The organism is Enterococcus sp. DIV0712 (assembly GCF_050554855.1).
Taxonomy (GTDB): domain Bacteria; phylum Bacillota; class Bacilli; order Lactobacillales; family Enterococcaceae; genus Enterococcus; species Enterococcus faecalis.
On record NZ_CP187333.1, the window covers coordinates 2,153,509 to 2,268,851 of the forward strand.

General features: G+C 37.3%; 113 protein-coding genes, 1 riboswitch and 1 other annotated feature (2 of these 115 only partly in view). Of the genes, 30 read left to right on the forward strand and 83 right to left on the reverse strand.

Features of this window, described 5'->3' with window-relative positions; all coding sequences use genetic code 11:
- The 6 genes from IGL42_RS10285 to IGL42_RS10310 form a co-directional block, all read right to left on the reverse strand.
- Nucleotides 1-167, reverse strand: the 5' end (the start) of a protein-coding gene (locus tag IGL42_RS10285) for a TVP38/TMEM64 family protein (RefSeq protein ID WP_002362276.1). The gene continues 517 nt to the left of window position 1, outside the view; the window shows 167 of its 684 coding nt (coding positions 1-167); it begins with the start codon at nucleotides 165-167; its stop codon lies beyond the left edge, outside the window.
- Between the two features lie 148 nt (nucleotides 168-315).
- Nucleotides 316-1,389, reverse strand: a complete 1,074-nt coding sequence (locus IGL42_RS10290) for an ABC transporter substrate-binding protein (protein WP_002362278.1) — start codon at nucleotides 1,387-1,389, stop codon at nucleotides 316-318.
- Nucleotides 1,386-2,222 carry an ABC transporter permease gene (locus IGL42_RS10295; RefSeq protein WP_002356512.1) on the reverse strand — a complete coding sequence of 279 codons (837 nt, stop codon included), beginning with the start codon at nucleotides 2,220-2,222 and terminating at the stop codon, nucleotides 1,386-1,388. The genes IGL42_RS10290 and IGL42_RS10295 overlap by 4 nt, the downstream gene beginning before the upstream one ends.
- Nucleotides 2,222-3,028 (reverse strand): ABC transporter permease, encoded by an 807-nt coding sequence (locus tag IGL42_RS10300; RefSeq protein ID WP_002356510.1) that lies wholly within the window; start codon nucleotides 3,026-3,028, stop codon nucleotides 2,222-2,224. Before IGL42_RS10300 ends, IGL42_RS10295 begins: the two co-directional genes overlap by 1 nt.
- A gap of 18 nt (nucleotides 3,029-3,046) precedes the next feature.
- Nucleotides 3,047-4,132: an ABC transporter ATP-binding protein gene (locus IGL42_RS10305; protein ID WP_002356508.1), complete on the reverse strand. Its 1,086-nt coding sequence runs from the start codon at nucleotides 4,130-4,132 to the stop codon at nucleotides 3,047-3,049.
- A 25-nt stretch (nucleotides 4,133-4,157) separates the two neighbouring features.
- On the reverse strand, nucleotides 4,158-4,700 hold the full coding sequence (locus IGL42_RS10310; protein WP_002356507.1) for a helix-turn-helix domain-containing protein: 543 nt from the start codon (nucleotides 4,698-4,700) through the stop codon (nucleotides 4,158-4,160).
- 263 nt (nucleotides 4,701-4,963) lie between these two features.
- On the opposite strand from IGL42_RS10310, the gene IGL42_RS10315 reads away from it, so the two are divergent.
- Genes IGL42_RS10315 through IGL42_RS10330 form a run of 4 tightly spaced genes read left to right on the forward strand, consistent with a single transcriptional unit; the run spans nucleotide 4,964 to nucleotide 7,935 of the window.
- The gene (locus IGL42_RS10315; RefSeq protein ID WP_002356506.1) at nucleotides 4,964-5,956 is read left to right on the forward strand and encodes a YhdH/YhfP family quinone oxidoreductase; all 993 of its coding nucleotides are present in this window, start codon (nucleotides 4,964-4,966) and stop codon (nucleotides 5,954-5,956) included.
- Nucleotides 5,957-5,971: 15 nt separating this feature from the next.
- On the forward strand, nucleotides 5,972-6,745 hold the full coding sequence (coaB, locus tag IGL42_RS10320; RefSeq protein ID WP_002359575.1) for a phosphopantothenate--cysteine ligase: 774 nt from the start codon (nucleotides 5,972-5,974) through the stop codon (nucleotides 6,743-6,745).
- Nucleotides 6,742-7,296, forward strand: a complete 555-nt coding sequence (gene coaC / locus IGL42_RS10325; protein WP_002359573.1) for a phosphopantothenoylcysteine decarboxylase — start codon at nucleotides 6,742-6,744, stop codon at nucleotides 7,294-7,296. Before coaB ends, coaC begins: the two co-directional genes overlap by 4 nt.
- Before the next feature lie 3 nt (nucleotides 7,297-7,299).
- Complete coding sequence (locus tag IGL42_RS10330) at nucleotides 7,300-7,935, forward strand: ECF transporter S component (RefSeq protein ID WP_010710650.1); 636 nt, start codon at nucleotides 7,300-7,302, stop codon at nucleotides 7,933-7,935.
- A gap of 55 nt (nucleotides 7,936-7,990) precedes the next feature.
- Here IGL42_RS10330 and IGL42_RS10335 read toward each other — a convergent pair whose 3' ends face one another.
- Both IGL42_RS10335 and IGL42_RS10340 read right to left on the reverse strand, forming a co-directional pair.
- Nucleotides 7,991-9,196 (reverse strand): aminoacyltransferase, encoded by a 1,206-nt coding sequence (locus tag IGL42_RS10335; protein WP_002384107.1) that lies wholly within the window; start codon nucleotides 9,194-9,196, stop codon nucleotides 7,991-7,993.
- A 237-nt stretch (nucleotides 9,197-9,433) separates the two neighbouring features.
- Entirely contained in the window at nucleotides 9,434-9,940 is a 507-nt protein-coding gene (locus IGL42_RS10340; RefSeq protein WP_002356499.1) for a QueT transporter family protein, read from the reverse strand.
- A 262-nt stretch (nucleotides 9,941-10,202) separates the two neighbouring features.
- Between IGL42_RS10340 and IGL42_RS10345 the strand changes: the two genes are divergently transcribed.
- A complete protein-coding gene (locus IGL42_RS10345; protein ID WP_002356498.1) occupies nucleotides 10,203-11,162 on the forward strand; it encodes a diacylglycerol/lipid kinase family protein in 960 nt (319 codons plus the stop codon).
- A 66-nt stretch (nucleotides 11,163-11,228) separates the two neighbouring features.
- On the opposite strand, the gene recD2 is transcribed toward IGL42_RS10345, so the two are convergent.
- The 4 genes from recD2 to IGL42_RS10365 all read right to left on the reverse strand — a co-directional run bounded on the left by recD2 (nucleotide 11,229) and on the right by IGL42_RS10365 (nucleotide 16,390).
- The gene (gene recD2 / locus IGL42_RS10350; RefSeq protein WP_010710651.1) at nucleotides 11,229-13,838 is read right to left on the reverse strand and encodes an SF1B family DNA helicase RecD2; all 2,610 of its coding nucleotides are present in this window, start codon (nucleotides 13,836-13,838) and stop codon (nucleotides 11,229-11,231) included.
- Nucleotides 13,839-13,864: 26 nt separating this feature from the next.
- The gene (locus tag IGL42_RS10355; protein WP_002362550.1) at nucleotides 13,865-14,509 is read right to left on the reverse strand and encodes a histidine phosphatase family protein; all 645 of its coding nucleotides are present in this window, start codon (nucleotides 14,507-14,509) and stop codon (nucleotides 13,865-13,867) included.
- Between the two features lie 216 nt (nucleotides 14,510-14,725).
- Entirely contained in the window at nucleotides 14,726-15,232 is a 507-nt protein-coding gene (trmL, locus tag IGL42_RS10360) for a tRNA (uridine(34)/cytosine(34)/5-carboxymethylaminomethyluridine(34)-2'-O)-methyltransferase TrmL (RefSeq protein ID WP_002356493.1), read from the reverse strand.
- A 312-nt stretch (nucleotides 15,233-15,544) separates the two neighbouring features.
- Nucleotides 15,545-16,390, reverse strand: coding sequence for a methyltransferase domain-containing protein (locus IGL42_RS10365; protein WP_002407232.1), 846 nt, complete (start codon nucleotides 16,388-16,390; stop codon nucleotides 15,545-15,547).
- 129 nt (nucleotides 16,391-16,519) lie between these two features.
- Between IGL42_RS10365 and cutC the strand changes: the two genes are divergently transcribed.
- The gene (gene cutC / locus IGL42_RS10370; RefSeq protein WP_002356490.1) at nucleotides 16,520-17,149 is read left to right on the forward strand and encodes a copper homeostasis protein CutC; all 630 of its coding nucleotides are present in this window, start codon (nucleotides 16,520-16,522) and stop codon (nucleotides 17,147-17,149) included.
- A 117-nt stretch (nucleotides 17,150-17,266) separates the two neighbouring features.
- Here cutC and mgtE read toward each other — a convergent pair whose 3' ends face one another.
- Genes mgtE through IGL42_RS10390 form a run of 4 tightly spaced genes read right to left on the reverse strand, consistent with a single transcriptional unit; the run spans nucleotide 17,267 to nucleotide 21,044 of the window.
- Nucleotides 17,267-18,628 carry a magnesium transporter gene (gene mgtE, locus IGL42_RS10375; protein ID WP_002362548.1) on the reverse strand — a complete coding sequence of 454 codons (1,362 nt, stop codon included), beginning with the start codon at nucleotides 18,626-18,628 and terminating at the stop codon, nucleotides 17,267-17,269.
- Between the two features lie 30 nt (nucleotides 18,629-18,658).
- A complete protein-coding gene (locus IGL42_RS10380) occupies nucleotides 18,659-19,552 on the reverse strand; it encodes an RluA family pseudouridine synthase (protein ID WP_002356487.1) in 894 nt (297 codons plus the stop codon).
- Between the two features lie 7 nt (nucleotides 19,553-19,559).
- Nucleotides 19,560-20,357 carry an NAD kinase gene (locus IGL42_RS10385; protein WP_002356486.1) on the reverse strand — a complete coding sequence of 266 codons (798 nt, stop codon included), beginning with the start codon at nucleotides 20,355-20,357 and terminating at the stop codon, nucleotides 19,560-19,562.
- 12 nt (nucleotides 20,358-20,369) lie between these two features.
- Nucleotides 20,370-21,044, reverse strand: coding sequence for a GTP pyrophosphokinase (locus IGL42_RS10390; RefSeq protein ID WP_002356484.1), 675 nt, complete (start codon nucleotides 21,042-21,044; stop codon nucleotides 20,370-20,372).
- Between the two features lie 196 nt (nucleotides 21,045-21,240).
- Between IGL42_RS10390 and IGL42_RS10395 the strand changes: the two genes are divergently transcribed.
- Entirely contained in the window at nucleotides 21,241-21,819 is a 579-nt protein-coding gene (locus IGL42_RS10395) for a CYTH domain-containing protein (RefSeq protein WP_002395485.1), read from the forward strand.
- A 63-nt stretch (nucleotides 21,820-21,882) separates the two neighbouring features.
- Nucleotides 21,883-22,542 (forward strand): ClpXP adapter SpxH family protein, encoded by a 660-nt coding sequence (locus IGL42_RS10400; protein ID WP_002356482.1) that lies wholly within the window; start codon nucleotides 21,883-21,885, stop codon nucleotides 22,540-22,542.
- A gap of 93 nt (nucleotides 22,543-22,635) precedes the next feature.
- Here the strand turns inward: IGL42_RS10400 and pepF are convergent, their stop codons facing one another.
- From pepF to spxA, 4 genes are all read right to left on the reverse strand, one after another.
- Nucleotides 22,636-24,447 (reverse strand): oligoendopeptidase F, encoded by a 1,812-nt coding sequence (gene pepF / locus IGL42_RS10405; RefSeq protein WP_010710652.1) that lies wholly within the window; start codon nucleotides 24,445-24,447, stop codon nucleotides 22,636-22,638.
- 47 nt (nucleotides 24,448-24,494) lie between these two features.
- Nucleotides 24,495-25,673 (reverse strand): competence protein CoiA, encoded by a 1,179-nt coding sequence (locus IGL42_RS10410; protein WP_010710653.1) that lies wholly within the window; start codon nucleotides 25,671-25,673, stop codon nucleotides 24,495-24,497.
- 89 nt (nucleotides 25,674-25,762) lie between these two features.
- Entirely contained in the window at nucleotides 25,763-26,425 is a 663-nt protein-coding gene (locus IGL42_RS10415; protein ID WP_002356478.1) for an adaptor protein MecA, read from the reverse strand.
- Nucleotides 26,426-26,767: 342 nt separating this feature from the next.
- Nucleotides 26,768-27,166 carry a transcriptional regulator SpxA gene (gene spxA, locus IGL42_RS10420; RefSeq protein ID WP_002356477.1) on the reverse strand — a complete coding sequence of 133 codons (399 nt, stop codon included), beginning with the start codon at nucleotides 27,164-27,166 and terminating at the stop codon, nucleotides 26,768-26,770.
- A 359-nt stretch (nucleotides 27,167-27,525) separates the two neighbouring features.
- Here spxA and trpS point away from each other — a divergent pair, with 359 nt between their 5' ends.
- On the forward strand, nucleotides 27,526-28,536 hold the full coding sequence (gene trpS, locus IGL42_RS10425; RefSeq protein WP_002356476.1) for a tryptophan--tRNA ligase: 1,011 nt from the start codon (nucleotides 27,526-27,528) through the stop codon (nucleotides 28,534-28,536).
- Nucleotides 28,537-28,578: 42 nt separating this feature from the next.
- On the opposite strand, the gene IGL42_RS10430 is transcribed toward trpS, so the two are convergent.
- Nucleotides 28,579-30,294, reverse strand: coding sequence for an ABC transporter ATP-binding protein (locus IGL42_RS10430; protein WP_002394119.1), 1,716 nt, complete (start codon nucleotides 30,292-30,294; stop codon nucleotides 28,579-28,581).
- A gap of 327 nt (nucleotides 30,295-30,621) precedes the next feature.
- Here IGL42_RS10430 and IGL42_RS10435 point away from each other — a divergent pair, with 327 nt between their 5' ends.
- A complete protein-coding gene (locus IGL42_RS10435; RefSeq protein ID WP_002356474.1) occupies nucleotides 30,622-31,335 on the forward strand; it encodes an HAD family hydrolase in 714 nt (237 codons plus the stop codon).
- 37 nt (nucleotides 31,336-31,372) lie between these two features.
- Here the strand turns inward: IGL42_RS10435 and elrE are convergent, their stop codons facing one another.
- The 10 genes from elrE to IGL42_RS10485 all read right to left on the reverse strand — a co-directional run bounded on the left by elrE (nucleotide 31,373) and on the right by IGL42_RS10485 (nucleotide 46,084).
- Nucleotides 31,373-32,398 carry a transmembrane protein ElrE gene (gene elrE, locus IGL42_RS10440; protein ID WP_104842584.1) on the reverse strand — a complete coding sequence of 342 codons (1,026 nt, stop codon included), beginning with the start codon at nucleotides 32,396-32,398 and terminating at the stop codon, nucleotides 31,373-31,375.
- A 74-nt stretch (nucleotides 32,399-32,472) separates the two neighbouring features.
- Nucleotides 32,473-33,249 carry a WxL domain-containing protein ElrD gene (elrD, locus tag IGL42_RS10445; RefSeq protein ID WP_002362542.1) on the reverse strand — a complete coding sequence of 259 codons (777 nt, stop codon included), beginning with the start codon at nucleotides 33,247-33,249 and terminating at the stop codon, nucleotides 32,473-32,475.
- 39 nt (nucleotides 33,250-33,288) lie between these two features.
- Nucleotides 33,289-34,071, reverse strand: coding sequence for a WxL domain-containing protein ElrC (gene elrC, locus IGL42_RS10450; RefSeq protein WP_104842583.1), 783 nt, complete (start codon nucleotides 34,069-34,071; stop codon nucleotides 33,289-33,291).
- Between the two features lies 1 nt (nucleotide 34,072).
- Complete coding sequence (gene elrB, locus IGL42_RS10455) at nucleotides 34,073-34,441, reverse strand: LPXTG anchor domain-containing protein ElrB (protein WP_002356469.1); 369 nt, start codon at nucleotides 34,439-34,441, stop codon at nucleotides 34,073-34,075.
- 3 nt (nucleotides 34,442-34,444) lie between these two features.
- Nucleotides 34,445-36,616 carry an enterococcal leucine-rich protein ElrA gene (gene elrA, locus IGL42_RS10460; protein ID WP_010711244.1) on the reverse strand — a complete coding sequence of 724 codons (2,172 nt, stop codon included), beginning with the start codon at nucleotides 36,614-36,616 and terminating at the stop codon, nucleotides 34,445-34,447.
- 189 nt (nucleotides 36,617-36,805) lie between these two features.
- On the reverse strand, nucleotides 36,806-37,711 hold the full coding sequence (gene elrR / locus IGL42_RS10465) for an Rgg family transcriptional regulator ElrR (RefSeq protein WP_002384093.1): 906 nt from the start codon (nucleotides 37,709-37,711) through the stop codon (nucleotides 36,806-36,808).
- A gap of 67 nt (nucleotides 37,712-37,778) precedes the next feature.
- Nucleotides 37,779-40,976 (reverse strand): DEAD/DEAH box helicase, encoded by a 3,198-nt coding sequence (locus IGL42_RS10470; RefSeq protein WP_010710657.1) that lies wholly within the window; start codon nucleotides 40,974-40,976, stop codon nucleotides 37,779-37,781.
- A gap of 19 nt (nucleotides 40,977-40,995) precedes the next feature.
- Complete coding sequence (locus IGL42_RS10475; protein WP_010710658.1) at nucleotides 40,996-44,133, reverse strand: SbcC/MukB-like Walker B domain-containing protein; 3,138 nt, start codon at nucleotides 44,131-44,133, stop codon at nucleotides 40,996-40,998.
- A gap of 4 nt (nucleotides 44,134-44,137) precedes the next feature.
- The gene (locus IGL42_RS10480) at nucleotides 44,138-45,406 is read right to left on the reverse strand and encodes an exonuclease SbcCD subunit D (RefSeq protein ID WP_002391939.1); all 1,269 of its coding nucleotides are present in this window, start codon (nucleotides 45,404-45,406) and stop codon (nucleotides 44,138-44,140) included.
- A gap of 51 nt (nucleotides 45,407-45,457) precedes the next feature.
- Nucleotides 45,458-46,084, reverse strand: coding sequence for a lysophospholipid acyltransferase family protein (locus IGL42_RS10485; protein WP_002356461.1), 627 nt, complete (start codon nucleotides 46,082-46,084; stop codon nucleotides 45,458-45,460).
- Nucleotides 46,085-46,272: 188 nt separating this feature from the next.
- Here IGL42_RS10485 and IGL42_RS10490 point away from each other — a divergent pair, with 188 nt between their 5' ends.
- On the forward strand, nucleotides 46,273-47,007 hold the full coding sequence (locus IGL42_RS10490; protein ID WP_002356457.1) for a tRNA1(Val) (adenine(37)-N6)-methyltransferase: 735 nt from the start codon (nucleotides 46,273-46,275) through the stop codon (nucleotides 47,005-47,007).
- On the forward strand, nucleotides 46,997-47,263 hold the full coding sequence (locus IGL42_RS10495; protein ID WP_002359473.1) for a GIY-YIG nuclease family protein: 267 nt from the start codon (nucleotides 46,997-46,999) through the stop codon (nucleotides 47,261-47,263). Before IGL42_RS10490 ends, IGL42_RS10495 begins: the two co-directional genes overlap by 11 nt.
- A 66-nt stretch (nucleotides 47,264-47,329) precedes the next feature.
- Here the strand turns inward: IGL42_RS10495 and IGL42_RS10500 are convergent, their stop codons facing one another.
- From IGL42_RS10500 to IGL42_RS10510, 3 genes are read right to left on the reverse strand one after another with little or no spacing between them, the layout of a single operon-like run.
- Nucleotides 47,330-48,025 (reverse strand): 5'-methylthioadenosine/adenosylhomocysteine nucleosidase, encoded by a 696-nt coding sequence (locus tag IGL42_RS10500; protein ID WP_002356454.1) that lies wholly within the window; start codon nucleotides 48,023-48,025, stop codon nucleotides 47,330-47,332.
- 15 nt (nucleotides 48,026-48,040) lie between these two features.
- Nucleotides 48,041-48,337 (reverse strand): cell wall synthase accessory phosphoprotein MacP, encoded by a 297-nt coding sequence (macP, locus tag IGL42_RS10505; protein ID WP_002356451.1) that lies wholly within the window; start codon nucleotides 48,335-48,337, stop codon nucleotides 48,041-48,043.
- Nucleotides 48,334-48,918, reverse strand: coding sequence for an NUDIX hydrolase (locus IGL42_RS10510; protein ID WP_002356449.1), 585 nt, complete (start codon nucleotides 48,916-48,918; stop codon nucleotides 48,334-48,336). Before IGL42_RS10510 ends, macP begins: the two co-directional genes overlap by 4 nt.
- Nucleotides 48,919-49,320: 402 nt before the next feature.
- Here IGL42_RS10510 and IGL42_RS10515 point away from each other — a divergent pair, with 402 nt between their 5' ends.
- The 4 genes from IGL42_RS10515 to IGL42_RS10530 all read left to right on the forward strand — a co-directional run bounded on the left by IGL42_RS10515 (nucleotide 49,321) and on the right by IGL42_RS10530 (nucleotide 52,733).
- Nucleotides 49,321-50,001 (forward strand): 5-bromo-4-chloroindolyl phosphate hydrolysis family protein, encoded by a 681-nt coding sequence (locus IGL42_RS10515; RefSeq protein ID WP_002356448.1) that lies wholly within the window; start codon nucleotides 49,321-49,323, stop codon nucleotides 49,999-50,001.
- Between the two features lie 19 nt (nucleotides 50,002-50,020).
- Entirely contained in the window at nucleotides 50,021-51,208 is a 1,188-nt protein-coding gene (locus tag IGL42_RS10520; protein WP_002356447.1) for a toxic anion resistance protein, read from the forward strand.
- A gap of 162 nt (nucleotides 51,209-51,370) precedes the next feature.
- Nucleotides 51,371-52,192: an NUDIX domain-containing protein gene (locus tag IGL42_RS10525; protein ID WP_002372290.1), complete on the forward strand. Its 822-nt coding sequence runs from the start codon at nucleotides 51,371-51,373 to the stop codon at nucleotides 52,190-52,192.
- A gap of 16 nt (nucleotides 52,193-52,208) precedes the next feature.
- Nucleotides 52,209-52,733 carry a GNAT family N-acetyltransferase gene (locus IGL42_RS10530; RefSeq protein ID WP_002362532.1) on the forward strand — a complete coding sequence of 175 codons (525 nt, stop codon included), beginning with the start codon at nucleotides 52,209-52,211 and terminating at the stop codon, nucleotides 52,731-52,733.
- Nucleotides 52,734-52,777: 44 nt separating this feature from the next.
- Here IGL42_RS10530 and IGL42_RS10535 read toward each other — a convergent pair whose 3' ends face one another.
- From IGL42_RS10535 to recX, 4 genes are all read right to left on the reverse strand, one after another.
- On the reverse strand, nucleotides 52,778-53,263 hold the full coding sequence (locus tag IGL42_RS10535) for a hypothetical protein (RefSeq protein ID WP_002356444.1): 486 nt from the start codon (nucleotides 53,261-53,263) through the stop codon (nucleotides 52,778-52,780).
- Nucleotides 53,264-53,400: 137 nt separating this feature from the next.
- Nucleotides 53,401-54,525, reverse strand: a complete 1,125-nt coding sequence (locus IGL42_RS10540) for an LCP family protein (RefSeq protein WP_002356443.1) — start codon at nucleotides 54,523-54,525, stop codon at nucleotides 53,401-53,403.
- A 180-nt stretch (nucleotides 54,526-54,705) separates the two neighbouring features.
- Nucleotides 54,706-55,890: an A/G-specific adenine glycosylase gene (gene mutY / locus IGL42_RS10545; protein ID WP_002356442.1), complete on the reverse strand. Its 1,185-nt coding sequence runs from the start codon at nucleotides 55,888-55,890 to the stop codon at nucleotides 54,706-54,708.
- Entirely contained in the window at nucleotides 55,880-56,680 is an 801-nt protein-coding gene (recX, locus tag IGL42_RS10550; protein WP_002359467.1) for a recombination regulator RecX, read from the reverse strand. The genes mutY and recX overlap by 11 nt, the downstream gene beginning before the upstream one ends.
- A gap of 131 nt (nucleotides 56,681-56,811) precedes the next feature.
- On the opposite strand from recX, the gene rlmD reads away from it, so the two are divergent.
- Nucleotides 56,812-58,182: a 23S rRNA (uracil(1939)-C(5))-methyltransferase RlmD gene (gene rlmD, locus IGL42_RS10555; RefSeq protein ID WP_010710661.1), complete on the forward strand. Its 1,371-nt coding sequence runs from the start codon at nucleotides 56,812-56,814 to the stop codon at nucleotides 58,180-58,182.
- Nucleotides 58,183-58,603: 421 nt separating this feature from the next.
- On the opposite strand, the gene IGL42_RS10560 is transcribed toward rlmD, so the two are convergent.
- The 3 genes from IGL42_RS10560 to IGL42_RS10570 all read right to left on the reverse strand — a co-directional run bounded on the left by IGL42_RS10560 (nucleotide 58,604) and on the right by IGL42_RS10570 (nucleotide 63,587).
- Entirely contained in the window at nucleotides 58,604-58,852 is a 249-nt protein-coding gene (locus IGL42_RS10560; RefSeq protein ID WP_002356434.1) for a GlsB/YeaQ/YmgE family stress response membrane protein, read from the reverse strand.
- 180 nt (nucleotides 58,853-59,032) lie between these two features.
- Nucleotides 59,033-62,155: a beta-galactosidase subunit alpha gene (ebgA, locus tag IGL42_RS10565; protein WP_029656548.1), complete on the reverse strand. Its 3,123-nt coding sequence runs from the start codon at nucleotides 62,153-62,155 to the stop codon at nucleotides 59,033-59,035.
- Nucleotides 62,088-63,587 carry an amino acid permease gene (locus IGL42_RS10570; protein WP_002359464.1) on the reverse strand — a complete coding sequence of 500 codons (1,500 nt, stop codon included), beginning with the start codon at nucleotides 63,585-63,587 and terminating at the stop codon, nucleotides 62,088-62,090. The genes ebgA and IGL42_RS10570 overlap by 68 nt, the downstream gene beginning before the upstream one ends.
- Nucleotides 63,588-63,735: 148 nt before the next feature.
- Here IGL42_RS10570 and IGL42_RS10575 point away from each other — a divergent pair, with 148 nt between their 5' ends.
- Both IGL42_RS10575 and IGL42_RS10580 read left to right on the forward strand, forming a co-directional pair.
- Nucleotides 63,736-64,566, forward strand: coding sequence for an AraC family transcriptional regulator (locus tag IGL42_RS10575; protein ID WP_002356429.1), 831 nt, complete (start codon nucleotides 63,736-63,738; stop codon nucleotides 64,564-64,566).
- A 319-nt stretch (nucleotides 64,567-64,885) separates the two neighbouring features.
- Complete coding sequence (locus tag IGL42_RS10580; RefSeq protein ID WP_002367197.1) at nucleotides 64,886-65,758, forward strand: LPXTG cell wall anchor domain-containing protein; 873 nt, start codon at nucleotides 64,886-64,888, stop codon at nucleotides 65,756-65,758.
- 250 nt (nucleotides 65,759-66,008) lie between these two features.
- On the opposite strand, the gene rplL is transcribed toward IGL42_RS10580, so the two are convergent.
- The 5 genes from rplL to lsa(A) form a co-directional block, all read right to left on the reverse strand.
- Entirely contained in the window at nucleotides 66,009-66,377 is a 369-nt protein-coding gene (rplL, locus tag IGL42_RS10585) for a 50S ribosomal protein L7/L12 (protein WP_002356427.1), read from the reverse strand.
- Between the two features lie 62 nt (nucleotides 66,378-66,439).
- Complete coding sequence (rplJ, locus tag IGL42_RS10590) at nucleotides 66,440-66,940, reverse strand: 50S ribosomal protein L10 (protein ID WP_002356426.1); 501 nt, start codon at nucleotides 66,938-66,940, stop codon at nucleotides 66,440-66,442.
- A 130-nt stretch (nucleotides 66,941-67,070) separates the two neighbouring features.
- Nucleotides 67,071-67,200 (reverse strand) — a sequence feature (ribosomal protein L10 leader region).
- 62 nt (nucleotides 67,201-67,262) lie between these two features.
- Nucleotides 67,263-67,952, reverse strand: coding sequence for a 50S ribosomal protein L1 (gene rplA, locus IGL42_RS10595; protein WP_002356425.1), 690 nt, complete (start codon nucleotides 67,950-67,952; stop codon nucleotides 67,263-67,265).
- Between the two features lie 111 nt (nucleotides 67,953-68,063).
- Nucleotides 68,064-68,486 (reverse strand): 50S ribosomal protein L11, encoded by a 423-nt coding sequence (rplK, locus tag IGL42_RS10600; protein WP_002356424.1) that lies wholly within the window; start codon nucleotides 68,484-68,486, stop codon nucleotides 68,064-68,066.
- A gap of 122 nt (nucleotides 68,487-68,608) precedes the next feature.
- Nucleotides 68,609-70,105: an ABC-F type ribosomal protection protein Lsa(A) gene (gene lsa(A), locus IGL42_RS10605; RefSeq protein ID WP_010710665.1), complete on the reverse strand. Its 1,497-nt coding sequence runs from the start codon at nucleotides 70,103-70,105 to the stop codon at nucleotides 68,609-68,611.
- A gap of 375 nt (nucleotides 70,106-70,480) precedes the next feature.
- On the opposite strand from lsa(A), the gene sdaAB reads away from it, so the two are divergent.
- Together sdaAB and sdaAA are read left to right on the forward strand one after the other, a co-directional pair.
- Entirely contained in the window at nucleotides 70,481-71,149 is a 669-nt protein-coding gene (sdaAB, locus tag IGL42_RS10610; RefSeq protein WP_002414070.1) for an L-serine ammonia-lyase, iron-sulfur-dependent subunit beta, read from the forward strand.
- 22 nt (nucleotides 71,150-71,171) lie between these two features.
- The gene (gene sdaAA / locus IGL42_RS10615; RefSeq protein ID WP_002367199.1) at nucleotides 71,172-72,044 is read left to right on the forward strand and encodes an L-serine ammonia-lyase, iron-sulfur-dependent, subunit alpha; all 873 of its coding nucleotides are present in this window, start codon (nucleotides 71,172-71,174) and stop codon (nucleotides 72,042-72,044) included.
- A gap of 65 nt (nucleotides 72,045-72,109) precedes the next feature.
- Here sdaAA and IGL42_RS10620 read toward each other — a convergent pair whose 3' ends face one another.
- The 3 genes from IGL42_RS10620 to IGL42_RS10630 are packed head-to-tail and all read right to left on the reverse strand — an operon-like array spanning nucleotide 72,110 to nucleotide 75,697.
- Nucleotides 72,110-72,955, reverse strand: coding sequence for a M55 family metallopeptidase (locus IGL42_RS10620; RefSeq protein WP_002362310.1), 846 nt, complete (start codon nucleotides 72,953-72,955; stop codon nucleotides 72,110-72,112).
- On the reverse strand, nucleotides 72,952-74,055 hold the full coding sequence (locus tag IGL42_RS10625) for a M42 family metallopeptidase (protein ID WP_002356417.1): 1,104 nt from the start codon (nucleotides 74,053-74,055) through the stop codon (nucleotides 72,952-72,954). Before IGL42_RS10625 ends, IGL42_RS10620 begins: the two co-directional genes overlap by 4 nt.
- A 13-nt stretch (nucleotides 74,056-74,068) precedes the next feature.
- Nucleotides 74,069-75,697, reverse strand: a complete 1,629-nt coding sequence (locus IGL42_RS10630) for a peptide ABC transporter substrate-binding protein (RefSeq protein WP_185776357.1) — start codon at nucleotides 75,695-75,697, stop codon at nucleotides 74,069-74,071.
- 78 nt (nucleotides 75,698-75,775) lie between these two features.
- Here IGL42_RS10630 and IGL42_RS10635 point away from each other — a divergent pair, with 78 nt between their 5' ends.
- Nucleotides 75,776-76,498 carry a MurR/RpiR family transcriptional regulator gene (locus IGL42_RS10635; protein WP_002374063.1) on the forward strand — a complete coding sequence of 241 codons (723 nt, stop codon included), beginning with the start codon at nucleotides 75,776-75,778 and terminating at the stop codon, nucleotides 76,496-76,498.
- A 92-nt stretch (nucleotides 76,499-76,590) separates the two neighbouring features.
- On the opposite strand, the gene IGL42_RS10640 is transcribed toward IGL42_RS10635, so the two are convergent.
- The 4 genes from IGL42_RS10640 to rpmG all read right to left on the reverse strand — a co-directional run bounded on the left by IGL42_RS10640 (nucleotide 76,591) and on the right by rpmG (nucleotide 78,602).
- Entirely contained in the window at nucleotides 76,591-77,478 is an 888-nt protein-coding gene (locus tag IGL42_RS10640) for an alpha/beta hydrolase (RefSeq protein WP_002407254.1), read from the reverse strand.
- A 110-nt stretch (nucleotides 77,479-77,588) separates the two neighbouring features.
- Nucleotides 77,589-78,134, reverse strand: coding sequence for a transcription termination/antitermination protein NusG (nusG, locus tag IGL42_RS10645; RefSeq protein ID WP_010710667.1), 546 nt, complete (start codon nucleotides 78,132-78,134; stop codon nucleotides 77,589-77,591).
- A 124-nt stretch (nucleotides 78,135-78,258) separates the two neighbouring features.
- Nucleotides 78,259-78,429, reverse strand: coding sequence for a preprotein translocase subunit SecE (gene secE, locus IGL42_RS10650; RefSeq protein ID WP_002356409.1), 171 nt, complete (start codon nucleotides 78,427-78,429; stop codon nucleotides 78,259-78,261).
- 20 nt (nucleotides 78,430-78,449) lie between these two features.
- Nucleotides 78,450-78,602, reverse strand: a complete 153-nt coding sequence (rpmG, locus tag IGL42_RS10655) for a 50S ribosomal protein L33 (RefSeq protein WP_002356408.1) — start codon at nucleotides 78,600-78,602, stop codon at nucleotides 78,450-78,452.
- Between the two features lie 285 nt (nucleotides 78,603-78,887).
- Here rpmG and cbpA point away from each other — a divergent pair, with 285 nt between their 5' ends.
- Nucleotides 78,888-79,526 (forward strand): cyclic di-AMP binding protein CbpA, encoded by a 639-nt coding sequence (gene cbpA / locus IGL42_RS10660; RefSeq protein ID WP_002365057.1) that lies wholly within the window; start codon nucleotides 78,888-78,890, stop codon nucleotides 79,524-79,526.
- A gap of 73 nt (nucleotides 79,527-79,599) precedes the next feature.
- On the opposite strand, the gene murB is transcribed toward cbpA, so the two are convergent.
- Together murB and IGL42_RS10670 are read right to left on the reverse strand one after the other, a co-directional pair.
- Nucleotides 79,600-80,487: a UDP-N-acetylmuramate dehydrogenase gene (gene murB / locus IGL42_RS10665; protein ID WP_002387193.1), complete on the reverse strand. Its 888-nt coding sequence runs from the start codon at nucleotides 80,485-80,487 to the stop codon at nucleotides 79,600-79,602.
- Between the two features lie 86 nt (nucleotides 80,488-80,573).
- Nucleotides 80,574-81,488: a Gfo/Idh/MocA family protein gene (locus tag IGL42_RS10670; protein ID WP_002407256.1), complete on the reverse strand. Its 915-nt coding sequence runs from the start codon at nucleotides 81,486-81,488 to the stop codon at nucleotides 80,574-80,576.
- A 206-nt stretch (nucleotides 81,489-81,694) separates the two neighbouring features.
- Between IGL42_RS10670 and IGL42_RS10675 the strand changes: the two genes are divergently transcribed.
- The 3 genes from IGL42_RS10675 (at nucleotide 81,695) to IGL42_RS10685 (ending at nucleotide 83,728) form a co-directional block, all read left to right on the forward strand.
- Complete coding sequence (locus IGL42_RS10675; protein ID WP_002367205.1) at nucleotides 81,695-82,450, forward strand: exodeoxyribonuclease III; 756 nt, start codon at nucleotides 81,695-81,697, stop codon at nucleotides 82,448-82,450.
- A gap of 33 nt (nucleotides 82,451-82,483) precedes the next feature.
- Entirely contained in the window at nucleotides 82,484-83,017 is a 534-nt protein-coding gene (locus tag IGL42_RS10680; protein WP_002356400.1) for a 3'-5' exonuclease, read from the forward strand.
- Between the two features lie 120 nt (nucleotides 83,018-83,137).
- Nucleotides 83,138-83,728 carry a hypothetical protein gene (locus IGL42_RS10685; protein WP_010710668.1) on the forward strand — a complete coding sequence of 197 codons (591 nt, stop codon included), beginning with the start codon at nucleotides 83,138-83,140 and terminating at the stop codon, nucleotides 83,726-83,728.
- Nucleotides 83,729-83,826: 98 nt separating this feature from the next.
- Here the strand turns inward: IGL42_RS10685 and IGL42_RS10690 are convergent, their stop codons facing one another.
- From IGL42_RS10690 to IGL42_RS10755, 14 genes are all read right to left on the reverse strand, one after another.
- A complete protein-coding gene (locus tag IGL42_RS10690) occupies nucleotides 83,827-85,509 on the reverse strand; it encodes an FAD-dependent oxidoreductase (protein WP_010710669.1) in 1,683 nt (560 codons plus the stop codon).
- A 96-nt stretch (nucleotides 85,510-85,605) separates the two neighbouring features.
- Entirely contained in the window at nucleotides 85,606-86,169 is a 564-nt protein-coding gene (gene ahpC / locus IGL42_RS10695) for an alkyl hydroperoxide reductase subunit C (RefSeq protein ID WP_002356396.1), read from the reverse strand.
- Nucleotides 86,170-86,409: 240 nt separating this feature from the next.
- Nucleotides 86,410-87,099, reverse strand: a complete 690-nt coding sequence (locus IGL42_RS10700; protein WP_002381418.1) for an O-methyltransferase — start codon at nucleotides 87,097-87,099, stop codon at nucleotides 86,410-86,412.
- Between the two features lie 614 nt (nucleotides 87,100-87,713).
- On the reverse strand, nucleotides 87,714-88,718 hold the full coding sequence (locus IGL42_RS10705) for a lipoate--protein ligase (RefSeq protein ID WP_010710670.1): 1,005 nt from the start codon (nucleotides 88,716-88,718) through the stop codon (nucleotides 87,714-87,716).
- Between the two features lie 32 nt (nucleotides 88,719-88,750).
- Entirely contained in the window at nucleotides 88,751-89,491 is a 741-nt protein-coding gene (locus tag IGL42_RS10710) for an MBL fold metallo-hydrolase (protein WP_002356393.1), read from the reverse strand.
- Between the two features lie 145 nt (nucleotides 89,492-89,636).
- Complete coding sequence (locus tag IGL42_RS10715; protein ID WP_002356392.1) at nucleotides 89,637-90,428, reverse strand: DUF975 family protein; 792 nt, start codon at nucleotides 90,426-90,428, stop codon at nucleotides 89,637-89,639.
- A 20-nt stretch (nucleotides 90,429-90,448) separates the two neighbouring features.
- Nucleotides 90,449-91,531 carry a M42 family metallopeptidase gene (locus IGL42_RS10720; protein WP_010710671.1) on the reverse strand — a complete coding sequence of 361 codons (1,083 nt, stop codon included), beginning with the start codon at nucleotides 91,529-91,531 and terminating at the stop codon, nucleotides 90,449-90,451.
- Nucleotides 91,532-91,743: 212 nt separating this feature from the next.
- Nucleotides 91,744-93,018, reverse strand: a complete 1,275-nt coding sequence (gene dltD / locus IGL42_RS10725; protein WP_010710672.1) for a D-alanyl-lipoteichoic acid biosynthesis protein DltD — start codon at nucleotides 93,016-93,018, stop codon at nucleotides 91,744-91,746.
- Nucleotides 93,018-93,254, reverse strand: a complete 237-nt coding sequence (dltC, locus tag IGL42_RS10730) for a D-alanine--poly(phosphoribitol) ligase subunit DltC (protein ID WP_010710673.1) — start codon at nucleotides 93,252-93,254, stop codon at nucleotides 93,018-93,020. The genes dltD and dltC overlap by 1 nt, the downstream gene beginning before the upstream one ends.
- Nucleotides 93,255-93,280: 26 nt before the next feature.
- Nucleotides 93,281-94,486, reverse strand: coding sequence for a D-alanyl-lipoteichoic acid biosynthesis protein DltB (gene dltB, locus IGL42_RS10735; protein ID WP_002382500.1), 1,206 nt, complete (start codon nucleotides 94,484-94,486; stop codon nucleotides 93,281-93,283).
- The gene (gene dltA, locus IGL42_RS10740) at nucleotides 94,483-96,003 is read right to left on the reverse strand and encodes a D-alanine--poly(phosphoribitol) ligase subunit DltA (protein WP_010713131.1); all 1,521 of its coding nucleotides are present in this window, start codon (nucleotides 96,001-96,003) and stop codon (nucleotides 94,483-94,485) included. The genes dltB and dltA overlap by 4 nt, the downstream gene beginning before the upstream one ends.
- A 14-nt stretch (nucleotides 96,004-96,017) precedes the next feature.
- Nucleotides 96,018-96,167, reverse strand: coding sequence for a teichoic acid D-Ala incorporation-associated protein DltX (locus IGL42_RS10745; protein ID WP_002356384.1), 150 nt, complete (start codon nucleotides 96,165-96,167; stop codon nucleotides 96,018-96,020).
- Nucleotides 96,168-96,370: 203 nt separating this feature from the next.
- Nucleotides 96,371-98,467 (reverse strand): ABC transporter permease, encoded by a 2,097-nt coding sequence (locus IGL42_RS10750; RefSeq protein WP_002384061.1) that lies wholly within the window; start codon nucleotides 98,465-98,467, stop codon nucleotides 96,371-96,373.
- Entirely contained in the window at nucleotides 98,457-99,224 is a 768-nt protein-coding gene (locus IGL42_RS10755) for an ABC transporter ATP-binding protein (RefSeq protein WP_002356382.1), read from the reverse strand. The genes IGL42_RS10750 and IGL42_RS10755 overlap by 11 nt, the downstream gene beginning before the upstream one ends.
- Nucleotides 99,225-99,629: 405 nt before the next feature.
- Between IGL42_RS10755 and nrdD the strand changes: the two genes are divergently transcribed.
- Both nrdD and nrdG read left to right on the forward strand, forming a co-directional pair.
- The gene (gene nrdD / locus IGL42_RS10760) at nucleotides 99,630-101,813 is read left to right on the forward strand and encodes an anaerobic ribonucleoside-triphosphate reductase (protein ID WP_002385686.1); all 2,184 of its coding nucleotides are present in this window, start codon (nucleotides 99,630-99,632) and stop codon (nucleotides 101,811-101,813) included.
- A 32-nt stretch (nucleotides 101,814-101,845) separates the two neighbouring features.
- Nucleotides 101,846-102,442, forward strand: a complete 597-nt coding sequence (nrdG, locus tag IGL42_RS10765; protein WP_002356379.1) for an anaerobic ribonucleoside-triphosphate reductase activating protein — start codon at nucleotides 101,846-101,848, stop codon at nucleotides 102,440-102,442.
- Nucleotides 102,443-102,486: 44 nt separating this feature from the next.
- Here nrdG and dinB read toward each other — a convergent pair whose 3' ends face one another.
- From dinB to IGL42_RS10835, 14 genes are all read right to left on the reverse strand, one after another.
- Nucleotides 102,487-103,602, reverse strand: coding sequence for a DNA polymerase IV (dinB, locus tag IGL42_RS10770; RefSeq protein WP_023894966.1), 1,116 nt, complete (start codon nucleotides 103,600-103,602; stop codon nucleotides 102,487-102,489).
- 128 nt (nucleotides 103,603-103,730) lie between these two features.
- Nucleotides 103,731-104,489, reverse strand: a complete 759-nt coding sequence (locus tag IGL42_RS10775) for an ABC transporter permease (RefSeq protein ID WP_002356377.1) — start codon at nucleotides 104,487-104,489, stop codon at nucleotides 103,731-103,733.
- A complete protein-coding gene (locus IGL42_RS10780; RefSeq protein WP_010710675.1) occupies nucleotides 104,473-105,135 on the reverse strand; it encodes an ABC transporter ATP-binding protein in 663 nt (220 codons plus the stop codon). Before IGL42_RS10780 ends, IGL42_RS10775 begins: the two co-directional genes overlap by 17 nt.
- Before the next feature lie 14 nt (nucleotides 105,136-105,149).
- Nucleotides 105,150-106,022: a 16S rRNA (cytidine(1402)-2'-O)-methyltransferase gene (rsmI, locus tag IGL42_RS10785; protein ID WP_010710676.1), complete on the reverse strand. Its 873-nt coding sequence runs from the start codon at nucleotides 106,020-106,022 to the stop codon at nucleotides 105,150-105,152.
- 111 nt (nucleotides 106,023-106,133) lie between these two features.
- A complete protein-coding gene (locus tag IGL42_RS10790; RefSeq protein ID WP_002356372.1) occupies nucleotides 106,134-106,481 on the reverse strand; it encodes a DNA replication initiation control protein YabA in 348 nt (115 codons plus the stop codon).
- Nucleotides 106,474-107,313 (reverse strand): PSP1 domain-containing protein, encoded by an 840-nt coding sequence (locus IGL42_RS10795; protein WP_002356371.1) that lies wholly within the window; start codon nucleotides 107,311-107,313, stop codon nucleotides 106,474-106,476. Before IGL42_RS10795 ends, IGL42_RS10790 begins: the two co-directional genes overlap by 8 nt.
- A gap of 116 nt (nucleotides 107,314-107,429) precedes the next feature.
- A complete protein-coding gene (holB, locus tag IGL42_RS10800; RefSeq protein ID WP_002384059.1) occupies nucleotides 107,430-108,380 on the reverse strand; it encodes a DNA polymerase III subunit delta' in 951 nt (316 codons plus the stop codon).
- Nucleotide 108,381: 1 nt separating this feature from the next.
- Nucleotides 108,382-108,711, reverse strand: a complete 330-nt coding sequence (locus IGL42_RS10805) for a cyclic-di-AMP receptor (protein WP_002356367.1) — start codon at nucleotides 108,709-108,711, stop codon at nucleotides 108,382-108,384.
- 19 nt (nucleotides 108,712-108,730) lie between these two features.
- Nucleotides 108,731-109,369: a dTMP kinase gene (gene tmk / locus IGL42_RS10810; protein ID WP_002356366.1), complete on the reverse strand. Its 639-nt coding sequence runs from the start codon at nucleotides 109,367-109,369 to the stop codon at nucleotides 108,731-108,733.
- A gap of 208 nt (nucleotides 109,370-109,577) precedes the next feature.
- The gene (gene recR / locus IGL42_RS10815; RefSeq protein WP_002356363.1) at nucleotides 109,578-110,174 is read right to left on the reverse strand and encodes a recombination mediator RecR; all 597 of its coding nucleotides are present in this window, start codon (nucleotides 110,172-110,174) and stop codon (nucleotides 109,578-109,580) included.
- 175 nt (nucleotides 110,175-110,349) lie between these two features.
- On the reverse strand, nucleotides 110,350-111,012 hold the full coding sequence (tenA, locus tag IGL42_RS10820; RefSeq protein WP_002379778.1) for a thiaminase II: 663 nt from the start codon (nucleotides 111,010-111,012) through the stop codon (nucleotides 110,350-110,352).
- Nucleotides 111,013-111,023: 11 nt separating this feature from the next.
- Nucleotides 111,024-111,677, reverse strand: coding sequence for a CbiQ family ECF transporter T component (locus IGL42_RS10825; protein ID WP_002362491.1), 654 nt, complete (start codon nucleotides 111,675-111,677; stop codon nucleotides 111,024-111,026).
- Complete coding sequence (locus IGL42_RS10830; protein WP_002392851.1) at nucleotides 111,668-113,026, reverse strand: ABC transporter ATP-binding protein; 1,359 nt, start codon at nucleotides 113,024-113,026, stop codon at nucleotides 111,668-111,670. The genes IGL42_RS10825 and IGL42_RS10830 overlap by 10 nt, the downstream gene beginning before the upstream one ends.
- Nucleotides 113,023-113,586: an ECF transporter S component gene (locus IGL42_RS10835; protein WP_002359429.1), complete on the reverse strand. Its 564-nt coding sequence runs from the start codon at nucleotides 113,584-113,586 to the stop codon at nucleotides 113,023-113,025. Before IGL42_RS10835 ends, IGL42_RS10830 begins: the two co-directional genes overlap by 4 nt.
- A 104-nt stretch (nucleotides 113,587-113,690) precedes the next feature.
- Nucleotides 113,691-113,781: riboswitch (TPP riboswitch) on the reverse strand.
- Between the two features lie 178 nt (nucleotides 113,782-113,959).
- Here IGL42_RS10835 and IGL42_RS10840 point away from each other — a divergent pair.
- The gene (locus IGL42_RS10840) at nucleotides 113,960-114,745 is read left to right on the forward strand and encodes a TraX family protein (protein WP_002356353.1); all 786 of its coding nucleotides are present in this window, start codon (nucleotides 113,960-113,962) and stop codon (nucleotides 114,743-114,745) included.
- Between the two features lie 163 nt (nucleotides 114,746-114,908).
- Nucleotides 114,909-115,343, forward strand: partial view of an MFS transporter gene (locus IGL42_RS10845; protein ID WP_002362334.1) — the start only. The gene runs 927 nt beyond the window's last position; only the first 435 of its 1,362 coding nucleotides appear in the window; its start codon is at nucleotides 114,909-114,911; its stop codon lies beyond the right edge, outside the window.

A 115,343-nucleotide genomic window follows, 5' to 3' on the forward strand; every position in this document is an offset into this window, starting at 1 on the left:
GAAAAACCATGTGAACGAATTCGCTCTAATAATTGTGTCTTACTGGCTTTAGGATTCAAAAATAATTGAATATCTGTTTGATATTCTAGATACAAACGGTAACCTACCAGCAGGATTAAAATAAGCCCGCTACTGATTAGTAGTATTCGGATTGTTTTCCTTTTCATTTTCTTTGCTCCTTTTATGCTTTATACAAAGTGTAGCACAGGTTTCTTCGTGCCTCAATTAGAAGCTTGTATGAATAAAAGCCGCCCCTAAAAGTTAGACTAAAAATCTAGCTTTTAGGGGCGATTCGAAAGTTACGAAGGTATTTTTTTATTTCCGATACATCTTAAACTCCAAGAACAGATCGTTATAAATTCCTAAGTATTCTTGACCTAAGTCTTGGTAAACTTCTAAATGTTTGATGGTTTCATCATCTGGATAAAATTGTTTATCTTCGGCAACTTCTTTTGGTAATAGTTTTTTAGCTTCTTTATTTGGTGTGGAATAACCAATATATTCTGCATTTTGTGCTGCATTTTCTGGTCGTAACATAAAGTTCATAAATGCATAGGCGCCGTCTTTATTTTTGGCTGTCTTAGGCATCACAATGTTATCAAACCAGAGATTAGAGCCTTCACTGGGAATCACATAATGTAGATGTTCATTGTTTTCTAGCATTTCAGCAGCTTCACCAGAGAAAGTTACAGCAACTGCACTTTCTTCATTAGCCATGTACATTTTGATTTCATCGGCAACAATTGCTTTGACATTGTTCGTTAATCGGTTTAACTTATCGGTAGCCTGACGTAATTGTTGGTCGTTTTTACTGTTTAACGAATAGCCTAAACTGTTCAAAGATAATCCTAACACTTCGCGAGCGCCATCAATCAGCATGACATTATTTTTTAATTCCGGGCGCCATAAATCATCCCAATGTTGGATCTGACGGCCGTCAATAAATTTATCATTATAAATAATCCCCAACGTGCCCCAGAAGTATGGAACGGAAAACTTATTTTGGGGATCGAAGGATTGATCTAAAAAGCGTGCATCAATGTTTTCTAAGCCTTTTAATTTGCTGTGATCAAGTGGTAAAAGCATCTTTGCTTTCATCATTTTTTGAATCATATATTCAGAAGGAATGGCAATATCATAGGCTGTGCCACCTTGCTGAATTTTTGTATACATAGCTTCATTAGAATCAAAGGTTTCGTAATTGACTTTATAGCCTGTTTCTTTTTCAAATTTCTTAATCAAGGCTGGATCTATATAGTCCCCCCAATTGTAAATGGTCAAGGTATCTGCTCCTGCCATGCCACTTGCTTTCTCCAATTGGCGCACGCCAAAAAACAAGATGACAATAATAGCGATAATTCCAATAAAAAGTGACTGTAATTTTTTCATTTTAACTTGGCCACCTCACTTTGTTCCCGACGCATTTTCTTTAAACGTTTTGGCGTATTGTCTTTACTGATAAAGTAATAACCGACAACTAGAATCATTGAGAATAGGAACACTAACGCACTTAAGGCATTGATTTCTAAACTAATTCCCTGACGTGCTCGTGAATAAATTTCAACAGATAATGTTGAAAAACCATTGCCTGTCACAAAGAATGTTACGGCAAAATCGTCCAACGAATAAGTAAAGGCCATAAAGTAGCCAGCAATAATTCCTGGCGCTAAAAAAGGCAAAATAATATTTTTAATCACTTGAACATTATTGGCCCCTAAATCCCGTGCCGCATCTACCATAGAATCGTTCATCTCTTGTAGTTTTGGTAAAACCATTAAAACAACAATTGGAATACTAAAGGCAATATGCGACAATAATACACTTGTAAAACCTAAACTGATAAACCCTACTGCCGTGAAGAAAATTAAGAAACTGGCTCCAATAATAACATCTGGTGAAACGAGTAAAATGTTATTAAAGCTAAGCAACGTGTTCCGGTTTTTACGACGTTTTGTATAATAAATCCCCATCGCACCAAATGTTCCAATGATGGTTGCTATTAAAGCCGATAAGAAAGCTAGCAAAAACGTATTCAGAACAATGGTTAACAAACGTGTGTCTTCAAAAACGTTCCGATAATTATCTAACGTAAAACCAGTAAACTGATTCATCGTTTGCGTGTCGTTAAACGAATAAAAAATCAAATAAAAGATTGGTGCGTACAGTAGCGCAAAGACAACGAATAAATACACATAAGACCATTTAAACTTTTTCTTTTGCATTATTTGCCACGCCCTTTCTTCTTCTCACCCGTCAGCAACATCACAATAAACATGGCAACAATTAAAATCACACCAATTGTTGAACCCATGCCCCAGTTTTGCGTTACTAAGAAGTGTTCCTCAATCGCCGTTCCCAACGTAATCACCCGATTGCCGCCAATTAAACGCGTTAACATAAAGAGCGAGAGCGAAGGAATAAAGACAGCTTGAACGCCACTTTTCACACCGTTTAGGGAGAGAGGAAAAATGACACGGCGGAATGTTTCCGCACTGCTAGCTCCTAAGTCCCGACTAGCACTAATCAATGAAGGATTCATCTCTTCTAAGGCATTAAAAATCGGCATAATCATAAATGGAATTTCTATATACGTTGCGACAAATAAAAAACTAAAATCTGTAAACAGAATCTGGTGCGTGCCCAAACCCATAAAACTCATAAACTGATTGATACTCCCATGAATACTGAAAATCCCAATAAAGGCATAAGCTTTTAATAATAAATTCACCCACGTTGGTAAAATAACAAGCATTAACCACAACTGTTTGTGCTTGAGCTTTGTCAAAAAATAAGCCGTAGGATAACTTACCAATAACGTAAAAATGGTAATCAGAAAAGCATACCACACTGAATTAATGGTCATACTTAAATACGTTCCTGATGTAAAATACGTTTGGTAATTCGCCAAAGTAAACTGGCCATTCATATCGAAAAATGATTGATAAATAATCATTAGCACTGGCGCAATGACGAATAAAAGTAACCACATTACATAGGGAATCGAATAAATTCGACGCATTGTTTTCATTTTATTTTCCCCTTTCGTTTACTCGTCGTAACTTTCTAAACGGGCATCAAAGTCTTCTTCTGATTCATTGAAGCGCATCACGTGAATATCTTCTGGCTCAAAAGAGAGCCCTACTTGAGCGCCTTCTTTGGCTTTTCGAGTGGAATGCACCATCCATTCGTTTCCTTGTTCATCAAAACAAATAATTTCATAATGAACGCCGCGGAATAACTGTGTATCCACCGTTACGGTTAGCTTGCCTTTTTCAAGCGTGGTAATCGTTAAGTCTTCTGGACGTAAAACGACTTCTACAGGTTCATTTTTCCGCATGCCACCATCGACACATTCAAACTTTTTGCCCACAAATGAAACTAAATTATCTTCCAGCATCACACCGTCCACAATATTACTTTCCCCCACAAAGTCAGCAACAAAGTGATTAATCGGTTCATCATAAATATCGACTGGTGTGCCACTTTGTACGATATGACCTTTATTCATGACAAAAATTTCATCACTCATCGCTAATGCTTCTTCTTGATCATGGGTCACAAAAATAAAAGTAATTCCTAAACGTTGTTGTAAATCACGTAGTTCATATTGCATCGCTGTGCGTAATTTCAAATCTAAAGCGGATAACGGCTCATCTAAAAGCAATACTTTTGGCTCATTGACAATCGCTCGTGCAATTGCGACCCGCTGACGTTGGCCCCCAGACATTTCACTAATTTCACGTGTTTCGTAGCCGGGTAATTGAACCAAACGTAATGCCTCTTTCACTTTTTTTTCAATTTCTGCTTTGGATAGTTTTTTGATTTTTAAACCAAACGCAACATTATCAAAAACATTCATGTGAGGAAACAAAGCATAATCCTGAAACACGGTATTGACTTGGCGTTTATTGGCAGGTACATCATTTATTCTTTTACCATCAAAATAAACATCGCCAGAAGTCACGTCATTGAATCCCGCAATAATACGCAAAATCGTTGTTTTGCCACATCCTGAAGGTCCTAATAACGTATAAAATTTTCCTTCTTCAATTTCAAAGCTGACATTTTTTAATACTGGTTCATCGTCAAATTGTTTGACAACATTTTCAAATGAAATCACATGGTTTCTCACTGGATAAACTCCTCCATTTCGTCCTTTATAAATACGATTCTGTCGCCACAATTAACGCACGACTTTTTCCTCGACCATTGTTGCTAATTTGGTGAGGTTCTGTTGCTTGGTAATACATGGTTTGACCTTTTTTAGCAATATACGTGGCTTCCCCTAATGTCAAACGAATGGAGCCATCAATCACATAAATAAATGTTTCTGATAGAGAAGGTTCAAACGTTTTGTATTCGCCATTTTTATCAAAAGTAATAATGACAGGTTCCATTTCTTTTTCATTTGAGGCTGGAATTAACCATTTTAGTTCATAGCCATGTTCTTCATCATAATAGAGGGTACTTTCTTCTTCATTGTAGACAATTTTCTGTTCAAGCGGTTGCTGACTAAAAAACTGCTCTGGCGTCACGCCTAGTACTTCTAAAATTGAGAAAAATGTTTCCATTGATGGTGAGCTTAAATCCCGCTCCAATTGGGAAATATAGCCTTTGGATAAATCCGTTCTTTCGCCTAATTCTTCTTGTGTTAAATTTTTCTGAATGCGTAAATTTCTCAACTTCTCACCAATTTCCATGGCACACCTCGTTTCTATTTTCAGCTAATCTTTTCAACAAAAGTTTTGTAATACTAAACTTACAGTTTAGTTTTACCTTTTTTAGTATACGAACTTTTTGAAAAATTTCAACTATTTTTCTTTATTTTTCTAGTCTAATTGTCACACAATCTTTCTTTTCTGTATAACTTACTGTTTATAAGAAGAAAAATGATACGAAAAAATCAGAATATGATAAAATAAGACGAGTTGCTTTTTTACATAATTGGAAGGAGAGTTTTTATATGAATTCATTTCAAGCATTTACGTTAAGAGAACAAGATACATCTGTTATTGGTCAACTAGAAACCATTACTTTAGACGATTTATCAGAAGGCACTGTAGTAATCAAAGCAGCCTACTCCTCAGTTAACTTTAAAGACTCTTTAGCTTCAAAAAAAGACGGCGGTGTGATTCGCAATTATCCAATGATTCCAGGAATTGATGTCAGTGGCACTGTTGTCACATCGGAAGATCCTCGTTTCAAAGAAGGCGATAAAGTGATCGTAACAGGCTATCAATTAGGGGTTAGTCATACTGGTGGTTATTCTGAATATGTGCGTGTTCCTGGCGATTGGGTAGTTCCACTTCCTGAAAAAATGAGTCTCAAAGAAGCAATGATTTTCGGAACTGCTGGCTTTACGGCCGGATTATCTGTCACAGCTTTAGAAGACGATGGCTTACGCGACGACAAAGAAGCCCCCATTATTGTAACTGGTGCGACAGGCGGTGTTGCGACATTGTCTATTGCGATGTTGCATCAATTAGGCTACACTTCAATCACTGCATTAACTAGAAAGCCAGATTCTTTTGAGCTTTTAAAAGAGTTAGGTGTTAGTGAATGCTTATTAGTAGAAGATTTCTTAGCAACTCCTGTTAAAGCATTAATGAAACAGCGTTTTGCTTTTGCAATTGATACCACTGGTGGGGAAATTACTTCTGCTGTTTTACCACAACTTCGTTATGATGGCCGTTCAGCCATTTGTGGCCGCGCTGCTGGAATTACATTAGAGACAACCGTTTTACCCTTTATTTTACGGGGCGTTCATTTATTGGGCATTGATTCGGTTAATGTTGGTATGGACAAACGAAAAATAGTTTGGCAACGTCTTGCCACTGATTTAGACATCACTGAAAAAGCTGTGTATCAAGAGATTACTTTAGAAGAACTTCCCCCTGTTTTTGAAGCATTACAAGCAGGCCAACATATTGGACGGACCATTGTCCGAATTTCTTAAGGAGGCGTTTTGATTATGGATGTTTTAGTTACTGCTGGTGGAACGTCAGAACCGATTGATAATGTTCGTTCGATTACCAATCATTCTTCTGGCGGACTAGGAAAAGCAATTGCTGAAAGTTTTTTAGCTGCTGGACACACCGTAACCTACGTAACAACCAAACATGCATTACGTCCAACCCAACAATTGGACTTATCAATTAAAGAAATAGAAACAACGGTTGAATTAGCTACTACGTTAGAACAACTCTTTGCTGAAAAGCAATTTGATGCGATTGTTCACGCAATGGCAGTCAGTGATTTTACGACGGAAACCGCGCAAACGGAAGAACAATTTATTGATTCTTTTGCTCAACAATTAAGCGAACAAACATTGCCAAAGACCAAAGAAGCCTTGGTAACTATCGTTCAAAACACATTGAATCAGATTGCTGATATTCCTCAAACAGCAACAAAAATTTCATCTGATACGGACCGATTATTAATTTTTCTAAAGAAAAATCCTAAAGTCATCCAAATGATTCGTGACAAGCAACCCCAAACTGTTTTAGTGGGCTTTAAATTACTTGTCGACGTTTCACAAGAAGAACTTGTCCAGGTTGCACAAGCCGCTTTGGTTAAAAATCGGTGTGACTTTGTCTTAGCCAATGACTTGATGAACGTTCATGAAACAGAACACGAAGGATTATTAATTAACGAAACGGGCATTGTCCAAGAAGCTTGTTCAAAACAAGGGATTGGTTCAATGATCGTTAAAAATGTTGAAAAGAAATGGAGAGAACAACAATGAAAACTATTTTATTAGGCGTCTCTGGCAGCATTTCTGCATATAAAGCAGCAGATATTACAAGTCAACTAGCTAAGCTTGGCTACAATGTGGAAATTTTAATGACTAAAAGCAGCACAGCGTTCATCACTCCGCTGACGTTACAATCACTTTCTAAGAATCCAGTGCATACGGATGTCATGATGGAAATTGATCCCAGTAAAATTAATCACATTGAGTTAGCTAAAAAAGCGGATTTATTTTTAGTAGCACCTGCTTCGGCCAATACAATTGGGAAATTAGCCCATGGGATTGCCGACGACTTATTATCAACAGTTGCTTTGGCACTTTATCCTGAAACACCAAAAATTATTGCGCCCGCGATGAATACGTATATGTACCAAAACCCCATTGTCCAACGAAATATTGGCATTTTAAAAGAAGTCGGCTATCAAGAAATAATCCCACGTGAAGCTCTATTAGCTTGTGGCGATTATGGTCGTGGCGCACTTGCCACTGTTGAAGATATCCTTCAAACAGTGATGAAAATTTTAGCATCTGATAACAAGGAGTAATTTATGAATAACACGAAAAAATTTACGTTAACAGCAATGTTCTTAGCTATCTTACTTTTACTGGCTTTAACCCCGCTAGGATTTATCACATTAGGTCCTTTAAATTCGACCACGATGCATATTCCTGTAATTATTGGTTCCATTGTTTTAGGGCCAAAAATCGGTAGTATGTTGGGCGGCACGTTTGGGATCATTAGCTTAATTAAAAATACGACAGCACCAACACCTTTGTCGTTTGTTTTTTCTCCATTTATTCCTGTGATTGGTACCGATCACGGTAGTTGGAAGGCTCTTTTAATTGTGCTCATTCCGCGGATTTTAATTGGGGTCGTTCCTTATTTCGCTTACAAATGGCTAAATAAATTAACGAAGGAAAAAGCGCAACCTGTCTCCTTATTTGCGGCTGGTGTTTTAGGCTCAGCAACAAATACCATTTTAGTCATGAACATGATTTATTTTCTTTTTAATTCAGCTTATGCTGAAATTATTGGTAAAGCTGGAACTGCTGTTTACCTAGCTATTATTGCGACGATTTTCAGTTCTGGTGTGCCAGAAGCTCTTGTTGCTGGTGTAGCTGCTTCAGCAATTGCTAGCGTTTTGCTTCGCTTAATGAAACGGAATGCAACGCAAAAACTATAGAAAAAAACACAGGGACTAAAAATCAAGTTTGATTTTTAGTCCCTGTGTTTTTTATTTATTTTTTTTGTTTTCGTAATTTATAGGCATATTCACTGGCTTTAAATAATAATTTATTAACCGGTAAATCGAATTCCCCAATAAATTCATTAATCGTTGGGTTGAAGTTCGCTTTAAACTTAATTAAGCCATCATTTAAACTACCTTCTAAGCCGCCCATATTACAGCTTTCGCAGCCACGGTTAAAACATTCTTGAATGGCATCTCGCCAAGTCACATATGTTGGCATGTAGCGTTTATAACGATCATCTAAGCCAGCATAAAGGATTTCACTTGTTGGACCAAATGTCACAGCCAAGGCGCCAGCAACCGTTACAATTTCACCAGCTTCTGCGATATTTTCTTCTAATTCTTTTAGTTCCCGAGTCAAGGAAGCATCTAATTCTTCTAAATTATGGCGCTTTTTCACTTGATTTTCTTTCAAATTACTCAAGTCTTTTTGATTTTTGTCATAGCGTTGTCGCGTGCTATCTAAGCGTTCCTTTAAATTGACTTGCGCCAGCATAATAAAGGAGTCTTCTGGGTAAATGTTCAACAGCTTCTTAAAGTAATCACTATTCCGCAAAGAAATATGTTGGCGTTCCATGGTTGATTGAATGACTTTTTCAAATTCATCAACAAAGTCAACATGCCCTTGCTGCACAACGACCCCTTTTTTTTCAGCTGTTTTAATCATTTTCTTGGTACTTTTTGACAATTGTTCCTCACTAAAATCTTCACGATAAATATTCGCTTGGAAGCGGGGCTGGATGGTGGCCCCCATATCCATTGTCAGTCCTTGATATTTGGCTCCTGCTTCTTTCAAGGTCTCAATAATAGCTGTCGCTTCAGCATGCGGTTGATGTTCTTCTCCCAAATGAAAATCTTGATAGTGAACCGCTGGATCCATTTTTATAAATAAAGCTCGTTTTTTCTTGCCAAATTTTTTCAATTCAGCCATAAAGTAGCTGACCAAACGTTCATTTGTATAGTCCATTACTGGACCTCTTGGTGTATATAACATCGTAAAACCGGCTGGTAATGGTTTGATTAAAACTAAACTTGATGCGACTAATGTATCCTTTTCATAAACCCCAACAATTTCAGAACCCCAGTTATCCTTGACTTTTGCCCATGAAGATGACTGTAGTAAATTACATAATGGGTGGTTTTTAACAAATGTATCGTGTACTTCTGCCGGAATACCGATTTTAAATGTGTACATGTTCAAACTCCTCTGCTGTGACTTTCCAATAGTCCGTTTATCTTACACTATCATAGTGTATTCCAACAGACTAGTAAAGTTTTACATGAAAATTTTTAGAAAAAATGTAGATCTTATTCTTTATGTAAAAAAGACGAGGTAGAAACAGTTCATTCTATCACTTAGTTCACTAATAGCAACGACACTTTTCTTCACTGCCATTCAAAGGATGAATCATTTCTATCCACATCTTTTCAATTAAATACGTGTTTCAAATTTTAATGACTTGTTGATAAAATACATGATTGGTGCTGAAATCGTCATAATAATCGCTTCACTTAATGCTAACCAACCATAAGTTGTCCAAAATGCTTGACCGCCACTTGGTACTAGCATAAAGGCAATAAAAAACATACTTACAGTGAAAAATAGACTATTTAGACACATTCTAACAGGAATACTTGGTACCTTTTTTTGTAAAAAAGCTGTTAAGCTCAACGCAAATAATGTTTGCGCACCACCAAACAGAGCATCCATTACACCGAAACCAAAAAATAAGTTAAAAAAGATAACGCCGCCTAAAACACCCCACATCAATTTGCGATTGAAAACGACTAGGTGATTCAAACTTTCTGAAATTCTAAATTGAATCATACCAGAAGAAACTGGCCGAACCAATAAAGAGAGGACAATATATAAGCCCATAATGATACCATTGGCTAAGACTGTTCTTAGCTTTCGATTGGCTTGAAACGAATTTTGCATACTTTTTCCTTCTTTCTCCGAGTTTTTTTACAAGGGATGGTTGATGAACCTTGGTTACAATTGCAACAGTTCACATTCTAATATGGAAAGTCAAAATAGTCAATGAAAGCCCTGTTTTACTTTGCACTTATTTGCAGTTTTCACCTCTCATGCATTGTTTCGTGCCTTTTTCTAGTCATTTTTTACTTTTTTAAGCAATCTTTATTCGCAGAAGTTCCTCCCTCTGGTATAATGGACAATAGCGATTCAAAGGAGGAGCTCAATGAACATTCACTACTATCTTATTATCAACGAGCAGGCAAGTAGCGGCAATGGCCGAAAAGTCGCTAGAAAAGTGATTCAACAACTCAAGCAACAAGAACTTAAATATACGGCTCTTTACACTGATTACGCTGGACATGAAAAAGAATTGACGAAGGAACTTGCAGAAACAACTTTACTTCCTTGGTCTGAAGACTTAGACGTTTCAACTTTTCCAATCCTAGTCGTGCTAGGCGGCGATGGCACACTACATAATGTCATTAATTCATTACTTCCATATGATTCAGCTATTCCTTTAAGCTATATTCCATGCGGCTCTGGAAATGATTTTGCACGAGGGGTGGGATTATCAAGAAATATTGATAAAGCATTGCATCAAATCCTGCGCACCAGACGACCAAAAGAAATTCAAACGATTCATTATGTAGAAGCCAACCAAGAAGAAATCGGCTTAGCCACCAATAATGTTGGCTTAGGATTAGATGCGGCAATCGTGGAAAAAACCAACGAATCGTCATCAAAAAAAGCCTTAAATAAATTTAAGCTTGGCTCGCTTTCCTATATTTCTTCAATCATTCATGTCTTTTTTAAACAAAAAGGCTTTCCAATTTTAGTTGAAATGAATGGTAAACAATACACATTTAATCGTGCTTTCCTATGTACGGTCACAAATCATCCTTATTTTGGCGGGGGCGTATCAATTATGCCGACGGCCAATCCTCGCAAAGCAGTCGTGGACTTAGTTGTCGTGGAACGAATCAATATTTTTAAAATTTTGTGGCTTATTTTCCTATTGCTTCGCCAAAAACAAGGGAAATCTAAGCACTTTCATCATTTTCAATCAAGCAAAATTCGAATTGTTTCGACGATTCCACAAACCATTCACGCAGATGGCGAGATTTTAGGCAAACGAAGTATTGATATGGTTTATACCACACAAAAACGTTTGTTTTGGTTTTAACTGAGTCCCTTAAGGTTGAAAAAGAGTGCCATAAGTCAAAACGACTTATGGCACTCTTTCCTTTTCTCACATAAATTGATAAGGCGTCGTATCCTTCATTCCAATCATTGGATCAACAGCATTTGTTTGAATAATTTCGACTGTTAGTCGTGGTTCTTTTGGTAATGGTTCTTCGACAACTTTTGTCGCTTTCTTTGCTGTTTCTGGGGTTGACTCTTCCCCTTCATCAGCAAATAGTGAAACTTCTTGTACCGTTGTGTCAACTAATTGCTCGTCTGTTTCTTTTATCTGATCGGCTTTCGTTGATTGCTGTTCATTTTCATAAGAGACAGCTTTTGTTTCCTTTTCAGTAAATGGATGGTCTGCCGTTAAACCTTCTTCATAGGCTTCTAACTGAGTTCTAGTCGTTAAGGTCATTTGTTCTGCGTTCACGATTCGTTCTTTTAGCATCGTCATGCGACTAGCCGATTCGTTTTTGACACATGTTTCAAAAGCAGAAACCTCACCTAGTAGAATTAATAATTCTTTACTACGTGTCACTGCTGTATACAGCAAATTTCGTTGCAGCATTCGGCTATACTGATGAACCATTGGCAGTAACACCATGCGGAATTCACTACCTTGCGCTTTATGAATCGAACAACAATACGATAGCGTAATTTTATTCCATTCATTTCTTTTATACGTTACTTCATTATTATCAAACTGTAAAACCAACTCGTCCACTTTGTCCTCTGAGTCTTTGGCTAAAGTAATTCCGACGATTTCTCCCATATCTCCATTGAACACATTTAATTCTGGCGTATTGACTAGTTGCAAAACTTTGTCCCCGATCCGATAGACGGTGTCATTCCATTTGACTTCTTTTTTCTTACCATCATTTGGATTGAAGATTTCTTGCATCATCTTATTCAAGGCATCAATGCCAGCTGCGCCACGATACATTGGCGCTAAAACTTGGATATCTTGTGGCGTAAACCCTTTTGCTTTTGCCTTTGTGACGATTTGTCGAATGTATTCTTCGATATGACCAATATCACTTGCAAAGAACGAGCGATCCTTTTGATTTTTTTGAAAATCAGTAGGCAACTTTCCTTCTTTAATTTCATGGGCAAGAGGAATAATACTTGAACCGTCTCCTTGACGATAAATTTCGTTTAATTCACATTTGGGAATTTCGTTAATTTGCAATAAGTCATGTAAGACTTGACCTGGACCGACAGACGGTAGCTGATCCTTATCACCAACAAAAATCACTTGCATGTTTGTCGGAATAGCTTTTAATAACGTATTGGCTAACCAAGTATCCACCATGGACATTTCATCTACAATTAGCAAACCACCTTCTAATTCTTTGGCGGTTAAACTCGGATTTTTTTCACGACCTGTCAAGCCTAACAAACGATGGATGGTACTTGCAGGTAAACCTGTCGTTTCGTTCATACGTTTCGCTGCTCGCCCAGTTGGCGCCGCTAGCAAGATTGGAAACATCTCCTGCGTATAGTCTTTGAGATCTAATGAAAGACCATTTAGTTCCGCAAACAACGAGACAATCCCATTAATAACAGTTGTTTTCCCTGTTCCGGGCCCTCCAGTTAAAATAAATAACGGTGATTTAATCGCTTCTTCAATCGCTGCTTGTTGCGAGTCGCCATACTGAATATTTAAACGTTTCTCAATCATTCGGATATTTTTTTGGACTTCTTCTTCCTCATAATGAATTTCTTTTTTACGAGAAAGTAAACGCTGAATCGAAGTACCAATGCCCCATTCAGAAAAATAGAGACTGTTCTCAAAAAGTTTAGTCTCTTCTTGTTGGATTTTTCCATGTTCGACTAACGTAATGATTTCATTGGCTACTTGATCAGGTGAGATTTCCACTGGGCGACTTGCTTCCAAGGTCCGAATCGCTTCTTCTAACAAAACATCTGCTTGAACATACGTATTGCCTGAGCGAATGGAGTGCTCAAACACTTCATGTAAAATCGCCGCTCGAATTCGAACAGCAGAATCCGCCTGAATGCCGATTTGTTCAGCAATATTGTCCGCTCGTTTAAATCCGACTCCCTCAATATCTTCAACTAACTGATAAGGATTTTCTTGAATCACAGAAAGGGTTTCTTCTTGATAGGTTTGATAAATTGAAAAAGCTAACTGACTACCGAAGCCGTATCGATTTAGTCCCACAATCACTTGCTCCATCCCGTGATTCAAGCGAATTGTTTCGACGATTACTTGACGTTTTTTTTCATTTAAAACAGTAACTTCTTCCAAAACACTCGGGTCATCAATAATTCGGTCAATCGCACTTTCCCCTAATACTTCAACAATTTTTTCAGCTGTTCGTTTACCAATGCCAGGAAATTTGTCACTTGATAAATAGTTAACCACCCCACTAGCCGAAGTCGGTCTTTCTTGCTGATAACTATCCACCTGAAACTGTCTGCCATAACGAGGATGGTCCACAAAATGACCAAAGAAACGATAGGGTTCCTCTTCTTGAACTTGGCCAAAACTTCCAGTTACTACAATTTCTTTTTCTAAATAATCTGTATTTGTATCGGTCACATTTACAAGAACGACTTTATAAAAATTACTGGGATTTTCAAAAAAGATTGCTTGTACAGTCCCAACAATAAAGGCTTTTTCTTCGTCCTCACCAAAAAGTGTTACCACTACAAGCCCTCCTTTCTGTTGTGCGCTTATTGTGCTTTTTCTTTAGCTAAAAAAGACGTATCATTCCATAACGTTAAGTCGTACGGCATGTTCCTTGATGCCTCTTTGGTTTCAAGGATTGAAAGGCTATTGTTTAACAGCCCGCCCATTGTCCGTAATTCTGATAATGGTTTACCAGCCATCGCTTGGATTGCCGCCGTCAGCGCTGCTCCGTGTCCGACAAATAGAACTGGACCTTCGTGCTGTTTCGCCGCTTCAGCAACTGTTTCTGAAATCCGTTGAATCGCTTGCTCGATTGGTTCACCATCAAAAATTGTTGGATCATACAAATCTAAACGATGCCGTAAATGATCTAATTCTTCTCCATAAAAATTACGCATTTCTTCAATATATTGTCCTTCTAGACGACCTAAACCTAATTCTTTTAAGGTATCTGTATAAACAATTTCAACTGGATGAGTCAATTCTTGTTGAATTCCCCGCGCAGTATTTTTGGCACGTAATAGCGGACTAGAATAAATTTTTTCAAACGGAATATCTTGTAAATATTGGCCTAATTGTTTAATTTCGTCATAACTAGTTGGTAATAACGGCGAATCTCCTGTCATTCCTTGAAATCGTTTCTGTTGATTCCATTCAGTTTTTCCATGTCGTGTAAAATATAATTTCATGTAACTTCTCCAAACTTCTTTATCTCTTCATATGTCTTTCTAGTTTATCACTTCCCTGCGAAAATATCCATGGAAGTTTCTAGTAATCCAAGCAAAATAAGCCTAGAACAAAAATCTAAATTGTTTTTTGTTCTAGGCTTGAAAATTGGGCAACAGTAAAAATAAAACCACTTTCTTCTGACATTTTTGAAAAAAGCGCTACTGTCTTAACTTTTTTTAATCCAATTTATCATTTTCATAATGATGCGTCAGTTCTAAGTTCGGAAAATTTTGCTGACGTAAGGCTTCATAAACAATTAGTGCGGCAGTGTTAGAAAGATTCAGTGAGCGCACATGTTCATCATTCATAGGAATTCGGATACACTTTTCTTCGTTTTCTCGCATAAACGTTTCTGGTAAGCCCGTTGTTTCTTTTCCAAAAAGGAAATAATGGTCCTCGCCATCATTATAATTGACCTCGCTGTATGTTTGGTGAGCAAATTTGGTTACTAAATGCAAGTGTTTGCCTGCCACATGGGCTAAAAAGGCAGCCAAATCTTTATGATACGTAATATTTACATCATTCCAATAATCTAATCCGGCACGTTTTAAGTGTTTATCATCTGTTGAAAATCCTAAAGGTTCAATTAAATGCAACGGTGTATTCGTCGCTGCACATGTCCGTGCAATATTTCCAGTATTTGCTGGAATTTGTGGTTCAAATAAAACAATATGGTTCGTCAACTATCTTCAGCTCCTCAAATATCAATCGTGTTCATTTTAGCATAAATTCAAAATAAATAGCGCCCACAATACTTATTTTCAAAAAAAAACCGCATGACGCGATGATGTCAGGCGGCAGCTATTCTAACCAATAAAAAAAACGTACCGTCTCGGTGTCTAGCACGGCGAGTCGTTACGTTAGTGAAGGTCTCTTCACTAACTTTTATCAGAACAGGACCCTGATAAAAACCAATGAAAAAACAACTTGTAAGTAATATAACACCAATGTCACTTTATTGCAAGACTTTTTTAGGATTTTCTTCACAAAAAAGTCTATCTTTTACGACCTACTAACAAGCGGACGTCAATCGTGATTTTTTCCAATGGTCGCTGTTGTAGCTCGGCTTTAACTTCTTGAGAAACTTGCCACTCTAATGGCGACATTTCTAATAAATCCAACCGTCTTTCCTCGGGAATGTCAAAGCAATAAGTTATTCGTTCATCTACTTCCACAGCTAATTCCTCGGCAAAACGTTGGACTACTTTTTGATTGGAATAACTTTGTTTCTTTTCGTCATTGGGATAAAAAGCCGCTCGTAATTCCTTTAAGTAATTCTCTTCAGGAATAATTTTAATCACAGTCCCGTCAGCTTTTAGTACTCGCTGAAATTCTTGATAATGTGAAGGGGAAAAAATATTTAAAATCGTATCAAGCCCTTCATTCGCAAATGGCAAATTCGTTAAATCCGCCACACACCAAAACGCATCAATTGGCTGATTACTTGCTAAATAGATTCCTTCCTTTGATAAATCAAACCCGATTTTCAGTCCAGATAAGCCTGCTTGACTTAACTCAGCTAGAAAACTCCCTTCACCACAACCAACATCGACTACTGTTTTATTTTGAGGAAGATAGTGCATAATTTTGTTTAAAACAGGCGCGTACATGCCACTTTGAATCATTTTTCCCCGAGAAGTAAACATTTTTTTATTATATTCTGTCTGAACGCCATGATTTAGAAAGTATAGCGTGCCTTTCTTGGATAAATCAAATTGATGCCTCTGTTGACAAATCAGACCAACCCCTTCTACATGCATTGGTTCATGACAAGTTGGACAGCGAAATACGGCTGCTTCTTTTTTCAATAATTGTTGTGCTCGTTCAATTTTCTTTAACATTTAAAACTCCTTACGTTCATTAAATGAACATTTTCTATTATAAAAAGTTGCACTCTTTTTTTCAGGGCTATGGTAGTAAGCAGAATTATGGTACAATGCCTGTGAAGAAAAAGCAAGGAGCGATAATAAATGATTAAAGAATTCTGTGCCGAAAATTTCACTAAGATTCCCCAAGCCATTCAAAAAGGTGCGAATCGCATCGAATTATGCGATAACTTAGCCGTAGGTGGAACGACGCCAAGTACTGGTGTTATTGAAGAAGTCTTAGCATACGCTGGCGAACATTCTGTACCAGTGATGACAATCATTCGTCCTCGTGGCGGCAATTTTGTCTATAATGATATTGAATTAAAAATTATGCATACCGATTTAATCGAAGCAAAGAAATTAGGAACCGACGGCATTGTTATTGGCTGTTTAACTGAGGACGGTTGGTTAGATGAAGAAGCTTTGGACTTATTCATTGAAACAGCTGAAGGCTTGCAAATCACTTTCCATATGGCTTTTGATGCCTTGTCGAAAGAAAATCAATTTAAGGCGATCGACTGGTTAGCTGAGCGTGGTGTGACGCGTATTTTAACTCATGGCGGGCCAGCTGGTACCCCTATCGAAGACAACTTTGATCATTTAAAAGAATTAATTGTCTACGCAGATCAACGGATTCTTATTTTACCAGGTGGCGGTATTTCCACAGAAAACGTTCAAACTGTGATGGACACTTTAAAAGTCACAGAAGTCCATGGCACAAAAATTGTTTAATTTCTTGTATCTAAAAAAGTGAGGTAGCCGTCGTATTAACGGCTATCTCACTTTTTTGATTTCAAACAAACCAACGAATCCTTTTACCTCAGTCTTATGATAAATAAGTGCAATTTTTTAAACAAAATAACGCATAAACATGCTGGCAATATTGAAATAAATTAATACACTGGTTAAATCACTTAAGGTAGTAATAAACGGGCCACTGGCAACTGCTGGATCAAACCCTAATTTATCCATTAACATTGGGATTAAACTCCCTGCTAAATTCGCCACAGTAATTGCACAGAGCATTGCCATCCCAATCACAAATCCAAGCGGAAGATTATGTTGCCACACGCCAACCACAATCATAATGGTTAAACCTGTCACAGCACCCGTCACTAGTCCCGTGAGCACTTCACTTAAGATTAAGCGACCAAAATTACTATCCTTTTCATCTTTCATAGCCAAACGGCGTACCGCGACCGCCAATGATTGTGTCCCGGCATTGCCGGCTGTTCCGGTAATTAAAGAAATAAAAACGGCTAAAATACTCGCTTCGCTAACTAACGACTCATAATTACTGATTAACGAGGCCGTAGACATTCCTAAAAACAATAGCGTAATTAACCAAGGTAATCGTTTAGAAGCGGCTTTTAAAGGGTTCTCACTAACTTCTTCAACGTCGACCCCGGCTAAACCAGAGTAGTCGCTAGCGGCCTCATCATCGATAACATCAATAATATCATCAACTGTTACAATCCCCAACAAATGATCATCATAATCTGTAACTGGCACAGCTAAGAAGTCATAGTCACGAATTGTTTGCGCGACATCTTCTTGGTCATCGCCAACATGAACTGAAATAACCCGTTCATTCAAAATATCAGCAATCAAGGTATCATCATCATTAACAATTAAATCCCGCAACGAAATAACGCCGACTAAATGATTTTCTTGGTCGACTACGTAAACGTAATAGATTGTTTCCGCCATGTCCGCTTGATTCTTTAAGACGTACATCGCAGAACGCACTGTTTGATTCGCCACAATCGAAACAAATTCGGTGGTCATAATCGCCCCAGCAGTTTCATCTTCGTAATGAAGTAACTCTTTAATTTCGCCTGCTTCTTCACTACTTAACAAACTAAGATATTTCGCCTTTTGACTCTTATCTAACATATTTAGTAAATCCACCGCATTATCGGTATACATCTCAGCTAACATATCGGCTGCATAACTTGGACGCATTTCAGCTAAATAATCTTTCATATTCTCATTATCTTCTTCGATAACATCAAACATATCCGCTAGTTCTTTCGGAGATAGGTAATTGTATAAATGTTGTCGGTCTTTTTCATCTAACGATTGGTAAAATTGTCCTTGTTCATAAATGTGTAACGCTAAAAATAGCTCACGAAATTCGTTCATTTGTTGATTTTTTAGCGTTTCTAAAAGAAGGGCAAATTGCTCTTCCATTTCTTGGCCTTCATTCATCTTACACTTTCCCCTCCTGCCTCTTTATTATTATAACGTATCATCTACACTTTTCATATCCTCCGCTAGTGGGGAAATCAGATGAACCGTTTCTTTGGTAAAAGGATGAGTAAAAATTAGTTCCATGCAATGCAACGCTTGCCGCTCAATTCCTTGATCCATCTTTCCATGATACATCTCATCCCCTAACAATGAACAGCCAATTGCTTCAAAATGTACCCGAATTTGATGTGTTCGTCCTGTATGGAGCTGAATGCGCACAGCTGCTGCTTGGGCTCCTCTTTTTGCGAGCCAATATTCTGTACTAGCAAATTGACCTGTTTCGATAACTTGGCGTTTTAATAAAGAGGACAAGTCGCGCCCAATTGGCTTTTCAATCAATTGATGCTCGCTTAACTGCTCAATCGCTCCACCAACAAGGGCATAATAAATTTTTGTCACCTTTTTTTCTCGTAATTCTTGGTCAATTAAAGCATGAGCAAAGCCGTGTTTCGCAAATAACATCAGCCCAGAAGTATCTCGATCTAAACGAGTCACGACATGAATAACTTGATTCACGTAATTTTGACGCTTGTAATAGCCCTTAACACGATTCGCCATCGTTCCTGAAGGATGATACTGAGCAGGTATCGAGGCAATGCCAGCAGGCTTATTAACTACTAAAAAATGATCATCTTCAAACACAATTTCAATCGGTTCATCATCTGTTAATAATGTCTCATGTTCCGCTTCATCTGGAATCGTCATTTTAACGACATCGCCAGTTTGTAAAGGATAGATGGCATTTTGAACGGTCCCATTCACTTGAATTTTACCACCCTGAAATTTCACCTTTGCTAATAACCCTTTTGAAACACCTTGTTCCTTTAAAAAATATTTCACTTGTTGTGTTGTTTCTTTGTCATATGTCCATTGAAATTCCATCGTTTAATTAATCCTCACCAATAAAGGCATCTTTCACTCGATGCCAGAAATGCATGTGCCGATAAGAGGCAAAATGAATCCGTTCGTCTGCAATTCGATAGCAGACAGAAGCGATATTTTCTTGATAAATATCTAATTGGTCCACCGTGACAAAATAATCATCACTTTCCTGTAATTTAATCTCCAGCCACTCCGTATGTGCGATTACAATCGGTGACCCCAATGTTCGAAAGACACGATTGTTTAAGGAGGCGATTTCGGTTAACTGAAACGCATTAATGCTAGGATGCAAAACAGCCCCACCAATACTTTTATTATACGCAGTAGAGCCGGTTGGGGTCGAAATCGACAACCCATCACCACGAAATCGTTCAAACAGTTCGTCTTTAATAAACACATCGCCCACCATCGTCCGGTTTCCTCGTTTAATTGTCGATTCATTTAATGCTAAAAAATGTTTATCTGGTTTCCCATCTCTAAACCGAATCCGCACATCTAATAATGGATAACTCGTACTTTTTTCACGATGAATACACAAACTCTCAACTAGTTCTTTTAATTCATAATCACGCCAATCTGTATAGAAACCCAAGTGTCCGGTATGTACACCTAAGAAACTTACTTCGTTTAACAGATGATTAAATCGATGAAAAGCGGAAAGAAGCGTACCATCTCCGCCGACTGAAATCACAAGTTCAGGTTGACGATTGTCTATTTGAATTTGGTTTTGCTCTAATAGTGTTGTCAGTTGTTTTGTGACTTGTTTCGATTTTTCTTCCGAGTTATGAACAATCGCCACTTTCATAAGCAGACTCCTTTACTGATTTTCTGGTGTTTCGTTTTTAATTTGCTTATAGTATTCGTTTTCTAGCAATCCACGGCCATGAGAGAAGTAATGTTGTGCTTCTTGAATTTCTTCACGAATAGATGACATTTCTTCATCTAATAAATAGGCTGCCTCTGCCGCTCGCTGAAGGCGTTCTTTCATTTCTTCAGGAAAGACACCTTGATATTTATAATTCAAAGAATGTTCAATCGTTGCCCAAAAATTCATGGAGAGTGTCCGAATTTGGATTTCGGCCAAAATAATCTTTTCCCCGGTGACTAATTGCACAGGATATTCCACCACCACATGGTACGAACGATAGCCACTTTCTTTTTTATTTTCAATGTAGTCCCGTTCTTCCACAATTTTTAAGTCTTTACGATTTCTTAAAAGTGCGACTACCTGGTAAATGTCTTCCACAAATTGGCACATAATCCGCAAACCAGCAATGTCTTGCATTTCTTCTTCAATCCGATTTAAAGGAATATGCCGAATAGCCGTCTTTGTCAAAATACTATCTACTGGTTTCACACGTCCTGTAACGAATTCAATTGGTATGTGTTTATCTTGCTCCCGAAATTGTTTACGAATACCTCGTAGTTTTACTTTTAATTCGCTGACCGCCTGTTCATATGGCGCTAAAAACAGCTCCCACTCTCGTTCCATGGTAGATCCCTCAATTTCCTTGAATTTCATTCACTGATTATTTTACCACAGTCCTCCCTAAAATAGGGTGTTATTCGCTATTTGATTTCCAAACGCCTTTCATTAGAAAAATTTTTCACAGAGAAGACCACTTTTCTTGACGGAAACCTATATAATATGTGAAAATTGGAGTGATTTAAGAAAGAGAGAGAACCCCATGAGTGAGCACTTAGAAATTGAATTTAAAACATTAGTTAGTCCGCAAGATTTCAAACGATTAATCGACCATTTTTCTATTCAAAAAACGGACTTTTTTACGCAAACAAATCATTATTTTGATACGGACGATTTTCAATTAAAAGCACAACGAATGGGCTTAAGAATTCGCGTATTAGCAGATCGTGGTGAGTTAACCTTAAAAGTTCCTGCGCCAGAAGGATTATTAGAAATCAATGACCCTTTATCGCTTGAGACGGCGAACCACTTTATCAAGAGGAATCACCTCCCTACTGAGGGGGCTGTGGCGAAGAAATTACAAGAATTAGGTATTGAAATCGCCTCGATCCATTTAATTGGTTCATTAAAAACAGCACGTGCAGAAAAACAAATTCCTCAAGGACTACTTGCGTTAGACGAAAGTTGGTATAACCAACAGCACGATTTTGAATTAGAGTTAGAAGTTACTGAAGCTGAAAGCGGCAAGCAAGCGTTTCAAACATTAATGGCTGATTTGAACATTCCCATTACGCTTGCACCTAACAAGATTCAACGCATGATGCGGACCACTGCCCCTTAGTATTCGAAGCACTGACGTTCTGGCACCTGTATTTGAAAAAGCATGGCATTGGAGGAAGTATGAATGGTTGAAATTTATTTGTTCGTCAATCCTTTAGGCGGCGTCTGTTTAGAAATTGAAAAAGAAATTATACAATTGTCTGTTAACGACAAGAAGAAAATACAATTGCGCTTTATTCCTTTATTAAACATGAAAACGATCAATGAATTTTTGAGTCGTCAACATATTCCGATTAATGACATTAAACGACGGAATCGAATTTTTGAAGATTTATACTCAGCCGCTCTTGACTATAAAGCAGCACAGTTACAAGGCCGAAAAAAAGGCCGACAATTGTTGATTGGCTTACAAAAAGCAGTAGCTGAAGACGGTCTAGCTTACTCTCCTGAGTTATCAGAAGAACTACTTCTAGCGGCCGGCGGGGATATTGATATGTATCGTAAAGACCGACAATCCGATTTTGTCAAAGAATCTTTCCAAACCGACCAAAAAGTTGCTCGAGAAATGGGGATTAAACAACATCCTACCGCAGTCGTTTACAACTATACTTGCGAGAACGATTTCGGCATTTTAGTCGAAAATTTTGAAAACATGGATGAAATTAAACAACTTTGTCGTGTCCATCCACATAACGAACCGTTGCTGGACCAAGGTGACGCAACCTTTGAATTTAAACGTCGCTCCAATTATCATTTTCCAAATGGACATTTACATTTATTATAAAAAAGATGCTGCGAGAAAAGCGGTTAACTGATTATCTTAAGAGTTAAAAAGTGGGATATAAGTCATTTCGACTTATATCCCACTTTTTTTTGTCTATAATTTTTCAACCAAAGCTTCTAATTCCGTTAAACGTTCTTCAAAAACTTTCATTGCATCTTCGATATACGCGGCTTGTGTCATATCCACGCCCGCTTTTTTCATCACTTCAATTGGGAAGTCACTACTTCCTGCTTTCAAGTAGTTAAGGTACTTCTCTAAAGCTCCTTCTTCTCCAGCTAAAATATGTTTAGACAATGCCGAAGCGGCTGAGAAGCCAGTTGCATATTGATAAACATAGTAATTGTAATAAAAATGTGGAATTCTAGCCCATTCGTAACTGATTTCTTCGTCTCTAACTACTTCTGGTCCATAATATTTAGCATTGAGCTCGCCATAATACTCACTCAAATATTCACTTGTTAATGGCGTGCCTTTAGCATCTTCCGTGTGAATAAAATGTTCAAATTCCGCAAATTGGGTTTGACGGAAAATGGTTCCCTTAAAGCCGTCTAAATAATGATTTAAGACATACGCACGTACTTTAGGATCTGTTTCTGTTTGTAATAAATATTCTGTTAAAATATTTTCATTTGTGGTTGAAGCAATCTCAGCTAAGAAAATTGAATAGTCGCCATAAACATACGGCTGATTATTTCTTGTATAGTAACTATGAACACTATGGCCCATCTCATGGACTAATGTAAATAGTTGATCCAAACTATCATGCCAATTCATTAAAATGTATGGGGCTGTATCATAAGCTCCTGAAGAATATGCGCCGCTTCGTTTTCCTTGATTTTCAATCACATCAATCCAACGACTTGAAAAAGCTTCTTTAACAATAGATAAATAGTCTTCACCTAGTGGTTTTAAAGCCTCAATTGCTTTTTCTCTTGCTTCTTCATAGCTGTAACGAATTGGTGCTTCACCTAGCAAAGGCGCATACAAGTCGTACATGTGTAATTCTTCTACGTTTAATAATTTTTTTCTTAATTTTACATAACGATGTAGCAAAGGTAAATGTTTATTTACTACAGCTACTAATGTTTCGTGAACACTTTCAGGGATATGATTACTTGCTAAAGAGGCTGCCCGAGCAGAATCATAATTTCTAATTTTTGCTTTATAATTATGTGTTTTAACATGTGCACCTAAAGTTGAGGCTAATGTATTTCTAAATTGTTTGTACACTTTGTACAACCCTTTAAATGCTGCTTCACGAACAGATGGATCGACACTTTCCATTAATTGACCATAAACGCCATGAGAAAGTTGAATCGTTTCGCCTTCAGCATTTTGCACAGTTGGAAATTCTAAGTCTGCATTATTTAAAATTGAAAATGTATTACTTGAGGCACCAAAAATTTCACTAGCCCCCGCCAGTAAAGCTTCTTGTTCCATCGATAAAACATGGGGACGTTCATCTAAAATATTTTGAATATAGTGACGATAAACAGCTAATTTCGGCTGCTCTTCAAAATATCCCCAGATTTGTTCATCACTTAATGTTAAAACCTCTGGGTCAAACCAAGAAACAGCTTCACTAACTTGTGCATATAAAGAACTAGCTCTGGCATATAAAGCTTGGTAAGCTGTATTTGTAGTGTCTTGATCATTTTTTAAATGAGAATAGACATATAATGTTTCCACTTTTCTATAGACATCTAAAACGTATTCTAACGCAGCTAGAAAAGCTTCTGCACCATTCCCTAAGGTTCCTTTAAATGATTCTGCTTGATTTAGCTCTTCTGTCAACTGATTATACGCAACATCAAAAGCAGCATCATCTTTAAAAATTTTGGTTAAATCCCAAGTTAATGGAGTTGGAACTTCATCACGTGTTGGTAATTGTTTAATTTCGCTCATAGTTTACTCTCCTTTAAGAAACGTTTTACTCATTATACTATCATAATTTAACACGTGTGACTAAAAAAATGTTGTTTTTTCACTTTTTTTAGCCAATGAATGAGCTTTTCAGGATCTTCTCTTAGGAAAATACTAGTTATTAGGTACTTATTGTTTACTTTAATTAACACATAACATTCTTGTAACCAGCTCAATAAGCTATTCCCCACGATTTTAAAAAGCTTTTTTAAGCCAATATTCGGTAGCGGTTGCCAAACAAAGTTCCCTTCTTTAAAAAAAACAGCTTCCAAGATACGCCATAGTTCCTGTTTGGTCACTAAACGCCCTTCTTTGGTTTTTAGTGCTTCCCAAACAAGCATTTTTAAATGAATATCTTCTTCAGAAGAAGGTAATAGCTTCAATCCAGGATAGTAAAACCAAGGAGGTAACTGGAGAAGGTGACAACCTTTCGTATATAAAAAGCTCTGTGTCCTAAGCAACTGAGCATTTCTGTAACCAAGTTGTTGAGTCAATTTTTGATAATAATCATGCATCAATTGGCCAGTGTGCCGTCTATCTGGCAGTAAATTTAAATTAGCGGTCGGTAGTCGGAAGATTTCTAGTAATTTTTTTTCGTAAAAATCCCATGATTGTTTTCTTCTATAAAATTGTTGACATTGACTCTCTTCAATATGACAAAGTAATTCTATTCGTTCTTGCTTCTTATTGGCCGTCCATAAATAAAACCCCAAGGACTCCGAAAAGTAAAGAAATTGTTTCGTTAATTGCGTGAGCTTGTCTTTAGGCACTAATCGTTCACCTAAAATCCAAACAACTTGATAGCCATGAGCTTGATAAGTCTCCGTCCGTTCCACCAAACGTTTAATTGGCAATGGACTACATTGAATTTCAATGGCTATCTTGCCAATGAGTAAATCTGGGCGTTGCTTCAAGTTGGGTAAGTATGCCTCAACTTGAAAGGACAGCTTTTCGCGTAAACACTTTTCCGCAAAAAGCTGCTTCAAGCGGAGGTGTTCTTCTGTTTCAGCTTCTGCTTCGTACCAACAACTATTCTTTTTACGATGAGCAAAATGGGGTATTTTAATGGGGCCTGCCTTCAAAATGACCGATTGATGACACATTGGACACACAAAAGCTTGTTCGCTTCGTATCTGTGTTAATTCATCAATCGAGCAATCGATTAAAGAAAATAATTCTTGGTTGTCTGCCGTTAAAGCTGTTAACATGATTTTCACCTCTCATAAATAAACTACGCAAAGTTTCTTAATTTTCATCAAAAAAAAAAGCAAAAACTCGAAAGTTTTTGCTTTTTTGCTTAATCATTAAAGTAATAACGTGTTAATTCCAACGCACTGCGTTCCATAATACAAGTGCCATATTCGACTAAAGTATCCTGAGTGACAGTTGTTTTATGAGCAAATTCTAAAATCTGTGCAATTTCATTGTCAACATTTGTTTTTTCTAATTCATCGGTTAAGAACAAAACTTGTAAGTAATAACGATCGTTGTACGTGTATAAGTTAGTCAAAACAGATTGCATGAAGACTTCTTTGGATAATTGGATCATCGCTTCAAAATTATCTAATTCAAAGATTACATTTCTGTTTGTTTCATCTGTGGCTTCCATCTCATCAAGTTCATCGGCGGCTGCTTTGTCTGCTTCAATTTGTTTGCGAATTAATTCGCTAACATCTGCATTGACTTCGCTCAGACCTTCTAAGGAAGACAAGTCGTCCATAGCGACATTTTTACTAATAAACAGTTCTAAGCCATCATTTTTAGGCAAGACTTGGAAAGTGACTGCTTCACTACCTTGGAATTCATCTTCGACATCAACTTCTTCTAAAATACTATAAAAGAAATTTTCAACATCTTTGTGGTTTCCTAGTAAGTCAAGAAAAGTAATCCCTCTATCCGCCAGGTCTTCGTTGCCAATTAACACACGAATCGTATTTTCATTAATATGTTCCATTTCCATAGCGCTACACCTCTCTTTGCTTCAATCAGGAAACTTCTTACGTTCATTGTAGCGAAAACTACACAAAAGTAAAGTGGAAAGTCTATAAATCCTCGAAAACTAGCGAACGTTTTATAAACTTTGAACTTTTTTAACGATTGGTTTTTCGCTCCTTCTACCTCTTCATCTTAACGCAGTCTCTCCAAAAAAGATACTATTTTTCCTTGACCACGTTCTGCCAAATCAAATGAATACAAGTTCTAAATATGTATTAAAAAGCCAGAGATAAAAATCCCTGGCCCTAAATTCATATGAATCGTTCTTTATTACAATTAACAAATAAAGAACAAAATTTTATATTTTTTATAAACCTGCCATTAATTGTGCTTGGCGCAATTCCAGTTGTCGAACATCTCTTGGTAAGAATCGGCGAATTTCATCTTCGTTAAACCCGACTTGTAATCTTTTCTCATCAATCATAATTGGCCGACGCAACAATCCAGGGTTTTCTTGAACCAACTCTAATAGATCTTGAAGTGGAAGCTCGTCCAAATCCATATTTAATTTTTGGAAAACTTTAGAGCGAGTAGAGATAATCTCTTCTGTTCCATCTTCTGTCATGATTAAAATTGCTTTTAATTCCTCAATATTTAAAGGTTCAGAAAAAATATTTCTTTCTTTAAAAGGAATTTCGTGCTCTTGCAACCAGGCTCTAGCCTTACGACATGACGTGCAACTTGGGGAAGTATAAAGTGTCAACATTGTGCATCACTCCTTTTCGCGAATCATCGCGTTTCTGAAACAGGGAACTGTACTGTTCCTCTATTTAAAACCAGTATACCTAATTTCTAATAAAAATACTAGGGGTTTTTAAACATTTTTTATTAACTTTGTTTATTTTTCCTTCATTACATCCGTGTAAAATTAGGGTTAATTTTTATGAAATTTTATGGATATTCGTTATAATTCTGTAAAAAAGTAATACAGTTTTCTATTTTCATGGTTGCTGTTATAATTTACTTCTCTTGGTGATTTTTCAAGAAGTTCCCATGTATTTTTTTCTAATAAAATGTATAATAGAACTATTCACTATCTTAAGTCTAAAGTCAGGTGGTTATTTAATGAAAACAATTTTTTCTGGTATTCAGCCCAGTGGTACTCCGACAATCGGAAATTACATTGGTGCAATGAAACAATTTATCGAATTACAAAATGAATACAATTGTTATTTTTGTATTGTGGATGAACATGCCATTACCGTTCCCCAAGAACCGCAAAAGCTACGCCAGCAAATTCGTAGCTTAGCAGCTCTTTACCTAGCGGTTGGTTTAGACCCACAAAAAGCAACAATTTTCATACAGTCTGAAGTGAGTGCCCATGCAGAAGCTGGTTGGATCATTCAGTGCAATACTTCTATTGGTGAGTTAGAGCGAATGACACAATTTAAAGATAAATCTCAAAAAAATGGTCGTGCTGGCGTAAGCGCTGGTCTTTTAACATACCCTCCATTAATGGTTGGTGATATCGTGTTGTACAACGCTGACTTAGTGCCAGTCGGAGATGATCAAAAACAACACTTAGAATTAACACGTGATTTTGTGGAACGCTTCAACAAACGTTACGCCCAAAAAAATCAAGAAATTTTAACGATGCCTGAAGTAAAAATCGCTGAGCAAGGTAGTCGAATTATGAGCTTACAAGAACCAACGAAAAAGATGAGTAAGTCTGATACAAATGTGAAGGGCTTTATTTCAATGCTTGATGAGCCAGCAGTGATTCGCAAAAAAATCCGCTCTGCCGTAACTGATTCAACTGGTGTAATTGAATATAATAAAGAAGAAAAGCCTGGCATTACTAACTTACTAAATATTTATTCTGCTGCGACAGGTCAAACTGTTGAGGAACTTGTTCAAGCATACGAAGGCAAAGGCTATGGAGACTTCAAAGCAGATTTAGCAGAAGCAGTAGTTGCCTTATTAGAACCTATTCAAGTGCGCTACCAAGAGCTTCTAGCTTCAGAAGAATTAGATATGATTTTAGATGAGGGCGCAGAAAACGCTCGCCTGGTAGCCAACAAAACACTTCAACGAATGAAAAATGCTGTTGGTTTGGGAAGAAAAGTTCGGCGCTAACTAAACATAATAAAAACCCGCGAAGTTTTATTCGCGGGTTTTTTATGTTCTAAATTGAGCATCGTACAGCCGACGATAGTGACCTCTTTGCGCGTACAAAGTTTCATGTGTTCCATCTTCTAAAATTCCTTGGTCACTCACTACGATTATTCGATCAGCATGTTTAATCGTTGCCAGTCTGTGGGCAATAATTAATGTTGTTCGCCCGTCAGCTAACGAGTTTAATGACTCTTGAATCACTTGCTCTGTTTCTGTATCTAATGCAGAAGTCGCTTCATCTAGAATTAAAATCGGCGGGTTCTTCAAGAACATTCGCGCAATTGCCACTCGCTGCTTTTGACCGCCCGATAATTTCACGCCACGTTCGCCAATAATTGTGTCTAAGCCATCTGGCATTAGCTGAATTACATGTTCTAAATGTGCTAATTTCACCGCTTGTTGAATGTCTATTTCTGTAGCATTTAAATTCCCATAAGCAATATTTTCTCGTAATGTTCCAGGGAATAAAAACACATCTTGTTGAACAATTCCAATCTGCTTACGTAATGAAGCCAAGGTCATTTGCTGGATATTTCTACCGTCAATCGTAATTTCACCACTACTGACTTCATAAAAACGAGGCAACAGATTGCACAAGGTCGTTTTTCCTGAACCACTTTGTCCAACGAAAGCAACGGTTTCACCAGGTTGAATTTTTAAATTGATATGGTCTAAAACTTTTGTGCCATCTTCATAAGCAAATGAAACATCTTTATAGGCAATCGTTCCTTCTAAATGTGAAACAGCAACAGCTCCTGGCAAATCTTTGATGGACGGTTGTTTGTCCATTTCTTCCGTAAAACGTTTAAAACCAGCAAATCCTTTGGGATAGCTTTCAATCATATTGTTGACTTTTTCAATCGGCCGAATAAAAATATTGGCTAATAAAATAAATCCTACAAACTGACCTTCTGTAATTTCTCCTTTAATTGTATAATACGCACCAAAAATTAATGAAAATAAATTTATCAGACGAATTAATAAGTAATTATAGGCGGAACTGACACCCATCACCTTATAAAAATATAATTTCGATTTTCGATACATTTGATTTAAATAATTAAACTGTTTTCGTTCAAACGGTTCATTTGCAAAAGATTGCGTGACACGTATCCCACTTACTGACGCTTCAATCCCAGCATTAAATTCACCTAAATTATCGTAAATATCCGTATTCGCTTTTGTCATTTTTTTATTAAAATAGCCTAGCGCAATCGTGATAAATGGCAATAAAATAAACGTAGCGATGGCTAATTTCACGTGAATGGTTAACATTAATAAAAAAGAACCTGCTAACGTCATAATCGTAATAAAGACGTCTTCTGGACCATGATGCGCCACTTCCGAAATTTCAAAAAGATCAGTGGTCAAACGGCTCATTAATTTCCCTGTTTTTTGATTATCATAATACTCAAACGGTTGTGTTTGCAGATGTTGATATAATTCTTCACGCATATCTGTTTCAATATTCACGCCTAACATATGACCAAAATAAACCACAATAAATTGTAAAAACGTATTGATTATATAAAATGCAAATAAGCCCGCACTAGCTAATGCAATGAGGCGAAAATCTCCTTTTGGCATAATCTTATCAATTACTTGGTTGACTGCTACTGGAAAAGCCAACTCTAACAGCCCCGCAAAAACGGCACACCCAAAATCCAAAATAAATAATCGACGATAAGGTCGATAATACCCAAAAAAACGCTTTAACATAACTCCCTAACTCTCCCCCTTCATTCTCATTCATTATACGGAAAAAGACTGTCTCTTGCAAAATTCTAACTTATATCAGAACACGTGTTATTTAAGTAACTTTGACTCAAAATCATTTTCACAAACTTTTCATTATCAGAATATTTTTTCATTTATCGTTTCCATTTTTTCGGTAAAAATAACTATAATTGTCTTTTCCCGCAAGGCTTTGATTTCTGCGAAAAACCTTGAAATACAGTGAAAAATACTCTATTTATTTGTGAAAATATCAGCTACAATATAACATATGAAAAGTTTTGTAAAAAAGTTAAGAGGTGCACTTGTTAAATGAGAACCATTGTTTTTGATGTTGATGACACGCTGTACGATCAGCAACAACCCTTTCGAAATGCGATGACTAAAATTTTCCCAAACGTTGCGACAGAGGATATGCATGAATTGTATCTTCGTTTTAGACACCACAGCGATGAAACGTTTCCGAAAGTTTTAGCCAATGAATGGTCCCTAGATTTCATGCGGTTTTTCCGGATGAATGAAACATTAAAGGATCTAAACTATCCAGGAATTTCACAAGAAGAAGGAAAAATTTTCCAACAAGTTTATGAAGAAGAATTGGATAATATTACGATGCATCCAGAAGTTACTAAGCTTCTTGATACTTTACAAGAGAAAGAAATTCCGATGGGGATTATTACAAATGGTCCAACAGACCATCAATTTAAAAAAGTTAAACAATTGAATCTTGAAAAATGGGTTCCAAGCCAAAATATCATTATTTCTCAAAGTACGGGTTTTCAAAAACCTGAAAAGGAAATTTTTGATTTAGCCTGTAATCAATTTTGTATGGAACCTGAACATACTTTATATGTTGGTGATAGTTATGACAATGATATTGTAGGCGCACGTAATGGTGGCTGGCATTCTCTTTGGTTTAACCACCGCTCTCGTGAACTACCAAGTTGCCAACCTGCATCACACCTTGCAGAAGTCACTTGTTTCACCGAACTTTGTCCGACTGTGGAGAAATTATTTAATCTTTAAAAAAAAGCCGCTCTTCAAATTGAAGAACGGCTTTTTTTTATTTATTTTTTTGTTTTTTCAGACGTAAAATGATGAACAGGAAGATCATCAGTAAAAGGAGCAATAAACCGATTAAGAGATAAATAAGTTTAGATTCCGTTTTTTTGACGGTTACATCTTTCTCATTAAATGTTTTTGCTTCCTCTTTTGAGATTGTAAATTCTTTCGTAAATTGCCATTTTTTTCCTGAGCCTTCCACAGTCATTGCCAATACATACGTTCCAGCTTCCATTTCATTTTCTTCATAAGGAATAGGGAAATTAAAAATTGAATTGGGCGCCATTTGCATATCTTCTTGTTCTTTCTCTAAAATAACGTTATTTGTTTTCTTATTTTTAACATTTGCCGTTACTTTCATTGATTGAAGATAGGCTGCTTCATGATTTAACAGTGTTGCAGAAATAACACTGCGCGCATTTCTTTGCGTCGGTTCAACTTTCTCTAAAGACAATTCTGGTTGTACAACTGTTTCATTTTCTCGAAGTAAAACAGCTACTGTATAGGCATAGCGATTTTCAATTGCTAGGCCGTTTGTATTTGCTTTTTGCTTGTCTTTCGTTTCATCGACTTTTTCACTAAACGTGATCCCGCCCGCTAGTTTCCCTGAAAACTCTTCTTTAGGCATCTTCACTCGCAATTCAACTACTTTTTCACTTTTAGCAGGCAATTCAACACTCTCACCGCCGTCTTTCAGTTGAATGATTTCTGATAAATCTGCTGGTGCAGATTTATCTAATGCTGTCAACGACTCACCATATTCAATCACTCCGTTGCTGTTTGTTGTGGCCGACTTCACACTAACATCAATCACTAAATTTTCATCTGTACTATTGGCCGCTCGAACTTTCAAAATTTGTTCTTGGTCTGGTTTCATCATTAAATCAAAATATGTTTTTGTTTTATCTATTTGGTTTTCTGGAATTTCTGTTTCAACACTAAATCGTAATTCTGCTGCTGAGGTTTCAATGCCAAAAGCAAAGAAATAAAAACTTAGGATCATCAGAATAAAATATCTATTTTTCATTTCGCTCTACACTCCATTTCTATGTAAAGGAGAAAGGCTGAGTTCCCCTCTTCCTTTCTCCAAAAAGGTTCTTTTTATACTGGCGTATTAGCTAATGTCCAAGTAATTGTTGTTTTGTAGGCATCGTTTAATTTAACTGATTTACCTGGCACTTTTAATTGAACATCTTTCATTACTTGACGGCCGTCAACTTCAGCAATTGAACTAGCATTGCCGTATAAGTATGACCATTTCCCAGCACCTTGATCTGTTGCGGCTACCATCACGTTATGACTTTCACCCACTGTACCAAAAGTTACGCTCGCTAAACTTGTTGGTGCAGCGCTTTGTCCTGCTGTCACAGCTGAAGCATTTTGAAAGACAATTTCAGTTCCTTCAAGCGTCTGACCTTTTGTAGCAGAAGTAAATGCAGAATTTTGTTTTGCAGATAAAGTCCAGCCTTCTAAAGTTCCACGATTATCTGTAATTTGAGCAAATAATGGACCCGTTTTTTCAACATTATTTTTATCTTTTAAAACTTGTGCTGATGCAAAATAGATTTCATCTTTTGTGCTGATTATATTTTCACCAAAGTTTAAACTTGAAGCATAGTCCAAGGTTAAGGGGCCTGTAGAACCTTCATCAACTGGTTTGTCAGGATTTACTGGGTCGATAGGTGTCACAGGATCTTTGCCGTCTTTGTCTTCTGGATCCACTACAGGATTTTTGCTGTTAGGATCTTTTTCATCTGGTGCTTTAAATTTTACAATAGCATCTGTGTCGCGATTAGCCACTTCCTCTGCTTGAACTGGTAGTGTGCCTACCGCGATGGTTGCTAAAATTAAGCTGCTTGCGATGGTCATTTTTTTCATGTTAGTGCTCCTTCTCTTCTATTGTTATAGTTTCAATAATTATACGCTTGGTAAATCAGCGATTGTCCATGTTAAAACAGTTTTGTATTGAACAGCATCTTTTGGTGTTGCTCCTGGTACAGTTAATGTGATCGCTGTATTTTTATCTACGCTTTCACCGTCAACTTCCACTTTTTCAATCCCACCAAACGCACTAAGCCAAGTTCCAGAACCTTGACCTTCAGCGGCAGACATCACATTTGATGAATCGCCAGCTACTAAAGTTACTTCATGCGCAGTTGGTGTGACTGCTTTGGAATTAGACACTGCTTTGTTTTGACTTAATTTAATTTCTGAACCGTCTAAAACTTTATTTAATGTTTCTTTTGTCGCTGTTAATTGTGTTTCTTGTTTAACTGTTAAGGCCCAACCGGCATTCGTTCCGCGTTTGTCGGAAATTTGTATATAATTTGGTTTAGGATTAGTCAAATCAGGACCAGAACCGTCTGCCAAGAAAAAGTATTGTGGATTTGCATAATATTTTTCATCTTTATTTGAAATTTTATTTTTGCCAAAGTCTAAACTAGAAGCATAATCGATACTTAGTGGACCAGTTGTTCCTTCATTTGGCTTATTGCCTGTGTCTGGTGTCGTTGGGTCAAAGGGTTCAACAGGTTTTTCGGTATCTGGATTCACTGGATCGACTGGTTTGTTGATAGAGGTATCCGGCGTAAATTCTACGATGGCATTTGATTCATAGTTTTTTTCTTCTGCATTCACTTCTGGTGCAATAGCCACGCCTAAAGTGATAGCGGGGATTGTTGATAAGATAATTTTTTTCATTTTATTGTTCCTTCTTTCTTTTTTTTAAAATAAAACTAGCCATAAAGATGACTATTATTCCGAGATAATTAAACATTTGTTGCTGTTTAGTACCAGTTCGAGGTAAGAAGCCTGAGCCTTTTTGATCAACCGTTTTACTTGTTGAATGCTTCAATGATTCTCCACTCACTGCTGGTATTGCTTCCGACTGCTTGGGGAAACGCTGTGGTATCTTACCATCTGGTTTTTCTTTGTTGGCTGGTGGTTCATACTCGCCATAAAAAGAAACTTCTGCATTTGTCGGATAGGCATTTGTTTCAGCAAATACATCAACTGATGAAATCAATCCTAATAGCAATACACCGCTAACTATTTTTTTGATAAGACTCACCCCCTATTTTGCACTGCCATCAGGTACGTCCATCAAGTGCCAAGTTAGTTTTGCTTCGTATTCTTCTGCTTTGGCCGTCCCTCCAGGAACAGATAATAACAACTCTTGGTCATTTTCTTTCCATTGATCAGAAATATTTGTTTCTTGATGTCCATTGACTTGGTTGTGAACAAGAATCGATTGGCCTTCTGGAATGTCCTGTAAGCGATGGTTGGTTCTAAATTTTAAAATATTCGGCAACGTAGCACCTGATTCAGATTTGAAATCAGAAGTAACGGTTAGTGCAAGCGACCAATTATTCCCTGTTTGACGAGTATCCCGTATCACTAATGGTTGATCCATGGAAACAATTGGATATTGGGTCGTGCTACTAGCGATTTGCAGCTCATTCCCAAAGGAAATCGCTGTGGGTACCGTTTTGAACCTGACAGAGCCAACCACAGTGACTGTTAGCGCTAATTCATCAATCTTGTAGCCTTTATCATAGACTTCCACGACCAACTGCTGTTTTCCATAAGTTAGTTCTGGTAATAACAAGGCTTTTTCCTTAAATGTTTTAGAATTAGTGGTTGTTTCATCTGCTAATTTCTGGATTTCTTGGCCCTCTTTTTTGACAATAAATTGTAATCTATTCCCAGCATCGACATCTTGCCAATAAAAAGGCAGGGCTGTTTTTTGAAAGTCATCAATATCGATTGTTTTTTCCATCGACTTTTCTATACGCTCTTTTGACCAAGATAGTTTCGTTTCACTTAAGAAAACTTCTTTGACAGGTTGGACGACTGTTCCAGAAAAGTTCCCTAAGTATGCTTTATCTGTTGATTCCCAGATATAAGAAACGCCTTCATGAGCTTTGGGTAAATTCCATTCAAACAGTCCTTTTGTGGCATCGTAACTTCCATAAGGGCTAATCGTCAGCGGTGGAAATAGTTGACCATCACGAGATACCACCTTATTTTTTAATTGCAGTGGTTTCCCAGCAATATAATCGACAGAAGATAAGATAATCATTTGATTAGATACATCTAGCCCTGTAATGGCCGTTAAGCCTTTTAACGGACTGATATCTGAAATTTGATTTTCTCCCATATCTAAAACTGTTAGATTGAGTGTTTTCTCTAACGGTGCCAAGGAAGAAATTTGATTGTTTCTTGCATACAGTACACGCAGATTAGGAACAGTGCTTAAAGCTTCCAGACTAGCAATCGTTTGATTCATAATACTCAACTCTTCTAGACGTGGCTTATTCGCCAAGGGCGCAATTGTTTTTAATTGATTATTTTCCACATAAAGACGGAGTAGGTTATTTGCTTCCGTAAGCCCATCTAAAGTAGCAATCTGATTATTGGCAGCCCAAATGGTTTCTAAATTACGAAGAGAACGAAGCGGGTCGAAGGAAGTCACTCGATTATTCGGCGTGATTTTTGACGGATGATCTGTCGTATTTTGGATACTTAAATTTTTTAAAGCAGCCATTCCTTCAAGTCCATTTAATGTCGTTAATTGATTGTTCTCAACATACAAGCCTTCTAAACTAATCAATCCTGCTTGACCTAACGGACTAAGATCAGCTATTTTATTATTTCTCATATATAAAAAACGTAATAGCTTAAATTCACCTTTAGCAAAAGGACTCAAATCTGTTACATTGAGTGAATCTTGAAAAGATAATTCTTCTAAGTTTCTTAGGTATTGAACTCCTTCCACATTAGAAACAACGACATTTTCTAAAATAACTTTATTCAGTTTATCCAATTCTGCTTGGGTGACAGTATTAGAGGTCCGAGATTTGCTTAACTGTTTTCTGATATTTTCCGCAAAGGCTGGATCAGGAAATAGTGTACTGATAGGCGTCGCTTTATCTAAGACAGCACCTGCGTATAATTGGGGCATCATCAGTTGTGCTTCCGTTATCGCTAGTGCTTCATTTGGCGGCTCTTCACTTGTTTCAACAGTCGTTAACTCTTCTGATTGGGGAATCTCCGAACTACTGGTTGCTGAATTTTGCTCTTCTGCCGATGAAGTTTCTGGAATCTTTTCTTCTGAAACAGATGAAACATTTTCTTCACTGGAGGATGCGATTGTTTCGGTCGTTTCGGCGAAAGTTGTTACAGGAAGTAGCAAACTATTAGCCAAAAGTAAGGCACTAACTGCGGAGATGCACATTTTTTTCATAAACTTCACCTCCTGATATTTTCTTAATTATAGTGAATATCAACTGAAAATGGGTTCAATTACGACAAACTGTCCAAATTAATTTGTATAGACAAGACAAAGAGCGCCAAATAGGGTTTTCTACCCCTATTTGGCGCTCTTTGTCGCTAAACACAACCAGAATGTATTATGACAAATTCTCAATTATGCCTAGTTTTCTTTTATTTCTTTTAAACTATCCTCTATTTTTTCCAATTGCCCAGCAAAAAATTCTTGTTTGGCTTTTGGTAAAAACAATGTGATAGATAAGAGGATCTGTTCTTTAAAGATTGACCAATCTGCGAATATTTCTTCATTGGTTAAAATCATTTCTATTTTTTCTGCTATTTTTTTCCAGAGGATCATTCGCCAGTTATTTTCACCCACTTCATATTCTTTAAACATGCTTAATACATGAAGAATATGGGGAACATTTTGGCTGACAATCGCCGCAAATAAAAAATCAATAATTACTTGCTCGATAATTTCTAGTGAGCGAATATCAATAATTTCCCGCTCATTGACAGATTGTAGTACACGAAAAAGTAACGAAGTTGGAAACGGCTGCAAGCCAACGTTTTTTTGTAATGCTAAAAATTTCAAATTAAAAATAGTATACACATCGGCATTAATTAATCGTTCCAGAATCTGATTTTCTAATGCAATAATTTCCTCTTTTGTCACAACCGTTTGAGGGTTAAAAAGATATTCCAACGCCAACATCGAATACATTACTTCTTGCTTTCCTAAAGCAAAAGACGATTTATCATAATACGCTCGATAATCTGCAACGATTCGACTACTTTCTTGAAAATTTTTACTAAAGATTGCTTGATTAAACTGCTCCTTAGCTAAAACTGTTTTGGACATTGGCGTTAATTTTTCTGTCATTTCCATCGGCGAAATAGACAAGATTTCGACAATAATAGCTAAATCCGAAATACGTAATTCACTATTTCCTTGGACAAAGCGTTGATAACTTCGACTAGAAACACCATTTTCATCAAAGACACGCAGAGGAATATTTTTCCCTTTACGAATCCGTTCAATTTCTTCACCTAGCGGCCGATATTCCATATATTCTTTTTGTTTCAAACGAATTACTCCATTTCTCTTTAAATAAGATAGCAACTAAGTTGAACGGCTATTCTCCAATGCTTAAAATTGTGCGAATATCTTCTTCCGTCATTTTCGCTAATTGCTCTTCATTTCCTTGAATCACTTTTTGGAACAGCTCGCGTTTCTCTTGCTGTAAGGAATTCATTTTTTCTTCAACCGTTCCTTCTGCAATCATCCGCCACACTTCAACAACTTTTTTTTGTCCCATGCGGTGTGCCCGACCAGCCGCTTGTTCTTCGACTGCGGGATTCCACCATAAATCGTATAAAATAACTGTATCTGCACCAGTTAAATTTAGTCCGGTTCCCCCTGCTTTCAATGAAATTAAGAAGACATCTTTTTCTCCTTCATTGAAGGCATTCGCCATCGTTAACCGATCTTGAGGCTTCGTACTTCCTCGTAAATAGAACGTCTCTAAACCTAATTCATTCAATTCTTTTTCTAAGATAGAAAGCATGCTTGTGAACTGAGAAAATAATAGGACACGACGATTGTTTTCTTTGGCAGCCACTAAAAAGTCTTTGACTTGTTCCACTTTGCCAGAACCTCCCGTGTAATCCTCAATAAACAAACGCGGATCGCAACAGATTTGTCGTAAACGGGTCAAGCCTGCTAAAATACTCATGCGATTTTTCTTGAAGGTCGCCTGATCCATTTGACTGACATCTGCTTGCATTTGTTTTAGATAGGCCAAATAAACCGTTTTTTGTTCTTCTGTTAAGACACTGTACATATTATTTTCAATTTTTTCTGGTAAGTCTGCGAGCACCGTTTTCTTGTCTCGTCGTAAAATGAATGGTTGAATCATTTTGGCAATTTCTTCCGGCTTAATTTCTCGAAAGGCTTTTTTGCCTGGGAACAATCCCGGTAAGATCATTTGGAAAATTGACCACAGTTCATCTAAATTATTTTCAATTGGTGTGCCACTTAATGCAAAACGTTGTGGTACTTTTAAACTTTTTAAGGCTTGCGCTGTTTTAGTCCCACTATTTTTAACCATTTGGGCCTCATCTAGAATCAAATAGCCGACACGCATTTCCTGATAAAGCTGAACATCTTGTCGCATACTTGCATAAGATGTAATCAGAATATCTTCGGTGCTATTTTGTAAAAGCGCTGCTCGTTCTTGGCGATTGCCAGAAACCACTTGAACATTTAAGGTTGGCGCAAAACGTTTGACTTCGGCTAACCAGTTATAGGTTAAACTTGCAGGAGCGACAATCAAAGCTGTCCCTTTCAAGCGCTCTTCTTCTTTTTCCGAAAGTAAATAGGTAATGGTTTGCAGTGTCTTCCCTAAACCCATTTCATCAGCTAAAATACCGCCAAATTGATAATGGCTAAGCATTTTCAGCCATTTATACCCTGTTTCTTGGTAATGGCGTAACGTTGCTTGTAAGGTTTTGGGGACTTGCGCTTCAAAGTTTTCTGGATGCGTTAAATCCGTGACCATTTTTTTAAAGGAATCTGAAAAATGTGCCCGCTCGTTGTCTTCTAATAAACTTTCGATCATGAGGCCTTGGTTTTTGGGCACATGAATGACATTGTCTTCTTGATGCATATTTTTTCGCAGCTTCGTTAAAATTGCACTTGTATGGAAAAATTCCTCTGAATCAAAAGCAAGAATTTCACCACTTTTTAACGTATAAAAAGCATCATTACGTAGCAGACTAGTCAATACTGCATCGATTTCGGTTTCATCAATGCCAGTGACATCAAACCGAATATCCAACCAAGAATCCCCTTCCGCAACTTCAATCGTTGGTTGATGATGCTGGGCATCTAAATACAATTCCCGTAATTTCCGTCCCATCCGAACTTCTCCTAATTGACGGAAAGCTGGTACTTCGGCTTTAAAGAAATAATACAAGGACTCTCCAGCAGGTAAGACTTTTTCAAAGCCTGTGGTTGTTTGCTGATAGGCAAACTGTTGAAATTGTTGCTTAATTGCTGTTTCTTTTGCTTTATCTCGAACGATTTCTTGATTGACTTCAGGTAATTGAGCATATTTCGGGTTTGTCGAGAAAATGACTTCTCCATAGTGATAGTCAATTCGAGCATTAATCCGACCTTTAATTTTCTTAAAAATAAAGACTGCTTTTAAAGGATGATGGACGACTAGTTCTTCAACTGATTCTTCAACAGACACTCGACCAATTTTTTCCAATAATGGTAACACTTCACTAAATAAATCAGAAACTGTTTCTTTTTCATAAATAATTGACGGCTCTTCCAAGCGTTTCATTAATTGAAGTAACGTGGTGTAGATGGCTTCCTGCTCTTCTGCTAGTAAATAAACCGTTTGATCCGCAATCGCCCAGTGATAGTGGGCTAGAAACGTTGTAATAGGATTCTGAATAGTTAATTTGAAGCTTTGTTCCTCGGTTTTTTGCACTGTAAACGTAAGTGGCAAACTGGTTTCTTTGAACGTTAGATAGCGATACTTATGAGTTTGATTGGTCAATATAAACTGACCCGTTCGATTCATTTTTTCAACTAACGATTGACTGCGATCAATTGGTAATAATAGATAACGTTTGTCGATTTTCCCTTTAACTTGAATACCGTTTGCACCTAATAATTGGCTGGTATGATAAATTGCCGCAAGTTCTGTTAAAATTTCTTGAATCTCCATTGAAAAAGAATCATGTAGCAAAGTAAATTGGTGTTGTTTATTCACCATAAAAGTCATTTCCTTTTCATATGCTTGTAAAAAATCACCAATATTTTTCACAATATATGTTTTAGGTTTGGTGCCTTCTAAACCAATTTTTAAAGAAAGACCAATCGTTGATAATTCTGGATAGTAATTATTCGTTTCAATCACATCTAAATGAAATTCTAAACGTAAAGGCTGCAAGGGAACTTCGGCAGAAGCTTTGCTTAATTTGGCAAAGCCTTTGGTAAACATTTCAGCTGTTGATCGATTTGTTTTCTCAAAACTGACTGTTTGATTCGCTTGAATAATTCTTGACACGCCTCGTTGTTTCAGTGCCAGTTCAACTGCCACTGTATGCTTGCAATAGCCATGTTCCATCCAATATTGACATTCACAAACATCTTGTTCTTTGGCGGTACCATCCAATTCAACAAGATAAAGTTCTTCCCCTAAAACCTCAGACAACCAGATCCTTTTTTCTGGATTTTGAACGATAGATAAGACCCGGCCTTCTTGCATATATTCGCGTCCTTGTTCAACGATTCGCTCTGGAATACTCCATTTCATCGACTCACCTCCTCTTCTACTAAGCTAGCTGATAGTGAACGGTACTTTGACCATTCCCATTGCTTTTTATTTGTAATTGTTGTGGAATTCGTGCTTTTAATTCGCCAATATGACTAATAATCCCAATCATGCGGCCTTCATTTTCAATCGTTTCTAACGCCTCCATTGCCATTTCCAATGCTTCTTCATCTAAGGAACCAAAGCCTTCATCAATAAACAACGCATCAATTAAGACTCCGCCTGCTTGTTCTTGAATCACTTCTGCTAAAGAAAGTGCCAAAGCTAACGCTGCTATAAAACTTTCTCCGCCTGATAACGTGTGAGCGCTGCGTACCGTCCCTGAATTGTCATCATAAATATTGATTTCTAGCCCCGTTTGATTCCGATAACTGCCTGCTTCGTGATTCAATTCAAATTGATAACGACTATTGGTCAGGCGGTCTAAACGCTGATTAGCGACTGTCAGCACTCTTTCTAAATACGTTTGTAACATATACCGTTCAAAACTAATTTTTTTAGGATTATTGCCATTCACCGTATCTGCCAACTGCTGTAGTGCAGCAACTTCCTCAAACTTGTCTTCAATTGTTGTTCTTTGCGCATTAATTTCTTGAACCAACTGTTGGTTATTTTGCATTTTTTCATGCAGTTGATAGTATTTTTTTTCTTGTTCTTCAATTTGTTGTGTTATTTGTTCAATTTCTGTGATGATTAAAGATAATTCTGGGAACGTATCACTAGATAATTTTTTCTCAATTTCAGCGAGTTGGATAGTCAGTTGGGTTTGCTCTTGTTCAAATAAAGCAATTTGTTCTTGCTGACTTTCTAGTGTCGGTACCTCTTTCAACCACTCCGTCAATTGGTCCTCTGTCACTCCTTGTTCCGTTAAAACTGAGTTTAACTGACTCTCAAGTTGTGCGACTGTTTGTTGAAGTGTTTGTTGTTCTTTCTCCAAATGAGTCAACGTACTTTCAAGGATCATTTCTTCTTTCTTCAAGGTTTCTCCTTGTGTCGTCACGTTTTCTTTTTGACGTTCAAATGCAGAGAGTTCTTCTTGAAGCAAAGCTTGTTGTTTGGTCATTTCTTCGTATGTGACGGTTGCATCCAATAATTGGCTAGCAATCATTTGCTGCTGGATAGTGATTCTTTCCAGACTTTGTTGCATTGTTTCTACTTGTTGTCGGAGCACTTCAAAGCGTTGAGAATTTTCAGCTACTTGTTCTTCTAGTTCCGCCAGACGGTCCTTTTCGACTGAAATTTCCGTTAGTTTTTGTGCTATTTGTTGTTTTTCTTTAGCTAATTGCGACTCAACTTCCGCAATTTCTGCAGGTGTTACTTGTGAAAAAGTTAGTCCTGTTAACGGCAACTGCAAGTCAGCAAACTGCGCTGCTAATTGTTCTTGTTCCTCAGTATACGCAACTTCCTGTTCTTGTAATTGGCTTTCTTTCTGTTGCTTTTCCGCCCCTAATGCAGAGAGCGTTTCAGTAAATCGTTGTACCGTTTTTTCAACTTCCGTTAATTCCCGTTCCGCTTGATTAATCTCTTCTAAGGAAACTTCTTGATGAGTTTGTTGCTTTGGATGTTCTAAAGAGCCACAAACTGGGCAAGGTTCCCCCTCTTCAAGTAACAAGCTTAATCGTTGGATTTGTAAAGAGGCCCATTGACTTTTCTTTGTCTGCAACTTCGCTTCTTCGACGCTTTTTTGTTGCTGTTCAACAGCAAACCGTTGTGTCAACTCGTGCAATTCCCCTTGGTTTTGACTAATTTTTTGCCAAGCTTTTTGATTTTTTTGCCAACGTTCTACAAAATTTTGCCAATGATCTGCTACACTAGAACATTCAAAATTTGCTTTTTCAAGTGTTCCTTCTTGTTCAATAAATTGTTTGGCTGTCGCCACTTTATCCGCTAATGTTATTTTTTCCTGTTGGCAAGATTCATACTCTTTTTGAATGGCTTGATAATTGGCTTGTTCTGCTATTTGTCGTTGGGCTAACTGTTCATATTCTTGGTATTGTGGTAATTGACGTTGAATCGTTTGAAGACGTTCTTGTTTTTCAGCAATCAATGGTTGTTGTTCTTCCAACTCACTCATGATTGCTTGCCAATCTGTCAATGCTTGTTGCGTTTCCATGAGAGCTTGTTGTTTGGACTTTGTTTCTTGCTCTTTTTGTTGTTTTTCGCTTCGTTTTTCAAAGACTTTTTCAGCTAAAGATTGCTGTTTTTGACTCCATTTTAATTGCTGAATCTGTTCCTTTAGCCGCTCAATGACGGTTTCCTGTTCAGCTTGTTTTGCTTTCTTTTCCAGTAATTCTTCTTTTTGCTGTTGCAAGTTTTGCCGTTCTTCAATGGCATAACGAACTTGCTCTTTTGCTTGTTTGGCTTGTTTTAAGGTTGCAATTTGTTCTCTTTCAACTAATAGTTGTTGCTGAGCCTCTTGTTGTTGGCTTTCTAATAATTGAAGTTTTTCAAAAAGTGTCATTGTCGGTTCAGGTTCTTCTGACCAATGCAACTGTTCTGTTTTCAGTTCAATTTTTTGCTGGGTTTCTTGAATCTCTTGATTGGCAATTTTTAAGCGTTCTTTTAAATTTTCGCTGAACAACTGATACAATTCTGTTCCGAATAAATTACGCAAAACCTTTTCTTTTTCATCACTTTTAGCAATTAAAAAAGTCCGAAACTCTCCTTGTGGTAACAATACAATTTGAGCAAATTGATTGGCATTTAAATGCAATAATTCTTGAATGAGTTCGTCCACTTCGCGTCTTTTAGAATAGGCTCGCAGTTCTTTCCCTTGAGCATCTTTGACAATTAAAGAAATTTTGGCACTTTGTTTACGGACTCCTGTGCCACGTTTTTTAAAAAGTTCTTGTTCGGGAAGGCGGTTCAGTTCATAGAGATACTCGTTATGTTTAAAAAGCAAAGTAACTTCAGTGGCTTCTGAGGGGTCAGCAAATGTGGAACGCATTTCTTTGCCTAAACGTAATTTTCCAGAACTTTCACCAAACAAAGCATAGCTCATTCCATCAAAAATCGTTGTTTTCCCAGATCCTGTTTTTCCACTAATTAGAAAAAGTGAAGAATCTTCAAACTTCGTAAAATCAATGGTTTCATTAATATACGGTCCGAAGTTTTTCAATGTTAAAGATAATGGTTTCATCCTATTACTTCCCTCTTTCTAATTGATTAAGTGTACTCAGTTCTTCTTGGACCCATTGTGCTTGTTGTTCTGTCAAGGCCTCTCCTGTCACATCGTTAAAAAAGTCATGCAGATGTTCTTCTGGTGAACGTTGTTCTATTTGTACCACTTTTTTCTGATTTCCGCTGCTTGTTTCTCGACCATTCAAACGTTCCAACCCAATAATTTTGGGGTAAATTTTTCGCAATTGATTCATCATGTTGGGAATGATCGCTCGGTCGGTTAATTGGACATGTAAATAATTTTCCCGATTCACTTCTTGATAAAAAGCGGGATCCGTTAACTGCTGAAACGAGCCCGTCAATTGTTGAATGTCTCGCAATGGTTTCAAAGCACGGAATTGAAAATGAACTTCATCTTCTGTTTCAACAAGCCAAACACCCTTTTCTTGTGTCATTTCTGATAAAGAAAATTTTACAGGCGAGCCACTGTATCGAGCATTAGGTGCCTGCAACGCATTTTTTCCATGTAAGTGGCCCAACGCGACATAATCAAAAGGCTCTAACAAAGCCGTCGGTACAACATCCAAACCACCCACTGTTAATTTTGTTTCAGAATCAGTTTTTTCACTGCCAGCGACAAAAAAATGACTAACTAACACCTGTTTTTTATTGGGGAGAAAAGATTCTTGCATTTTCGCGACAACTTTTTCCATCGCCGCCTGAATCGTTCGAATCGTTTCATCTTCAAAATATAAGCGAGCCGCAATCGGTTCAAAATAAGGCAACAAATAAAATTGGGTATTGTCGATTTCAATTGGTTGAAAGGCTTGTTCTAAACGCGTATTCAAATGAAATTGCGTTTGGTTAAACCAAGGGCCTCCTGTTTCTAAACGAGTGCTGCTATCATGGTTTCCCGAAATAGCTAACACGGGGAAATGCTCTTTGAGATTCATTTGAATCATCATTTCATTAAAAATCTCGACTGCTTCAACTGCTGGAACAGAGCGATCATACAAATCTCCAGCGATCACAACAGCATCCACTTGCTCTTCTTTCGCAATTGCTAAGATTTGTTTAAAGGCTTCCTTTTGTTCTGCCAATAAATCAAAACCATGTAATTTTTTGCCAATATGCCAATCTGCTGTATGTAAAAATTTCATTTTTTCACCGCCTAAAAAAGTCCTTCTTATTATTATAACAAATTTCTGGTATTTTTTAAGAAAATCGGACAGAAGAATTAGATTTTTAACAAACTTTTTTCTTAACACAAGAAAAAAGACAGGGAGCATCATCTTTTGATGAGACTACCTGCCAGTAACATTCCTATTTTGTAGCGGTTTGTTTTATTCTTTTTCTGTTGATTCATATTTAAAAGTTGGATCAATTTCTTTATCTAACTGATCAAATGCTTCTTGCATCCGACGTTCCACTTCAGCTAAACCGTCTTTATCCATTTTTTTAATATCGCTAATATCGATTGGCTCCCCAAAACGAACCGTTACTTTTTTACGTTTAAACAACTCTTTTAAAGTTAACGGACCTTGATAAACAGATGGCACGATAGGTACTCGCCCCATTTTAGCAATCAAGGCTACCCCACCTTTTAATTCTGAGGAATGACGCGTGCCACTAGGGAACATAATCAAACTTAAATCAGAATTTTTTAAAATTTTGACAGGTGTTTTAATCGCGCTGGGACCGGGCTTCTCACGATCCACCGGAAACGCATTCGCATGTTTTAAAATGAAACGTAAAACAGGATTTTTAAACAACTCTTTTTTTGCCATAAAGCTAAACTTCTTAGGACTGCCAGCAACAGCTAAATACAGCGGTTCCCACCATGTTCGATGCGGCGCAACTAAGACATAGTTTTGGTCTTTTGGTAATTTTTCTTTATTTTCATAATGTGCATTTCCATTAATCACAAATAAAATGACGCGAACCACGCCACGCATAAATGTAAAAAACATAATTTTCTTCCTTTCTTCTCTCCGCTTTCTAGTATGCCGAAAGCTCTACCTTTTGACAAGCTTTTTTTACGTCTATCAATCAGAGAAATAACATGTCCCTACTAATCTAGGGAACAGATTTTGTCATACGGGTTTAAAAGTAGTATAATACATGAACAATCAGATGAAAAGTTGGAGGTTCTTAATCTATGTTATTATCCGGCGAACGGATTGATCAATTATATGCGGATGATATTCAAATTATTCAAAGCAAAGAAGTCTTTTCTTTTTCCATTGATGCAGTCTTATTGGCTAATTTTCCGCAACTACCAAAAAAAGGCAAGATTGTCGATTTGTGTGCTGGCAATGGCGCGGTCGGCCTCTTCGTTAGTCGAAAAACAGCTGCAAAGATCGACCAAATCGAATTACAACCTCGTTTGGCAGATATGGGGCAACGAAGTATTCTATTAAATAAATTGGAAAAACAAGTAACGATGTATGAACGTGATTTAAAACAAGCGACAGAGGTCATCAAAAAAGATTCTGTTGATTTAGTACTATGTAACCCCCCATACTTTAAAGAACGACCAACTAGCCAAAAAAATCCAAACCCGCATTTAGCGATTGCCCGTCATGAAATTCACACGTCTCTTCAAGAAGTGGTCACTGTGTCAGCGGATTTATTAAAAACAAATGGTCGCCTCGCAATGGTTCATCGACCTGATCGTTTCCTTGATATTTTACATGCCATGGAAAACGCCAATATTGCGCCGAAAAAAGCTCGGTTTGTTTATCCGAAGCCAGGCAAAGAAGCCAATGTTTTACTAATTGAAGGCATTAAACAAGGCAAAAAAGACGGTTTTCGTGTGTTACCACCTCTTTTTACATACAATGAAAAGAACGAATACGAAGCTGAAATGAAGGCTATGCTGTATGGAGAATAAGAAATCCCATTATTTTTATGTTTTACTTTGCCAAGATGGTTCCTTTTACGGTGGCTATACAACTGAGCCAGAACGTCGATTAACCGAACATAATAGCGGAACTGGTGCAAAATATACTCGATTAGCCAAACGCCGCCCAGTCAAAATGATTCATACAGAGAAATTTGAAACACGTAGCGAGGCCACCAAAGCCGAAGCCGCCTTTAAAAAATTAACGCGTAAACAAAAAGAGCAGTATTTAAAAACCTTTCATTAAATGACAATAAGCAAAAAGAAACAGCCATCATTTCATTGATGAAATGATGGCTGTTTCTTTCTCTTTTTAAACTAAGTTCTCGACAAAATGAATAACCATTTCGGCTGATTTTTTCCCAGCTTCATCGATGAATTCGTCAAAGCTTTGAGTTGCTTCGCCATCTGCTGTATCACTCATTGCCCGTACAACTAAGAATGGAATATTGAACTGTGAAGCGGCTTGGCCAATTGCTGCGCCTTCCATTTCGCAAGCTAAGGCTTCAGGAAACTCTTTCTTAATTTTGGCGATTTTCTCAGCGCTATCCACAAAAGTATCTCCAGTAACAATCAATCCTTTACGAATAGCTAAACCAGTTTTTTCAGCAGCTTTCGCAATTTCCATCCGCAAGTATTCACTTGTTTCAAAATACAAAGGCACACCACCAGGCAATTGTCCATAGGCATAACCAAAACCAGTGACATCAACATCAAAGTAAGCTAATTTGTCTGCAATGACTAAATCGCCGACTTTTAGTCCTTCACCGATACCACCAGCAGAACCTGTATTAATCACCATATTTACGCCATATTGATGAATCAATAAAGTCGTGGTCACAGCTGAGGCCACTTTACCAATTCCTGAACGAACCACAATCACCTCATGTCTTCCTAACGAACCAGAAACAAATAAAGCGCCTGCTCGTTCCCATGACATCGTGTCTGTCAATTTTTCTTTTAGAATTTTGACCTCTTGATCCATTGCTCCAATAATTCCAATTTTCATAGTGATTCCTCTTTTCTATAAATTCAAAACGATATACGCCACAACGGCTAATAAAATCGCTACAATAATAATTGCCTTGTTTAACCAAGTACTCCGTTCTCGACGCTTCGAGTATTCTCCTACTCGTGACTTGTTGATCGGTTTTTGTTTTTTCTTTTCTTTACGATAAAACGTCGAAATTTCTTTTTCTTTTCGCTTATACGCTTTTTCCGCCAGCTTCTGCTCTTCTTGCTGACGACGTTCCGCTTCTTTTTCTTCTGCTTCTCTGCGTTTGCGAAGCTCTGTCCGAGTGACTAACGGACCTTTGCTCATTGCGTGTCCTCCTTAAACTGTCTCTGCAGTAAATACAATTCCCAGTATTGTATAGCAAAAAGTGTTTTGGCATCACAAATCGTGCCTTTTGCCACCTCTGCTTTGGCTTCAGCTATTGTTAGCTCGTAAAGTTCCAAGATTTCATCTTCATCTTGAGGACGCGGATTTTCGACTTTCTGCAAATCCGTTGCCAAATAGAGAGCCAATTTTTCATTAGCAAATCCTGGTGACAGATACATTGAATTTATGTAGGTGAGCTGACCTGCACGATACCCAGTTTCTTCTTCCAATTCCCGCATAGCCGTCGTTTCCAGTTGATTTTCTTCTCCAGGATCAATTTTTCCCGCCGGAATTTCTAAAATCACTTGTTCCAAGGGTTTTCTAAATTGTTTAACTAAGACGATTTTTCCTTCTGCGGTTAACGGAATCATAGCTACTGCGCCTGAATGAAAAACCAATTCGCGTTTAGCTGTGCCGCCTGTCGGTAAAGCCACGTCATCCAAAAAAACATCAATAATCTTTCCTTTAAAAATTTCTCGACGTTGAAGTGTTTTTTCTTCGAAGTCCTCATAATTTAACATATCTTTCACCAACCTTTCTTGTTTATCATACCCTAAAATGATAAAAATCGCACCCCTTCTTCTCTAGTTAAACCCTTTTCAAAGAAAAAAATTTATTGCTTTAGAAAAAAATTACATTTTCGAAAAAAAATAGACATAAAAAATTCACAACTTCCTTGTATTATTTAAGCATACCAACAAACAACCCTAACAAAACACTTTTTCATTTTTAACTCCTTTCCCGTCCTACCCCCAATTAGGACGGGTCTTTTTTTGCGTTTTATACTTTTTTTCTTAGGATTTCACTAAATCATAAAATACATCTTCCGCTGTATGTCTTTTCTCTCACAGAGTATGCTAAAATAACTATTGTAACGAGAGCTGACTCTTTCGAGGATTAGATAGATAGGAGGAACTATATAAATGAACAAATTAAATACAAAATTACTGATTGGCTATATTCTTTTAGGAGCCTTAATCATTGCTGTCGCTAGAGAATATGGCTTCTTCGCTTTTGTGATTCTGGTAGGCTTTTTAGTATTCGTTCTCTATCGAAAAAAGAAAAATGCCGCCGACAAGAGCGATCAAATGCCTTACTTAACGAAAGATAAAGAAGCCCATTATCGTGAGTTGGGGTTATCTCCACAAGAAATTGATTTTTTCAGAAGTACAATGAGCACAGCCAAAAAACAAATCATACAATTACAAGAAAACATGAATCGTTCAACTAAATTACGGGCGATTGACTTACGTAATGATACAACGAAGGTTTCTAAAGCTCTGTTTAAAGAGTTAGTGAAAGAACCTAAAAAGTTACACTTAGCCAATCACTTTCTCTATACACATTTACCAAATATCGTTGACTTAACAAGTAAGCATTTAGAAATCGAACAACATGAAGTAAAAAACAAACAAACGTATGAAAAATTAGAAGAAAGCGCACAAATCATTGACCAATTGTCAAAATTAGTTAAAAATGATTATGAGGAAATCGTTTCCGATGACTTAGACGATTTAGATGTCGAAATGTCGATCGCTAAAAGCAGCTTGTCGCAAAAAGCTGCAACTGAGGAATCACCTCAAGTAAACGAAGACCAGCAATAATCATTAGGGAGGAAAAAAAATGACTGAGCAACAACCCAAAGAAACAACATCTGTAACCAATACATTGGACGATTTATTAAGTAATCCATTTTCATCAATGGATGAACTAACACCAACGCAACAAAATGAACTATCTGAGTTAAAAGAACAGCAAGCAGCTCCTCGTTTAATTGATAAATTACCACAAGAACGTCAAGCCCAAGCAAAAGAATTAGCTTCAAAAATTGATGTCCAAGATTCACAAGCAGTAATTACCTATGGTTCAAATGCCCAAATCAAACTCGGCGAATTTTCGCAAGCGATGTTAAACCACGTTCAAGCACAAGACATTGGTCCTGTTGGTGATTCACTGACCGATCTAATGTTTCGTTTAAATGAAGCCAATCCCAATGAATTACGTGCTGGCGAAGGCAACTTTATTCAAAAAATGTTAGGTAAAGTCAAACAATCCGTTTACGAAATTACCGCCAAATATCAAAAAATTGGTGCGCAAATTGACAAAATTGCTGTCAAATTAACCCATGAAAAAGATGGTCTTTTAAAAGATAATGCCATGTTAGATCAATTGTATCAAAAAAATAAAGATTATTTTGATGCCTTAAACATCTATATTGCCGCTGGGGAATTAAAAGCAGAAGAACTACGGACGCAAATTATTCCTGAAGCCATGAAAAAAGCGGAAGAATCTGGAGATCAAATGGATGTCCAAATTGTTAATGATTATAACCAATTCCTAGACCGTTTAGAAAAAAGAACCCATGATTTACGCTTGGCTCGTCAAATTACGATTCAACAAGCCCCACAAATTCGTTTAATTCAAAATACTAACCAAGCTTTGGCTGAGAAAATTCAATCATCGGTGAATACGGCGATTCCGTTATGGAAAAACCAAGTAGTCATCGCCTTGACCTTACTCCGTCAAAAAGATGCTGTGACTGCTCAACGTCAAGTCTCTGAAACCACCAATGACTTACTGAAGAAAAATTCAGAAATGCTAAAAATTTCTGCAATTGAAACAGCAAAAGAAAACGAACGTGGCCTAGTCGATATTGAAACATTACAAAAAACACAAAATGATTTAATTGAAACTATCCAAGAAACATTACGTATTCAACAAGAAGGAAAAGAAAAACGCCAAGCTGCCGAAATCGAACTTGGCCATATGGAAGAAGATTTGAAAAATAAATTATTAGAATTAACACAATAAATAACGTCTAGAACAAACTTCTTATAGTACAAGCCTGGGACAAAAATCACTTTGGATTTTTGTCCCAGGCTTGCTTTTCTTTTTACGCTTGAATATTGTATTTCAGCCACTTAATGATACAATAAAAGAAAACCATGTTTCTTTTTGAAAGGAGGAGCAATTGTGCCACAATTTGCTTCTAAAGCGGAAGAAAAAAATTATTATGAACGCCAAGCTAGCTTAGAAGAGTTCTTAACTTGGTATCATCAACAAGAATTACCTGAATATGAAAAACCCTCTTTAACCGTTGATATGGTTCTTCTTTGTTACAACAAGGAAGCCGATCAATTGAAAGTCTTACTGATTCAACGTAAAGGTCACCCCTTTAGAAACTCATGGGCGCTTCCTGGCGGTTTTGTTAATCGTAACGAATCTACTGAAGATAGTGTTTTAAGAGAAACAAAAGAGGAAACTGGTGTGGTGATTTCTCAAGAAAATATTGAACAATTACACAGCTTTAGTCGCCCAGATCGAGATCCTCGTGGCTGGGTCGTGACAGTCAGCTATTTAGCCTTTATTGGTGAAGAACCTTTAATTGCTGGCGACGATGCCAAAGAAGTCCACTGGTTCAATCTTGAACGACATGGTCAACATATCACGTTATCTCATGAAGATGTGGAAATTACTTTAGACTTGAAAACAGCGGCCTCTCTTGGTAAAGATACATTAGCCTTCGACCATAGTGAAATTATAATTAAGGCGTTTAATCGTGTTGTTGATAAAATGGAACATGAACCGCAAGTGCTTCAAGTCTTAGGAAAAGATTTCACCATTACGGAAGCCCGTAAAGTTTTTGCGAAGTTCCTCGGCGTTGATTATCGCAGCATTGACCATTCAAATTTTAAAAAAGCCATGACACAATATTTTGAAGAGTTAGGTGAACGTCCCGTTGGCATTGGCCGCCCTTCAAAAATTTACCAATTGAAAACAACAACAGGTTTCTAAGAGGAGGGAATATTTTTTGACTGTTTACTTAAGAAAAGCAGAACCTTCTGATTTGCCTGACATCCTTGCTATCATTGAAGATGGACGCCGCACCTTACAAAAAAGTGGCATTCCCCAATGGCAAAACGGCGATGGCCCGAATCAAGAAATTTTAGCAAAAGATATCGACCAGCAAACTTGCTATATTTTAATGGTTGAGGATGCCTTGGCAGGCGTTGGTGTTTTATGTTCGGAGATTGATCCTGCTTATGAAGCGATTTTTAATGGTTCTTGGCAACCTCATTCTCAAACTACGTATACGGCAATTCATCGTGTTGCTTTAAAAAGTTCCTTTCAAGGTCAAGGACTGGCTTTGGTGCTTTTGCGCTCACTGGTTACAGCCGCTCGTTTGCAAGGTGCTACTGATATTCGAATCGATACACATCCACAAAATCTCGCTATGCAGCACCTGATTAAAAAAGCTGGCTTTGTTTATCAAGGTGACGTGATTTTAGATGTTAACGATGGCGAACGTTATGCTTATCAGATGATATTGAAATAAAAAAGTTAGGGATAACTGCCAGATTGACAGCTATCCCTAACTTTTTACATCTTATGAACACTATGAGCGCTTTGAATGCCCTCACAGGCTTCTTTACAAGCTTGATTAATTAATAAATAAGAGGATTCTTTTTGGCGGATTCCTAATTGATATTTCAATTCATCTGTCACTTGGCAAGATTCACTTAATGCCTCTAACCAGAAAAATACTCCTTCTTTATACGTATCTAATCCTTCTAGCAAGATTTTCGTTGCTTCTTTATCATAATACGGCTCTAAATTTTTACGAAACATCATTTCTTCTGTAAAAAAACGATTCACATTATTTCGGCAAAACATATAAGTGTCACGGCCTCTCCGATGTGCAGCCTGATTACAACCGTATTCTTGAACTTCTTTAGAGATGGCTTTGAAAATTTCGTTGTATACTTCAATTCTTTGCATAATTGACAAAATGGTATCTGTATAACTAAACATAACTCCTTGCTCCCTTCCCCTTCTAAGTAACAAAAATTTGCTTGTTACTTTCATTATAAAGGGAATGTTGGGTTTATATCAAATGATACGCTGTTTCCTTGCTAAAATCCTTCGTTTTTTCCTTAGAAGAATAATAAGTAAGCGGATTATTTAATCTGTTATGTTCGGATTTTCTACACTTGGAAAATAAATTATTTTATAAAGCCATTTTCCGTTTTAACTGATGGCAACGGGCCGGTCTGTGTATTGCCAGGAACACCAATATACGTATTGCCGTTGATGGAAGTCATTTCGTTTTCCTCAGCTGCTTCATCTTGAACGGTATAATCACTTTGATATAAAAATTCACCGTTCGTATGGAAGACATAGCCGTCTTGATCTCGTTCATCTGGCTTTTCTAAATTTAAAGACACACGTAATTGATGACGGACATTTTCAATACTATCTGGATATAGTTCAACCATACTGCGCCCTTCATTACTAAAAGTGCGCCAGTCAAAAGAAAGCTGTTGTTTATCATAATTGGTCCAAGTCAAACCTTCTTTGACTAAATGAGTCAATTCATTGGAATCCACATCAGTTTGAATGTTTCCATTTAACGAATCAATAATGTCCATTATTTTCATGATTGATTGACCAGATTTCAACTTGTCTTCAACTGCTTGAATAATTTCTTGTTGTCGGAATCCACGCATAATATCGTTATCGCTATGTCTTTCACGGGCATAAGATAAAGCTTTCGTACCATCTAAATGCTGTTTCCCTGCATCAAAATGAATGGATCCTGGCCCGTCTTTGGTGACACCATCAAACGCCTGCTTGACATTGACATCTATGCCGCCAACTGCATCAATTAACTTAATAAAAGATAAAAAGTTAAACACAACGTAATGATTGATTGGAATATTCAATAATTTCTCAACTGTGTTAACAGAAGCTGTTGGTCCATCGTAGGTATAGGCGGCTTCAATTCGCTGCATCCCTTGGTAATTTTTCGCATCAATTTGCACAAAACTATCCCGTGGCAAACTTAAATAGGTTATTTTCTTCGTCTTGTTATTCACGGTAATCACCATCATAGCATCAGTCCTAGTTGTGCCTAATTTCCGTTCAATTGTATTGTCTAGCCCCATAATCAAAAACGATTGACTATCTTTATTTTGCGCTTCATTATAATCATTTTTTATGGGAACATAGCCTTTATCAATTGTTTTCTTTAAATAGCTACCCGCTACAGCAAAGTATGCTGAGCCGACTGTGACAAAAACCAAAATGATGACTAAACTAATTAAGCTGATTTTTCGCTTCCTACTCATTGGCTGTACTTCCTCTCTCTTAAAAAGTCTCCACCATCATTACTACTCCTCTAAGCAGACAAGAGACAAGTCTATCTTACCAGTCCCTTTCAAAACTAAACATAGCAGAATTTATATAGGGGTATAACCTAGAGGAAACAAAAAAGAGGGGCTTGTTTGTTAAAAAGCCTCTCTTTTTTGTTATTTTTTTTCGTGTTCTTTTTTGAACAATTCCACCATTTTTTGCTGTGGTTTTGGAAAAACATAGTCTGAAAATTGTTGTGCTGCCACCCATCGCTGCGACTCTAGTGTGGCTAATTCGCCTGTATTTCGGCCATAAAAGACTAAGATATGCCATTTTAAATGACTGAAAATATGAACGACTTCGCCTAAGGCACGTTTTTGCCAGACAACTGTTTCATAGTCCGTAAAAAAGTTGACAGGTTCTTCAGCGACCAAAGGCTCTGTTACAGGCTCTAACTCTAAAGTTAATTGTTTTTCCGTTTCTACTGGTTGCGCCAGTTTTTGCAATTGTTGAAATTGTTTTTTGCTAATTTCTTCAATCGGAAACAGCCACATATTAGCTAACAAACCGGTTTCAGGTCGTTGTTCTAATAAAAATTCTTGCTTTTTATTTTCAATAATAGTGCCGACATAATACACATCTTTCGGCTTAACTTTTTTTGATTTGACTGGATAAGCGGTCATTTTATCTGCCTGATAGGCCGCACAATATTGCTGAAGCGGACAACTTTCACACTTAGGGGAAGTTGGGGTGCAGACGGCTGAGCCTAGATCCATTAAAGCTTGATTAAAATCCCCTGGACGCTCACGATCGATGATTTTAAGCATCGCCGCTTCAAATACTTTACGACTACTCGCTTTTGCAATATCTGCATCAATTTCAAATAAACGGCTCACTACCCGCATGACGTTACCGTCAATTGCTGGTTCGGGGAGATTAAAGGCAATACTGCCAATCGCACCAGCCGTATAGGGGCCGATTCCTTTTAAACTCCGAATATCTTCGATTGTGTCAGGCATTTTCCCACCAAATTCTGAAACAATCTGTTGCGCTGCCACTTTTAAATTACGCGCTCGTGAATAGTAACCTAACCCTTCCCAAGCTTTCAACAACTTATCATCTGGCGCTTCCGCTAAATCTTGAATCGTCGGAAACCATTCCATAAATCGATAAAAATAATCAATGACTGTATCTACGCGAGTTTGTTGTAGCATAATTTCAGAAATCCAAATACGATATGCATCTGTATTCGCTCGCCAAGGTAAATTGCGTTTTTCTCGTTCATACCAAGCTAAAAAATCTTCCTGGAATGAACTAACTTTTGCGGGACTCCACGCCTCCCAAGGCTCTTTATTCGTCATGTTCTACTTCCTTTTCGCTAATAAATTGCTGAATCAAATCATAGTCAAACCCTTTTTGGAATAAGCTTTGTTTGACTTTTTGGACTTTTTTAGAAAAATCAAATCGCTGATTGGCACGCCATAAACGTTCGCCTTCCTTGTTTAACGCTTGTTGTTCTTGTTCTTCGTCCTTTTCAAAAGCTAAAGATTCCAAAGCTAGATCAATGATTTCATTTGTAAAGCCCTTTTGCATCAGATGCAGACGCGTTTTCTGAAGTGCATCTTTAAAACTTTTAGTTCGATAGCGTTTCATGGCTTTTTCTGCAGTTGCTGTGGCAACATTAAGTTGTTCATCTAACGTATAAAAGGTCAAACCATGCTGAATATCTTCTTCACTAATGCCTTTTTGCTTTAATTGTTGTGCCACATTTCGTGGTCCTTTATCACTGGTTCGCATAGCTGTCCGTACGTAACTTTCACTAAAAATTGCATCATCTAACAACCGTAGCTCTTCTAAACGTTGAACGATTTTTACTCGATCTTCAGGTTCAATTTCTTTCTCTTTTAAATAAGTAAAAATCTCTTTCTTTGAACGTAATTGATAGCTTAAATAATTCATAGCCATTTGTAACCCGACATCATAAGAACTGGCTTTTTTTATTTCTTCTATTAAAGTATCTGATAACTCTTGGCCTTTTAGCAGACGCTGCCGTACTAAAATATCTTCCGAGACACGCAGTTTTTCGCCTGAAGATAGCCAAAGTAGATAAAATTCACCTTTATCTTTACTAATTCGTGTGATTGTTGTCATCTTATTCTCCTGCCCCTCTAAATCAGAACATATATTCTACTATACCATAGAATCCTTGGAAGCCAAATAAATAAAAATGTGCTAAAATGGGAGGAAGTGAAAAATGTGAGATGACTAAAGGATGAAAGAATATGACCCAACAACTAGTAAAAAAAGGCCAACAAATTTCTTTAAAAATTAAACGATTAGGAATTAATGGCGAAGGTATCGGCTATTATAAAAAATTAATTATTTTCGTTCCTGGGGCGCTACCGAAAGAAGAAGTGACTGCCACGATCACAAATGTTACACCCAAATTTGCTGAAGGAACCCTTCAATCTGTCAAAAAAGCTGCTAAAGATCGCGTGGTCCCTCCTTGTCCTGTCTATGAAACATGTGGCGGCTGCCAACTACAACATTTAGCCTACAAAGCACAATTAGACTTTAAAAAAGATTTATTAAAGCAGGCGCTTAACAAATTTAAACCAGCCAATTATCAAAACTATGAACTACGAAAAACAATTGGGATGGAGAATCCTTGGAATTATCGAAATAAAGCCCAATTCCAATTACGCCAAATCGATGGCCAAGTAGAAGCTGGTCTCTATCAAGCTGATTCACATCAATTAGTACCGATTGATAACTGTTTGGTCCAACAGCCTGCGACAACCAAGGTGATGAATACATTAGTTGATTTATTGAATGACTTTCAATTACCAATTTATGATGAACGTAAAAATAGTGGTATCTTTCGAACATTAATGGTTCGAGTGGGCATCCAAACTGGCGAAGTCCAAGTAGTGTTCATTACACAATCGAAGAAATTTCCACAAAAAGAAAAAATGGTTCGCGCAATTAATGAACAATTACCAGAAGTTGTTTCTATTATGCAAAATGTCCAAAATAAAAAAACCTCTCTAGTAATGGGTGATGATACCCTTCACTTATGGGGCAAAGAAAGCATTGAAGAACACATTAACGACGTTGTCTTTGATTTATCGCCGCGAGCATTTTTCCAATTGAATCCAGAACAAACGGAAGTTTTATATAATGAAGGAATCAAGGCCTTAGATTTACAACCAAACGAAACTGTTGTTGATGCTTATTGTGGCGTCGGGACCATTGGCTTAAGTTTAGTGAAACAAGCGCATCAAGTTCGTGGTATGGATACCATTCCCGCCGCAATTGACGATGCTAGATTCAATGCAAAACGACTTGGTGTTACGAACACACATTATGCTGTTGGAACAGCTGAAGACTTATTACCTAAATGGTTCAAAGAAGGCTTTAAACCTGATGCCATTGTAGTTGATCCCCCACGGACTGGTTTGGATCGTAAATTATTAACGGCCCTTTTGAAACAACCACCTAAGAAAATGGTGTATATTTCTTGTAATGTATCCACGTTAGCACGTGATTTAGTTCAATTAGCCAAAGTATATCAAGTAGACTATTTACAATCTGTTGATATGTTTCCACAAACCGCTCGTTGTGAAGTTGTCGTAAAATTAACGAGAAAATAAAAAAAGGAGCGTGGGACAAAAATCACTTTGGATTTTTGCTCCACGCTCAAAAACTGATAAACGGTGGGAACAGAACCAACACTACGCGTTGCTCCGATCTCAACAACTTCTAAGAGCTAAAGCTCTAAGAGTTGAAGGTCCTTCGGAAATAAGCCGAAATTGTTGAGAATCACGAAGAACGTAGTGATTCGATGATGAACAATACCTACTTGGTCTCCAAAAATTAAAAAGCACCGGGTAGGTATCATGCAACATCAACTCGTTCCTCGTTGTGTTTTATGATAATTTTCGGAAATTTCTTCTTATTGCTGAGAAACACTATTTGCAAAGCAAATAGATGTTAAACAGTACCTACTTGGTTCTCGGAGCTAAACGGTTCTGTCCCGACCTCCTTTAACTAATTAAACAATTATTTACTTAATTAGCTATTTTTTCGTCCGAAGAAGAATGAAACCACAGCAACTAAAATTACTGCCCCAATAATTGATGGCACAATTGCCATACCTGCTACGTGAGGACCCCAGCTACCTAAGATTTTTTCTCCGATAAATGAACCAACTAAACCGGCAACGATATTCGCAATCCAACCCATTGATTGACCTTTGCTTGTAAGCGCGCCAGCGATAGCACCGATAACAGCACCAACGATTAAAACCCATAAAGTATGCATAAAATAATTCCTCCTAAATGCTTTATCTAGCGAATAATTCGCTATGTTACTATTATGAACTACTTTTATTAGATAACAAAATAGTTTGCTTATTTCCATGAAAAAAAAGCAATAATTTCTGATAATTTCATTAAAAAAACTCAGAACAGGAGACCGAAGTGCACTGTTCTGAGCTTTTATTTAAGAAATTGTTGGTCGTTTTACTCGTTCATGTGCGACATCCGCTGCTTGAATCTCTTTATTATTAAAAGGTGTTAAGCGGAATGCCAATTGGAATTCTTCAAACGTAGTCCGGTATTTTTCTAATTGCCACTGGCCACAAGAGTAGCTACCTAGGGCGTTTTGTTTGTAATCGATATTTAAAACAACATACTCACTTTCTTGTACTTCATTGGTATGCTTAGCAACATCTAGCGCTTGTTCTTCAAAATAAGAAACACTAAAATTATATGAATCAGCCGCTGTTGCTACTACCCCTTGGCCGCGATCATCCGTGAATGCGGACCATTTAGTCGCCATGTGGTTACCATTGGCTTGTGGAACAACATAATTAGTGAACATTTCCGCCACTGTAGCATCATAAACGCCAAGTAAACCAGCTTCTTGTGAATCTACATAGTTTTCTCTCGGCCCTTTACCGAAATATTTTACTTCTGATAGAGACTTGTCTAAATGGAGAGTCACACCCAAACGTGGTAACATATCTGGCGCATTTTCAATTTTACCAGCAGGACTACCTTTTAAATCGAAGAAAATTTCGCCATTTGGTGCAATTAAATACTGATAGGTACATTGATAATGCCAAGCACTGTTAGTCGTTCCGTTAATTGTTTTTACGATGACTTGGATAAAATCATCAACTTTTTTCCACTCAAAAGAACGGACAATTTCATGCTCTAAATGTAAGAAATATTTCTTCTTCATTTCATCAATAATTTCCATATCATTACTGATCGGTGCCCGCCAAAATGTAAATTTCGGCCCTTTATGCAATAATTTTTTACCATCTCGTGTCACATTCGTTAAGGCACCCTTCACTTTATCAAAATTAATTGAAAAGTTTGGTCCTTCAATGTATAAATGAGGGCCAATTTCCTTTGCCATTAGCGAGCCAACTGGTGTGATCTCAATCCCTGGTGTTGCAATTGGCAACTCAAACTGTGCGGTAGCTAATTCATGACCAGCAGATGCATAGGCGGTCGTTTCTTTCAATTGATATGAAAGAGTTAAATAATAGGCGGCTCCTGCCTTTTTAGGAAAATCTAAATGATAAGGTAAGTGCAGTCTTCCTTCTTCTCTAGCAGCAATTGCTGGCACTGCTACTGTCCCTGATTGAATCACTGTTTGATCTTCAGTAATTGTATAAACCAGCTTAAAGATAGCCAAGTTTTCAAAGTCAAACCGACTCAATAATGAGAATTCACCTGACAGAACGTCAATAGCGCTAGTTGTAATGGGTTCAATGACTTTTTTGTATTCATACAAGCTAGGAGATGGCGTACGGTCAGGCATCAACATCCCATCAATACAAAAATCTTTGTTACTTGGATCATCGCCGAAATCGCCGCCATAACGATAATAAACTTCACCGTTATCTGTTACAGATTCAATGCCATGGTCAAACCATTCCCAAATAAAGCCACCTTGTAATTTATCATGAGCATAAAATAGCTCTTGGTATTCTTTTAAATTCCCAGGGCCATTCCCCATCGCATGACAATATTCACATAAAATATGCGGTTTTTTTGAATTTTCAATAATCGTATTCATCAGTAATTCTCTAGTTGGGTGTTCCAACCAAGTATACATTGTAGAATAGACATCCGTGACCTCTGCCTCAAAATCACCTTCATAATGAACCAAACGTGTTGGATCCATTTCTTTGGCAAGACGGGCCATTTCAATAAAGTTATAACCAAACGCAGATTCATTTCCTAACGACCAAAAGAGAATTGATGGATGGTTTTTATCCCGTTGAATCATCCGTACCATCCGAGAAACATAAGCCGTTTCCCATTCTGGATCGTTGCTAATCCAATCATATTCTCCGGTTAATTCAAAGCCGTGACATTCCAAATCAGTTTCATCAATCACATACATTCCATATTCATCGCATAAATCATAGAAATAAGCAGATGCTGGATAATGACTGGTTCGAATGGCATTAATATTAAATTGTTTCATTAAACGAATATCTTTTTCAATTTCTTCACGACTAACCACTCGACCATTTTTCGGATTATAATCATGACGATTCATTCCTTTTAGTTTAATGGCCACACCATTGACTAAGAAAGTCTCACCAGATACATGAATATTTCTGAAACCAACTTTTTGCGGAATAACTTCGACGACTTCCCCTTCAGAAAAAACAGTGATAAATAGTTGATACAAGTATGGTTTTTCAGCTGACCAAGCAGTGACAGACGGTAAACTTGCTGAAAATTCAACCTTACCTTGATTTCCTGCGACAGTCTCTTTAAGAACCGTTTTTCCCTGCTGATCCATCAACTCCAATTGAACTTGTTGTCCTTTGTCTTGCCAAAATTTACCCGTAATTGCCAAGTGGCCATTTTGATACGAATCATCTAAATCGGAAATAATAAAGAAATCTTCCAGCCCATTTTCTGGTACACCGAGTAATTCAACATCACGAAAAATACCACTTAACCACCACATATCTTGATCCTCTAAATACGTACCATCTGACCATTGATAGACTCGCACCGTTAAATCATTTGTTTCACCAATTTTAGCGTAAGGCGTAATGTCAAATTCTGCTTCATTTCGTGCACCTTTACTGTAGCCAACTTCATGGCCGTTCACCCAAACATGATAAGCTGAATCTACGCCACAAAAACGTAAAATGATTTTTTTATCGTGAAATGTTTCATCTATAGCAAATGTCCGTTTATAAATACCTGTTGGATTTTCCGTTGGTACATACGGCGGATTAATGGGAAAATTGTACCATAAATCAGAGTAATGCATTTTGCCATATCCTTGGACTTGCCAATTTCCAGGAACAGTGATTTGATCCATTTGGCTTGTATCAAAGTCCGTCGCAAAAAAGTTTTCTGGGCTGTATTCTGGAGCTTCTAAAAAGAGAAAATGCCAGCATCCGTTTAAATTTTTGTATGCTTGTGTATATTTATTTTCATTTAGTAAGGCTGTTTCTTTCGAAGGAAAGCTCGAAAAATGTGCTCGTCCAGGCAACCGATTGATACTATCTACTTTATAATTTTCCCAAGTCTTCATAATCCATTTCTCCTTTACCAACTTCATTTTTTTCTTTTGTTTCATACCGTTTCCAACAAATCCAAGCAAAGCCCATAAAGACAATTAAACCAATGATGTTATACGCCAACATGCCCAGTGGACTAGCGGTTCCTTTCGGTAATGTGCCATTGATTTCTTCCATGATTAATTTTGGATCCGGCACAGTTGACATAAAGAATACAAAGATAAAAATGGCTAATAAGAAAATCCCCGCAATTAAGCCAAAGGTTCGATTACCAAACCGGAAACTTCTCGGCATTGTTTCTTTTTTCCAACGAAGCCCAATATAGGCGATTAACAAGAACAAGACAGGCACTAATGACGTAGAAGCTGTCATATTAATTAACGTTTCTAAAAAGCTATCCATATTTCCAATTCCTAGTGCTGGAATAGCAACTAAAATCGTCACAATAATTCCTTGAACTAACAAAGCATTGGTTGGATTTCCCTCTTCGTTCGTTTTCACTAGCCACTTACCGAAGACCCCATCAGGAATTTCTGAGAAAAATACTTTAACTGGTGCTGCTGTCCACAGAGCCAAAGAACCAAGACTTCCGACAAATAAGATAATTCCTACTAAGCGCACCATCATTGCTGCGGGAATATGGAAATACGTACCTAAAATTTTAAAGATATCAAAAATACCATTTGAAAAATTTCCTTTTAAGACGTCCGTTGGCACTACCAAACCTACAGCGACGGCACCAAGAATATACATGATACCGACCGCAATCGTTGCACCAATCATCGTGCGGACAAACGTTTTATTGCCGCCTTTAACATCCTTAATGTATACGCCGATACTTTCACCACCGCCAACAGCTTGTAAAATCCACGCCATCGTCATGAAAAAAGTCCAATTAAAAGTTGGCATAATTGACGTCGTGGTAAACTCTTGCGCTGGCTCATTGCCAAAACCAAACACGACGACAAAGGCTAAAACCACAAAAGCTACGCCCATAAATAAACGAGCACCACCCGCTAAGCTAGTCACTTTCGAAATCCACGAAACCCCTTTAATACAAACCCATGTCATTAACCAAAATAACAGAATAGAAATCACTGCAATTATTTTAGTACTATGGTTTCCTTGAAAAACGTTTTGACCTAAAAAAGCGTATGAACCATAAATCAATGTATTCGGTAGCAATGAACAGAAGAAAAACAAGTTGACAAAGAAATACGACCAAGCGCCTAAAAATGCCCATTTAGGTCCTAGCACAGATTCCAACCAACTGTGAACACCTGATTCATTTTCAGAATTAGCAGAAGCAAATTCTGCAATCATTAGAATAAATGGTAAAAAGTAAAAAATAGAGCCGAATAAATAGCCTGGAATAGTTGCTAGGCCAATCTGAATACTGTTGTTAACAATGCTGGGAAAGGCAAAAACCGCTGAAAAAGTCATGAGCATCAATGCGACAGAACCTAATCGTTCCCGTGAATGTGTTGCCATTTTACTACATCCTCTCTTTATCAAATTAATTAGTACTCACACATTGTAAAACGCTTACAGTTTTTTAAAAATAAAAAATGTTGCCTATTTCTTGTAAAGATGTTGACTTTTAGAAAGCCTTTACATACTCTTATAAAGAGGTGATAGCATGCAAAATGTTTTTACAAATAATGTCAGCATCCTGATTAATGATCAACCTATTAGCCAAGAATTTCATCTTTATGAAGCTGGCTATGAAAAATGCCGTCCGACAAAACCAACTGAGTTTGCCCCCATTAATTATTGGGTTTTGCATTATTGTAGCGATGGTGAAGGCTATTTTTCAACACCCTTTATGGAAAAACAACACATTACCGCTGGCGATTTGTTTATGATTCCAGCCAATTGTCGCAATATTTATTATCCTAATCGGCAAAATCCTTGGACCTATCATTGGGTCGGTTTTGTTGGAGATCTTTCGTCTCAGTATTTAGAAAAAATAGGCCTGACTACCGAAAATTGTATTTTAAAAGGAACTGTTGATAAGAAATTAGAAAGTTTATTTAAAAATATTTACCAAGAAGCGAAGAAACATAATCATTTTGGCAGTTTAAGTGAAAGCTTTCAATTGTTGAATTATCTAGAGCATCATTCCGTTACACAGCACGAAAATCAAAGCCAACAATTATTTAACCAAATTAAAATGGCTATTCACGAAAATTTTTCAAACAATCTTTCAATTAGTCAATTAGCTTCTGAGTATAACATTGATCGTAGCTATTTATTTAAGCTATTTCAGCGTTATGAACAAACAAATCCTAGTATTTATGTACAAAACTTAAAATTGCAAAAAGCCTGTTCTCTGTTAAGAAAAAGTTCCTTAACCATCACGGAAATCAGTTTTGAAGCAGGTTTTTCTTCACCTTCTTATTTTTCAAAATTTTTCTTCCAGAAAAAAGAGATGACACCTCGACAATATCGTCAACAGTTTTTGACTTAAAATAAATTGTCATTATTCTTAAATCTGTATTTTTATCCTTTTAAAAGATTGACGAAGTTTTCGCTATGCAGCATACTTGTCAATCTTTTATATAATGACTAATTTACTCGAAACTACCATTAAGCGAATACAGTACTTCTTTAACCAACACCTTTGAAATATTTTGAAACTAATGTAATAGTCTCTACGGATCGTATTTTTGATAGATTAATAGTTTAAAATTTATATTTTTTATCACCTAGTATATATTCTTAAGCTTTTCTTAATATTTAATTGTTACAAAAATATTTCAAAAATGTTACAATAGGTAACGAAAGGAATGATTAAAATGAAAAAAATGTTTTTAGGACTCTTTTGTTTTGTTTCGATTACCACACTATCAGTTTCTAATGTATGGGCAGAAGATTCGGCTAATGAAGCTTCTGTGGAAAAGTCAACAGTTACTTCTTTAACTCAAGAAACTTCAGCAACAACAATTAATGCTTCAACTGATTCAACAGCACTTACAGCTGAAAGCGAGGAACTTCCATCGCTTCGTCAAACACTTCTTAATTACGTAGGTATGTATGGTTTAACAGAAACCTTGATAAATCGTTTATCTGATGACGAACTGGACTACGCAAAAAAAGTTTCGTTTCATTTTGTAAACCAAGACATCAGTGGAACAGCGAGAATGATTACTAAATTATATGGTGAGAAACCTATCCCGGAGGACTCCTACTCTACAGATTACTCAACATTAACGATTGATGACTTAAAAAATTATTTACCTCAAATTCGACTTTCGTTAATTTATGTATATGATTTAAATAGTGATGTTGTAAATAATTTAAGCGATCAAACACTCGTCGATTTAATTAATCAAGTCAAGGTAGACTACGCTAACCAAAATTACCCATCTGATGTCCGTGGTGATTATGGTTTAGCATCAATGGCAGATAAAATAAAAGCAAACGATTATACGTCAATTAATCAAAGTGCTGAAAGTGTTTCTTCGGATACTACTAATACAGAATCTACATTACAAACAACTACGAGCAGTTCGAAGAAAGCTACTACATCAAGTTCAACCGAGCACAAAAAGGGGATATTTCCCAGTACTGGCGAAAAAAAATCAGTTTTATTTACTATCATTGGAATCATCTTACTATCTTTAGTTAGTATATTCATTATAAAAAATAAAAAGAAATAGACCTACTATTCAGTCACTATTTAAATAATTTGCTTTTTATCAAATAATATTGGTAACGAGAATTTATAGAAAATTATCAAATCCAGAGGTTAAGATCCTCTGGATTTTCTCTTTAGCTAGGAATGCTTATCTTTATTAAACGAAAAGATTATTTTGACAATCAATTCACTAACTTTACCACCATTTAAAAGCTTAATAAAAAAGAACCCTTGCCACACAAGGGTTCTCGAACATTCAAAAGTTGAATGAATTATTTTACTGTTACTGAAGCGCCAACTTCTTCTAAAGCAGCTTTTAAAGCTTCTGCTTCTTCTTTAGAAACAGCTTCTTTAACTGGTGCAGGAGCGCCATCAACTACAGCTTTAGCTTCTTTCAAGCCTAAGCCAGTTGCTTCACGAACTGCTTTGATAACTTTAACTTTTTGATCGCCAGCTGCTGTTAATTCAACAGTGAATTCAGTTTGTTCTTCTGCTGCTCCACCTGCTGCTGGTCCAGCTACTGCTACAGGAGCTGCTGCTGATACGTCAAATTTTTCTTCGATAGCTTTAACTAATTCGCTTAGTTCTAAGATAGTTGCTGTTTCTAACTCAGCAACGATGTTTTCAATGTTTAATGCCATTTTGAATTTCCTCCATTTAAATTAAAATTGTTTGTTTTTTATTTGTTTGAATTAGACTGCAATTAAGCAACTTCTTCGTTTTTCTCTGCCACTGCTTTGACAGCGTAAGCCACGTTGCGGACTGGCGCTTGTAATACAGATAATAGCATAGATAGTAAACCTTCGCGGTTTGGTAGTTTTGCCAAGGCAGTAATTTGTTCCACTGAAGAAACTTTTCCTTCGATGACGCCACCTTTGATTTCTAATGCTTTTGCATCTTTAGCAAATTCGTCGATGATTTTAGCTGGTGCTACTACATCGTCGTTGCTGAATGCGACAGCAGTTGGGCCTGTAAAGACTTCGTCTAAGCCGTCTAAACCAACTTTTTTAGCTGCACGAGAAAGGATTGAGTTTTTGATGACTTTCATTTCTACGCCTGCATCACGTAATTGTTTACGTAAGTTAGTGACTTCTTCAACTGTTAAACCACGGTAGTCCACGATTACAACTGATGCTGCTGATTCAAATTTCTCAGCGGCTGCTTGAACTAGGGTTTCTTTTTTAGCGATTGCTGCTTCACTCATTTATTTCACCTCCTGATTTTGATGGTGGAGTTGGACTTGGTTTACGTTATGTAAAGTAGAAGAATCAAATGAAACTTCGCTCACTTCGTTCGCCAAGTATTGTTTTACATCGGCTTTTTTTCAAAAAGTCGTGTAAAACAACAAAACTCCATGCCACCGTAGACATAGAGGGACCGAATTGTATATAACTCAACAATTGTCCTCGGTAGGAAATTAAGACTTGCGTCACCTACTGTCTTCGGTACAGTTAATTATTAACCTCACTCACTTTACCATAGGGTAAGTGAGTGAGTCAAGAATTTTTTAATTATTTTCTTTCAAATTAGAAAGAAGCTTGGTCAACGTGGATTCCAGGTCCAAATGTTGTTGTTACTGAAATGTTTTTGATGTATTGACCTTTAGCAGTTGATGGTTTAGCTTTCAATAATACGTCGTTAATTGTGTTGAAGTTTTCAACCAATTTTTCGTTATCAAATGAAACTTTACCGATTGGTACGTGGATGTTACCAGCTTTGTCAACGCGGTAAGTTACTTTACCAGCTTTAACTTCTTCAACAGCTTTTGTAACGTCCATTGTTACAGTACCAGTTTTAGGGTTTGGCATTAAACCTTTTGGTCCTAAGACACGGCCTAATTTACCAACTGTAGCCATCATGTCAGGAGTCGCAACAACTACGTCAAAGTCGAACCATCCACCTTGGATTTTTGCAACCATGTCGTCGTCGCCTACGAAATCTGCACCAGCAGCTTCAGCTTCTTTAGCTTTTTCGCCTTTAGCGAATACTAAAACAGTTTGTGTTTTACCAGTTCCGTTTGGAAGCACAACTGCTCCACGGATTTGTTGGTCTGCTTTTTTAGGGTCAACGTTCAATTTGTAAGCAACTTCAACTGTTGCGTCAAATTTCGCGATGTTTGTATCTTTTGCTAAAGCTACTGCTTCTTCAACTGAGTAAGCTTTTGTAGCATCAACTTTTTTCAATGCTTCTTGCATTTTTTTGCTCTTTTTAGCCATTTTGTTTCCTCCTTGATTGTGGTTATAACGGTTGTACCTCCCACGTCTTTCATATCTTTAAATATGAAACGAACTGAGAAGCTACTTCTTTGAGTAAGTGTGGAATAAAAATTATTCTACGATGATACCCATGCTTCGTGCAGTTCCTGCAACCATGCGCATTGCTGCTTCAACGTCAGCGGCGTTTAGGTCTGCCATTTTAAGTTCAGCGATTTCTTTCACTTGATCGCTTGAAACTGTTGCAACTTTAGTTTTGTTTGGTTCACCTGAACCTTTTTCGATTTTTGCAGCTTTTTTCAATAAGACTGCAGCAGGTGGTGTTTTAGTAATGAATGTAAATGAACGATCTTCATATACAGAGATTACTACTGGAATAATTAAGCCTGCTTGGTCAGCTGTACGAGCATTGAATTCTTTAGTGAATCCCATGATGTTGATACCTGCTTGACCTAACGCTGGACCTACTGGTGGAGCTGGTGTTGCTTTCCCCGCAGGAATTTGTAATTTAACGATTTTTTCTACTTTTTTAGCCACGAAAATACCTCCTTAAGTTCTCGTGCGTGGTTAATGGGGTTGAGATTTCCCCTCCCACTCAACGTACATTTAAAACATACCCTATTACTATACAGGATTCCCTTTACTTTTTCAAGATGTTTTTATGATTTCAAGACAATTTTTTTATCCGTTATTTTCTTCATGAAATGCGCATCATGCTCAATCACTAGCATTGCAGGCTTCACAGATAAGATTAGCGCTTCTAATTGTTGATGATTAAACACATCCAAGTAATTAAGGGGTTCATCCCAAATATAAAGCTCAGCTGATTGAGACAATGATTTGGCTACTTCGACTTTTTTTCGTTGGCCCATACTCATTTGTTCAATTCGATTAGTGAAAACGGCGCGCTCCATCCCAAGTTTTCGTAAGTTATTTAAAAATTGGGTGTAATCTAACTGATTTTTCTCTGCAAATTCAGATAAAGTTCCTTGATTGTCTTCATAATCTTGGCGCACATAAGAAATGGTTAATTGGTGAGCCAAAGTGGCTTCTCCTTCTGAATCTCCAGAAAAATCCCCCAACAAATACTGAATCAAGCTCGATTTTCCTGAGCCATTTTTTCCTGTTATTCCAACAATTTCTCCCGCGTTTATTGAAAAAGAAATTGGCGCAAATAGCCAATTTTTCTCGTAGCCCAGACGAAGCTCTTCCACCGTCAATAATGTTTTGTGATGCGTTGGCTGATAATCCATTGACAAAGAATCAATATACTCAATATCTTTTAATAGTTTTTCTTTTTCTGCTAATTGTGTTTCGGCGCGTTGTTGAATGTGTTTCGAGCGCTTCATTACGCGCGCTGCCCGGGCACCAATGGCTCCTGTATCAAAAATCGCCCCGCTCCCTTTTTCTTTAGCATTGCCGTACTTATCACCTTCACGGTTCATCGACCATTCCGCTTTTTTACGAGCGGTTTCTTTCAAGCGATTGACTTCTTTTTTGATTTTTTCATTTTCTGCTAGTTCAAAAGCATCTCTTAATTTTTTTTGCTCTTCATAAATAGAAAAATTCCCTTGATACAGCGTCAATTGACTTTTTTCAATCGCCAAAATATGATCAACCACTTCATCAACAAATGCCCGATCGTGGCTGACTAAAATAAACCCGTGTTTCTTTTTCTTCAAATATTCAGCCACTTGTTGTCTGCCAGCTAGATCTAAGTGATTTGTTGGCTCGTCAATTAAAGGAAAGGCATTTTCTTCAATAAAAAGAAGACCTAATAAAACTTTCGTCTTTTCGCCGCCTGATAAAGAAGAAAAGGGCCGCCATAAAACTTCAGGATCAACGTTTAAAAGCGTTAATTCTCGTTCTAATTCCCACTGTTCAAAAGAAGTCACCTCTTGTAAGACATAATAAGTGAGCTGTTGTTCTTCTGCAACTGTTTGTGGAAAATAGACGAAATCGACTTGATGAAGAATCTCTCCTTGGTAATCCAACTGCTTTTGTAACAATCTTAATAATGTTGTTTTCCCACGGCCATTGCGGCCAATCAATCCTAATTTCCAATTGGTATCCATCGTGATATTTGCCTGATCAAAAAGCAATACTTCTTGATTATCATAGGCAAAAGATAGTTGTTTTAGTTCAATTTTCGACATAAATATACCTCCATAAAGCAAAATTGATGCAGCTTTACGGAAATCAGCGGCATCAATCCAAGGTATACAAAAAGACCCGTGGCTGAATTCTTTAAGCTAATTTCCGAAAATCCGCACACTCCACCCGTTATAATCAGGCAAAGTTATACAGTTTCTCTAAAAAATTAACTTAAATTTTCAACGCACGAATCCCTCTTTTCGTCTTTTATTATCTAGAATTTAGCATCTCTTCACTGATTTGTCAACGAAGGCCCCTTGCTTTCATTCTGATAAAAATTTAAATTATTCGCTAAAACACAAGCGATTGCCTAGTTCCCCGCCATTTTTTGTGTTAGACTTCCAATGAAAACATATTCTAATGAAGAAGGTGCTGAAATGGAAGAGTTACGCTTTAATAGTGTTTTTGATATTATCGGACCTGTTATGATTGGTCCAAGCAGTTCTCATACAGCTGGAGCGGCAAGAATTGGAAAAGTGGTTCGGAGTATTTTTGGACAGCAACCTGATAGCGTTGACATTTATTTATATGAGTCTTTTGCTAAAACTTATCGTGGTCACGGAACAGATATCGCCTTAGTTGGCGGCCTTTTAGGTATGGAACCAGATGATGAGCAACTAGCCAATTCTTTGGAAATTGCTTATGAACAAGGAATGGAAGTTTGTTTTATTCCTAAAAGTGAAAAAGCAGACCACCCTAATTCCGTTAAAATTGTGGTTTCTTCTGGCGACCGAAAACTATCTGTGACAGGAATTTCAATTGGTGGTGGAAACATTCAAATTTCTGAATTAAATGGCTTCAAATTGTCTTTAAGTATGGGCACGCCAACATTTATCGTTGTTCATCAAGATGTTCCTGGCATGATTGCTAAGGTGACCAACATCCTTTCAGCTAGCGATATCAATATTAGTACAATGACCGTTACCCGAGAATCTAAAGGGGAAAAAGCGATTATGATTATTGAAGTTGATCAAGCCGAAGTCGGTGACATTGTCATGCAATTAGCTGAAATCCCTCATATATATAGCGTTAACTATTTTGACTAAATGAACGTAAAGGAGTAATACGATGTTTTATTCAATTGAAGATTTGGTAGCTCAAGCGAAAGAGTACCCTTCTGTGAGCGAATTAATGATTGCAACAGAAATGGCTCATGGCGGGTATTCTCGTGAACGAATTATTGAAACAATGGAAAAAAATCTAGCCGTTATGAAACAATCTGTCGCTGAAGGAATCGCTGGTGTTACCTCAGTAACAGGGCTAACTGGTGGCGATGCAACCCGCTTAAATGATTACATACATTCAGGCAACTTTTTAAGCGGTGAGACCATTTTACAAGCCGTGCGAAATGCGATTGCTGTTAATGAAGTTAATGCAAAAATGGGCTTGATTTGTGCTACACCAACCGCAGGCAGTGCCGGAGTAGTTTCTGGCGTCTTGTTGGCAGTTATTGATCGCTTAAAGTTAACCCATCAGCAACAATTGGATTTTCTATTTACCGCTGGGGCTTTTGGCTTAGTGATTGCCAACAATGCCTCAATCAGCGGTGCCGAAGGTGGTTGTCAAGCTGAAGTCGGTTCTGCTAGTGCAATGGCCAGTGCCGCTTTAGTTGCGGCTTCTGGCGGTACGCCTGATCAATCTGCTCAAGCTGTGGCTATTACGATAAAAAATATGATGGGCCTCATTTGTGATCCTGTTGCAGGACTTGTTGAAGTCCCTTGCGTGAAGCGAAATGCATTAGGTTCTTCTCAAGCCTTCATCTCAGCTGATATGGCTTTAGCGGGGATTCGAAGTGTCATTCCGCCAGATGAAGTCATCCACGCAATGTACCAAGTGGGACGCCAAATGCCACAAATTTTCAAGGAAACCGCTGAAGGCGGTCTTGCGGTGACACCAACTGCACAACGTTTAAGCAAAGAAATTCTAGAGAAACAAAAATAGAAATAACTATAGCAAGAAGCTTACAGAAAAAAATGTCCATTCGTTTTTTCCGTAAGCTTCTTACTTTAATAACTTGTTCCGCCTAAACCAACCACAGCGACAATTCCATTCATGACATCTTTCATCGTTTCACCTACAAATGAAACAGTTCTACCATCAATGCGTTTAATCATTGGTAACATTTCAATACGATCTGCTTGTGCTGTCGTCACACATTGCAATTTTACAGTTGCAGGTGTTTGCAAGGCATATCGGGGTAATTCAGACAACGCAAAGGAAGTTAACACCTGACTTGTAGTCGCTACGATAGCTTCCCGAACTTGTTGCATGGGTCTATTTTTGATTGCATAACGTCCCAGAGATTCTTTGGTGGAAACAAAGGGAACTTTGGACATCATTTTTTCTTGAAAAAGTTGTTCCTCTAAGCCTGATTCACCGATAATTAAACCAACAGGGACACCTAATTCGCTAGCGTAAGCTGCATTAATTGTCGTTTCATTCATCGCTAAGTCGTTTATTTTTAAATCATAAGCAACACTAGCGCTATACCCATGATCCATATTCCCTTTTTGTTTACCAATACCGGCATGATAACCTAAGAAAAAGACTACATCATAGCTACTATCCAAGCCACTCATCATATAATCCATGCGAGGAAAGCCGCTCACTAAGGAAATTCGTTCATCCATTTCTGCCAAGCGCGCATAAGCTAAATTCAATCCACGGCTATGCGAATCGGCAATAGTAATTTCTGTAATTTGTTCATTTTTGGCACTCTTTTGAATCCCTTCAATTAACCAAGCCACATGTTGGTGATATAATTCTCGGAATAAAACGGTGTCTTCTTTTTCCATATCAAATGTCGCAATACCTGCTAATCCTTCAATATCGCATGATACATAAATCTTCATTTGTTCCACTCCTTTGACAATGGCTGAACCAGTGCTTGAATTTTGTCAGCATCTAAATTTTTGATTAATTGAATGACTAATTCTTTCGCCGCTTGGTAATCTTGAAAATCTACATAGCAATGGGGTGTGTGAGCGTAACGGACAGGAATTCCTACAACAATCGTCGGGGCTCCTTGAACTTGTGTAATCGCCATGCCATTGGTTCCACCACCACTTCGAACAGAAACTTGAACAGGAATTTTGTGTATTTTAGCAATCTCTAGTGCATACTCTTGAAATTCCGGATTCGTAATCATAGAAACATCAAAATAACGTAACATCGGTCCTTTTCCCATTGCTGATTGAATCATCTCTGGCGTTTCTGCCGTATCATCAGCCGGGCAGCCTTCGAAAACAATAGCTAAATCAGGATTGACTTGTTTTGCGGCAATAAGTGCTCCTCTTTCGCCAACTTCTTCTTGTGCAGTTACTGTCGCAACTAACTTGAATGGAAGTGTCTCTTCTTTCAACTCCTCCATGACATCCACTAAGCAAGCACAGCCAATGCGACAATCAAAAGCTTTTCCTAAAAAAAGATCTGTCTGTTCGTTGTAACAGCACGTCACATCTGGAATGACCGGTGCACCAAGATCGATTTTGTACGTTTCAATTACTTCTTCTTTTGAGGTAGCGCCAATATCGATTGTCAAATCAGCAATGGTTAATGGCCGCTGACGTTCCTCTGGTGTCATAAAATGAGGGGGCCGACTAGTAACTACGCCTGGCAGATAGGTGCCTTCCCGGTTACGAATCCGAACTTTTTGTGCAGAAATCGTATTAGGGACCCAGCCACCTAACGGAAGAAAACGCAACAAGCCGTTTTCTTTAATTGCTTGAATCATAAAACCCACTTCGTCACTATGAGCATCAAAAAGCACAACTGGACCTTCACTTAGATTATTTTTCTTCTCAAGATATAAATTTTTAATAGCATCTAGCCGTTGAATAGTAAAATCCGCAGTTGCGTGTTGAAGGATTCTAACGACTTCTGTTTCAAAGCCTGAAACACCATTAGCATTTGAAAGTTCCTGAATTAATTGAACAGCTTGACTTTTTTTCATTTTTTCCCAACCTTTACTTGTCACTGATAGAGACTGATTTGTAATAGCCTGAACCTAATGGACCATAGACTAAATTTTGGACAGAATCGTCCACTAAGCGTGCTTCTGTTAATTGATAAAGAGGAACTAGGGGTGCTTCTTCCGCAACCAATTGATCCGCTTTTTGTAATGTTTTCCAACGTTCTTCATATTTGTTTGCATAAGTTACGTTTGCTTCTTGAAGCAACTGATCAAAGGTCTTATTAGACCATTTACCAAAATTATTGGAATTTTTTGATTGCAGTAAGTTTAAGAAATCGATTGGATCAGCATATACTGGCGTCCAGCCACCAACCACAATGTCGAAATCTCCGCTGCGACTTTTTTCTAAACGATTATTAAAAGGAACTGGCGAAACATTGACTGTTAAATTTTCTAAATTATCTGCTAAAGCTCCTTGAACATACTCACTGATTTTTTTAGCATTTTCTGTATCCGAACTTAAAATGGTTAGCTCCGCTTTTTCAATTCCTAATTCTTTTTTAGCCGTTTGCCATAACTCTTTCGCTTTTTCTGGTTCACTAGGATTTAAATCTCCTAATTCCTCTGCAAAATCTTTTTGCGTTTCTTGATTAGTGAAACCTGTTGGCACGAAGCCAAGTGCTTTTTTTGAGCCATCATTTAAAACATTTTTAGCTAAACGCTCAGAATTCAATGATAATGCTATTGCTCGACGTGCATTCTTATTTGCCAAAAGATCTTTTTGCGTATTTAATTGGATATAATACGTTCCAGGAATTTCACGAATTTTCAAAGCTGCATTGCCTTGTTCTTGTGCAACAATTTCTCCAGAAATTTTTACAACATCTAATTCTTTCCCTTCGAAAAGATTTTTCCCAGTATTGACTTCTTTAACTACTTGGACATCCACCTTATCTAGCGAAACATTCGCTTGATCCCAATAATTTTTATTCTTCACATAGGACCAAGTATTATTCGTGCCATCCCAACCTTCTAATGTGAAGGCGCCATTGTAAAGTGTTGACTCAGCTGATGTACCATAGTTTTTGCCCGTTTTTTCGACAAATGCTTCATTTAAAGGATAAAAAGCTGATACCGCCAATAATTGTTGAAAATAACTCATAGGATAGCTTAGCTCTACTTCCAAGGTATGGTCATCAATGGCTGTTACTCCTAACTCTTCTTTAGATTTGCCACCGTCAACAATAGCACGATAATTTTTTAGCCCTTCAAAGTAATACGCTTGCGGGGAAGCTGTTTTTGGGTCCACTGTGCGCTTCCAAGAGTATACAAAATCATTGGCTGTGATTGGCTCGCCGTTACTCCATTTTGCATCTTTTCGAATCGTAAAAGTATAGCTTAAACCATCATTGGAGGGCTGTACTTTTTCAGTTGCCAATGCTGGTTTCGCTTCTCCTTTTTCGTCAAAGGAGAAAAGTCCCTCCCCTACTTGGCTCATTACATCTGCTGCTGTATTATCCATTGCCAACGACACGTCTGCCGTTGATAATTCCGAATCAATCCCGACCCGTAATACCTGTTGTTCTTGCTTTTTGGTTTCTTTCCCAACACTTCCACAGCCCGAGAGAAGTAAAACCATGATTGCTGTCAAAGACAGCCTTTGCTTTGTTGCCCTTTTCATAAAAACACCTCATTTTTTTTATTTTTTGATACCTTTTTCCCACAAAATTATTTATAATCTGATAAAGGAGGTTTGCTCATGAACTTAGATTACTTAAAAGAAACGTATCATTTAACAAAAACAGAAAGTCAGATTTTGTATTATTTGGATCAACAAAGTACGAACGCGGCCGATTTGAGTATTCGAGAAGTTGCCAAACACTGCTTTTCTTCGCCTAGTTCCATCATTCGTTTAGCCAAAAAATTAAATTTATCAGGTTATAATGAACTTATTTACAAATTAAAAGAAGCCCATTTTTCTCAGCCAATCCCTTTTGAAACAGCGCCTTCATTTGAAACAACCAACGAGTTTTGTCAACTGCTTGCCAAACACAAAAGTCATTTATTTGTTATTTTAGGTCATGACTTTTCACGACATTTGGCGGCTTACATTAGTGAAGTTTTCAATTTTCATGGCATCCCCAGTATCACAACAGCCTATACTCATTCGATAAATAGTCAAAATAATCAGAATTTTCTTTTTATCATTCTTTCACATTCTGGTGAAGAAAAATACCTAAAAGAAACAGCTCTGCTTGCGAAAGAGAAAAAACATCCTATCATTTCTTTTGTTGGCGCCAAAAATTCAACTCTTGGTCGACTGGCAGATCTCGTTTTTTCAACTGACTCTTACAGCCCGTTTTCAACAAGTGTCGCTCAGCCACAAATGTTTTTTGGCCAAACATTAATCACCTTTGAAGCCTTGATTTGTGCTTATTTAAATCATGAGGATTCCATTCCAATATCTCCTAAAAATAAATAATTTTATTTATTATAGCTGAAAAAAGCTATTTCGCTAGCCAAAGTATAGAAAAAGGCACATGTTCCATTTTTTATGGAACATGTGCCTTTTTGCTATTTTTTACTCGGCCATAGAAATTCGATTAGCAATTGATCTACTTCAGGATTTTCATGTAATTGACTATGTTGTGCATTTTCTCCTTTAATAATCTGGCTAGTGACTTGAGTTCCTCGCTGTCTTAGCAAGGCGTTGACTGCTAAGGCACTAGATAACGGCACCGTTCCATCACTTAAATCTGTTGGACTTAATTGACCACCAATTAATAAAATGGGCAGTTTTTCTGGAACAACATTGATCATCTCTTGATAATCCAAATAGCGGCTACTTTTTTCTGTGGGGCCGTTTTCTAGTTCCGTTTCGATGGTTTGCTGTTGACTCGTATCAATAAAATCATTGAAAGGTGCTCCAATGCTGACGAATTTTTCAATTTTAGGTAACGATGCGTCTTGCCCATAGGTTCCTAAATAACGTAAACCACTAACACCACCCATAGAGTGCCCGACAATATTGGCTTTGTTCACTTGATAATTTTTTTGTAAATAGAGTAATGTGTTTTTTATCCATTCTGTTTGATTCCATTCATTGTTTTTATTATCTTCAAATAGAACTTGAACACTGGGATTCGTCGCTTTGCCACTTAAAGCTCCTCGCTCTTTAACCACGGTCCCATCAGGTTTAACGAGTAGCACTAATTCTTGAGTTGTGGCACCTTGTTTCTCCAAGCGATGCAGTAACGAGCCAAACGAATTTTTAGTTCCTGCGTAACCATGAAAAAAAAGCGTTGGTGTTGTTGTGCGGTTTAACTCAACAGTTGCTTCTTTTGTGGCGGCTTGGTTGTCATCCTTCGTAGTTGCCCCAATTTGGCAAGCACTTAATAATAGAACAAGACCCATTAGCAAAGAAAAATAACGATATTTTTGGGCATGTTTCATTTTTTTCATTCCTTTCTGCGATGAACTAAAAAAGGGCTTGGAAAAGAAGTCAGTTGACTGCTTTTCCAGACCCTACAATCTGTATCAATCAGCTGAACAATAGTTTGTCAGCTTGTTTATTAACCAATGTTATCGACTTGTTCAAAGTCTAATTCTGTACTTGTTTCACGACCAAACATATCGATGTTTACTTTTAATTTTTGTTTTTCTTCATCGATTTCTGTCACAACACCTTCAAGACCAGAAAAGGCACCTTCGATAATTTTCACTGTATCGCCTAGCGCTACTTCTAAGTCTGATTGACGGGTGCTCATGCCAATTGAACGTAAAATGTGGTTAATTTCTTCTTGTAATAAAGGAGCGGGTTTACTACCAGCACCATGTGAGCCTACAAAACCAGTTACGCCTGGCGTGTTACGAACAATATACCAAGAATCATCGGTCATAATCATTTCCACTAACACATAACCAGGGAAAGTTTTATGAACGATTTCTTTTTCTTTACCATTTTTGACTTCTTTTTCTGTTTCTTCTGGTACAACGACACGAAAAATATAATCGCCCATCCCCATGCTTTGTGCACGTGATTCAATGTTTGCTTTTACTTTATTTTCATAGCCTGAATAGGTGTGCAATACGTACCAATTTCTTTCAAAAGTTTCCATTACTGATTCGGCTCCTTTAAATGTTTTAGTTTATTTTTTTCGAGCAAATAAAAAAAGCTCAGTTTCCCGAAGCTTTTTCTCGAATACTATTATAGCACCCCTCGTCGGGAAATACTAGAATTAATTATTTTAAAATCCAGCCAAATGCCGTTTGGATAACAGTATCCATGATAAAGAACAATGCTGCAAATAAAATAGATGTTTCAATTACAACTAATGTATCTTTACGCAATTGTTTTTTTGTTGGCCAAGTTACTTGCTTCATCTCATCAGCAACGCTGCGGAAAAATTTCATGTTGATACCCTCCTCTAAATCTATTTCGTTTCTTTATGTAACGTGTATTGATTACAATATTTACAGAATTTATTGATTTCTAAGCGTTCGCCACGTTTACCTTCACTAACGGATTTAGAATAGTTGCGAGAGCCACAAACGGAACAAGCAAGAGCTGCTTTCTTTGTTGCCATGTTCTTCGACCTCCTCTATTCACAAATTTACTTCTTAACAGTACCATTATTCGAAAAAGTTGTCAAAGTTTAATTTACTTTTTAAAGAAGCGCTGTGCCGATTCTTACGTAATTTTTTACCATTATCGCGAATACGTGCTTGATTTCTTTTATAAAATATCTGATTTTTCTTTATTTTCTATTTATTTTAACAAAATTGCTTTTATTCTGAGGTCTCAGCTATTGTTTTCTGCTAAGTTATGATATGATAAATTTATTAAAAATGAACCCTTAGGAGGCCTGTTTATGTTATTAAAATCTGTAGTTATTAAAAAAGATAATTTAACAACCGTCAATGAATCTTGTACTCTAGAAGAAGCTCTTTCTATTTTAGAAGACTCAGGTTACCGTTGTGTCCCAATTTTAGACGAATCTGGAAAAATTTTCCGAGGAAATATCTATAAAATGCATATTTACCGCCACAAAGCAAACGGTGGCGATATGAGTTTACCTGTTACCTATTTGTTAAAAAATGCCACAAAATTTATTTATGTCAACACTTCATTTTTCAAGGTATTTTTTACTATTAAAGAACTACCTTACATTGCTGTTCTAGATGAAAATAATTATTTTTATGGTATTTTAACACACAGCACCTTATTAAATATTTTAGCGCAATCTTGGAATGTAAAACAAGGGAGCTACGTTTTAACAATTGCTTCAGTTGGTCAACAAGGCGACTTAGCAGCCATTTCAAAAATCATTGCCAAATATAGCAGCATCGCCAGCTGTATTACATTGGATGTCGATAGTGAAGAATTTGTTCGTCGCACACTTATTACTTTACCAGCCGGCACAACTGCCGAAACGTGTACAGCCATTGTAGAACATTTAGAGCGGAAAAACTTTAAAGTTGTAGAATTGGAAAATTTAGAAGACGAGTAAAATTTACGACCTTTATCTTAGGATTTAAAGCTAGGGAGGCAAGTCAAAATGACTTACCTCCCTAGCTTATTTTTTAGACTTCTTCACCAATAATTCGAACTTCCGTTTGTAATTCAACATCAAATTTTTCTTTAATCACTTCTTGGATATGTGCAATTAATTCCACATAATCTGTTGCGGTTGCATGATCGATGTTAACAATAAATCCAGCATGCTTTTCGGAAATTTGAGCACCGCCCCATTTTAAGCCTTGTAAGCCAGCGTCTTGGATTAATTTCCCTGTAAAATGACCAACAGGGCGTTTAAAGACACTGCCACAAGAGGGATACTCTAGCGGTTGCTTCAGTTCACGAAGTTCCGTTAATTCATCCATTTGGGCTTTAATTTCTGCATGGTTTCCTTTTTCTAAAGCAAACGTTGCTTGCAAGACAATGCAATGTAATTCTTGAATTTCACTATGACGATAACGGAAATTCAGGTCTTCTTTCGTCATTGTTTGGATAGTTCCATCTGCCAACAGCACTTCTGCAGACTGGAAAACATCTTTAATTTCCCCGCCATATGCTCCAGCATTCATATAAACAGCACCGCCGACACTTCCTGGAATGCCACAAGCAAATTCAAAACCAGTTAAATCAGCTGCTAAGGCTTCGTAGGTTGTATCAATCAGCTTGGCACCAGCATCCACAATCATGGTGGTACCGGCTACTTTGATTTCTTTCATTTCTGTTAGCATAATCACGACATCGCGAATACCGCCATCACGAACAATCAAGTTGCTAGCATTGCCTAATACTAACCATGAAAGTCCTTGTTCTCGGCAATACGCCACAATCTCTTCGACTTCTTTTTTTGTTTTGGGTAAGGCCAACACATCAGCTGGGCCGCCTGTTTTGGTAAAGGTTACGTTTTTTAATGGTTCATCTACTAATAAAGTAATTTCGTTTAATGTTTCTAACATAGCTTTAGTGTTCACGAAAGTTAGTCCTTTCTTTTCAAAATATCTGTCTTATTCTAGCATGATAGAAAGAAAGTTGCTAGTCCTCTTTAAAGAACATGCCGTTGTTGTTGGCGTAGCATTTCTTCACATAACGCATGACTTTCATAGACTTTTTCTTGCTTTAACTCTTGCTCTTGCGGTTTTTGAATGGCCTGAATGAAAGCAGTAACCATTTGGTAAAAACCTCTTTTTTCCAATGTTGGCGTCCAATCTCCCATCTCTTTTACTTGGTATTCTTCTTCTGTTTGGATGGTCAAATGCGTTAAATTTTCCAAGCGATAAGTACCTGTGGGGCTGGTGACTTCAAAAGTTTCTGTATTGGCCCCAGAGTGTAAATCCATGGAACAAACAATCGTTGTCTGTTCGGTTTCTAATTGTAAAATTGCTCGTTTTAAATGACCGTTTTCTTCAACTAATTTTGACTGCACCACGTGGAGCGGTCCTTCCGCTAAATAAACTGCGGTATCAACGACATGTAAAAATAAATCATACATCATAAAACTTGTTTCTCTCGTTGTATTGATGCGGTTCTTTTTAATAAAAATTGTTTGTTTTTCAGGAATATTTTTCAATACTTCCGTATAAGGGGCAAAACGACGATTGAAACCAACCATCAGGCGCAGATTTTTTGCTACTGCCAACGCTTGTAATTCTTTGACTTCAGCAAGCTCTTCACTTAAAGGTTTGTCCACAAAGACGTGAATACCAGCCTGTAATAATTGGCGAACGACTGCACCATGCACTTTTGTGGCTACATGGACAAAGCAAGCATCAATCTTTGCTTCAATCAATTCTTCTATGGTCCCAACGGTTTCTGTAAAGCCATACTGATCAGCGATTTTTTGTCGTGTTTCTGGGTTTCTAGTTGCTAACACAAACTCTGCCAAATGGCGGGATTCACTATAAGTTGGCAAATACGCTTTTTGTGCAATATTTCCTAAACCAATGACTCCAATTTTCATTCGTTTGTCCTCATTTCTGCTTTTTTTACTATTTTATCATAGACTACTTCTTTCCAAAAATCAGTCATTTTCTCTTTTTCTTTTCAAGTATTTAAAACTTCTTTAAAAAGTATTAGAATAGAAGAAAGCACCAAGCGACCTTTTCTTTGGTTCTGGTTTGCACTGAAACGAGCAAAAGCGTTTCTTATTTGAAAGGAGTTTCAACAATGAAATGTATTTCTTGGAATGTCAACGGCTTACGAGCGGTTGTTAAAAAGAATTTTATGGATGTTTTTAATGAATTAGATGCAGATTTTTTCTGTTTACAAGAAACAAAATTACAAGCTGGGCAAATTGATTTAGAACTTCCTGGCTATCATCAGTATTGGAATTATGCCGAAAAAAAAGGCTATTCTGGCACAGCAATTTTCGCTAAAGAAGAAGCGTTAAGTGTTCGCTATGGCTTAGGTATCGAGGCTCACGATCAAGAAGGCCGCGTGATCACTTTAGAATATCCAGAATTTTTCATGGTCACTTGCTACACACCAAACTCACAAGCTGAACTAAAGCGTTTAGCTTATCGAATGACATGGGAAGATGCTTTTCGTGCCTATTTAAACGAATTAAATCAAGAAAAACCCGTAATTCTTTGCGGTGATTTAAACGTAGCTCATCAAAAGATTGATTTAAAAAATTGGAAAACCAATCAAAAAAATGCGGGATTCACGCCTGAAGAACGGCAAAAATTTACTGAGTTATTAGACAGTGGCTTCACTGATACATTCCGTTATTTTTATCCAGAAGCTGAAGGCATCTACTCATGGTGGAGTTATCGCTTTAACGCACGAAAAAATAACGCAGGTTGGCGGATTGACTATTTCGTTGTGTCAGAATCCTTGAATGAACGTTTAGTCAGTGCTAAAATCCATACAGATATTCTTGGTAGTGATCATTGTCCAGTGGAAGTTGTACTTGATTTTTAAGTGTTACTCAACGCGTTGAAAGGAGTTTTTTTAATGAACTTTTACGCTTTTGACTTTGAAACAGCTAGTTATGATAAACATAGTGCCTGTTCCATTGCAATTGTTAAAGTAGAAAATAGTCGGATTGTGGATGAATTTTACACGTTAATCAAACCAGAAACACCTTTTTTCTGGCGAAATACGCAAATTCACGGCATTCATGAATCAGATGTTGTCAATGCGCCCAAATTCCCTGAAGTATGGCAACAAATTCAGCATTGTTTTCAACCAAATCGGTTAGTGGTCGCTCACAATGCAAGTTTCGATTGTAGTGTTTTGGCTGGCTGTTTAGATTACTATGGCTTAGAACAACCTAATTACCTTTCTTTATGTACAGTCAAAACGAGTCGCAAACTGTTTCCTGAATTTCCTAATCATAAATTAAATACCGTTTGTGAAAACCTCAATATCACTTTAAATAATCATCATGATGCTTTAGAAGATAGCCGAGCTTGTGCCGAAATTCTTTTACAGCAAGAACAACGATTTGGGGTTGAACCTTTAAAAAAATTAGTATTGGTGAAATAATCCAGTTCTTGTTTCCAGCGAAGGCGTTATCTCTTTCAGTGGCTAGTTGGCAGGAGATAACGTCTTTTCTTTTACATAACTTTTCCGCTAAAACAAAAATTTTTCAGAAAGGACGCGATGATGTATTCGATTCTTTACTTATTCACAGACTCTCTCAAAAATGCGTGGCGCTCAAAAAACCAATTTAGTACGTTGATTCTTATCTTTATTATTAGTTTTCTGACTTTTTCTGCTCTATTATTGACTTTGTTGTTTTCTCGATGGCTTTCACAAATGATTCTTCTTGATAATTATGCAGTGATTCCTCCCTTGAAAATTTTCAGAGGTTTGGCTGGAATCAGCGCTGGAACACTCTTTTTCTTCCTGATTAGTTATATTTGCCGAACTTTCTTCCTAACTTTTTTAGAGCAAAAAAACGACTTACTGATCTTAGTTCTTTTAGGTACGACAAAATTACAAATTTTAATTAGCTATGCCTTACAACCCCTCTATTATTTGATTTTTGTTTTGCCTTTAGCTGCTTTTCTAGCTAATAAGCTCATTCAACAGTTTATCCATGATTTTTTCAGCGAGGTACCTGGTTTAATGCATATCGATAGCTACATGCAAGATGTCTTTTTACCACTAACAGGAAGCCTGTTGTTCATTTGCTGTTGTGTCTTTTTAATTCTTTTTAGGAAACTCAATCGCTTAATCAAAAAAGGTACTTGACTAACTATGCGAAAAAAGTGAGAAATACATCATCTCGACGTATTTCTCACTTTTTTGAATGACTTAGGTCTTTAGGCTAATTACTTTTTCCGCCTCTTTTAAGCCAAAGCTTCAATAATTTCTGTCATTGTTTTTGAACCAAAAATCATTTGTTCGCCATCAATCAGCATTGCTGGAACGCTCATAATTTTCTTTTCTTTTTTCAACTCTGGAAATAGACTAATGTCCACCATTTCTGCTTCAACATGAGGATTAATTGATGCAATCCGTTGGCAAGCGGCCACGACATCGGGACAGAAATGACATGTTAGTGAAACAAAGATTTCTATTTTTCTTTTTGGCAATGCAAGTATGTTCTTTTGCAGACTTGCTTCTAACGGCTGTCCCTCGCTGCCGACATTATAAACTGCCAAAACCAACGAGTTTACTTCATGGCCACTAGGAATACCACTAAATTTAATTCCTGTATAGTTTCCTGCCGCATCTAAGAGCACAACGCTAGGCATTTTTTCAATCCCATACAGCAATTCTTTGGCTGGCTCAGTATCTTTCAAAATCGTTTCTAAAGTGATCTTCTGATCCAGACTTACAAATTCTGTTAAGAATGACTGAAGTTCCAATGATTTTTCATCACTTGCATCCAAAAACTGAAGCAATGTCACTTTTTTTGTTAGTTTAGCGAAAATACCGCTTAATTGTTGGCGCATACTTTCTGGGAACCACTGATGCTTACCAGTAACTTTCGCTGGCTGTTTTTCTTTTGGTTGCTGACTGCTTGTTTCAGGGGCAGATTGATTAGCTAATCGTTCAGTCATTCGCTTCGTTACAATCGATTGGCCCGCCTGTGTTTTTTGTTCTGTCACGTAACGTTGCGCATGAGTGGCGGCAATTGCACCGTCTGCAACCGCCGTCACAATTTGACGTAATTCTTTTATTCGTAAATCTCCTGCTGCATAAACTCCGGGAATATTGGTTTCCATATTTTCAGTTGTTGGCACATACCCACGGTCTAAGGCAATTTTTCCTTCAAAAATTTCTGTACTTGGTTTATTTCCAGCAAAAACAAACAGACCAAATGTACTGTCTTTTGGCGCTTCATAAACCGTTTCTTCTCCCGTCTGGTTATTGACAAACACAGCTTTTCGGACAAAATCATCTCCCGTAATTTCTTTCACTTCTGTGTTATAAACAATCTTAATTTTCGGGTGATTTTTAGCCGCCTCCGCAGTTAATTTTGCACATGTAAAATCAGGTTCTCGGATAATCATCGTTACTGATTTACCGTAACGTGTCAAATAAACGGCCTCTTCCGCTGCTGCATAACCGCCACCAATCACAAAAATATCTAAGCCTTGGAAAAACTCCCCATCACAAGTAGAACAATAGGCCACGCCGCGTCCTGTAAATTCACTTTCACCAGGGAAACCAATTTTACGAGCAGAGGCCCCTGTCGCAATCAATACTGCATATGCTTGGTAGGTTTGACTCGCCGATTGAACAGTTTTTATCGTTTGACTAAAATCAACATCAATAATCTCGTCGTTTGTAAAAGCTACACCGAAGTCTTGTGCTTGAATGCGCATTTCTTCCATTAGTTCTGGACCTGTTGTGTGACGAATCGCTGGATAGTTCACAATTTCAGAAGTCGTCGTTACTTGTCCACCAATTTTGTCTTTTTCAATAATTAAGGTATCCATCATTGCGCGACCTGCATAGATACCTGCAGATAAAGCAGCTGAGCCGCCACCAATAATAATCAAATCGTAGATTTCTTCTGTCACTTGCTTCTCCTCTTTCTTCTGTGTTTCAGAAAAAGAGCTGAACAAAACATTTTCTCTGTTTTATCCAACTCTTTGACCTCTATTTACAAAGCGAATTTAAATTTTACCAACTAAATCTAAGCTTGGCGCAATTGTTTCTTCTCCTGGTTGCCAATTGGCTGGACAAACTTTATCACCATGTTCTGCTACAAATTGAGAAGCTTCTAATTTACGAACAAGTTCTTCAGCATTACGACCAATACCCATGTCGTTGATTTCATAAGATTTGATCTCACCTTCTGGACTCACAATAAATGAAGCACGGTAAGCCATTCCAGAAGCTTCATCTAAAACGCCAAAGAAACGAGCAAGTTGACCGTTGGGATCGGCTAACATTGGATATTTAATTTTTCCAATCGTTTCTGTAGCGTCAGCCCATGCTTTATGCACATAATGACTATCTTCTGAAACAGAGTAAACCTCACAATTTAATTCCTGTAAATGCGCATAATGCTCTTGCATATCCCCTAATTCCGTAGGACACACGAAAGAAAAATCAGCTGGATAAAAGAAGAAAATACTCCATTTTCCTAAAATATCTTCTGTTGATACTCGTGTAAATTCCCCATCGTGATAGGCATCACATTCAAAGTCAAAAAGTTTTTGATTAATTAAATTCATTGTCGTTCCTCCTCTGTTTTTTTACTCTTTAAGGATAACAGTTTATAATTATTCCGTCAATAGAATAATTATAAACAAACAAGGTTCTATTAACGTATAATACTGTCCTATTGAGAATTTTATGATTATCATTCTCAATTAGAAATAGCAAGATAACTTTTTAAATAACATAAAAAAGAAAGCGAACCATTAAAAGAACTTGCTTTTTAATGATTCGCTTTCTTTTTGTGAAGACATTCTTTAACTATCTAAAATAATCGTTTCTTTCTCTTTGGTAATTAAAATAACTCCATCACCAAGAGGAACTAAAGTAGAAGTTAAATCAGGGTGCGCCATGACTACATCTAAAAATTGGTTTAATTTACGATGAATCGCTCGATTTTTTTTCGGTACTTCCTCAGCAGGGTCTAAAATTGTCCCAGCTTGAAATACATCATCCACCATCAAAACGCCGCCAACTGGTAGCAACCGTAAACATTCAGGTAAAAATTCAATGTATTTTGATTTGGCACTATCCATAAAAATAAAGTCATAAGGTCCTTCCAACGTTGGTAGAATCTCAGCTGCTTGACCTTCTAAAAGAGTGACCTTTTCTTCTAAGTCTAGGCGTTGGTAGGTTTTCTTCGCTTTTTTTATCATTACGTCAAAACGATCAATCGTGGTCACGTGACCATCTTCACCAACAAATTGGGCCATCAAGCTTGAAGAAAAACCAATTGCTGCCCCGATTTCTAAAATATTTTTGGGCTTTAGTTGTCCTAGCAAAAATTGTAGAAAAACTACTGTTTCGTGCGGAATAATCGGCACCCCTGCTTCATTGGCTTCCGCCTCCACTGCACCTAATTCTCCGGGAAGTTTCTTTTGTTTTGTACGCATATACTCAACCAATTCTGGTTTAACGACTGGTCGATGCATCATTTCGTTTCTCATCACTTTCGCTCCTTTTCGTCCCTTTATTATACGAAGTCCTTGTTCCTCTGTAAAGGATTGAAATAGGATTCTTATTATTTGTTTGAAAATAACATGCACATTCTTAACTTCCTAGCTAAGTGCGGATTACTTCTTGTAAGCACATTTTTTCTTTGTTTCTGCTATTTTTTATTAAGTTTTAATTAGAAAACGTCAAAAAGTAGCCCTCAAGAACATACCTATTGATTTTTTCTCGTTATTTCTTATAAAAATACTTCTACATATGTTAATATTTTCCCTTAAATCACTATTAATTCTTGCTAATTCAAGCCCCAAAACAAGCCTATAACCTTGCTAAAATAAGAAACGTCAAATTTTACTACTTTGTCTGTAAAAATTTGATATCACAAAAGAAAGGAAATCTTGTATACTCTTTACAGATAGTGATTTATAGTGAAGCACATAACCAAATTCCCGGACTTGACTTGGTTCAAGTACATATGCAGGCGAGCTATTTGATAGTTCCCTGATAAAAATCGTTTCGACGATTTTGCACATAGCACTACCTTTCTAAAAGCTAAACATTATTTTTTAGCTAGAAAAAAGACAACCGTTTGAAACGGCTGTCTTTTTTTTTAATAAATTAACCCATGCAAATCTTCTTTTTCGATATTGCCAAAGTATTTTTTAACGTCAATTTGATCAATGGCTTCTTCTAAAGAAGCTTTATCATATTTCACGCCGGTTAAAATATCTTCAACATCTTTAATTTCACCAAGCCCAAAGAAGTCCCCAAAGATTTTAATTTCTTGAATGGCACCATCCGCCACATTCATTTTCATTTCAATTGAACCAATTGGAAAACGATGGCGACGTTCTAAGTTAAATGCAGGTGATTTACCATAATTCCAATCCCAATTGCGATAGTATTGCTCTGAAATTTTGTTAATAGCCGCCCAGTCTTGATCAGTTAATTCATACGTTTTAACTTGGTCGATCGAATCTACGCCGAAAATTTTCAAAAGAATTTCTTGGCGGAATTCTTCCGTTGTCATCTCTTGTTTATCTTCAGATAAAAATGGTTTAATGTTTGTTACCCGTGAACGAACAGACTTGATACCTTTAGATTCGATTTTATCTTTCCGTACTTTCAATGTATTTACAACTTCATCAATATCACTATCAAACATTAAGGTTCCATGTGCAAACATGCGGCCGTTGGTAGCGTACATCGCATTTCCTGAAAACTTCATATCATTAATCACTAGGTCATTGCGCCCTTTTAATTCGGCACCTTCAACGCCTAAGTCGTGCAATGCTTGGATAATTGGTTGGGTAACTTTTGCGAAATCACGGAAAGAGTTGCCGTCATCTGGCATAATAAAACTAAAATTCAAATTACCATGATCATGATAAACGGCGCCGCCGCCACTTAAGCGACGAACAACATGAATGCCGTGCTCATCTACATATTCTTTGTTAATTTCTTCAATTGTATTTTGGTTACGGCCAATAATGATTGACGGCTCGTTAATGTAAAATAAAAGAATGGGCTCATCTAAAGGCATTTCTGTTAACAAATATGTTTCAATTGCTAAGTTCACTCGTGGGTCATTATTTTCATTCGGTACAAAAATCACAATCGGTTCTCTCCCTTGGTATAGTTACTTTTTTAAATCTCAACTGTTAAATCTGGTTGGGCTAATGTCACTGGAATTTCCGTTCCAGCATAGTTTTGCGCTTCTTCCCGTAGTTGTTCCAATGACCCATGCTGTGGTAAATGGGTCAACATCAATTGTTTGACTTGTGCTGCTTTGGCAATTTCACCTGCTTCTCTTGACGTAAAATGTGCATGATGTCGTTCATTACCTTCAAATAAGTACGTATCCGCTAAGAATAAATCGGCGTCTTTTGCAAAGTCTTCAAAACTTGCTAAGTAACCAGAGTCTCCTGTAAAGACAAAGACTTTGCCAGTCGCTTTTTCAACAATCCGCATCGCGTAACAAGTGACAGGATGAATCGTTTCCATGAAAGTAATTAAAAATGGTCCTACTGCCAACTCTTCTGCTTCAAAATACTCTTTCCCTTCGGAAACGTTAGGAAGCGTTAGTTCTTTGAAATGCATTTGATCTTGTGTATGGCCATATATTGGCAAAATAGGCGTCGGTTCCAGCGTTGGATAAAGCTGACGATAATATTGTAAAACGCCTAAATCTGCGATATGGTCATGATGGTAATGCGACAGAATGACAGCATCTAATTTCAATGGATCTAGATAGTTTTCTAAACGCACTAATGTCGTACTGCCTGCATCAATAAGCAAATGAAAGCCTTCAGATTCTAACAAATAGGAACTCGTTCCTTCTCCTTTGTATGGATAAGCACCTAAACAGCCTAAGACAGTCAATTTCATGTGTGGACAACCTCCTTCAATACGATACTTCCATGTTACCATAAAATAACGGAAAAACGAGGTTAAAACGCTTAAATTTTCACAAAAAGACCAAAGAAAAAACCTGAACCCTTTGTCGAGATAACGAAGGATTCAAGCTTCTTTTTTATTCTTCGGCTAAACCTTTTTCTTCTAAGGCAGTTTGATAAAAACTAGCTAACGCTACATAGTTATAAGGAATCACCCATAATAGACCGATACCAATAGCTAAAAAGCCCACAATATACCAACCAATAAAAGAAAATTGTAAACATAAATATTGCCAAAAACGATTTTTCATTAAATATAACGCCTGTTTCAACGCCATCATAATTGGCAGTTCTGGATTATCAAAACGTAGCCACACAGCAAATTGAAAAACGCCACTCACAAATAAACCAATTAAAAAGATTAAGATAGAGGCGACGCCAAACGCTAGGAAAAAGGAAAAATCATTTAAGAAAAAGGCTTGGATTTCCTCTGGTGTAACTGTATTAAACATCAATTTGAAATACAAGGTTGTCCCTGCCCCAAATAAAATTGGTAACAAAAATAACAAACCAATTACACGTTCAAGTACTTTTTGAAGTAGGTTGACCACAAATAGCGGACCATAATATTTTCCTTGAAAAACACTCATTAAAATATTGACCCGCACCTTTTCACCACGCAACACCTTCAAGGCTGCGTAATATAGCGCATAACTTAACGCGAATAAAACAAAAATTTGCAGTAATACTGCGGCAAAACTACTTTGAAAAACTTGATTTTCACCAGAAAATAAATTTTGCACAATCGATGTTAAGAAGCTCTGTAAAACCACTCCTAAGAAAGTTAACCAAGCCATGATCCCCCATTGCCCATCAAGGGCTCTGCGAGCATTGGCACGATGTTGCGAATTTGTTACTAAACTTTTCATTCATTCCATCCTTTCTGAAACTAATAACTAGTCAATTTAGCGACTGTTTCTTTATCTAGACGTTTCACCACTTCTGTGACTAATTTGACTGTGTTGAAATAATCATCTTCATGAATAACTGAGGTATGTGAATGCAGATATCTAACAGGCACCGTGATGGCTAATGATGGAATCCCATTGCGCGTTAAATGCATGCGGCCAGCATCCGTACCTCCCCCTGTAATCACTGTATATTGGAAGGGAATGTTATTTTCTTCCGCCACTTGAATAACAAAATCACGTAATTTTTTATGCGGAATCATTGATGCATCATAAATCAAAATTTGTGGCCCTTCACCTAAAACAGAGTCGGCTTCTTTAGGTGTCATTCCTGGTGTGTCACCAGCTGTTCCTGTGTCTAAAGCAAACGCTATGTCTGGATTCACAAGATGCGTACTTGTTTGCGCACCGCGTAGCCCGACTTCTTCTTGCACATCACTGCCTGCAAATAAAATATTGGGGTGCCCTTCTGTCGCTAAATTTTCTAAAACTTTTAATGAAACGGCCGTACCAATTCGGTTATCCCACGCTTTTGCCAATAAAAATTTTGTATCATTCATGCGACGATAGTCAATATATGGTGTCACCATATCTCCTGGATGAATCCCCCATTCTGCAACTTGTTGATCGCTACTTGCACCAATATCAATAAACATATCTGCAATCTCATAGGGTTTGTTACGAACTTCCGCTGTTAACACATGCGGTGGTTTAGACCCAATGACACCATGGTAAACCTTACCAGTCGTGGTTTTAATCTGAACTTGTTGGGCCAACATCACTTGTCCCCACCAACCACCAACGGTTTGAAATTTTAAAAAGCCTTTTTCTGTGATTTGGGTAACCATGAAACCGACTTCATCCATATGCCCAGAAATGTAGACTTTTGGTCCTTCTTTATCACCAACATTTTTTGCAATAATACTGCCAAGGCCATCATATAAAAATTTATCCACATACGGTGCTGCATACTTTTTAAATAACGAACGTACTTCGTCTTCATTCCCAGCAATCCCTTTAGCACTTGTTAAATCAATTAACATTTTTTCTTCTTTTGCATCCATAAAAATAACTCCCCTCAAAAACCAATTTTATCCATTATACCACGAACTAAAAAAATACTTACAAAAAATAAATTGAGCAACGTTCTCCACTAAAAATAAACGAAAAAACAGCCTGCACGCTCGTTATTCAACGGCAGGTACAGGCTATTTTCATTGTTACGAAGCGCTTCTAGTCCGCTTCAGATAATTGGTACTTGATCCATCTTGCCTTCTTAAAATTGAGGTAAGACCAATGGATTTTGTTGTTGCCAATCTGTCTGATAAAAACGATCATCAATTTGATACGCTAACTTTTTAGGCGCAGGTTGTTTCATAAATTCATCTACTTGACGATCAACAGCGAGCCAACCACGCCAACCTAAATGAATCGTGTCCGCCATAAAGTAACGTTCATTACTACATGTTGAGAAGTCAGCAATGTTAGTAAACCCTTGCTCTTGAAGTTGATATTTCAGCTTGCGTGCTACTTGTTGCAACATATCTTGTGACAAGCCCGTATAGTCCGACCAACGTTTGTTAACAGGTGGGATTACAAATAAAACATCGACATTTTTTTCTGCTAACTGTTCTAACGCAGCTTGGAAATCACCATATTCTGGAGAAAAACGATAATCCCATTTCTTTTGTGAATGAGCTAATTTCGGTAAAACTGGTTTAATCCGTTGGCGATAAAAACCGTTACTAATTTCAAATTTATTATTATTAATGGCTTTTGCCGCAATTTTTCCAGCTAGCTGATCTAATTCATTAAAATTATAAGTAGCAGGTAATTGTTTCATATCTTTTTCAACAATTGGTTCTCTGCTAACCATGCCAATTTGGCTAAACAATTCATCTTCACGATTCAAGAAACGGAGATTCATTATAAAATAATCTCGTTGAGAGCGTTGGGGAAGTTGCCCTGCCTGCAGATTTGCCAAAGTTTCCATTAAGACTTTGTCTTTTTGAACAACTGGAAATTTGGTCAAACGTTGTGCTAGATATTGGTCACCGCTGGTTAATTCGGTTAAATTAGCTAACCATTGATAGGTTTGTAATTGTGAATAGTGTGCACCAAAACTATCATTAGGTACACCCTTTTTGACAAACCATTGCGGAGATAAAATAAAGACCGCTTTCTTATTGGCAATCGCATCGCCCATCGAATGAATGACCATTGCTTGAGTTAATGACTGTGTGCCCGCTTCTCCTAGTAAAAACGGTCGGTAGTTCCGTTGATACTTTTCAGAGAGCACACTAGGGTGGAAAGCACTAAATCGACTTAATTCAGAAGAGCCAAAAAAAGGAACATATTTACCAGAAGCCACTGCTTTGTTTTTAATCACATTGCCTTTTAAAACGTTCGGTGCCATTGACGTTGATGCTTCCTTCAACGTTTTTTCGGAAGTTAAATTGATTCTGAACGGTGCAAAAAAGAACACTGCAACCAAGACCGCTGAACAAAGCACTGGACCTAAGATTCTGATTAGTCGTTTATTTCTAGACATTATTGTAAAGCTTCCACTTGTTGAATGATTTGTTTTGGTGTTCCCCATACTTCACGGTCAAAGTCTGATACAGGAACTTGGATTCCTAATTGTCCTTCAATTTCTACTAATAATTGAACCGTCGCTAAAGAGTCCAATAATCCTTCTTCAAATAATTTAATGTCTTGATTGTTCACAACTTCGTCTGTTCCTGTAATATCTTCTAAAATGTTTAATACTGTTTCTTGAATGTTCATTGTAAATTGCCCCTTTATATTTTTATTTATTTAAACCATAGTTTGTCTAAAAATCCTGAGAAAATCAGGAAGCTGACACAAACCGCTTGGAAAGTTAAAAAGACTGCAAATGCATGTGTAAATTTGTTTGATGGTATCTTGTCTTTATGTTTTTTCTTAAAACGTAGCCAAGCATCTGTTACACAAATTAGTGTTGCATGGTAGAGCCCATAAGCGATGTAGAACCACGTTAATCCATGCCAAATGCCCATGATTAAGAACAACGCAAAGTAACCAATATTAGAAGTCACAATCCGACTTTTAAAGACTTTCTTTTTCATTAAGAAAAACATTAAGCGCATGTAAATGTAATCACGGAACCAAAAAGATAAGGTCATGTGCCAACGATTCCAGAATTCTTTAATATTCCAACTTAGGAACGGTTTGTTAAAGTTCATTGGTGTATCATAGCCCATTAAATAACTTGTGCCAACGGCCAGTAAACTATAGCCTGCGAAATCAAAGAATAGATACAAACTGTAATTATACATATAGCCGACTGTCCACCAGGATAAACCACCTTGTGCCAAGGCCATTTTTTCCACATGTGGTAAAAAGACACCACCAAGATAATGACTGATAATAAACTTATATAAAAATCCTAGAAATAAATAAAAAATTCCTTTTTCTAAAAAGTCTAAATATTTCTCCGCACTCGGCGGGTTTTTCAAATCTTTTTCAAAGCGCCGATAACGATCGATAGGTCCTGAAGAAATAGTCGGGAAAAACAAGAGAAACTGAATGTAACGGAACGGATGATATTCTTTCATTACACCATCCCGTAAATCCATGACCACTTGGACCGCTTTAAAGGTTAAATAAGAAATCCCTAAAAAGCCAAGTAAGGTTGTTTTGCCTGTCATGAAGGGAGAAACTTTCACCCAAACAAGCGGTAATATAGCTAAAAAGACAGCCAGATAAAAGACCCAACCTGCATTTTTATTTTTTCGATAAGCCGCATAGCCCCACGTTAGTAACGTCTGATAAATAACATATACAATCAGAGCGACTCCTTGTTGCCAAAATTCGCCACCAAAACTGATATATAGAAAGACCAGTGTCACGAGCGTTTGATACCAAGGCCAACGTGTCCCTTTAATGGCTAAAGTTAAAATCATCGGCAACAAGGCCGCAATTAGCAGAACAAAGTAATACGGTGCATTATAGGGAATCATATGAGGAAAATTCATCATGTGGCATTCACCTCATTCATCAACCCTTTCCGATCAATTTTGCCATTACTTGTCAAAGGTAATTGTTCAACATATACAAATTTTTGCGGAATCATATAGTCCATTGTCAACGTGGCTAATTCTTGTTTAATTGCCTTAGTTAATTGAAAATCACTTGAAAATTCATGTGCTTGCGGAACGACATAGGCAATTAATTGTTGGACTTTATTTCCTTGATATTTCGGCACAACGACTGCTTGTTTCACGTAGGAAACATTCGTTAAGTGATGATCCACTTCTTCTAACTCAATGCGGTAGCCATGCAATTTAATTTGAAAATCTAAGCGTCCCTCATACTGCAATAGGTTATCGACTAACTTTCCAGCATCGCCTGTGCGATAAGCTGGCACGCCATCTAATTGGAAAAAAGCTTCAGCTGTTTTCGCAGGATTATTTAGATAGCCTTTGGAAACACTTGGTCCAGCAATGACGATTTCACCAATTTCACCTGCAGGTAATTTTGACATGCCTTCCATAATATAAATTTGCGTATCCTCTTTCACATACCCGATTGGTAAACGTTGAACACTTTTTAAAACTTCTTGAGTGATTTCAATGGCACTAATCGCTACAGTCGCTTCTGTCGGCCCATAGGTATTATAAATATGCGCAGTTGGGAAACGAGCGGCTAATTTCTCAGCCGTTGGTTTTGGTAATTCTTCTCCACAGAATAAAAACGTGCGCAGTGCTGGTAGATGTTCACCATCGAAGCTTGGTTCCATTAGACACAATTCAATAAAGGACGGTGTTGAAACCCAGACGTCGATTGTTAATTGTGGCAAACGCGTAAATAATTGTTTAAAATCGTTAATGATTTCATTGGGTAACGGAGTTAATGAGCCGCCTAACGCCAATGCGGGATAAATAGACATCACCGATAAATCAAACGAATAAGGTGCCTGTGCTAAAAATCGGGCCCCTTCTTCTAAACCAAAATCTTGCAACAACCAATTCGTAAAGCTAACTAAATTATCATGGCTGATTTGCACACCCTTTGGTACGCCAGTTGTCCCTGAAGTGAAAATGATATAGTAATTACTTGCTCCTGTGACAGGCGTCAACGCAGGCGCATATCGGGGTGCATGCATCATCATTTCTGTTAATTCTTCCGCCGTAATTACTGGCACTTCGGTGGCTAATTCAGGCCATTCATGCACAGCAATCACTGCGGTTGGTTTGGCTACGTTTAGAATTAGTTCAATGCGTTCTTTTGGTGTATGTGCATCAATGGGGATATAGCTAAAACCAGCTTTCGATGCGCCTAAAAAACTCACAATCATTTCAAAATCTAATTCTCCGTATACGACAATCGCTGACTTGTCCGTTTTCAGCTCAGCTAAATAAGCGGCTAGATTGTCTGACTTTTCTTTTAACTCTCCATACGTAGAGACTTTTTCTTCGGTTAAATAAACAGGACGTTGGGGTTCTTTACGTGCCCATTCATCAATCGTTTGAATCATATTAATTACTTTTTCCATGTATAGCCGCCTCCTTAAAACTCGTTATAAATGAAGGTTCCTCCATTGATATTCTTGTAATGATAAAGATAAATTAATGCAATGACAATGAAAGAATAAAATAACGTTTTACCGATGAATTTAAGACTTTCGTTATTGAGAATTTTCTGAAAAGTTGTTTTCATTATCATTCACCTCCTAAGGTTAATCGCTATCCATTATTTTATGCTATATTTCAGCAAAGTCCATTGAAATTTCTTACAATTTAATAAAAAAACTAACAATTTCGTCACTTCTTAAATTTTCATGATTTTCATAAACGGAACTCTCATAATTTTTTCGCATAAAGAAACTGTAAAAACCGCTTCACAACGGCTTTTACAGTTTTTTAAAAATGGATGTGTCGAATCATCCGCGCATAAATGGCAGATGTTAAAATATAAAAAATTAGATAAACAATTATTAAGATTCCACAAGAAAGATATACTAACAAATATCCTGGACTCTTAATAAATTGGCTTAGCAAATAAATGGCAAAGGTAGTATGCAAAATCCCAATGACCATCGGCGGAAAGAAAATCAAACTATTCTGTCGATAAATTTGCTTAGTTATCGCTTTACTAGAAACACCCATCCGTTTTAAAGTCACGTAATCTTGACGCTCACTTACAGCTGAAAACAGTTGTCGTAACATCAAAATACTGCCCGTAATAAACAACGCTAAAATTGCCACAAACATGGAGACATATAAAGTCAAGCCGTTAATTTTTCGTTCATAGCGTAAAGAGGCGTAGCGATCATTCATATTTAGCCGCCAAGTTTCTGTGACATCATCTTGCGTATTCTTTACCTCTTCGTTAGGCATTTGTTTGGCAAAACCACTCAACTGCTGGTTATTTTTTTCATACTTATACAAAATTGGCGCTTGCCATTCTGTGGCAATCTGTTTATTTACGGCTTCATAAAGTTTTTCACGGCTTTTCGTGTCAACATTTACGGCGTTAATCTGATACTGAATGGAATTTTTTGTCACTTTCTGATAAAGGGCATCGGAAACGACAATCGTTGGTAAGGAATATTGCAATAAAAAATTACCTAGATAGTTAGGCAGCACTTGTTGCAGTTGTGCCTTCTCTCCTTCAACAAATTGCAGTTTCGATTCATAACGAGACATACCACTTAAAATATTGGTAAAGCTATCCATATAGATAACACTTTGGTCATTTTTTAAATGTAAATCGTTTAAATAAGGATTAATTTTTTGATAGTTGCGGTAATTTGAGAAGGATAAAACATTAACTGCTTCAATCGTTTCTTGTTCCTCTTGCGCTTGACCAATTCGCAAACTTCGTTCAATTCCAGTAATTTTATAAGAAAGTGTCACTTCATTTTTTATTTTGGTGTCCTTCGCTTCATCGAGAACTTTCTTCAATTTAGGATAGCTTTCCTGTGAAACTAAAAAGTCCACGGGGCCATCACTGTTGACCGTGTGCATACTAATCGTATACACAAAAACCATCACGCCGATCCCACTCAAGGCTGTCGCAATTAACAAGGTCAAACCAGTGAGTGTTTTGCTACTTTTAAATAAGTAGCGTTTGGCATTGCCTAAAGTAATCATGCGTAAATCTTGGTAATACCATTTTTTTCTATGATTAAATAAGCGAATGATAAAATACATGGTATAACGGAAAAATAAATAAGTTCCCACCACACAGAGACCCAAAATGATAAAAGGCGTCAATGTAATAATCATCGGAATCGAGATATCCAATGAATCATTTAATTGTTTATACACAATACCTGTCGCTAAATTCCGAAAATCAAACGCAATAAAATAACCAGCCAGTAAACAAATAGGTCCTAAAATACCTAGAAACTGCCGCCGTTTCGTTAAACGACTATAATTAATTTGACCAATTTTTTCTTGGTGCATAAGCTGCGACAATGGATAACGATAAATCATCCAAATACTTCTTAAGCAGACAATCAGAATCATAAATGCAAAAGCTACACCGGTTTCAATAACGGAACGCCAAGAAATATAGAAGAAACTGGGGACTTCTAAAAACATAACTTTGGCTAAAATCATTGAAAACAACTTGGTGAAAATCACTCCTAAAATAATTCCATTAATTAGTGAAACAAAGCCTAAAACTAAATTTTCTACTAAAAAAATTAGTGAAACTTGGCTCTTTCTCAAGCCAATTAATCGATACAAGCCAATTTCTTGGCTACGTTTTCCTATAAAAAAACGATTTGCTGCCAACATAAAGCCCAAAATAATAATGGTGACTAAGGTACTACCGAGTCCTAAAGATCGCTTAATTTCGATATCACGGCCTGCACCTGCGACAAGAGGCTGGTTGTAAGCAATCGCACGGAAACAATAATAAACGACCGCTGCAAAAGTCATACTAATGTAATAAACCAGATAATTAGGTACATGAGCTTTTAAATTTTTTAATGATAGTTTAAAAATCATTTGCGCGCCCGCCTCCACCAATCGTTGCTTGCATATCTATCACACGATTAAAAAATTCCTTACGTGATCCTTGACGAACAACTTCTGAGAAAATCGCACCGTCTTTAATGAACAAGATGCGATTGCAAAAACTGGCCGTGTACGGGTCATGTGTCACCATCAAAATTGTGGCATCATCATGTAGATTAATTTCAGCTAAATATTTCAACAATTCTGTTGCTGATTTTGAATCCAGTGAGCCAGTTGGTTCATCTGCAAAAATAATTTTAGGGTTCGTAATCAAAGCACGAGCAGCTGCTACCCGTTGTTTTTGTCCCACAGATATCTCTGGTGGATAAGCAGATAAAAGCTCCTGAATCCCCAAAATCGAAGTCACATGTAACAAACGTTTATCCATTTCTTCTAATGAAACTTTTTCTACAGCTAAAGGCAACAGAATATTGTCCTTCACATTTAACGTATCAATTAGGTTAAACGATTGAAAAATAAACCCCATTTCGTTTCTCCGAAAATCACTTAATTGATTATCTCGCATTTTTAAAATATCTTGTCCGGCGATGCGCACGATTCCTGCGGTTGGCAAAATAATCGAGGATAAGACATTCAACAGTGTCGATTTCCCAGCACCGCTGGGACCCATAATCCCCACAAATTCGCCTTCATCAACGGTAAACGAAATATTATCTAATACTTCTGTTTTATTATTTAAACGACCATATGTCTTGCTGACATGGTTTACTTCTACAATTTTTTTCATTTTTCTCGCTCCAACGTTTTGTTATTACTCTTATTTTACCAAGAAAAAATCTGAATGAACATCGTTTTATCTTACAATATCGTTCGGTAGTCAAAGAATAATTGGCATTTCGTGAATAAATCCGCAAACAATTATTATTTAATAATTGTTATTTTTTAGTGTTGCTTTTAGCAATTTGGCAAAAAACTCTTTGCTGTTTTTTAATTTTGACAAAGAATTTTTTTCACACAAAAAAATTTGCTCAATCCTTTTCTTCATTTGTTTTCATATTTTTTCAAAACAGCACAAGCACAATATATAGTGTTTGTCTAGTGATATTTTACTAAAAATACGCAATATATCGATTGAATTTAGCCGACCTTTGTATTAGGATAGTTACTAACGAGATATAAGGAGCTGGATAAAATGATGAAGATTACTGATGAAAAAGCCGAGGATGTTAATCTCTCAACAATTAAAGTCGTCAAACGAGATGGTCGTTTAGTGACTTTCGATGATCAAAAAATATACGACGCTTTGATCAAAGCTGAACAAAAAATACATGACCAAGTCACTCCTTTGACACATCAAAAAGTCCAATCGATTGTTGCCGATGTCAATCGAGAAATTGCCGAACGTTTTACCAATAACGTAAAAATTTATGAAATTCAAAATATTGTGGAACATACTCTGCTATCCAACAACGAATATGCCTTAGCCGAAGAATACATTCATTACAGAACCCAACGTGATTTTGAGCGTAGTAAAGCGACTGATATTAATGTATCTATCGGCAAATTAATTAATAAAGATCAGACTGTCGTGAACGAAAATGCCAACAAAGACAGTGACGTTTTTAATACGCAACGTGATCTAACCGCTGGGATTGTTGGAAAATCAATTGGTTTAAAGATGTTGCCTTCACACGTGGCTAATGCCCATCAAAAAGGCGACATTCATTACCACGATTTAGATTATCATCCATATACTCCCATGACAAACTGCTGTTTAATTGATTTTAAAGGCATGCTAAACAATGGCTTTAAAATTGGGAACGCTGATGTCGAATCACCAAAATCAATTCAAACGGCCACTGCACAAATTTCTCAAATTATTGCCAATGTAGCTTCCAGTCAATATGGTGGTTGCTCTGCCGATCGGATTGATGAATTATTAGCGCCTTTTGCGGAACGTAATTATGAAAAACATTTAGCAGATGCGCAAGAATGGATTGAAGGAGAAGAACGCCAAAAAGCATTCGCTCGGAAGAAAACGAAAAAAGATATTTTTGATGCCATGCAAAGTCTTGAGTATGAAATTAATACCTTATTTACTTCCAATGGACAAACTCCTTTTACTTCTCTGGGATTTGGTTTAGGTACCAACTGGTTTGAGCGAGAAATTCAACGTGCGATTTTACAAATCCGAATTAATGGTTTAGGGATTGAAAAACGAACAGCTATTTTCCCAAAACTGATTTTCACAATTAAACGCGGCGTCAATGCGCAACCTACTGATCCAAACTACGATATTAAACAACTGGCACTGGAATGCGCAACGAAACGCATGTATCCTGATGTTTTAAACTATGATAAAATCGTTGAACTAACAGGTAGTTTTAAGGTACCAATGGGCTGTCGTTCCTTTTTACAAGGCTGGAAAGACGAACAAGGTGAAGAAGTAAATGTTGGCCGAATGAATTTAGGCGTTGTGACCTTGAACTTACCAAGAATCGCTTTAGAAGCGCAAGGAAGCCAAGAAAAGTTCTGGCAAATTTTAAATGAACGTTTGGCGATCGTTAAAGATGCTTTGGTTTATCGGGTTGAACGTGTTAAAGAAGCTAAACCAGCGAATGCACCGATTTTATACATGTATGGTGCATTTGGAAAACGTTTAGCTACACAGGATGCCGTAGATGAACTGTTTAAAAACAAACGTGCCACGGTTTCACTTGGCTATATTGGCTTGTATGAAGTGGCTTCTGCCTTTTACGGCGGTGCTTGGGAGGACAATCAAGAGGCCAAAAACTTTACACTGGATATTTTAAAAGAACTGAAAAAAAATGCCGACAACTGGGGCAATGAATACGGCTATCATTTTAGTGTCTACTCTACACCGAGCGAAAGCTTGACTGACCGTTTTTGCCGTTTAGATACTGAAAAATTTGGCATCGTCGAAAATATTACAGATAAAGAATATTACACAAATAGTTTCCATTATGATGTACGCAAAAATCCAACGCCTTTTGAAAAACTTGATTTTGAAAAAGATTATCCAAAATACTGTTCTGGTGGTTTTATCCACTACTGTGAATACCCCATGTTACAGCAAAATCCCAAAGCACTTGAAGCTGTCTGGGATTACGCTTATGACAAAGTTGGCTATTTAGGAACCAATACGCCAATTGATCATTGTTATGCCTGTGGTTTTGAAGGGGACTTCCATCCAACTGAACGTGGCTTTGAATGTCCAGAATGTGGCAATCATGATCCTAAGACTTGTGATGTCGTTAAACGGACTTGTGGTTATTTAGGTAACCCGCAAGCTCGCCCAATGGTACATGGTCGTCACAAAGAAATTTCCTCTCGTGTGAAACATTTAAAAAATTAAACTCGATTATTCTATAGAAAGAAGTTTTGCTGATGCGTAATCCGAAACCACAAGAATGGAAAACCGAAGACTACAGCCAAAAAAAGATTGCCGATTACAAAGCGTTCAACTTTGTTGATGGCGAAGGTGTACGCAATAGTTTATATGTGAGTGGCTGTCTCTTTGCTTGTGAAGGTTGTTTTAACAAAGCTGTCCAAAATTTCAATTACGGTACGCCGTTTACAGAATCTTTAATGAATCAAATTATTGAAGATTTGTCCCATGACTATGTCCAAGGTTTGACTCTTTTGGGTGGTGAACCTTTTCTGAATACAGATGTTTGTCTTAGTGTGGTCAAACGTGTGCGGGAAACATTTGGCTCAGCCAAAGATATCTGGTCTTGGTCTGGGTATACCTTTGAAGAACTACTTTTAGAAACGCCTGATAAGCTTGAACTACTCCATTCAATTGACATTTTAGTTGATGGGCGCTTTGAACTGGCAAAACGTAATTTAAATTTACAATTTCGTGGCAGTAGTAATCAACGGATTATTGATGTACCCAAATCACTTGCTGCTGGCAAAGCTGTTATTTGGGAAAAATGTCATGACGCCGAAACGTCTTATGAACAAATCAAAAAATCAATTTAAAAAAGTTAGCCCTTTAGCCATCTCTTGAGGATGTGTCTAAAGGGCTAACTTTTTTCCCATAAAGGTAAAACAATGTTTTCATACGCTAGTGGATCTAAATTCGTTAAAGTAATGCCTAATAAACGGATTCCTTGTTCTAAACCTAAAATATCTTCCCAAATTAAATTCGCTTGATAGAAAAGTTCTTCTTTTTTAGAAATATATTCAGGTAATGTCACACGTTTCGTAATCGTCGTATAGTCAGTATAACGAACTTTTAGGACTACTGTTTTGCCATGTTTTTGCACTCGTTGCAATGCACGCTCAACACCTGCTGCTAATTGTCTCAATTGAGCCGTAACCTGCTCTTCCGTCGTTAAAGGGGTGCCGTAAGTATGTTCCTTGCCTACCGACTTACGATCTCTAGTCACTTGAACTGGCGCATCATGGATACCACGGACTTTACGATACAATGAATAACCCATTTTACCGAATAACCGAATCAACGTCATCTCATCTTGCTTGTATAAATCTGCTCCAGTAAAAATCCCTAGTTCATGCATTTTAGGCACTGTTTTTTTGCCGATTCCGTGAAAATCTTCAATCGGTAATGCTTTCAAAAAATCTTCGGCCTCTTCTGGTAAGACAACCGTCAGACCCTTTGGTTTCTGGAAATCTGATGCTAACTTGGCTAAAAACTTATTGTAACTAACACCTGCCGAGCAAGTTAACTGCAATTCATGCCAAATATCATATTGGATCATTTTCGCAATTTTAATAGCCGACTTACTGTTGACCTTATTTTCAGTTACATCTAAATACGCTTCGTCAATAGATACCGGTTCAATCACATCTGTATAGCGGCGAAAAATTTCACGGATTTCTTGAGAAATTTCACTATATTTCTGATAATTACCTGGCTTAAAAATGGCACTTGGACATAGTTCATACGCCTTTTGAGCACTCATAGCCGAGTGAATACCGTACTGTCGAGCAATATAATTCGCTGTGGTCACCACTCCTTTGCCCCCAGTATCACTTGGATGGCGCGCAATAACTAACGGATGTCCTACTAACTCTGGATGATCTCGTTCTTCAACTGAAGCAAAAAACGCGTCCATATCTATATGTATAATTTTTCTCGACGTATCTTTTTTTAAGGGAAAACGTAATTCGCTCATCATTTTGATTCGCCTCCTCCCTCTATTATATACGAACGTCCGTTCTTTTTCAAATTGAAACTTCTTTATTTCAACCAGAAAAAGCTGAAAATCCGTGAAGTTATAAACACAGATTTCCAGCTTTTTAATTAAACAACCAATTGTTTTTGTTGATTATAGTAGCCTTTATAGGCAAGATAAGTTGCAATTACTGAACCAATACTTGTTGCTGATAGCAACATAAAAGTCACCATAATCTGATATTTTATCGCATGGACAGGATCAACGCCCGCAAAAATTAAGCCTGACATCATCCCAGGTAAACTAACAATTCCGACAGTTTTGGCAGAATCAATCGTCGGCGCCATCCCGGTTTTCACACTTTGTTGGATAATTGGTAAAGAGGCGAGTTTGATAGTTGCACCTAATGCTAGTTTCTCCATTACCGCTTGCCGTTGGTTTTGAAAAAGAGTATCTAAATTGCGATAGCATAAACCAATTGCCACCATCGAATTGCTGGCAATCATCCCACTGATAGGAATGATTTGAGAAGGAATAAATTTAATAGAACCAGAAAAAATCAAAATACCAATGGTAATTCCTGTACTACAACCAATTGCAATGAAAGAAATCAAAAAGCCCTTTTGTAATTGCTGGCTGCGTTTTTTTGCATTAAAGGCTGCGTTGGAAACAATCACCAAAACCATGATGAGCGTTAAAATCAGGTTATTGACTTGAAAAACATATTTTAATAAATAGCCGACTGCGACTAATTGAATGACTGCTCGAATCACACTAATAATAATATCTTTGGTAAAACCTAATTTTTCTTTAGTACTAATAATTAATGCGACCACCACTAGCATGGCTGAAAAAAATAAGGATAAATTATTAACTGCTAAATCCATCTGTCGGCGCCACCTTTCCTGCTACAATACGAATCACTTGCTGTGCTTGCTGAATTTCTTCGGTATCATGCGTGACACGAACCAGCGTGACTCCTTGCTCTTTGTTTAATTGGTTTAACAATTGATTGACAATCTGTTTGCTTTCTTCATCTAATCCCGTTGTAACTTCGTCTAATAATAAAACATCTGGTACAAAAATAATGTTTCGTAGCAAAGCAACCCGTTGTCGCTCACCACCAGAGAGTTCGGCTATTTTCTTTTCAAGATAAGCAGCGGGCAATTTCACTTGTTGGAGTAATGCCACGACTTTTTCCTGATTAAACGCTTCTTGTCTGACGGTAAATGGAAATAACAAATTATCATACACGGTTTCACCAAATAAAGTTGGCTGCTGAAAACAATAAGAAACCTTTTGGCGGTATGTTTCGATTGGTATTGTAGTAATTGGCGCTTCTTGATAAAAAACTTCGCCTTCTGTAGGACTTAATAATGAAGATAAAATTTTTAAAAATGTACTTTTCCCGCTACCTGAAGGACCAACAATTGTTGTATTGCTGCCTGTTTCAAATGACAAATCAATATCAGAAAGAATGCTACGACCATTTACTTGATAAGACACGCCTTCTGCTCGCAATAAATTACTCATGTTTCTCTCCTTTTTTAAATGGAATGATATTCTTTATATACTTCTTGTTTTTTTACATTTCTCAATTTGGCCACTTCTTTGATTGCATCTTTTGAACTCCGTCCCTCTTCCTCCATTAAAACTTGCACATGTTCCTTGAGGGAAATAGCTGGCATTGCGGCTATTGTCTCTTTCTCACCAGTAAATCCGCTAACTAATAAACAACACTCGCCTTTTAGCGTATTTTCTGCTAAATATTCTGTTAGTTCTCCTAAGGTACCTCGTAAATACTCTTCGTGAAGTTTCGTTAATTCTCGACAAATCACAGCGGGGCGTTCTTGACCATAGACTTCAGCAAACGTTGCTACCGTTTTAGCAATCCGATAGGGGGACTCATAAAAAATCTGTGTCGGCCGCTCTTCTTTTAATGCTGATAACACGTCTTTCTGTTCTTTTTTCTTTCTTGGTAAAAAACCATAAAACGTAAATGGCTGTGGTAAAAGACCCGAGGCAATCAAGGCGGTCATTCCTGCCGTAGGTCCTGGCAAGGCAATCACTGCCAGTTCTTCTTCAAGACATGCTGTAACCAATTCATGACCAGGATCACTAATTGAAGGCATACCTGCATCGCTAACTTGGGCAATCGTTTCACCACTCAGCAATCGTGTAATCAGTTGAGGAATTCGCTCTTTGTAATTATGTTCGTGTAAACTAATTTGTGGTGTTGTAATCTCAAAATGATTTAGCAATTTTTGTGTGTTTCTTGTGTCCTCACTAGCAATTACCGTTGCTTCTTTCAATATGTTTAAACAACGAATACTCATATCTTCTAAATTGCCGATCGGTGTTGGGACAAGATACAATTTTCCTTTTGTTGTTTGCTTATCAAAACTTTTCTGTTTTTGCATAGCGCATCCCTCATTTTCCTTTTTCGTTCTATAAATAGATAAAGGTTTGATTTGACAATCGATTGACTGTCAAACCAAACCTTTCCTTTTTATTTGCAGTGTCCACTAGACTTAACGCGTACGTTCCCCATAAATAACATCAAGACAAAAGGCACATTCTTCATCATTTTCACGTCTTGAACCATATAAAATATTGCAGACATGGAAGCCCTCTTCATAAAGTTTTTCCAAATTCATACGTGATTTTGATAGCTCTTGTTTTTCAGTTTCAGTTGTATTTCCTGCTAACTTATTCAGTTCTTGGAGATGCTCTCGTAAGCGTTGGTTTTCGATTTCCAACGTGGTATTTTTTTCTACCAACTCATGGAGTGCTGCTTTAATTTCTCTTAATTGTGTCACTGAACTGTCTAAATCAGTTTCCAACGAATTTAATCCATCATAGAGCGAACGTTTATCCATTTTGATCACCTTTTTCAGCAGCAACTTTCGCAGTAGCTTCTTTGATTTCTTCGTAATCATAATCCGCTGCGATTTCACGACCATGCAGACGAACTTTGACAATCCGACTTAATAGATTCAACCCGACGACTTTGCCTTTGCCATCTGGTGTTATTACTTCTTTTCCATAATCTGGTAATTCTTTTTTAGCGGCTTCATATTCGTCGTTTTCGTATTTCAAACAACACATTAAGCGGCCACATAATCCCGAAATTTTGACAGGATTTAAAGATAACCCTTGATCTTTAGCCATTTTGATTGAAACTGGCATAAAATCTCCTAGAAATGTTGAGCAACATAGTTGTCTGCCACAAGGGCCAATGCCACCTAATATTTTCGCTTCATCTCGGACACCAATTTGACGTAACTCAATTCGCGTCCGGAAAATAGCCGCTAAGTCTTTGACTAATTCACGAAAATCAATTCGCCCATCTGCCGTAAAGTAAAAAATCATTTTGCTACGATCGAAGGTATATTCTACTCGCACTAATTTCATTTTTAAGTCATGAGCTCGAATTTTTTCATTGGCAATGCTTTTGGCAGCTTCTGCATCAGCCAAATTTTTTTGTTCTTTTTCTAAATCATTGGCTGTTGCTTTATTTAAAATGGGTTTTAGGTCCTCTGGTAAATCGTCTGAATCGACTGTTTTTTTAGGAATAGCAACAGTAGCTAATTGTTTTGACTGTTGAGATTCAACGAGTACTTTCTCATTATAAATATACTCAGATTTTCCAGGAGCAAAATAATAGATATGACCGGCTTCACGGAAGCGAACTCCTACTACTTCTACCATTTTATTCCTCCTAATCTAGTTCAAGTGAACGTCGCTTCAATCGGTTAAGGAACTTGCTGAAACAATTAAGTTCCTACTATATTATGAAACTGAATGCCACTTGGCACTTTTTTCCTTTATGATTTAGGGTGAATCATTTGGATAACTAATTGTTCACAAACATTTTGCCAACTAACATTGGCAGTCCATTTTTGGCGTGCTTTCAAAATTAGCGCCAACCGTTCCGCCTGCTCTTCCGTTACTTTTTTGGCTTGCTGTGTCGCAACACTTTCTTCCAATAATTGACGGTAATAAACCATGAGCAAGTCAAAGCTAAGCGCTTGTTGTTCTTTTTCCTTAAATACTTTGACCATTTTCTTCTGAACGTAGATAAATGCCTGTAAATCATTACTTTTTAGATAATTAAACCATTGCAAAATGATTTCCCTAGCTTCATTAAACCATTCATCTTGAGAGATTTCAACTGCTTTCTCAAAACTATTTGTCAGCTCAGCTAAAAGGGTTGCAGTCTTTTCACCAATCCCCTGTTTGATTAAGCGATCAATTAATGTTTTTTTGACTAATGGTTGAAAATGTAAGGTTTGGCATCGTGATTGAATCGTTGGTAAAATTCGAGAAAGCGAAGTGGTTTCTAAAATAGCTAAAATTTGTCCTTCTGGTTCTTCTAAAAATTTTAAGAGACTATTGGCTGCGCCGGTACTCATTTTATCTGCTTCTTGAATTAAGAAAACTTTTTTAGCAGTCTCGACCCCACTTTTAGAAAACTCCGCTTTTAATTCACGGATTTGGTTCACTTTGATGGTTTGCCCATCTGGCGCAATTCTTAAAACATCTGGATGTTCATTTTCATTAATCCGCACACAATTATGGCATTCGTTACAAGGCTGTTGATTTACTAAATTCGTACAAAAGACATGTTTCGCCATCCATAAGCCAAATTCTTGTTTTCCAGTTCCTGTATCTCCTTCAAAAAGATAAGCATGGGCAAGACGACCATGCTCAAAACTTTTTTGGAGTTGCTTGTACAGCAAAGGTTGCATTTGCTGTAGCTGTTGTGCTTCATTCATCTTAATATTGATGGAATCCTTCAACTGGTAAGACGAAGCAAGTAGCGCCGCCTACTTCAACTTCCACAGGATAAGGAATTTGGCCATCCATTGTGATATCTAAAGTCACAGGTGTTGAAACATATTGTTTTCTTGATTGACATGTTTCTTTAATTAAAGCTAATGTTTCGTCGACACGTTCATCATCAATCCCAATAATAAATGTGCTGTTTCCCGCTTTTAAGAACCCACCTGTTGAGGATAATTTTGTAGCACGAATATTGGCATCAATAAATTCGTTGGCTAATCGGTTACTATCTTTGTCTTGTACAATGGCTAAAATAATCTTCATGGTCTACACCTTCCTATAATTAAAAGTTTTCTGGATAACGTTCAATAATCGCCTGATACGTTGCTTCTACGACAAGTTCTAAACTCATCCGTGCATCAATCTTTTTGATACGTTGTGGATTTTCTTCTGCTAATTTCAAATATTCATGACGAACACGTTGATGAAATTCTAATCCTTCTGAATCTAAGCGATCAATTTGCTGTGTTCGATTTTCTTGAATCCGCCGTAAGCCAGTATCTGAGTCAACGTCTAAATAAATTGTAAAATCTGGTGAGACACCTTCTGTCGCAAACGCATTAATTGAAGCAATTGGTGCAATCCCAATTCTACGCCCAGCGCCTTGGTAGGCTAATGAGCTGTCAACAAAACGATCACATAGGACTAAATGACCCGCTTCCAAAGCTGGCAAGATTTTTTCCACTAAATGTTGACGACGAGCAGCTGCGTAAAGTAAAGCTTCTGTTCGCTCATCCATTCTGTCATTTCTTGGATCTAAAATAACTGTTCGAATCTTTTCGGCAATCGGTATGCCGCCTGGTTCTCTTGTAGTGACAATTTTTCGTTTTGACTCTTTAGCTAATCTTTCAGAAACTTCCTTCAAAACACTGGTTTTACCAGCGCCATCTGGACCTTCAAATGTGATAAAAATACCCTGCACGTGCGAAAACTCCAATCAATTTTTACTTGTATCTATTATACTTCATCTTGCTCTATCAGTCTAATTGAAATCCTTATGTCCTATTTAAAGTGATGCATCTGCTGAAAAAAAGAAACTGAAAAAGAAGTACGGAAAAGCTTGAACTGCGACATTTTCTCACAGAAACGACCTACTTCGATTTCAACCTCTTTTTCCAACGATGTTTCTTTTAAATTTCTCGACGTCCTTCGACTGCTTTTAGCAAGGTTATTTCGTCTGCATATTCAATATCGCTGCCGACAGACAAGCCGTGTGCCAAACGAGTAACGGTGATTCCAGCTGGTTTAATGAGCCGTGATAAATACATCGCCGTCGCTTCTCCTTCAGTGGTAGCGTTGGTTGCTATAATGACCTCTTTCACTTCATCATCGTGCAATCGTTTGATCAAAGAGGCAATATTAATATCTTCTGGTCCTGTTCCTTCCATCGGTGAAAGCACCCCGTGGAGTACGTGATACAAGCCTTGATATTCACGCATTTTTTCCATTGCCATAACGTCTTTTGGTTCTTCCACTACTAAAATAATACTACGGTCACGATTTTTATCTTGGCAAATTTCACAAGGATCTTCTTCAGTAATATTTCCGCAAATACTACAGAAATGGAGATCTCTCTTGACACTAATTAGCGCTTTTGCAAAAGCATTAGCATCTTCTTCTTTCATATCAATTGTATAAAAAGCAAGCCGTGTCGCTGTTTTTTGACCAATTCCTGGTAATTTCATATAACTTTCAATCAATTTTGCAATCGGTTCTGGATAATTCATGAGGCTTCTACAGTCCTTTCTTAGCAAGGCGTTTCTGTTATTACTGAGCGAGTTACAACAGATTTTGCGTCACTGAATATCTTATCACGCCCTGTCAAAAAAGCAACTGACAATTACTGCTTTCTAATACAAAAACAAGTCGTTAGTTACGAGCACTAAACGACTTGCTTTTGTATTAACCAATCCAGGTTTCGTGTGTATAGGCCATTTCCCAAAAAGCGTATTCCATCTCACTGCTGATAACAAAAGCGGTGATCATAGCTGCTTGTTCTTGTGGTGAACTTTCTTCATATAATTGGTCTAACAGTTGGCGTTCCTCTTGGACGTGTTGGTACGCTTCCTCCCCAGCATAGGTTTCAATCCAACGTTGGTACAGTGGCTCTGGTGAGTGTTGTTTGACTAACTGTGCACCAATTTCTTGATAGAGCCAAGAACAAGGCAACATACTTGCTGCGGCCGTCTTAGGCGTTCCTTCAATAAGTTGGCGATACATATGAGAAACATAGTGATACGCGGTTGGTGCAATCGGTGTCGCTGCAACTTCTTCTTCCGTAATCGCTAGTTCTTCAAAAAAAGTTTCACGAATAGCTAATTCGCCCAACGCGAGATTTTCCGCATTTGTTAAGAGTAATTTTTTCAATCGAGGTTGTTGCGTTTGTGCCGCAATCAAGCGATAAAGTTGACTAAAGTGTTTTAAATAGTAATGATCTTGAATTAAATAGTAGCGAAAAATCGTTGGACTCAAGGTTCCTTCATGTAATTCTGTGATAAAAGGATGCTGAAAACTCCCTTGCCAAGAAGCTTGCGCTTGATCTTTGGCTTGTTCTGTAAATGTCATAGGTTTCTCCTTTACGTTAGAAAAATAAACAAATTTGTAAAAATGATGATCAAAATAGCAAGCCCCAGACTGACTTTTGCTGACACAAAATGCTCTTTTCGACTTCTGGTGGCTCCTTCTTCATAGCCATGGGCAGACATTGCTTCAGTATATTTATCTCGCCAAGAAACAGCGACGAGCAGTGTTTTAACATAAAGCATCGGCGACCAAAAATGAAACGTTTTGCCACGGAGTAGGCTTGCTTCTTTTAAATCATTAATTTCTCTTTTCACTTCCGGTAAGGCGTGAACCACCACTAAAATTCCATAAACAAAGTTCGGTGCTAGCCCCTTTTGTTCCAATAACAACAATAATTCTTCAAAATCAACACCTACAGCAAAAGCTAGTCCTAAACCGGCAAAGGCATACGTTCGGCTAAACAAAAGCCAGGCTTGTTGACTACTCGTACCATGCAAATAAATAGACCAAAACGTCCCGATTGCTGGTAAAAGTGGCAAGAAAAATAACCAAAGCAGTAAGCGGGATTTTCGCTGGCCTATTAAAAAAATGACACAACCCATAAAAACCGCCAAATTTGCCAAAATTGACTGAGAAAAAGATAATTCAAAGGTCAAAATAAGAATCAAAGAAGCATAAATTGCTGCATTTGTTTGCTTTATTTGCATGTGGTTCCCTCCTGCCAGATAATCAGTTGTTGCTGCAGCAATTCTATTCGATAATTGCTCACGCCAGAGAGAGGTTCTAGCCGATGCGTGACGATTAGAAAATCTTGTTGCGCACTTTTTTCTTTGATCCATTCAACAAAATAATTGCATGCTCGCTCATCTAATCCAGCAAAAGGTTCATCTAAAAGTAAACAGTCCAAATCTAAGCTCAGCAAACTAATTAATTGCACCATCTTTTTTTGCCCTTCACTTAGTTGAAAAACACTGTGCTCTAGTTTTTCTTTTAAACCTAAAAAAGTTAAGGCTTCCTCTTGTTTTCTTCTTTTTTCTGCTGTCATGTTCTGACCAAACAAAAGCTCTTCTCGTAAAGTCAACGTGACAAACTGACGATTGGCTTGTTGCACCGCTAATGTCATGTGTTGATACAATTTTTTTGAAGCCCGCAAGCGGCGGCCTGCCAAGAACATTTTCCCTTGATATTTTTGTCTCTGAACGATGGCTTTTAATAAGGTGGATTTCCCCGCCCCATTTGGCCCCGTCAACGTGGTAATTCCTTTAAAAAAAAGCGCTTCTTTTTCTTCAAGTAGCACTCGTTTTCCCTGAGACAAACGAAAATTTTTCAATTGGAGCATTGGTTGTTTTACCACAGAAGTTGTAAGCTGAAATGTCTGCGGTTTTGTTTTGATAAACGTCAACGGTTGCTTTTCAAACTGGCCATTTTTCAACGTGACGACTTGGTCCACAACATCAGCGTAATCGCTGAAATCGTGGTCGCACACCAAAATCGTTTTGCCTGCTTGATGGAGTCTTGCTAAAATTTGAATAAATTGTTTTCGAGAGGTTGGATCAATACTTGCAAAAGGTTCATCTAATAAAAGAATATCTGGGTTCATTGCTAGCAGAACTGTCAACGCCGCTTTTTGTTTTTCACCACCAGATAACGTCGCTAATTCTCGTGTGAATAAGGTTTGAGTCTGAACAAGTTGAAGCGCTGTTTGGATTTTTCGATTCATTTCTTCAGGCGGGATTCCTAGATTTTCTAAAGCAAAAATCAGTTCTCGTTCCAAGGTTTTCATTGTAAATTGTTGACTGGGGTTTTGAAACAGCATGCCAATTTTTTGCGCCTTTTCACGAGTTGATAATTGTCGGCGTTCCATTCCTTCAATCAAAATTTCTCCTTGGTAATCAAGCGGAGCAAATCCGGCAATCAATCGTAAGAGCGTTGATTTTCCACTACCACTATCGCCAATTAATAAGGAAAACGTTCCTTGAGGAATTGCTAAATTTGTCTTTTCAAACAAGGGTTGTTCTCGTGAAAAGGACACAGCTTTTAATTGGATACTATTCATTTTGCCTTCACAGCTAACCCTTGCGCAGACTGATACATTCGTAAAATAACCTTCGTTAAGAAAATACCAAAGAAACAAATAGAAACGAATCGAACGCTAATTAAAGCAATGTTCATCCCCAGACCGTAATTGCCATAACCAAACTTAAAGTATTCATACACATAACTAAAAATAGTCGTCCCAATCGCACTATAAAATAACGTTAGTGTATCGTACCGTTTGTAGCGTGTCACAAAAAAGCCACTTTCACTACCTAGGCCTTGAATCACACCAGAAATTAATACACTAGGTCCGAAATACGAACCATAAAGCATTTCTGCCAAAGCGGCTAAAACTTCCGCCAAAACAGCACTTCCCGCTCGTGGAATCAGCATCGCTGCAATTGGTGCCACCATGGTCCACATTCCAAATAAAAGCTCATTGGCAAATGGACTCAAGCCTAATGGTAACAGCGCAGCATTCAATAACGCATAGAGGAACCCTGCCCCCATAAAAACACCGCCAAACAAAAAGGCTAAAAAAGCGAGTAAGACGACTTGTTGCAATGACCATTTTTTCAATAAAAAAACTCCTTTCTCTTAACAAAAAGCAAAAGGAGTGACTTAAATAAACCCTGATAAAAGAAAACACACTCATCCTAGGACAGAATGAGTGCGTGAAAAATCAAAGTAAATCGGCATTTCCCTGCGACAGTACTAACTGCATCAGGTTCAATGGGTATCATCTCAGCCATAACAGCACCCCAAATGTTTTTTATTAAAATGTACTTTTACTATAGCATAGAATAATTATAAAAACTAGTCTTGGCACTTTTTTCTTTCATCAAAAGCTGAAGAAATCAAACAATTTTGTAAGATAACTGTTAGGCAAATAAATGGTTGGTTTTTATGAACTTTGTTATATTGTTCTTTATGAAAGAGAGGCGTTTATACTATGGGTAAAACATTAACTGGCTTTCATTTGAAAGTCATTGGGGTTATTTCAATGGTCTTTGACCATCTATTGCAATTTTTTAGTTTTTTAGGCGTGCCTGGTTGGTTCGGATGGATTGGACGAATTGCTGCACCTATTTTCTTATTTGAAAGTTCTGAAGGCTTCATTCACACAAGCAATCGGCGAAAATACATGTTCCGGTTATTGTTAGGCTTCTGGATTATGGGGATTCTGAACGGCATTTTAAATGCGTATTTTTCAACAGGTGGCTTAATTATCAATAATATTTTTGGGACGTTATTTTTAGGTACGGTCTACATGCAGTCTATGGACTATTTTAAACAAAAACAAATTGGTAAAGGGCTTCTTTGGTTTATTGTGCCTTTATTAATCAGTGCCCTACCTCTCGTTGTTTTTAGTTCTCCAGACATATTAAGCAACCCTGCTATCTTAATTGGTTTCCAAATTTTCAATCTGATTGTGCCATCACTAATGATGACAGAAGGTGGGTTTTTATTTGTTCTCTTGGCCGTAGCTTTTTATTTATTCCATGGCAAAAAGTGGTTACAAATTTCAGCAATTGGCGTTGTTGCGTTGATTTCAGCAGCCAGCTATAATTTCCAAGAACTATTCGGGGTGAACCACCAATGGATGATGATTTTAGCAGCGATTCCAATTGTTCTTTATAATGGTGAAAAAGGCCGTGGCATGCGGAATTTCTTTTATATTTTCTATCCAGCTCACATTGCTATTTTTGCAATTATTAGTTTCTTCATGCAACGTTAATTATTTTCTGCTTGACGATTGCCTAAAAACTGTTTACAATGCAACATGTAAACAAATCGTACAGATAACACGCAAGTTGCGTGTCGAGAGAGAGGCGGTTTCTATTCTTATAGAAACTGCTTCTATTTTTTTACGAAAAAATGAAAACTATAGAGGTGATTAAATGGAACAAAAAAACGTACGATTATTCCCTGCCGTTTTAGCGACAGGAATTATGTCTTTTGCTGGCGTATTAATTGAAACAGCAATGAATGTAACCTTTCCGACATTAACAAAGGAATTTGGTGTTTCCACCGGTACCGTGCAGTGGGTGACAACGATTTATTTATTAGTTATTTCTATCATGGTGCCCTTATCCAATTATTTATTAAAAACCTATTCGTTAAGACGCTTATTTATTGTTGCGAATCTTTTCTTTTTGATTGGTTTAGCGATTGATGTCTATTCGCCATCTTTCAGTATCTTGTTATTAGGCCGACTCTTCCAAGGGGCTAGCACTGGGATTGCTTTGCCACTGATGTTTCATATTATTTTGAACTTTACCCCGCTGGAAAAACGAGGAACGATGATGGGGGTAGGCACATTGACCACTTCAATT

Bases quoted from the DNA above. Each gene is read 5' to 3' on its own strand.
- IGL42_RS10290 (WP_002362278.1), bottom strand. From the start codon at position 1,389: ATGAAAAAATTACAGTCACTTTTTATTGGAATTATCGCTATTATTGTC.
- IGL42_RS10295 (WP_002356512.1), bottom strand. From the start codon at position 2,222: ATGCAAAAGAAAAAGTTTAAATGGTCTTATGTGTATTTATTCGTTGTC.
- IGL42_RS10300 (WP_002356510.1), bottom strand. From the start codon at position 3,028: ATGAAAACAATGCGTCGAATTTATTCGATTCCCTATGTAATGTGGTTA.
- IGL42_RS10310 (WP_002356507.1), bottom strand. From the start codon at position 4,700: ATGGAAATTGGTGAGAAGTTGAGAAATTTACGCATTCAGAAAAATTTA.
- IGL42_RS10315 (WP_002356506.1), top strand. From the start codon at position 4,964: ATGAATTCATTTCAAGCATTTACGTTAAGAGAACAAGATACATCTGTT.
- coaB (WP_002359575.1), top strand. From the start codon at position 5,972: ATGGATGTTTTAGTTACTGCTGGTGGAACGTCAGAACCGATTGATAAT.
- coaC (WP_002359573.1), top strand. From the start codon at position 6,742: ATGAAAACTATTTTATTAGGCGTCTCTGGCAGCATTTCTGCATATAAA.
- IGL42_RS10330 (WP_010710650.1), top strand. From the start codon at position 7,300: ATGAATAACACGAAAAAATTTACGTTAACAGCAATGTTCTTAGCTATC.
- IGL42_RS10335 (WP_002384107.1), bottom strand. From the start codon at position 9,196: ATGTACACATTTAAAATCGGTATTCCGGCAGAAGTACACGATACATTT.
- IGL42_RS10340 (WP_002356499.1), bottom strand. From the start codon at position 9,940: ATGCAAAATTCGTTTCAAGCCAATCGAAAGCTAAGAACAGTCTTAGCC.
- IGL42_RS10345 (WP_002356498.1), top strand. From the start codon at position 10,203: ATGAACATTCACTACTATCTTATTATCAACGAGCAGGCAAGTAGCGGC.
- IGL42_RS10355 (WP_002362550.1), bottom strand. From the start codon at position 14,509: ATGAAATTATATTTTACACGACATGGAAAAACTGAATGGAATCAACAG.
- IGL42_RS10365 (WP_002407232.1), bottom strand. From the start codon at position 16,390: ATGTTAAAGAAAATTGAACGAGCACAACAATTATTGAAAAAAGAAGCA.
- cutC (WP_002356490.1), top strand. From the start codon at position 16,520: ATGATTAAAGAATTCTGTGCCGAAAATTTCACTAAGATTCCCCAAGCC.
- mgtE (WP_002362548.1), bottom strand. From the start codon at position 18,628: ATGAATGAAGGCCAAGAAATGGAAGAGCAATTTGCCCTTCTTTTAGAA.
- IGL42_RS10380 (WP_002356487.1), bottom strand. From the start codon at position 19,552: ATGGAATTTCAATGGACATATGACAAAGAAACAACACAACAAGTGAAA.
- IGL42_RS10385 (WP_002356486.1), bottom strand. From the start codon at position 20,357: ATGAAAGTGGCGATTGTTCATAACTCGGAAGAAAAATCGAAACAAGTC.
- IGL42_RS10390 (WP_002356484.1), bottom strand. From the start codon at position 21,044: ATGGAACGAGAGTGGGAGCTGTTTTTAGCGCCATATGAACAGGCGGTC.
- IGL42_RS10395 (WP_002395485.1), top strand. From the start codon at position 21,241: ATGAGTGAGCACTTAGAAATTGAATTTAAAACATTAGTTAGTCCGCAA.
- IGL42_RS10400 (WP_002356482.1), top strand. From the start codon at position 21,883: ATGGTTGAAATTTATTTGTTCGTCAATCCTTTAGGCGGCGTCTGTTTA.
- pepF (WP_010710652.1), bottom strand. From the start codon at position 24,447: ATGAGCGAAATTAAACAATTACCAACACGTGATGAAGTTCCAACTCCA.
- IGL42_RS10410 (WP_010710653.1), bottom strand. From the start codon at position 25,673: ATGTTAACAGCTTTAACGGCAGACAACCAAGAATTATTTTCTTTAATC.
- IGL42_RS10415 (WP_002356478.1), bottom strand. From the start codon at position 26,425: ATGGAAATGGAACATATTAATGAAAATACGATTCGTGTGTTAATTGGC.
- spxA (WP_002356477.1), bottom strand. From the start codon at position 27,166: ATGTTGACACTTTATACTTCCCCAAGTTGCACGTCATGTCGTAAGGCT.
- trpS (WP_002356476.1), top strand. From the start codon at position 27,526: ATGAAAACAATTTTTTCTGGTATTCAGCCCAGTGGTACTCCGACAATC.
- IGL42_RS10430 (WP_002394119.1), bottom strand. From the start codon at position 30,294: ATGTTAAAGCGTTTTTTTGGGTATTATCGACCTTATCGTCGATTATTT.
- IGL42_RS10435 (WP_002356474.1), top strand. From the start codon at position 30,622: ATGAGAACCATTGTTTTTGATGTTGATGACACGCTGTACGATCAGCAA.
- elrE (WP_104842584.1), bottom strand. From the start codon at position 32,398: ATGAAAAATAGATATTTTATTCTGATGATCCTAAGTTTTTATTTCTTT.
- elrD (WP_002362542.1), bottom strand. From the start codon at position 33,249: ATGAAAAAAATGACCATCGCAAGCAGCTTAATTTTAGCAACCATCGCG.
- elrC (WP_104842583.1), bottom strand. From the start codon at position 34,071: ATGAAAAAAATTATCTTATCAACAATCCCCGCTATCACTTTAGGCGTG.
- elrA (WP_010711244.1), bottom strand. From the start codon at position 36,616: ATGAAAAAAATGTGCATCTCCGCAGTTAGTGCCTTACTTTTGGCTAAT.
- elrR (WP_002384093.1), bottom strand. From the start codon at position 37,711: ATGGAATATCGGCCGCTAGGTGAAGAAATTGAACGGATTCGTAAAGGG.
- IGL42_RS10470 (WP_010710657.1), bottom strand. From the start codon at position 40,976: ATGAAATGGAGTATTCCAGAGCGAATCGTTGAACAAGGACGCGAATAT.
- IGL42_RS10475 (WP_010710658.1), bottom strand. From the start codon at position 44,133: ATGAAACCATTATCTTTAACATTGAAAAACTTCGGACCGTATATTAAT.
- IGL42_RS10480 (WP_002391939.1), bottom strand. From the start codon at position 45,406: ATGATGCTCCCTGTCTTTTTTCTTGTGTTAAGAAAAAAGTTTGTTAAA.
- IGL42_RS10485 (WP_002356461.1), bottom strand. From the start codon at position 46,084: ATGTTTTTTACATTTATGCGTGGCGTGGTTCGCGTCATTTTATTTGTG.
- IGL42_RS10490 (WP_002356457.1), top strand. From the start codon at position 46,273: ATGTTATTATCCGGCGAACGGATTGATCAATTATATGCGGATGATATT.
- IGL42_RS10495 (WP_002359473.1), top strand. From the start codon at position 46,997: ATGGAGAATAAGAAATCCCATTATTTTTATGTTTTACTTTGCCAAGAT.
- IGL42_RS10500 (WP_002356454.1), bottom strand. From the start codon at position 48,025: ATGAAAATTGGAATTATTGGAGCAATGGATCAAGAGGTCAAAATTCTA.
- macP (WP_002356451.1), bottom strand. From the start codon at position 48,337: ATGAGCAAAGGTCCGTTAGTCACTCGGACAGAGCTTCGCAAACGCAGA.
- IGL42_RS10510 (WP_002356449.1), bottom strand. From the start codon at position 48,918: ATGTTAAATTATGAGGACTTCGAAGAAAAAACACTTCAACGTCGAGAA.
- IGL42_RS10515 (WP_002356448.1), top strand. From the start codon at position 49,321: ATGAACAAATTAAATACAAAATTACTGATTGGCTATATTCTTTTAGGA.
- IGL42_RS10520 (WP_002356447.1), top strand. From the start codon at position 50,021: ATGACTGAGCAACAACCCAAAGAAACAACATCTGTAACCAATACATTG.
- IGL42_RS10535 (WP_002356444.1), bottom strand. From the start codon at position 53,263: ATGAAAGTAACAAGCAAATTTTTGTTACTTAGAAGGGGAAGGGAGCAA.
- IGL42_RS10540 (WP_002356443.1), bottom strand. From the start codon at position 54,525: ATGAGTAGGAAGCGAAAAATCAGCTTAATTAGTTTAGTCATCATTTTG.
- mutY (WP_002356442.1), bottom strand. From the start codon at position 55,890: ATGACGAATAAAGAGCCTTGGGAGGCGTGGAGTCCCGCAAAAGTTAGT.
- recX (WP_002359467.1), bottom strand. From the start codon at position 56,680: ATGACAACAATCACACGAATTAGTAAAGATAAAGGTGAATTTTATCTA.
- rlmD (WP_010710661.1), top strand. From the start codon at position 56,812: ATGACCCAACAACTAGTAAAAAAAGGCCAACAAATTTCTTTAAAAATT.
- IGL42_RS10560 (WP_002356434.1), bottom strand. From the start codon at position 58,852: ATGCATACTTTATGGGTTTTAATCGTTGGTGCTGTTATCGGTGCTATC.
- ebgA (WP_029656548.1), bottom strand. From the start codon at position 62,155: ATGAAACAAAAGAAAAAAATGAAGTTGGTAAAGGAGAAATGGATTATG.
- IGL42_RS10570 (WP_002359464.1), bottom strand. From the start codon at position 63,587: ATGGCAACACATTCACGGGAACGATTAGGTTCTGTCGCATTGATGCTC.
- IGL42_RS10575 (WP_002356429.1), top strand. From the start codon at position 63,736: ATGCAAAATGTTTTTACAAATAATGTCAGCATCCTGATTAATGATCAA.
- IGL42_RS10580 (WP_002367197.1), top strand. From the start codon at position 64,886: ATGATTAAAATGAAAAAAATGTTTTTAGGACTCTTTTGTTTTGTTTCG.
- rplL (WP_002356427.1), bottom strand. From the start codon at position 66,377: ATGGCATTAAACATTGAAAACATCGTTGCTGAGTTAGAAACAGCAACT.
- rplJ (WP_002356426.1), bottom strand. From the start codon at position 66,940: ATGAGTGAAGCAGCAATCGCTAAAAAAGAAACCCTAGTTCAAGCAGCC.
- rplA (WP_002356425.1), bottom strand. From the start codon at position 67,952: ATGGCTAAAAAGAGCAAAAAAATGCAAGAAGCATTGAAAAAAGTTGAT.
- sdaAB (WP_002414070.1), top strand. From the start codon at position 70,481: ATGGAAGAGTTACGCTTTAATAGTGTTTTTGATATTATCGGACCTGTT.
- sdaAA (WP_002367199.1), top strand. From the start codon at position 71,172: ATGTTTTATTCAATTGAAGATTTGGTAGCTCAAGCGAAAGAGTACCCT.
- IGL42_RS10620 (WP_002362310.1), bottom strand. From the start codon at position 72,955: ATGAAGATTTATGTATCATGCGATATTGAAGGATTAGCAGGTATTGCG.
- IGL42_RS10625 (WP_002356417.1), bottom strand. From the start codon at position 74,055: ATGAAAAAAAGTCAAGCTGTTCAATTAATTCAGGAACTTTCAAATGCT.
- IGL42_RS10630 (WP_185776357.1), bottom strand. From the start codon at position 75,697: ATGAAAAGGGCAACAAAGCAAAGGCTGTCTTTGACAGCAATCATGGTT.
- IGL42_RS10635 (WP_002374063.1), top strand. From the start codon at position 75,776: ATGAACTTAGATTACTTAAAAGAAACGTATCATTTAACAAAAACAGAA.
- IGL42_RS10640 (WP_002407254.1), bottom strand. From the start codon at position 77,478: ATGAAAAAAATGAAACATGCCCAAAAATATCGTTATTTTTCTTTGCTA.
- nusG (WP_010710667.1), bottom strand. From the start codon at position 78,134: ATGGAAACTTTTGAAAGAAATTGGTACGTATTGCACACCTATTCAGGC.
- secE (WP_002356409.1), bottom strand. From the start codon at position 78,429: ATGAAATTTTTCCGCAGCGTTGCTGATGAGATGAAGCAAGTAACTTGG.
- rpmG (WP_002356408.1), bottom strand. From the start codon at position 78,602: ATGGCAACAAAGAAAGCAGCTCTTGCTTGTTCCGTTTGTGGCTCTCGC.
- cbpA (WP_002365057.1), top strand. From the start codon at position 78,888: ATGTTATTAAAATCTGTAGTTATTAAAAAAGATAATTTAACAACCGTC.
- murB (WP_002387193.1), bottom strand. From the start codon at position 80,487: ATGTTAGAAACATTAAACGAAATTACTTTATTAGTAGATGAACCATTA.
- IGL42_RS10670 (WP_002407256.1), bottom strand. From the start codon at position 81,488: ATGAAAATTGGAGTCATTGGTTTAGGAAATATTGCACAAAAAGCGTAT.
- IGL42_RS10675 (WP_002367205.1), top strand. From the start codon at position 81,695: ATGAAATGTATTTCTTGGAATGTCAACGGCTTACGAGCGGTTGTTAAA.
- IGL42_RS10680 (WP_002356400.1), top strand. From the start codon at position 82,484: ATGAACTTTTACGCTTTTGACTTTGAAACAGCTAGTTATGATAAACAT.
- IGL42_RS10685 (WP_010710668.1), top strand. From the start codon at position 83,138: ATGTATTCGATTCTTTACTTATTCACAGACTCTCTCAAAAATGCGTGG.
- ahpC (WP_002356396.1), bottom strand. From the start codon at position 86,169: ATGAATTTAATTAATCAAAAACTTTTTGACTTTGAATGTGATGCCTAT.
- IGL42_RS10700 (WP_002381418.1), bottom strand. From the start codon at position 87,099: ATGAGAAACGAAATGATGCATCGACCAGTCGTTAAACCAGAATTGGTT.
- IGL42_RS10710 (WP_002356393.1), bottom strand. From the start codon at position 89,491: ATGAAATTGACTGTCTTAGGCTGTTTAGGTGCTTATCCATACAAAGGA.
- IGL42_RS10715 (WP_002356392.1), bottom strand. From the start codon at position 90,428: ATGAAAAGTTTAGTAACAAATTCGCAACATCGTGCCAATGCTCGCAGA.
- IGL42_RS10720 (WP_010710671.1), bottom strand. From the start codon at position 91,531: ATGGATGCAAAAGAAGAAAAAATGTTAATTGATTTAACAAGTGCTAAA.
- dltD (WP_010710672.1), bottom strand. From the start codon at position 93,018: ATGTCTAGAAATAAACGACTAATCAGAATCTTAGGTCCAGTGCTTTGT.
- dltC (WP_010710673.1), bottom strand. From the start codon at position 93,254: ATGAACATTCAAGAAACAGTATTAAACATTTTAGAAGATATTACAGGA.
- dltB (WP_002382500.1), bottom strand. From the start codon at position 94,486: ATGATGAATTTTCCTCATATGATTCCCTATAATGCACCGTATTACTTT.
- dltA (WP_010713131.1), bottom strand. From the start codon at position 96,003: ATGGAAAAAGTAATTAATATGATTCAAACGATTGATGAATGGGCACGT.
- IGL42_RS10745 (WP_002356384.1), bottom strand. From the start codon at position 96,167: ATGAAAACAACTTTTCAGAAAATTCTCAATAACGAAAGTCTTAAATTC.
- IGL42_RS10750 (WP_002384061.1), bottom strand. From the start codon at position 98,467: ATGATTTTTAAACTATCATTAAAAAATTTAAAAGCTCATGTACCTAAT.
- IGL42_RS10755 (WP_002356382.1), bottom strand. From the start codon at position 99,224: ATGAAAAAAATTGTAGAAGTAAACCATGTCAGCAAGACATATGGTCGT.
- nrdD (WP_002385686.1), top strand. From the start codon at position 99,630: ATGATGAAGATTACTGATGAAAAAGCCGAGGATGTTAATCTCTCAACA.
- nrdG (WP_002356379.1), top strand. From the start codon at position 101,846: ATGCGTAATCCGAAACCACAAGAATGGAAAACCGAAGACTACAGCCAA.
- dinB (WP_023894966.1), bottom strand. From the start codon at position 103,602: ATGAGCGAATTACGTTTTCCCTTAAAAAAAGATACGTCGAGAAAAATT.
- IGL42_RS10775 (WP_002356377.1), bottom strand. From the start codon at position 104,489: ATGGATTTAGCAGTTAATAATTTATCCTTATTTTTTTCAGCCATGCTA.
- IGL42_RS10780 (WP_010710675.1), bottom strand. From the start codon at position 105,135: ATGAGTAATTTATTGCGAGCAGAAGGCGTGTCTTATCAAGTAAATGGT.
- rsmI (WP_010710676.1), bottom strand. From the start codon at position 106,022: ATGCAAAAACAGAAAAGTTTTGATAAGCAAACAACAAAAGGAAAATTG.
- IGL42_RS10790 (WP_002356372.1), bottom strand. From the start codon at position 106,481: ATGGATAAACGTTCGCTCTATGATGGATTAAATTCGTTGGAAACTGAT.
- IGL42_RS10795 (WP_002356371.1), bottom strand. From the start codon at position 107,313: ATGGTAGAAGTAGTAGGAGTTCGCTTCCGTGAAGCCGGTCATATCTAT.
- holB (WP_002384059.1), bottom strand. From the start codon at position 108,380: ATGAATGAAGCACAACAGCTACAGCAAATGCAACCTTTGCTGTACAAG.
- IGL42_RS10805 (WP_002356367.1), bottom strand. From the start codon at position 108,711: ATGAAGATTATTTTAGCCATTGTACAAGACAAAGATAGTAACCGATTA.
- recR (WP_002356363.1), bottom strand. From the start codon at position 110,174: ATGAATTATCCAGAACCGATTGCAAAATTGATTGAAAGTTATATGAAA.
- tenA (WP_002379778.1), bottom strand. From the start codon at position 111,012: ATGACATTTACAGAACAAGCCAAAGATCAAGCGCAAGCTTCTTGGCAA.
- IGL42_RS10825 (WP_002362491.1), bottom strand. From the start codon at position 111,677: ATGCAAATAAAGCAAACAAATGCAGCAATTTATGCTTCTTTGATTCTT.
- IGL42_RS10830 (WP_002392851.1), bottom strand. From the start codon at position 113,026: ATGAATAGTATCCAATTAAAAGCTGTGTCCTTTTCACGAGAACAACCC.
- IGL42_RS10840 (WP_002356353.1), top strand. From the start codon at position 113,960: ATGGGTAAAACATTAACTGGCTTTCATTTGAAAGTCATTGGGGTTATT.